Source organism: Oceanobacter kriegii DSM 6294 (genome assembly GCF_000422845.1).
Classification (GTDB): domain Bacteria; phylum Pseudomonadota; class Gammaproteobacteria; order Pseudomonadales; family Oceanobacteraceae; genus Oceanobacter; species Oceanobacter kriegii.
In genome coordinates this window covers 493,534-608,876 of the sequence record NZ_KE383931.1, presented here as the reverse complement: position 1 = coordinate 608,876, position 115,343 = coordinate 493,534, and the positions used below count along the sequence as shown (strand labels likewise).

105 protein-coding genes (2 of these 105 only partly in view) are annotated in these 115,343 nt (G+C 54.5%); 63 read left to right on the top strand and 42 right to left on the bottom strand.

Going from position 1 to position 115,343, the window contains the following annotated elements; genetic code table 11:
* A protein-coding gene (locus G516_RS24900) for a hypothetical protein (RefSeq protein ID WP_169449552.1) crosses the window boundary here: on the bottom strand, positions 1-140 show its 5' portion. Its footprint begins 19 nt before the window's first position; the window shows 140 of its 159 coding nt (coding positions 1-140); the start codon lies at positions 138-140; the stop codon falls past the left edge of the window.
* 779 nt (positions 141-919) lie between these two features.
* Here G516_RS24900 and G516_RS25290 point away from each other — a divergent pair.
* Complete coding sequence (locus tag G516_RS25290; protein WP_051219509.1) at positions 920-1,312, top strand: helix-turn-helix domain-containing protein; 393 nt, start codon at positions 920-922, stop codon at positions 1,310-1,312.
* Positions 1,245-2,276 carry a reverse transcriptase family protein gene (locus G516_RS24495; RefSeq protein WP_084645117.1) on the top strand — a complete coding sequence of 344 codons (1,032 nt, stop codon included), beginning with the start codon at positions 1,245-1,247 and terminating at the stop codon, positions 2,274-2,276. The genes G516_RS25290 and G516_RS24495 overlap by 68 nt, the downstream gene beginning before the upstream one ends.
* 353 nt (positions 2,277-2,629) lie before the next feature.
* Here the strand turns inward: G516_RS24495 and G516_RS22910 are convergent, their stop codons facing one another.
* Positions 2,630-3,400 carry an inositol monophosphatase family protein gene (locus G516_RS22910; RefSeq protein ID WP_051219507.1) on the bottom strand — a complete coding sequence of 257 codons (771 nt, stop codon included), beginning with the start codon at positions 3,398-3,400 and terminating at the stop codon, positions 2,630-2,632.
* 144 nt (positions 3,401-3,544) lie between these two features.
* Here G516_RS22910 and G516_RS0115990 point away from each other — a divergent pair, with 144 nt between their 5' ends.
* The 13 genes from G516_RS0115990 to G516_RS0115930 all read left to right on the top strand — a co-directional run bounded on the left by G516_RS0115990 (position 3,545) and on the right by G516_RS0115930 (position 16,734).
* Positions 3,545-4,432: an RNA methyltransferase gene (locus G516_RS0115990; protein WP_322785996.1), complete on the top strand. Its 888-nt coding sequence runs from the start codon at positions 3,545-3,547 to the stop codon at positions 4,430-4,432.
* Positions 4,433-4,482: 50 nt separating this feature from the next.
* Positions 4,483-5,364: a serine O-acetyltransferase gene (cysE, locus tag G516_RS22905; RefSeq protein WP_084645138.1), complete on the top strand. Its 882-nt coding sequence runs from the start codon at positions 4,483-4,485 to the stop codon at positions 5,362-5,364.
* Positions 5,365-5,461: 97 nt separating this feature from the next.
* Positions 5,462-5,944, top strand: a complete 483-nt coding sequence (gene iscR / locus G516_RS0115980; RefSeq protein WP_028294492.1) for a Fe-S cluster assembly transcriptional regulator IscR — start codon at positions 5,462-5,464, stop codon at positions 5,942-5,944.
* A 106-nt stretch (positions 5,945-6,050) separates the two neighbouring features.
* Entirely contained in the window at positions 6,051-7,208 is a 1,158-nt protein-coding gene (locus G516_RS0115975; RefSeq protein ID WP_028294491.1) for an aminotransferase class V-fold PLP-dependent enzyme, read from the top strand.
* 152 nt (positions 7,209-7,360) lie between these two features.
* Positions 7,361-7,786 carry a nucleoside-diphosphate kinase gene (gene ndk / locus G516_RS0115970; protein ID WP_028294490.1) on the top strand — a complete coding sequence of 142 codons (426 nt, stop codon included), beginning with the start codon at positions 7,361-7,363 and terminating at the stop codon, positions 7,784-7,786.
* 98 nt (positions 7,787-7,884) lie between these two features.
* Positions 7,885-9,003, top strand: coding sequence for a 23S rRNA (adenine(2503)-C(2))-methyltransferase RlmN (gene rlmN, locus G516_RS0115965; RefSeq protein WP_028294489.1), 1,119 nt, complete (start codon positions 7,885-7,887; stop codon positions 9,001-9,003).
* A gap of 12 nt (positions 9,004-9,015) precedes the next feature.
* Positions 9,016-9,816 (top strand): tetratricopeptide repeat protein, encoded by an 801-nt coding sequence (locus G516_RS0115960; RefSeq protein WP_028294488.1) that lies wholly within the window; start codon positions 9,016-9,018, stop codon positions 9,814-9,816.
* A gap of 26 nt (positions 9,817-9,842) precedes the next feature.
* A complete protein-coding gene (gene ispG / locus G516_RS0115955) occupies positions 9,843-10,964 on the top strand; it encodes a flavodoxin-dependent (E)-4-hydroxy-3-methylbut-2-enyl-diphosphate synthase (RefSeq protein ID WP_028294487.1) in 1,122 nt (373 codons plus the stop codon).
* Between the two features lie 22 nt (positions 10,965-10,986).
* The gene (hisS, locus tag G516_RS0115950) at positions 10,987-12,267 is read left to right on the top strand and encodes a histidine--tRNA ligase (RefSeq protein ID WP_028294486.1); all 1,281 of its coding nucleotides are present in this window, start codon (positions 10,987-10,989) and stop codon (positions 12,265-12,267) included.
* Between the two features lie 62 nt (positions 12,268-12,329).
* Positions 12,330-12,989, top strand: a complete 660-nt coding sequence (locus G516_RS22900; RefSeq protein WP_051219505.1) for a YfgM family protein — start codon at positions 12,330-12,332, stop codon at positions 12,987-12,989.
* A complete protein-coding gene (bamB, locus tag G516_RS0115940; RefSeq protein ID WP_028294485.1) occupies positions 12,989-14,212 on the top strand; it encodes an outer membrane protein assembly factor BamB in 1,224 nt (407 codons plus the stop codon). The genes G516_RS22900 and bamB overlap by 1 nt, the downstream gene beginning before the upstream one ends.
* 70 nt (positions 14,213-14,282) lie before the next feature.
* Positions 14,283-15,800: a ribosome biogenesis GTPase Der gene (gene der, locus G516_RS0115935; RefSeq protein WP_028294484.1), complete on the top strand. Its 1,518-nt coding sequence runs from the start codon at positions 14,283-14,285 to the stop codon at positions 15,798-15,800.
* Positions 15,801-16,098: 298 nt separating this feature from the next.
* Positions 16,099-16,734 carry a class I SAM-dependent methyltransferase gene (locus tag G516_RS0115930; protein WP_028294483.1) on the top strand — a complete coding sequence of 212 codons (636 nt, stop codon included), beginning with the start codon at positions 16,099-16,101 and terminating at the stop codon, positions 16,732-16,734.
* On the opposite strand, the gene G516_RS0115925 is transcribed toward G516_RS0115930, so the two are convergent.
* A complete protein-coding gene (locus G516_RS0115925) occupies positions 16,721-17,230 on the bottom strand; it encodes a glycine cleavage system protein R (protein WP_028294482.1) in 510 nt (169 codons plus the stop codon). The genes G516_RS0115930 and G516_RS0115925 overlap by 14 nt on opposite strands.
* A 294-nt stretch (positions 17,231-17,524) precedes the next feature.
* On the opposite strand from G516_RS0115925, the gene G516_RS0115920 reads away from it, so the two are divergent.
* From G516_RS0115920 to G516_RS25285, 4 genes are all read left to right on the top strand, one after another.
* Complete coding sequence (locus tag G516_RS0115920) at positions 17,525-18,823, top strand: homoserine dehydrogenase (RefSeq protein WP_028294481.1); 1,299 nt, start codon at positions 17,525-17,527, stop codon at positions 18,821-18,823.
* A 514-nt stretch (positions 18,824-19,337) separates the two neighbouring features.
* Positions 19,338-20,255 (top strand): NAD(+) diphosphatase, encoded by a 918-nt coding sequence (gene nudC, locus G516_RS24080; protein WP_051219504.1) that lies wholly within the window; start codon positions 19,338-19,340, stop codon positions 20,253-20,255.
* Positions 20,252-20,644: a VOC family protein gene (locus G516_RS0115910; RefSeq protein WP_322785995.1), complete on the top strand. Its 393-nt coding sequence runs from the start codon at positions 20,252-20,254 to the stop codon at positions 20,642-20,644. The genes nudC and G516_RS0115910 overlap by 4 nt, the downstream gene beginning before the upstream one ends.
* Positions 20,645-20,693: 49 nt before the next feature.
* Entirely contained in the window at positions 20,694-20,984 is a 291-nt protein-coding gene (locus tag G516_RS25285) for a cysteine-rich CWC family protein (protein ID WP_407635452.1), read from the top strand.
* A gap of 10 nt (positions 20,985-20,994) precedes the next feature.
* Here the strand turns inward: G516_RS25285 and G516_RS0115900 are convergent, their stop codons facing one another.
* From G516_RS0115900 to G516_RS0115870, 7 genes are all read right to left on the bottom strand, one after another.
* Complete coding sequence (locus tag G516_RS0115900) at positions 20,995-21,759, bottom strand: IclR family transcriptional regulator (protein WP_028294479.1); 765 nt, start codon at positions 21,757-21,759, stop codon at positions 20,995-20,997.
* A gap of 172 nt (positions 21,760-21,931) precedes the next feature.
* Positions 21,932-23,455, bottom strand: coding sequence for a CoA-acylating methylmalonate-semialdehyde dehydrogenase (locus G516_RS0115895; protein ID WP_028294478.1), 1,524 nt, complete (start codon positions 23,453-23,455; stop codon positions 21,932-21,934).
* 17 nt (positions 23,456-23,472) lie between these two features.
* Entirely contained in the window at positions 23,473-24,651 is a 1,179-nt protein-coding gene (locus tag G516_RS0115890; protein ID WP_028294477.1) for an iron-containing alcohol dehydrogenase, read from the bottom strand.
* 72 nt (positions 24,652-24,723) lie between these two features.
* Complete coding sequence (locus G516_RS0115885; protein WP_028294476.1) at positions 24,724-26,076, bottom strand: TRAP transporter large permease; 1,353 nt, start codon at positions 26,074-26,076, stop codon at positions 24,724-24,726.
* The gene (locus G516_RS22890) at positions 26,066-26,725 is read right to left on the bottom strand and encodes a TRAP transporter small permease subunit (protein ID WP_084645115.1); all 660 of its coding nucleotides are present in this window, start codon (positions 26,723-26,725) and stop codon (positions 26,066-26,068) included. Before G516_RS22890 ends, G516_RS0115885 begins: the two co-directional genes overlap by 11 nt.
* Before the next feature lie 92 nt (positions 26,726-26,817).
* Positions 26,818-27,888 (bottom strand): TRAP transporter substrate-binding protein, encoded by a 1,071-nt coding sequence (locus tag G516_RS0115875; RefSeq protein ID WP_036536755.1) that lies wholly within the window; start codon positions 27,886-27,888, stop codon positions 26,818-26,820.
* A 416-nt stretch (positions 27,889-28,304) separates the two neighbouring features.
* Entirely contained in the window at positions 28,305-29,159 is an 855-nt protein-coding gene (locus tag G516_RS0115870; protein WP_028294474.1) for a LysR family transcriptional regulator, read from the bottom strand.
* Between the two features lie 116 nt (positions 29,160-29,275).
* Between G516_RS0115870 and G516_RS0115865 the strand changes: the two genes are divergently transcribed.
* Positions 29,276-29,713, top strand: coding sequence for a PACE efflux transporter (locus G516_RS0115865; RefSeq protein WP_028294473.1), 438 nt, complete (start codon positions 29,276-29,278; stop codon positions 29,711-29,713).
* Between the two features lie 22 nt (positions 29,714-29,735).
* Here G516_RS0115865 and G516_RS0115860 read toward each other — a convergent pair whose 3' ends face one another.
* Complete coding sequence (locus G516_RS0115860; protein WP_028294472.1) at positions 29,736-30,614, bottom strand: LysR family transcriptional regulator; 879 nt, start codon at positions 30,612-30,614, stop codon at positions 29,736-29,738.
* Between the two features lie 212 nt (positions 30,615-30,826).
* On the opposite strand from G516_RS0115860, the gene G516_RS0115855 reads away from it, so the two are divergent.
* Complete coding sequence (locus G516_RS0115855; RefSeq protein WP_028294471.1) at positions 30,827-31,600, top strand: ferredoxin--NADP reductase; 774 nt, start codon at positions 30,827-30,829, stop codon at positions 31,598-31,600.
* A gap of 206 nt (positions 31,601-31,806) precedes the next feature.
* On the opposite strand, the gene G516_RS0115850 is transcribed toward G516_RS0115855, so the two are convergent.
* Complete coding sequence (locus G516_RS0115850) at positions 31,807-32,328, bottom strand: MarR family winged helix-turn-helix transcriptional regulator (protein ID WP_028294470.1); 522 nt, start codon at positions 32,326-32,328, stop codon at positions 31,807-31,809.
* Between the two features lie 270 nt (positions 32,329-32,598).
* On the opposite strand from G516_RS0115850, the gene G516_RS22885 reads away from it, so the two are divergent.
* Entirely contained in the window at positions 32,599-33,471 is an 873-nt protein-coding gene (locus G516_RS22885) for a DMT family transporter (RefSeq protein ID WP_169449550.1), read from the top strand.
* A 152-nt stretch (positions 33,472-33,623) separates the two neighbouring features.
* On the opposite strand, the gene G516_RS0115840 is transcribed toward G516_RS22885, so the two are convergent.
* A complete protein-coding gene (locus tag G516_RS0115840; protein WP_036536753.1) occupies positions 33,624-34,994 on the bottom strand; it encodes a YjiH family protein in 1,371 nt (456 codons plus the stop codon).
* 336 nt (positions 34,995-35,330) lie between these two features.
* Here G516_RS0115840 and G516_RS0115835 point away from each other — a divergent pair, with 336 nt between their 5' ends.
* From G516_RS0115835 to G516_RS0115820, 4 genes are all read left to right on the top strand, one after another.
* Positions 35,331-35,780 carry a hypothetical protein gene (locus G516_RS0115835; protein ID WP_028294468.1) on the top strand — a complete coding sequence of 150 codons (450 nt, stop codon included), beginning with the start codon at positions 35,331-35,333 and terminating at the stop codon, positions 35,778-35,780.
* A gap of 382 nt (positions 35,781-36,162) precedes the next feature.
* The gene (locus G516_RS0115830; RefSeq protein ID WP_051219502.1) at positions 36,163-37,224 is read left to right on the top strand and encodes a phospholipase A; all 1,062 of its coding nucleotides are present in this window, start codon (positions 36,163-36,165) and stop codon (positions 37,222-37,224) included.
* A gap of 33 nt (positions 37,225-37,257) precedes the next feature.
* Positions 37,258-38,391 (top strand): ATP-NAD kinase family protein, encoded by a 1,134-nt coding sequence (locus G516_RS0115825; RefSeq protein WP_028294466.1) that lies wholly within the window; start codon positions 37,258-37,260, stop codon positions 38,389-38,391.
* A gap of 114 nt (positions 38,392-38,505) precedes the next feature.
* On the top strand, positions 38,506-39,036 hold the full coding sequence (locus G516_RS0115820; RefSeq protein WP_028294465.1) for a cytochrome b: 531 nt from the start codon (positions 38,506-38,508) through the stop codon (positions 39,034-39,036).
* A gap of 82 nt (positions 39,037-39,118) precedes the next feature.
* Here G516_RS0115820 and G516_RS0115815 read toward each other — a convergent pair whose 3' ends face one another.
* Genes G516_RS0115815 through G516_RS22875 form a run of 3 tightly spaced genes read right to left on the bottom strand, consistent with a single transcriptional unit; the run spans position 39,119 to position 43,570 of the window.
* Entirely contained in the window at positions 39,119-40,693 is a 1,575-nt protein-coding gene (locus tag G516_RS0115815; RefSeq protein WP_051219501.1) for a DHA2 family efflux MFS transporter permease subunit, read from the bottom strand.
* A gap of 28 nt (positions 40,694-40,721) precedes the next feature.
* Positions 40,722-41,936 (bottom strand): HlyD family efflux transporter periplasmic adaptor subunit, encoded by a 1,215-nt coding sequence (locus G516_RS22880; RefSeq protein ID WP_051219500.1) that lies wholly within the window; start codon positions 41,934-41,936, stop codon positions 40,722-40,724.
* Between the two features lie 5 nt (positions 41,937-41,941).
* Positions 41,942-43,570: an efflux transporter outer membrane subunit gene (locus G516_RS22875; RefSeq protein ID WP_084645111.1), complete on the bottom strand. Its 1,629-nt coding sequence runs from the start codon at positions 43,568-43,570 to the stop codon at positions 41,942-41,944.
* A 98-nt stretch (positions 43,571-43,668) separates the two neighbouring features.
* On the opposite strand from G516_RS22875, the gene G516_RS0115800 reads away from it, so the two are divergent.
* Positions 43,669-44,271, top strand: coding sequence for a TetR/AcrR family transcriptional regulator (locus G516_RS0115800; protein ID WP_028294463.1), 603 nt, complete (start codon positions 43,669-43,671; stop codon positions 44,269-44,271).
* Positions 44,272-44,294: 23 nt separating this feature from the next.
* Here G516_RS0115800 and G516_RS0115795 read toward each other — a convergent pair whose 3' ends face one another.
* Entirely contained in the window at positions 44,295-45,158 is an 864-nt protein-coding gene (locus G516_RS0115795) for a bile acid:sodium symporter family protein (protein WP_028294462.1), read from the bottom strand.
* A 181-nt stretch (positions 45,159-45,339) separates the two neighbouring features.
* On the opposite strand from G516_RS0115795, the gene G516_RS0115790 reads away from it, so the two are divergent.
* From G516_RS0115790 to G516_RS0115775, 4 genes are all read left to right on the top strand, one after another.
* Positions 45,340-46,008 carry a DsbA family oxidoreductase gene (locus G516_RS0115790; protein ID WP_028294461.1) on the top strand — a complete coding sequence of 223 codons (669 nt, stop codon included), beginning with the start codon at positions 45,340-45,342 and terminating at the stop codon, positions 46,006-46,008.
* A 130-nt stretch (positions 46,009-46,138) separates the two neighbouring features.
* Positions 46,139-46,345 (top strand): hypothetical protein, encoded by a 207-nt coding sequence (locus tag G516_RS0115785; RefSeq protein ID WP_051219499.1) that lies wholly within the window; start codon positions 46,139-46,141, stop codon positions 46,343-46,345.
* Between the two features lie 47 nt (positions 46,346-46,392).
* Positions 46,393-46,521: a hypothetical protein gene (locus G516_RS25205; protein WP_281168045.1), complete on the top strand. Its 129-nt coding sequence runs from the start codon at positions 46,393-46,395 to the stop codon at positions 46,519-46,521.
* A 184-nt stretch (positions 46,522-46,705) separates the two neighbouring features.
* Positions 46,706-46,999, top strand: a complete 294-nt coding sequence (locus tag G516_RS0115775) for a DUF3817 domain-containing protein (protein ID WP_028294459.1) — start codon at positions 46,706-46,708, stop codon at positions 46,997-46,999.
* 31 nt (positions 47,000-47,030) lie between these two features.
* Here G516_RS0115775 and G516_RS0115770 read toward each other — a convergent pair whose 3' ends face one another.
* The 3 genes from G516_RS0115770 to G516_RS0115760 all read right to left on the bottom strand — a co-directional run bounded on the left by G516_RS0115770 (position 47,031) and on the right by G516_RS0115760 (position 51,310).
* Positions 47,031-48,677: an amino acid ABC transporter ATP-binding/permease protein gene (locus tag G516_RS0115770; protein ID WP_028294458.1), complete on the bottom strand. Its 1,647-nt coding sequence runs from the start codon at positions 48,675-48,677 to the stop codon at positions 47,031-47,033.
* The gene (cydD, locus tag G516_RS0115765; protein ID WP_028294457.1) at positions 48,674-50,563 is read right to left on the bottom strand and encodes a thiol reductant ABC exporter subunit CydD; all 1,890 of its coding nucleotides are present in this window, start codon (positions 50,561-50,563) and stop codon (positions 48,674-48,676) included. The genes G516_RS0115770 and cydD overlap by 4 nt, the downstream gene beginning before the upstream one ends.
* 138 nt (positions 50,564-50,701) lie before the next feature.
* Positions 50,702-51,310, bottom strand: coding sequence for a hypothetical protein (locus G516_RS0115760; RefSeq protein ID WP_156879066.1), 609 nt, complete (start codon positions 51,308-51,310; stop codon positions 50,702-50,704).
* Positions 51,311-51,443: 133 nt separating this feature from the next.
* Here G516_RS0115760 and G516_RS0115755 point away from each other — a divergent pair, with 133 nt between their 5' ends.
* The gene (locus G516_RS0115755) at positions 51,444-51,686 is read left to right on the top strand and encodes a hypothetical protein (protein WP_028294455.1); all 243 of its coding nucleotides are present in this window, start codon (positions 51,444-51,446) and stop codon (positions 51,684-51,686) included.
* 123 nt (positions 51,687-51,809) lie between these two features.
* Positions 51,810-52,637 (top strand): amidohydrolase family protein, encoded by an 828-nt coding sequence (locus G516_RS0115750; RefSeq protein ID WP_028294454.1) that lies wholly within the window; start codon positions 51,810-51,812, stop codon positions 52,635-52,637.
* 21 nt (positions 52,638-52,658) lie between these two features.
* Here G516_RS0115750 and G516_RS0115745 read toward each other — a convergent pair whose 3' ends face one another.
* A complete protein-coding gene (locus tag G516_RS0115745; protein WP_028294453.1) occupies positions 52,659-53,237 on the bottom strand; it encodes a hypothetical protein in 579 nt (192 codons plus the stop codon).
* A gap of 543 nt (positions 53,238-53,780) precedes the next feature.
* Between G516_RS0115745 and G516_RS0115740 the strand changes: the two genes are divergently transcribed.
* Genes G516_RS0115740 through G516_RS0115730 form a run of 3 tightly spaced genes read left to right on the top strand, consistent with a single transcriptional unit; the run spans position 53,781 to position 56,036 of the window.
* Complete coding sequence (locus tag G516_RS0115740; RefSeq protein WP_028294452.1) at positions 53,781-54,449, top strand: hypothetical protein; 669 nt, start codon at positions 53,781-53,783, stop codon at positions 54,447-54,449.
* On the top strand, positions 54,442-54,945 hold the full coding sequence (locus G516_RS0115735; protein WP_036536749.1) for an ImmA/IrrE family metallo-endopeptidase: 504 nt from the start codon (positions 54,442-54,444) through the stop codon (positions 54,943-54,945). The genes G516_RS0115740 and G516_RS0115735 overlap by 8 nt, the downstream gene beginning before the upstream one ends.
* Before the next feature lie 2 nt (positions 54,946-54,947).
* Positions 54,948-56,036 (top strand): beta family protein, encoded by a 1,089-nt coding sequence (locus tag G516_RS0115730; RefSeq protein ID WP_028294450.1) that lies wholly within the window; start codon positions 54,948-54,950, stop codon positions 56,034-56,036.
* On the opposite strand, the gene G516_RS24775 is transcribed toward G516_RS0115730, so the two are convergent.
* The 4 genes from G516_RS24775 to gcvT form a co-directional block, all read right to left on the bottom strand.
* Entirely contained in the window at positions 55,985-56,668 is a 684-nt protein-coding gene (locus G516_RS24775) for a sce7726 family protein (RefSeq protein WP_169449549.1), read from the bottom strand. The genes G516_RS0115730 and G516_RS24775 overlap by 52 nt on opposite strands.
* Before the next feature lies 1 nt (position 56,669).
* Positions 56,670-59,594, bottom strand: a complete 2,925-nt coding sequence (gene gcvP, locus G516_RS0115725; protein WP_028294449.1) for an aminomethyl-transferring glycine dehydrogenase — start codon at positions 59,592-59,594, stop codon at positions 56,670-56,672.
* Between the two features lie 199 nt (positions 59,595-59,793).
* Positions 59,794-60,180, bottom strand: a complete 387-nt coding sequence (gene gcvH, locus G516_RS0115720) for a glycine cleavage system protein GcvH (protein ID WP_028294448.1) — start codon at positions 60,178-60,180, stop codon at positions 59,794-59,796.
* Positions 60,181-60,354: 174 nt separating this feature from the next.
* The gene (gene gcvT / locus G516_RS0115715; protein ID WP_028294447.1) at positions 60,355-61,443 is read right to left on the bottom strand and encodes a glycine cleavage system aminomethyltransferase GcvT; all 1,089 of its coding nucleotides are present in this window, start codon (positions 61,441-61,443) and stop codon (positions 60,355-60,357) included.
* A 275-nt stretch (positions 61,444-61,718) separates the two neighbouring features.
* Here gcvT and G516_RS0115710 point away from each other — a divergent pair, with 275 nt between their 5' ends.
* The 7 genes from G516_RS0115710 (at position 61,719) to G516_RS0115680 (ending at position 71,575) form a co-directional block, all read left to right on the top strand.
* On the top strand, positions 61,719-63,659 hold the full coding sequence (locus G516_RS0115710) for a methyl-accepting chemotaxis protein (protein ID WP_028294446.1): 1,941 nt from the start codon (positions 61,719-61,721) through the stop codon (positions 63,657-63,659).
* A 333-nt stretch (positions 63,660-63,992) separates the two neighbouring features.
* Positions 63,993-64,997, top strand: coding sequence for a TRAP transporter substrate-binding protein DctP (gene dctP / locus G516_RS0115705; RefSeq protein WP_028294445.1), 1,005 nt, complete (start codon positions 63,993-63,995; stop codon positions 64,995-64,997).
* A 113-nt stretch (positions 64,998-65,110) separates the two neighbouring features.
* Positions 65,111-65,761 carry a TRAP transporter small permease subunit gene (locus tag G516_RS0115700; RefSeq protein WP_028294444.1) on the top strand — a complete coding sequence of 217 codons (651 nt, stop codon included), beginning with the start codon at positions 65,111-65,113 and terminating at the stop codon, positions 65,759-65,761.
* 2 nt (positions 65,762-65,763) lie between these two features.
* Entirely contained in the window at positions 65,764-67,170 is a 1,407-nt protein-coding gene (locus tag G516_RS0115695; RefSeq protein WP_211225130.1) for a TRAP transporter large permease, read from the top strand.
* Between the two features lie 36 nt (positions 67,171-67,206).
* On the top strand, positions 67,207-69,363 hold the full coding sequence (locus G516_RS0115690) for an ATP-binding protein (RefSeq protein ID WP_028294442.1): 2,157 nt from the start codon (positions 67,207-67,209) through the stop codon (positions 69,361-69,363).
* 64 nt (positions 69,364-69,427) lie between these two features.
* Positions 69,428-70,783: a sigma-54-dependent transcriptional regulator gene (locus tag G516_RS0115685; RefSeq protein ID WP_028294441.1), complete on the top strand. Its 1,356-nt coding sequence runs from the start codon at positions 69,428-69,430 to the stop codon at positions 70,781-70,783.
* A gap of 189 nt (positions 70,784-70,972) precedes the next feature.
* Positions 70,973-71,575, top strand: a complete 603-nt coding sequence (locus tag G516_RS0115680) for a peroxiredoxin (RefSeq protein ID WP_028294440.1) — start codon at positions 70,973-70,975, stop codon at positions 71,573-71,575.
* Between the two features lie 220 nt (positions 71,576-71,795).
* Here G516_RS0115680 and G516_RS0115675 read toward each other — a convergent pair whose 3' ends face one another.
* Entirely contained in the window at positions 71,796-74,588 is a 2,793-nt protein-coding gene (locus G516_RS0115675; protein WP_028294439.1) for a bifunctional aconitate hydratase 2/2-methylisocitrate dehydratase, read from the bottom strand.
* A gap of 978 nt (positions 74,589-75,566) precedes the next feature.
* On the opposite strand from G516_RS0115675, the gene G516_RS0115670 reads away from it, so the two are divergent.
* The 5 genes from G516_RS0115670 to G516_RS0115650 all read left to right on the top strand — a co-directional run bounded on the left by G516_RS0115670 (position 75,567) and on the right by G516_RS0115650 (position 81,643).
* Positions 75,567-76,307: a TetR/AcrR family transcriptional regulator gene (locus G516_RS0115670; protein WP_028294438.1), complete on the top strand. Its 741-nt coding sequence runs from the start codon at positions 75,567-75,569 to the stop codon at positions 76,305-76,307.
* A gap of 72 nt (positions 76,308-76,379) precedes the next feature.
* On the top strand, positions 76,380-78,722 hold the full coding sequence (locus G516_RS22870) for an efflux RND transporter permease subunit (RefSeq protein WP_036536745.1): 2,343 nt from the start codon (positions 76,380-76,382) through the stop codon (positions 78,720-78,722).
* A gap of 13 nt (positions 78,723-78,735) precedes the next feature.
* Positions 78,736-79,560: an outer membrane lipoprotein-sorting protein gene (locus G516_RS0115660; protein ID WP_245582682.1), complete on the top strand. Its 825-nt coding sequence runs from the start codon at positions 78,736-78,738 to the stop codon at positions 79,558-79,560.
* Positions 79,557-80,759, top strand: coding sequence for a hypothetical protein (locus G516_RS0115655; RefSeq protein WP_028294436.1), 1,203 nt, complete (start codon positions 79,557-79,559; stop codon positions 80,757-80,759). Before G516_RS0115660 ends, G516_RS0115655 begins: the two co-directional genes overlap by 4 nt.
* Before the next feature lie 215 nt (positions 80,760-80,974).
* Entirely contained in the window at positions 80,975-81,643 is a 669-nt protein-coding gene (locus tag G516_RS0115650) for an OmpA family protein (RefSeq protein WP_028294435.1), read from the top strand.
* 107 nt (positions 81,644-81,750) lie between these two features.
* Here the strand turns inward: G516_RS0115650 and dapD are convergent, their stop codons facing one another.
* Both dapD and G516_RS0115640 read right to left on the bottom strand, forming a co-directional pair.
* Complete coding sequence (gene dapD / locus G516_RS0115645; RefSeq protein ID WP_028294434.1) at positions 81,751-82,782, bottom strand: 2,3,4,5-tetrahydropyridine-2,6-dicarboxylate N-succinyltransferase; 1,032 nt, start codon at positions 82,780-82,782, stop codon at positions 81,751-81,753.
* 53 nt (positions 82,783-82,835) lie between these two features.
* The gene (locus G516_RS0115640) at positions 82,836-83,183 is read right to left on the bottom strand and encodes an ArsC family reductase (RefSeq protein WP_028294433.1); all 348 of its coding nucleotides are present in this window, start codon (positions 83,181-83,183) and stop codon (positions 82,836-82,838) included.
* Positions 83,184-83,431: 248 nt separating this feature from the next.
* Here G516_RS0115640 and G516_RS0115635 point away from each other — a divergent pair, with 248 nt between their 5' ends.
* Entirely contained in the window at positions 83,432-85,429 is a 1,998-nt protein-coding gene (locus G516_RS0115635) for a methyl-accepting chemotaxis protein (protein WP_028294432.1), read from the top strand.
* Positions 85,430-85,447: 18 nt separating this feature from the next.
* Here the strand turns inward: G516_RS0115635 and G516_RS0115630 are convergent, their stop codons facing one another.
* The 8 genes from G516_RS0115630 to sufB form a co-directional block, all read right to left on the bottom strand.
* On the bottom strand, positions 85,448-86,134 hold the full coding sequence (locus G516_RS0115630; RefSeq protein ID WP_051219497.1) for an alpha/beta hydrolase: 687 nt from the start codon (positions 86,132-86,134) through the stop codon (positions 85,448-85,450).
* An 81-nt stretch (positions 86,135-86,215) separates the two neighbouring features.
* Positions 86,216-86,743: a putative Fe-S cluster assembly protein SufT gene (gene sufT, locus G516_RS0115625; protein ID WP_028294430.1), complete on the bottom strand. Its 528-nt coding sequence runs from the start codon at positions 86,741-86,743 to the stop codon at positions 86,216-86,218.
* Between the two features lie 13 nt (positions 86,744-86,756).
* Positions 86,757-87,026 (bottom strand): hypothetical protein, encoded by a 270-nt coding sequence (locus G516_RS0115620; RefSeq protein WP_028294429.1) that lies wholly within the window; start codon positions 87,024-87,026, stop codon positions 86,757-86,759.
* Positions 87,027-87,154: 128 nt separating this feature from the next.
* Positions 87,155-87,514, bottom strand: a complete 360-nt coding sequence (locus G516_RS0115615; protein ID WP_028294428.1) for a HesB/IscA family protein — start codon at positions 87,512-87,514, stop codon at positions 87,155-87,157.
* 201 nt (positions 87,515-87,715) lie between these two features.
* Positions 87,716-88,960, bottom strand: a complete 1,245-nt coding sequence (locus G516_RS0115610; RefSeq protein WP_051219496.1) for an aminotransferase class V-fold PLP-dependent enzyme — start codon at positions 88,958-88,960, stop codon at positions 87,716-87,718.
* Complete coding sequence (gene sufD / locus G516_RS0115605; protein ID WP_028294426.1) at positions 88,960-90,288, bottom strand: Fe-S cluster assembly protein SufD; 1,329 nt, start codon at positions 90,286-90,288, stop codon at positions 88,960-88,962. Before sufD ends, G516_RS0115610 begins: the two co-directional genes overlap by 1 nt.
* 2 nt (positions 90,289-90,290) lie before the next feature.
* Entirely contained in the window at positions 90,291-91,040 is a 750-nt protein-coding gene (gene sufC / locus G516_RS0115600; protein ID WP_028294425.1) for a Fe-S cluster assembly ATPase SufC, read from the bottom strand.
* Between the two features lie 230 nt (positions 91,041-91,270).
* A complete protein-coding gene (sufB, locus tag G516_RS0115595; protein WP_028294424.1) occupies positions 91,271-92,710 on the bottom strand; it encodes a Fe-S cluster assembly protein SufB in 1,440 nt (479 codons plus the stop codon).
* 284 nt (positions 92,711-92,994) lie between these two features.
* Between sufB and G516_RS0115590 the strand changes: the two genes are divergently transcribed.
* From G516_RS0115590 to G516_RS0115575, 4 genes are all read left to right on the top strand, one after another.
* Positions 92,995-93,462, top strand: coding sequence for an SUF system Fe-S cluster assembly regulator (locus G516_RS0115590; RefSeq protein ID WP_036536742.1), 468 nt, complete (start codon positions 92,995-92,997; stop codon positions 93,460-93,462).
* A gap of 324 nt (positions 93,463-93,786) precedes the next feature.
* The gene (locus G516_RS0115585) at positions 93,787-94,398 is read left to right on the top strand and encodes a hypothetical protein (RefSeq protein WP_028294422.1); all 612 of its coding nucleotides are present in this window, start codon (positions 93,787-93,789) and stop codon (positions 94,396-94,398) included.
* Between the two features lie 51 nt (positions 94,399-94,449).
* The gene (tcdA, locus tag G516_RS0115580) at positions 94,450-95,259 is read left to right on the top strand and encodes a tRNA cyclic N6-threonylcarbamoyladenosine(37) synthase TcdA (RefSeq protein WP_028294421.1); all 810 of its coding nucleotides are present in this window, start codon (positions 94,450-94,452) and stop codon (positions 95,257-95,259) included.
* A 141-nt stretch (positions 95,260-95,400) separates the two neighbouring features.
* Positions 95,401-96,087, top strand: coding sequence for a glutathione peroxidase (locus tag G516_RS0115575; RefSeq protein WP_245582681.1), 687 nt, complete (start codon positions 95,401-95,403; stop codon positions 96,085-96,087).
* A 302-nt stretch (positions 96,088-96,389) separates the two neighbouring features.
* Here the strand turns inward: G516_RS0115575 and G516_RS22865 are convergent, their stop codons facing one another.
* Both G516_RS22865 and G516_RS22860 read right to left on the bottom strand, forming a co-directional pair.
* Positions 96,390-98,327, bottom strand: coding sequence for a phytase (locus tag G516_RS22865; protein ID WP_169449548.1), 1,938 nt, complete (start codon positions 98,325-98,327; stop codon positions 96,390-96,392).
* A gap of 71 nt (positions 98,328-98,398) precedes the next feature.
* Positions 98,399-101,173, bottom strand: a complete 2,775-nt coding sequence (locus tag G516_RS22860; RefSeq protein ID WP_051219494.1) for a TonB-dependent receptor — start codon at positions 101,171-101,173, stop codon at positions 98,399-98,401.
* A 198-nt stretch (positions 101,174-101,371) separates the two neighbouring features.
* Between G516_RS22860 and G516_RS24770 the strand changes: the two genes are divergently transcribed.
* The 3 genes from G516_RS24770 to G516_RS0115555 all read left to right on the top strand — a co-directional run bounded on the left by G516_RS24770 (position 101,372) and on the right by G516_RS0115555 (position 103,614).
* Positions 101,372-101,512: a hypothetical protein gene (locus tag G516_RS24770; protein ID WP_156879063.1), complete on the top strand. Its 141-nt coding sequence runs from the start codon at positions 101,372-101,374 to the stop codon at positions 101,510-101,512.
* Between the two features lie 80 nt (positions 101,513-101,592).
* Positions 101,593-102,507, top strand: coding sequence for a GGDEF domain-containing protein (locus G516_RS0115560; RefSeq protein ID WP_028294419.1), 915 nt, complete (start codon positions 101,593-101,595; stop codon positions 102,505-102,507).
* Positions 102,508-102,564: 57 nt separating this feature from the next.
* Complete coding sequence (locus tag G516_RS0115555; protein WP_028294418.1) at positions 102,565-103,614, top strand: AraC family transcriptional regulator; 1,050 nt, start codon at positions 102,565-102,567, stop codon at positions 103,612-103,614.
* Positions 103,615-103,628: 14 nt separating this feature from the next.
* Here G516_RS0115555 and G516_RS0115550 read toward each other — a convergent pair whose 3' ends face one another.
* Positions 103,629-104,489 carry a M48 family metallopeptidase gene (locus G516_RS0115550; protein ID WP_028294417.1) on the bottom strand — a complete coding sequence of 287 codons (861 nt, stop codon included), beginning with the start codon at positions 104,487-104,489 and terminating at the stop codon, positions 103,629-103,631.
* A 232-nt stretch (positions 104,490-104,721) separates the two neighbouring features.
* Between G516_RS0115550 and G516_RS0115545 the strand changes: the two genes are divergently transcribed.
* Complete coding sequence (locus tag G516_RS0115545) at positions 104,722-106,089, top strand: DEAD/DEAH box helicase (RefSeq protein ID WP_028294416.1); 1,368 nt, start codon at positions 104,722-104,724, stop codon at positions 106,087-106,089.
* A gap of 312 nt (positions 106,090-106,401) precedes the next feature.
* Here the strand turns inward: G516_RS0115545 and G516_RS0115540 are convergent, their stop codons facing one another.
* The 3 genes from G516_RS0115540 to map all read right to left on the bottom strand — a co-directional run bounded on the left by G516_RS0115540 (position 106,402) and on the right by map (position 110,822).
* Positions 106,402-107,235 (bottom strand): pirin family protein, encoded by an 834-nt coding sequence (locus tag G516_RS0115540; RefSeq protein ID WP_028294415.1) that lies wholly within the window; start codon positions 107,233-107,235, stop codon positions 106,402-106,404.
* 99 nt (positions 107,236-107,334) lie between these two features.
* Positions 107,335-110,043 (bottom strand): [protein-PII] uridylyltransferase, encoded by a 2,709-nt coding sequence (gene glnD, locus G516_RS0115535; RefSeq protein WP_028294414.1) that lies wholly within the window; start codon positions 110,041-110,043, stop codon positions 107,335-107,337.
* A complete protein-coding gene (gene map, locus G516_RS0115530) occupies positions 110,043-110,822 on the bottom strand; it encodes a type I methionyl aminopeptidase (protein ID WP_028294413.1) in 780 nt (259 codons plus the stop codon). Before map ends, glnD begins: the two co-directional genes overlap by 1 nt.
* 299 nt (positions 110,823-111,121) lie before the next feature.
* On the opposite strand from map, the gene rpsB reads away from it, so the two are divergent.
* From rpsB to G516_RS0115500, 6 genes are all read left to right on the top strand, one after another.
* The gene (gene rpsB / locus G516_RS0115525; RefSeq protein WP_028294412.1) at positions 111,122-111,877 is read left to right on the top strand and encodes a 30S ribosomal protein S2; all 756 of its coding nucleotides are present in this window, start codon (positions 111,122-111,124) and stop codon (positions 111,875-111,877) included.
* Between the two features lie 87 nt (positions 111,878-111,964).
* Positions 111,965-112,819, top strand: coding sequence for a translation elongation factor Ts (gene tsf / locus G516_RS0115520; RefSeq protein ID WP_028294411.1), 855 nt, complete (start codon positions 111,965-111,967; stop codon positions 112,817-112,819).
* A 93-nt stretch (positions 112,820-112,912) separates the two neighbouring features.
* Complete coding sequence (pyrH, locus tag G516_RS0115515) at positions 112,913-113,647, top strand: UMP kinase (RefSeq protein ID WP_028294410.1); 735 nt, start codon at positions 112,913-112,915, stop codon at positions 113,645-113,647.
* 2 nt (positions 113,648-113,649) lie between these two features.
* Positions 113,650-114,207, top strand: coding sequence for a ribosome recycling factor (gene frr, locus G516_RS0115510; RefSeq protein ID WP_028294409.1), 558 nt, complete (start codon positions 113,650-113,652; stop codon positions 114,205-114,207).
* A 9-nt stretch (positions 114,208-114,216) separates the two neighbouring features.
* Complete coding sequence (uppS, locus tag G516_RS0115505) at positions 114,217-114,984, top strand: polyprenyl diphosphate synthase (protein WP_028294408.1); 768 nt, start codon at positions 114,217-114,219, stop codon at positions 114,982-114,984.
* On the top strand, positions 114,977-115,343 hold the beginning of the coding sequence (locus G516_RS0115500; RefSeq protein ID WP_028294407.1) for a phosphatidate cytidylyltransferase. 479 nt of this gene lie beyond the right edge of the window; only the first 367 of its 846 coding nucleotides appear in the window; its start codon is at positions 114,977-114,979; the stop codon falls past the right edge of the window. The genes uppS and G516_RS0115500 overlap by 8 nt, the downstream gene beginning before the upstream one ends.

Genomic DNA, 115,343 nt, shown 5'->3' with positions numbered 1-115,343 from the left:
CAGCTCGCAGAAAAAACTGAAGAGTTCCAAGAGAGTTCCAGTAGCAAACGGATCTTGATGTATACATCACCGACGAACAGCCTGATCTCCAACGATAAGACCGTTAACGCAATGCCCCAGAGTCCAATTTCGAGTTTCATGACGTTCTCCTACGCGAAGTGACCAGATAGGTATAGCACCATCAAAGAAAAAACCTTATAAATCATATGCTTACAATCTACCATCGCAACTAAAACGTACCCGATACAGTTGCGATGTCGCATAGAACTAACATGTTCACTGCTTGTAGAACACCTCCACTTAGCTTAAAGCTAATAAATGTTTGCTCTCAGCTAAAAAATGGCTATACTAGTTTGCAGATTGGGTGATTCACCCGAATCGAGTTCTTTAAATTCGTCAACTCTGTAGATGCTAAGTCTCGGCTCTGTAACTTTAAGAGTCATAACTTACCGGCCCAAAGGAGTTCTGTACCCTGCTGACCTGTCACCGTGCTAACTCGTACTCGAGTTACCCAGTGATCTGGTAGGACGCAGTAAATCCAAGGGGCTGATGAGCTTGTTAACAGCTCGAAGATAAGGTCTGGGATTCCAACTCCCCTCTATTCTATGTCTGATCTGGCATAGCGACTTGGTATTGCGGTATTGGGGCTGACGCAACCGCGTCGCTAAACCAACAGAGAGGACAACATGGGTAACCATAGCGAAACAGTTGCGCTCCTAGAGCGCCTGAAAAGAGAACTTGATGGGAAGTTGGAATGTAGTACCACTAGAAAAGAGATAGATGATCTCCTTGTCGCATTGAAAGATGCGCACTACAAGGAGTTGTCAGATGCCAAAAGGCGGTCTCTTGCTAGTAATGCTCTGATATTAATTGGAGCTGTCGTCCGTAATCTGCCAGAGATCAAAGATTTCTTTGGAGGATGATAGTTGTGTTCGATAAATTGGTGCTACCACATGCTGAGGCCCCAGGCCTCAATCTTCGGATGATAAAATTTATGAACGTTGGTATTGCAATAGAAGAGTGTAGAAAGCTCAAAGGGATTACAAAGAGCAGTTTGGCCTCGCAAGCAGGAGTATCCCTTCCATATCTATCTCAGATAATCAATGGACAACGGGAGCCTAGCATAACCACTATTGATAAGATATCTTCCTCACTTGGTATACCATCTAGTCTCCTAGTATTTCTTGCAAGTGATGATTCTGAGTTAATTAGTGTTTCCAGTGAATTAAGGGATCAGATAAGGAATGTCGCAAAATCACTTATCAAAGAGTCTTCAGACACCTTTATTAGCACCCAAGTTTTCGGGAACTAGAATATCATCCGTAGAATCGCTATCTTTCGTATTAAAGACACCTATAGACGAACTAGTCAGCATTGCAGACACTTCCGAAAGTTACTATCGAATACACAAAGAAATCGAAAAACCAGACGGTTCCATTCGAAAAATATATAGTGTAAGAGAGCCTTTAAAAGGCATACAACGAAAAATAAATTCCCTCATACTAAAAAAGTGCAAATATCCAGAGTACCTCACCGGCTCTCTCCCGAACTGCACTCATATCAAAAATATAAATTTCCACGTTGGGCAAAAGACAATAATTTCTATTGATGCCACAAACTTCTTCCCCAGCATTAATGCATCTGATGTGATGAATCTATGGGCAGAATTCTTCAATTTTGAGAGTCAGACATCTACACTCCTCACACAGCTTTGCTCATTTCAAGGGGGCTTAGCTCAAGGCGCTCCTACATCCTCTTATATTTCAAACTTGGTTTTTTGGGATGTAGAGCCTCTAATAGTTCAAGAATTTCATAGAAAAGGATACATATACTCAAGATATGTGGATGATATTTGCATCTCCAAGAGCTCAAGAACAACAAAAGAAGAAAAAACATGGGCCATTAAAACGGCTCAGAAAGTTTTTATATCAAAGGGGCTTTCTATTAAAAGCCGAAAAACCAAAATTATGGAAAAGGGAAGCCGACAGGAGGTAAACAAAAAGACCATTCACAATGGAAAAGTTAACGCTTCCAAGGCCGACAAAGACAAAATACGGGCTGAGATTCATAACCTGAAGATAAGAATTGATAAAAACCTATTGCCAGACATTCCTTATGAAAAGCGTTACCTAAGCATAAGAGGGAAAATACTCTACTTAGAGAAGTTCAATAAAACAGCGGCTCAAAAACTTCAAAATCAACTGGATGAGTTGGTTGCTTATATAAAATCTAAAGGAGTTATCTGGAGGTCTCCAAAAAACAAATACATACCATAATAAAAGAACGACGCGATACGGGTGATCCCTTGTATCAATTGTTCTGGTTGAATAGCCCGGGTACCTCCCGGAGAAACTCTAATAATGAGTGGTACTAATCAGGGGGGTACACTCCCGCAGCGCACAAACAAGTCTCTCTCCAAAACTCCACCCACAAAAAAGCCCACCATTACGGCAGGCTTTTATGCAGGCTTTGCTGGTCGCAAAGCTGGGGTTCCCCGATCAGCTGCAGCAAATACATCAGGTTGGCTATCATGGCTGTCTCCTGAACAGACTGTTAGTAATCAGTCTGGTTCAGGAATTGCCGTTCAGCCAGCCGGGTTTTGCTGGTGGCAGCTGTCGTTCAGAACTTATCAGCCTTGCAGCAAGCTTTTCAGCAGGCGTGGGTTGCAGACGGCGATGTTTGCACCTGGCTTCAGCTGAGGCTGGCCAGTAATGTCAGAAACCAGTGCGCCAGCTTCGGAGGCAATCAGGCCACCGGCTTGCAGGGCAAACTCGTCGATGTTGCTCAGCAGGGCACCCTGGAAGCGGTCGGCGGCTACGTAGCACAGGGACAAGGCGTTAGAGCCAATGTTGCGAAGGTCGTAGCTGGTGCTCATCAGTTTCATCAGGCGTTCGCGCTGGGCATAGGCGTCTTCACCGACACCGGATGGCTGGGTGTAACCTACCATGGCGTCAGCCAGGGTGTTTACGTTACCAACACGGATACGACGATTGTTGGCTTGCGCACCACGACCACGGGAAGCAGTGAATTCGTCACTGTTCAGCGGGTTGGTAATGATGGCGTGTTCGGTTTTGCCGTTGATCTTGCAGGCAATGATGATGGCGAAGGTTGGAATACCCACGCGGAAGTTAGCGATGTCGTCGATAACACAGACAGACCATTCAGGCTGCTTTTCATCACCAGCGTTCAGACCGGTTTCGCGGCCTTTGTAGTTGTGTTCCGGGTAGGATTTTTTCAGATCAAAGATGATCGCTTTTTCCAGACCGATGGAGCAATCGGCGATGAACTTTGCTTTTTCCTGATCGGAGCTTTGTGAAGAATCAAAACGGTCCAGGCGGCGGACCAGGTCTTCACCGGCATTGCGTGCAGCACGCAGAGCCAGATTTACCATTGGCTGCATTTCGACAACTATCTCTTAAAGAACGGGGGAACAGGTAATTATATCAGGATAGTGGTGCGTGTCGATGCCTGTTTGATACACTTTCGCGCCTCGAATTATTTCGTCGATTTGTTTTTACCCTGCCAGCCACCGAAGGAAAGCCACTTGAGCGACCAGACACCGTCACCCGCTGCTGCCGAAGACGCCACCGTTACCCGTTTTGAAGGCATGAATCTGTTGGATGCCATCGACATTGTGATGGTGAACACCACGCACGCCGGCAATATTGGTGCAGCGGCCCGTGCCATGAAGAACATGGGCATTGGTCAATTGGTGCTGGTTGACCCGATTGCGGCAGTGGATGAAGAAGCTATTACCCGTGCCTCCCGCGCCGACGACATTCTGGAGCGGGTACGCATTGTGCCGACGCTGGAAGACGCCATTGCCGATTCTGTGTTGGTGGTGGGTACCAGCGCCCGTAGCCGTCATATTCCGTGGCCGTTGATGTCGCCACGCCAGTTGGGTGGCAGTGTGATTCCGGTAGCGCAGGCGGGCGGTCGTATTTCATTGGTGTTTGGGCGCGAGTCCCGCGGCTTGACCAACGAAGAGCTGCACCTGTGCCATGCCCATGTACACATTCCTACCGAAGAAAGCTTTTCTTCGTTGAACGTGGCGCAGGCGATTCAGGTGCTGTGCTATGAAATGCGTCTGGCAGCCATGGAGGCTGAACAGGCGCTGGGCGGCAATGTGCAGTCCGAATCGGCCCCGGTGATGGGGCAGCGTTGGGGCGTCGACTGGGATCATCCGCCAGCGACGCATAAAGAGTTGAACGGTATGATTCAGCATCTAGAACAGACGCTGGTTGATATTGGCTTCCTTGACCCCAATACACCGAAGCAACTGATGACCCGTATCCGTCGACTGTTTCAGCGCGCTGAACCGGATCGCATGGAAATCAATATTCTGCGTGGCATGTTTTCATCGGTTCGGCAGCAAGCCGACAAGTTGAAAGCCCGTCAGTCATCCCGGTCTGATGCTGACGACGCTCAGTAATCGCATCAACCAATCCACAGAAAGGCAGCAAGCAAGAGGAAACCGCCTTGATATTTAAACAACTGCGTGAAGATGTGGCCTGCGTATTCGCACGCGACCCGGCCGCCCGCAACACCTTTGAAGTGCTGACGACCTATCCGGGCGTCCATGCCATCCTGCACTACCGCATGGCGAATGCACTCTGGTGTCGTGGCTTCAAATGGTTGGCGCGTTTGCTGTCTACGTTCAGTCGTTGGGTTACCGGGGTAGAAATTCACCCGGGTGCTACCATTGGCCAGCGTTTCTTTATTGACCACGGCATGGGCGTGGTGATTGGTGAAACCGCAGAAATCGGTAACGACTGCACTCTTTATCATGGCGTTACCCTTGGCGGCACCAGCTGGAACAAGGGCAAGCGTCACCCAACCCTGCATGATGGTGTGGTTGTGGGTGCTGGCGCCAAGGTGCTGGGCCCGATTGTGGTAGGTAAGGATGCCCGTATCGGTTCCAATGCGGTGGTGACCAAAGCCGTGCCAGAAGGCGCCACCGTGGTGGGCATTCCGGGCCGTATTGTGCGTGTTAATGGCCAGAAGAAAGAAGTGCCAGCGGCGGCAGTACGTATGGCTGAGAAGCTGGGCTTCGATGCCTACGGTATGTCCAGCGACATGCCAGACCCGATTGCCCGCTCGATTCACAACATGATGGAGCATATGGAAGCGGTGGATAACAAAATTGACCGCATGTGCAAGGCCATGGGTGAAGCCGGTATTCACAACTGCGACGACGCCTTACCAGAATTGGCTCGTGAAGACTTTGTCAGCCTCAGTGATGTGGATGCGCAGGCCAATAAAGCAGCGACGGAGAAAGACGCGAATGTTGCCCGTGGTTCTGTTGCTGACAGTAAACACAGTTCCGACTCTGAAACAAAAGAGGCCGATGCTGACAAATTGTGATGCAAATACTGTGTAAAGAGACATGGATCAACGGCTTTAATGTTGACTGAATTGGTCGGAAATAAAGATAATCCCGACCAATTCGGAGGATTTTTCCATGCGACTGACAACCAAAGGCCGTTACGCGGTGACCGCCATGCTCGATCTGGCTATCCATGCTGAAGGCGGCCCGGTAAGTCTCAATGATATTTCAGGCCGACAGGGTATTTCCCTGTCGTACCTCGAGCAGCTGTTTGCCCGGCTGCGCCGCTGCGGTCTGGTGTCCAGTATTCGTGGCCCCGGCGGCGGCTATCAACTCAGCCGCGATCAGGACGCCATTAATGTGGCCGAGATCGTCGATGCCGTTAACGAATCCATGGATGCCACCCGTTGCCAGAAACAAGGCAACTGTCAGGAAGGCCTGGAATGTTTGACGCACCATTTATGGCTGGACCTGAGCGATCAGATTCACGACTTCCTGTCCGACATCACTCTCAAGCAGCTGATTGAACGCCGGGAAGTGCAGCAAACCGCCAGGCGTCAGGATGAACATTCTGCCAGCCGCATTGATGTCCTGTTATCCGACGCCGTAGGCAGTTAAGAACGACTCGCCTCGCTTTGCCGTGAGTTTTCACACGCGCAGAGCCGGGCCAACCGAATAACAGGCAGAGTGGTTACCCCTCTGCCTTTTTTGATTTGGAAGCACCATGAAAACCCTGTATCTGGATTATGCCGCCACCACACCGGTCGACCCGGCAGTCGCGCAAGCCATGACCGAATGCCTGACTCTGGATGGCAACTTTGCCAACCCGGCCTCCCGTTCCCATCGTTTTGGCTGGCAGGCCGAAGCGGCGGTTGAAAAGGCCCGTCGTCAGGTGGCCGACCTGTTGGGTGCCGACCCGCGCGAAATCGTCTGGACTTCTGGTGCGACTGAAAGCGACAACCTGGCATTGAAAGGGGTGGTGGAGTACATCCGCAGTCACAACCCTGAACAGAAGTGCCACATCATCAGCTCCTGCATCGAGCATAAGGCGATTCTGGACACACTGAAGTGGCTGGAAGGCCAGGGTGTAGACGTTACCTTGCTGAGCCCGGACGCCGACGGTCTTATCACACCCGATCAGGTACAAGACGCACTGCGTGACGACACCGTGCTGGTCACCCTGATGGCGGTGAATAACGAGTTGGGTACGGTGACTGATATCGCCGCTATTGGTGCGTTGTTGCAAAATCACCCCGCGTTACTGCACGTTGATGCGGCCCAGGCGGCGGGCAAGATTCCTTGCAATGTGAACGACTGGCAGGCCGATCTGGTGTCGTTGTCGGCGCACAAATTCTATGGCCCAAAAGGCGTTGGCGCTTTGTATGTTCGACGCCAGCCGCTGGCCCACGTCAGTGCCCAGATGCACGGCGGTGGCCACGAACGCGGTATGCGTTCCGGTACTCTGCCCACTCACCAGCTGGTGGGTATGGGCGAAGCTGCGGCACTGGTTACAGCACAGTTTGCTGAAGAAGAAGCCCGCATTCGTTCGCTGCGCGACAAGCTCGAAGCGGCCATGCTGGCGTTGGGTGGTGTGCATGTGAACGGTCACCCGCAGCAGCGCACCGCGGCCCATATGAACCTGTCTTTTGAAGGCGTGGATGGCGAAATTCTGCTGGCGTCGCTGGCGCAAGTCGCGGTGTCCTCCGGTTCGGCCTGTACCTCGGCCAGTGTTGAACCGTCGTATGTGCTGAAGGCCATTGGCCGTTCCGATGTGTTGGCTCATGCCGGTTTGCGCTTCAGTCTGGGCCGCTTTACCAGCGATGAAGACATCGACTTTGCCATCGAAACCGTTACCCGTGTGATCGGGCTGTTGCGAAAGTAAACGCTGGTTCAGGGTAATCTGCTGCAAAAGCGACACAAAGCGCCGGAAATACTGTGCCGGGTGTCATTTGGTGCGTACAACTTTGGTAAAAACGTGCGTATAATCCGCCGGATTTTTAACCCTGAATTCATTTATAGAATTGGAGCATACACATGGCTGTTGAACGCACGCTGTCCATCGTCAAGCCAGACGCAGTTGGCAAAAACGTAATCGGTGAAATCCTGGCTCGTTTCGAGAAAGCTGGCCTGTCCATCGTTGCCGCTAAAATGGTACGTCTGGACGACGAAAAAGCTGGCGGTTTCTACGCTGAGCACAAAGAGCGTCCTTTCTTCAAGGATCTGGTTGGTTTCATGACTTCCGGTCCTGTTGTTGTACAGGTTCTGGAAGGCGACAACGCCATCGCTCTGAACCGCGAACTGATGGGTGCTACCAACCCTAAAGAAGCGGCTGAAGGCACTATCCGCGCTGACTTCGCTCAAAGCATCGACGCTAACGCTGTTCACGGTTCCGACTCCGCTGCTTCTGCAGAACGTGAAATCGCGTACTTCTTCGCTGCAGACGAAATCTGCGCTCGCTAAGATCGGCTTGCCGTATTAGCTGATGAGGGCGGATTGCCCTCATCCTTCTTTTCAAAATCAACCTCTGCTGGGAAGCACCAAGCCAGGTAACTTGTTCGATGACCGAAGCCTCAGAAAAAATCAATCTGCTGGGATTATCCCCAACCAAAATGGAAGAATTTTTTGCCAGCATCGGCGAAAAGAAATTCCGTGCCCAGCAGATGCTGAAGTGGATTCATCAGTACGGCGAGGCGGATTTTGAAAAGATGACCAACATGGGCAAGGGCTTGCGTGCCAAGCTGGCCGAGATCTCTGAGATCGCCCTGCCTGAAGTGGTATATGAAGACTTCTCTTCCGATGGCACCCGTAAGTGGGTGATGCGCATGCCTGGCGGCAGCTCCATCGAGACGGTTTATATTCCTGAAAAAGAACGTGGCACCCTCTGTGTTAGTTCACAGATTGGCTGTTCGCTGGACTGTTCTTTCTGCTCCACCGGTAAGCAAGGCTTTAACCGCGACCTGACCGTGGCCGAAATCATTGGCCAGGTTTATGTAGCGGCGATGAGCTTCCACGAGCCAGGTGAACGTCGTGAGCGTCGTATTACCAACGTTGTGATGATGGGCATGGGCGAACCGCTGTTGAACTTCAACAACGTGGTCGACGCCATGAACCTGATGATGGACGACAACGCCTATGGCCTGTCCAAGCGCCGCGTAACCCTGAGTACTTCAGGCGTGGTGCCAATGATGGACAAGCTGGGCGACGTCACTGACGTATCGCTGGCGGTATCCCTGCACGCACCGAACGACGAGCTGCGTAACGAGCTGGTGCCGATCAACAAGAAGTACCCGCTGAAAGAGCTGATCGCGGCGACCAACCGTTATCTGTCCAAGCTGCCGGACCGTCGCAAGGCCACCATCGAATACACCATGATGGAAGGCGTGAACGACACCATGGAACATGCCGAGCAGCTGGCCGAGCTGATGAAGCAGGTGCCGTGCAAGATCAACCTGATTCCGTTCAACCCGTTCCCGAATTCCGGCTACAAACGCCCAAGTAACAATCGCGTGTACCGCTTCCGCGATCATCTGATCAACGAAGGTCACATCGTGACCATTCGATCGACCCGTGGCGATGATATTGATGCGGCCTGTGGTCAGCTGGTGGGTCGCGTTGCCGACCGCACCCGACGCAGTGCCAAGTACATCAAGGCTGTTCAACTGGATTCCAATCAATAAGGCTACTCAGGCATGAGACAACTCGGAAAAATCCTGCAACATCTGACGCTGTTCACCTTGCTGGCAGCGCTGACTTCCTGTGTGACAGTGACCGAAAGTCGATTGCAAAAGAACAAGGACCCGGAAAAAGCCGTCGAAAACTACACCCAGTTGGGTTACGGCTACTTGCAGAAAGACCGTCCGGATCTGGCTCGTAAACGCCTGCAAAAAGCACTCAGCATTGATGCCACCTACGCCCCGGCCAACGACGCCATGGGCCTGCTGTGGCAAAGCGAAGGGGAATTCGACCTGGCGGAAGAATTCCTCAAAAAAGCCGTTGCCTACGACAGCGACTTCAGCGCAGCCAAACACCACCTGGGCCGTTTGTACACTCAGCTGAAGCAATACCAGCAAGCCGAGGAATGGCTGAAAATCGCCGCTGGTGATCGTTACTACGAAGGCCGTGCCCGTGCCTACAACGACCTGGCGCGTAACTTCTACCTGCAAGGCATGCCGGTGAAGGCTACTGACAGCTACCGCCAATCCTTGCGTCTGGAACCATACAACGCCGAAGCGCTGGCCAATATTTCCACCTTGCTGTTTGAAGCCCAGCGTTACGACGATTCCAACAAATACTTCAACCGCCTCGACCGTATGGCTCAAGCGGGCACCCTCAAGCACACGGCGCACAGCGCCTGGCTGGGTATTCGACTGGCGACCATCTTCCAGAACATGGGACAAGTGGTTCGACTGGCGGCCATCCTCAAGCAGGATTATCCGAAATCGACAGAATATCGCCTGTATCAGGAGTCCCTCGCTGGGGCTCAGGGTTAAGGTTCAGGCACAAGCGAGACTGACAGATGCACTTTGAAAATCCGATCAAACGTCGTAAGAGCCGTAAAATCTGGGTCGGTGATGTGCCGGTGGGCGGCGATGCGCCTATCTCCATTCAGACCATGACCAACACCGACACGCTGGACGTGGACGCCACGGTGGCGCAAATCCAGCGTGCCCAGGATGCCGGTGCCGACATCGTGCGTGTGTCCGTACCTTCAATGGAAGCGGCCGATGCTTTCGGCAAGATTCGCCAGCAAGTGAACATCCCGCTGGTTACCGACATCCATTTTGACTACCGCATTGCCCTCAAAGTGGCCGATCTGGGCGCAGACTGTCTGCGTATCAACCCGGGTAATATTGGCCGTGATGATCGTGTGCGTGCGGTGGTTGATGCTGCCCGTCACAATGGCATTCCAATCCGTATCGGTGTTAACGCCGGTTCCCTGGAAAAAGAGCTGCAGAAGAAATACGGCGAGCCGACGCCTGCGGCATTGGTGGAATCCGCCATGCGCCACATTGATATTCTCGATAAGCTCGATTTTCAGGATTTCAAACTGAGTCTGAAGGCCTCCGATATCTTTATGACGGTGGCGGCTTATCGTCAGATTGCCAGCCAGATTGAACAGCCGCTGCATTTGGGCATCACAGAAGCCGGCGGTTTGCGCGGCGGTACTGTGAAGTCGTCCATCGGTCTGGGCCTGTTGTTGTGGGATGGCATCGGCGACACCATTCGTGTTTCGCTGGCGGCCGACCCGATTGAGGAAGTGAAAGTGGGCTGGGACATGCTGAAGTCCCTCAAACTGCGCTCCCGTGGCATTAACTTTATTGCCTGCCCAAGCTGCTCACGTCAGAACTTTGATGTGATCAAAACCATGAATGAGCTGGAAACCCGCGTTGAAGACATCCGCACCAATATGGATGTTTCCGTAATCGGCTGTGTGGTTAATGGCCCGGGTGAAGCAAAAGAAACCGACGTTGGTTTGGCCGGTGGTCAGCCTAACCTGATCTACATCGACGGCAAGCCTGCGACCAAGCTGGGCAATGATAATCTGGTCGATGAACTGGAAGCCCTGATTCGTCAGCGTGCTGCCGAGCTGGACGAACAACGCAAAGACATGATTGCAACCGACGCCTCTGCGGAATAAGCGGGTCGGCAAAGAGAAGAATATGAGCAAGAAAATCCAGGCCATTCGTGGCATGAACGACATCCTGCCAACCCAAAGCCCGGTGTGGCAGTACCTGGAAGGTACCGTCAAGGAGCTGCTGGCGGGCCACGGTTACAACGAAATTCGTATGCCTATCGTTGAACAGACCAATCTGTTCAAGCGTTCCATCGGTGAAGTGACCGACATCGTTGAAAAAGAAATGTACACCTTCGAGGACCGCAACGGCGACAGCCTGACCCTGCGTCCGGAAGGCACGGCGTCCTGTGTGCGCGCTTGTGAAGAACACGGCCTGCTGTACAACCAGACCCAGCGTCTGTGGTACACCGGCCCGATGTTCCGCCACGAACGTCCTCAAAAAGGCCGCTACCGTCAGTTCTACCAGATTGGCGTGGAAACCTTTGGTATTGGCAGCGCCGATATCGACGCCGAGCTGATCCTGATGACTGCCCGTTTATGGAAGCAACTGGGCATCGCCGATTCTGTTACCTTGCAGCTGAACACGCTGGGTTCCAACGACGCACGTGCGGAATACCGCGCAGCGCTGGTGGAATACCTCAGCCAGTTCAAGGATCAGCTGGACGAAGACAGCCAACGTCGTCTGGAAACCAACCCGCTGCGGGTACTGGATTCCAAAGACCCGAACACTCAGGCACTGTTGAAAGACGCGCCTCAGCTGCATGATCACCTGGATGAAGAATCCGCCGCCGATTTCGCCAAGCTGCGCGCCATTCTGGATGCCGCCGGTGTGGGCTATGAAATCAACCAGCGTCTGGTGCGCGGTCTGGATTACTACAACAAGACCGTGTTCGAGTGGGTAACCGACAAACTCGGTTCTCAAGGCACTGTGTGTGCCGGTGGCCGTTACGACGGTCTGGTTGAGCAGTTGGGTGGCAAGGCCACACCAGCGGTGGGTTTTGCCATGGGTGTTGAGCGTCTGATCCTGATGCTGGAAACCCTTGAAGTGATCCCGGCCGAAGTGCACCAGACGGTGGATGTTTATATCTGCGCGCTGGGTGAAGGCGCTGACCTGGCCGCCCTGCTGCTGGCCGACAAGCTGCGTGAAGACAACAGCTGGCTGCGCGTGCAAACGCACTGCGGCGGTGGCAGCTTCAAGAGCCAGATGAAAAAAGCCGACAAGAGCGGTGCTCGTTATGCGCTGCTGCTGGGCGAAACTGAACTGGCTGACGGTACCGCTGCAGTGAAAGACCTGCGTGGCGAAGCCGAACAGCAAACCATCCCGCAGGCCGAACTGGCGGCGTGGTTGGCAGACAATATGCTGTGATCGCTGAGGCGATCCGGCAACCAAACCTAAATTAAAAACGTTGGAAAAGGGGACGTCAGGCAATGACTGAACTGCGTACGGATGAAGAACAGGCAGAAATGCTGAAAAACTGGTGGGCAGAGAACGGCAAGAGCCTGTTGGCGACGGTCGTAATCGTTGCTGGCGGCTGGATTGGCTGGGATTTCTACCAGACCCAACAGCAGCAAACCGGTGAAGCTGCCGCACAGATTTATTCGCAGCTGACCGAGCAAGCCGCACTGGCCCAGTCGGGTTCCAACGTTGCTGCGCAACAGGAAGCAGTGGCATTGGCAGAGCAGTTGAAGAAAGACTTCGACGGTTCTACCTACAGCCAGTTTGGCTCGCTGTTCCTGGCCCGCTTCGCCGCCGATAACGGCGACATGGAAAGCGCTGCCAAGGAACTGCGTACTCTGGTCGACACTGCTGAAGCGCCGATCAAGTACATGGCCAAGGTTCGTCTGGCCAACGTACTGGTAGAACTGAACGACACTGACGCTGCCATTGCACTGGTCAGCACCGTGGAAGACCCTGCCTATGCTTCCCAGTACCTGGAAGTGAAAGGCGATGCGTTGTACCGCAAAGGCGATCTGGGTGCGGCTCGCGAAGCCTACCTGGCGGCGATCGATTCAGCTTCCGAGCTGGGTCTGGATACCCAGCCACTGAAGCGCAAGGCCGATTTCCTGGTTGCTGCTGAGGACGCCTGATGCTGATTCGCGCAAGCCTGCTGGCCGCAGCGGTACTGTTGGCTGGGTGTTCATCATCACCTGAGCAACCGCAAGACGACAGCACCGTAATCGATACCTCGGTGGACGTTGGCAGCAACGGCCTGTCGGTTGAATGGCGTACTCGCGTAGGGCAGGGTGTGGGTTCTCACTACACCCGTATTGCGCCAGCGGTGGTGGACGACAAACTGTATATTGCCAGCCGTAATGGCCGCATTGCCCAGCTGGAGCTGGCCAGTGGCGACACCGACTGGTCAATCACGCTCGACGATGACATCGGTGCCGGTGTTGCTGTGCAGGGCCAGTACCTGATTGTGGCAACCCGCAACGGTGTTCTGCACTGTCTGGATCGCAACAACGGCGAAGAAATCTGGCAAGCGCCATTGAGCAGCGAAGCCGTGTCTCCGGCCGGTTTTGACAGCAGCAAAGCCTACGTTCATACCATTGATGGCCGTATTTCTGCGTTTGACCTGGCAACCGGTGCCCAGCGTTGGTCCTATGAAACCGCCATGCCGATTCTGTCGGTGCGTGGTACTGCCAGTCCGGTGGTTGTTGGCGGAGTCGTGGTTACCGGTTTGGCCAACGGCAAGGTGGTTGCGATTGATGCTCGTTTGGGTGTTCCATCCTGGGAAAAGCGTCTGGCGACACCAGAAGGCCGTTCTGAGCTGGAGCGTCTGGTCGATTCCGACGGCACGGTTCAGGTCGACAACCAGCTGATTTACGCTGCCAGCTACCACGGTAAAATGGCCGCTTTGAGCGCATCCGGTGAAACCCGTTGGGAACAGGATGCCTCCAGCTACACCAGTCCGGCGATGGCATTGGGTAACCTCTACCTGACGCTGGACGACAGCTCTGTTCAGGCGTTTGATGTGTACTCCGGCAACCCGGTGTGGACGCAGAAAAGCCTGCAAGGCAAACAACTGGGCGCAGTTGAAGCATGGGATGGCAAGTTGGCCGTGGTCGATTCCGACGGTTACATCTACTTGCTGAGCCAAATTGATGGCGAGATTACATCGCGCTTGTCATTGGTTCCGAATGCACTGCACGTCAGCTACCCTAATCAGTCAGAAGCGACCCGGTGGCGTCGTCTGCGTGGCCAGCACTTCGGTGCCTACAGCCCGCTGAAAGCCACTGCGGAAGGCTTGCTGGTGTTCACCAACAACGGTGACATCATGCTGCTGACGCAGGACGATACAGACTCCTGATACACTGGGTTCAGCTGTCTGAATGTGTGGGGGAGCAAACGCTCCCCTTTTGTATTTATTGAGGTATTTCATGGTTCCTGTCATTGCATTGGTAGGTCGACCGAACGTTGGCAAATCCACTCTGTTTAACCGTCTGACCAAAACCCGCGATGCGCTGGTGGCGGAGATTGCGGGCCTGACCCGCGACCGTAAGTACGGCGAAGGCAAGGTCGGCGACTATCCATTCATCGTGATTGATACCGGCGGTATCAGCGGTGAGGAAGAAGGCATTGATGAGGCCATGGCTCACCAGAGCTATCAGGCCATTCAGGAAGCAGACATTGTTTTCTTCATGGTGGATTCCAACGCCGGCATTCTGGAAGGCGACCGTGTGATCGCCAACCATCTGCGTAAAAGCGGCAAATCGGCGTATCTGGTTGCCAACAAGATCGACGGTAAAAACCCGGACGTTGTACTGGGCGAAATGTATGAGCTCGGTATGGGCGAGCCTTTGGCGATTGCTGCGGCGCACAACCGTGGCGTTACCGCGCTGATCGAATACGTCATGGAAGAGCTGCACGGCAAGCCGGAAGAACCGGAAGCTGACCCGGACGAGTGGAACTACGTTTGGGATGAAGACGAAGACGGCAACCTCGAAGAAGTGGTTCACGAAGAACTGGACGTCAAAGGCATCAAAATTGCCGTGGTTGGCCGTCCGAACGTGGGCAAGTCGACGCTGGTAAACCGCTTTTTGGGTGAAGACCGTGTGGTGGTGTACGACGAAGCCGGTACCACCCGCGACTCTGTTTATATTCCGTACGAGCGTCACGGTCAGGATTACACCCTGATTGATACTGCCGGTGTCCGTCGTCGCAAGAACATCAGCGAAGCCGCCGAGAAGTTCTCCATCATCAAGACGTTGCAGGCCATTCAGGACTGTCACGTGTGTATTCTGGTGCTGGACGCCCGTACCGGTATCGTCGAGCAAGACTTGCACATGCTCAGCTTCGTGCTGAACGCCGGTCGTGCTCTGGTGATCGCCATCAACAAGTGGGATGGCATGACCCAGGACGACAAGGATCGCGTGAAAACCGAGATCGACCGTCGTTTCGACTTCCTGACCTTTGCCGACATGCACTTTATTTCAGCGCTGCACGGCACCGGTGTAGGCCACCTGTACGAATCCGTTGATCAGGCGTACGAATCAGCGATGGGTAAGTGGCAGACCAACATGCTGACCCGCATTATGGAAGACGCCGTTGCCAGCCATCAGCCGCCGATGGTACGTAGCCGTCGTCCGAAACTGCGTTATGCGCACCAGGGTGGTTCCAACCCACCGTTGCTGGTGGTGCACGGCAGTCTGGTCAACGACCTGCCAGAAGACTACAAGCGTTATTTGGCCAACACCTTCCGTCGGGTGCTGGACATCAAGGGTACGCCGATTCGGGTTGAATTCCGTCAGGGCGAAAACCCGTATGCTGAGGTGAAGAAAGAAGTACGTCACCGTAGCCGCCGTCGTGCCGAAGCGGTGGAACGTACCTCTAACAAGCGTCGTATCAAGCAGGAAAAAGTCCAGAAAGGCGCCAAAAAGCGCAATCGCAGTGGCTGATCACGCTTGGCTCAGCTAACAACCGAAAGCTGAACGCCGAAAGCCGGACTCCGAAAAGAGTTCGGCTTTTTTGTGGGCGTCGCTCTAGCTTCTGCACGTCTGTCAGGTTGGTTTTGGCAGTTAATACCTGTCTTAGCTGTCAGCAGGGCTTGTATTTGGCATATGGGCTTATGGGGAGCGCAAAATTCGACCAATCTGAAACGATCAAATGTTTTCAGGCTGCATGAGGACTGGCTTAGCGCTGCGTTAGCAGCGGTGCCGTTCTGGTCGTAGCCCAGATATTCAGAGCGAGGGAGTTATGCCTTCACCATTGGCCAGTGTGCCGTATTACGAAAAACACGCCGCTCGTTTGGCGGAATCCTACGACATGCTCGCATTCGAGCAGTTGCACAACGATTGGGCCAGCCGCCTGCCAACTCCTGGCAAGGCGTTGGACGTTGGTGCTGGCACCGGTCGTGATGCCTTGTGGTTGGCGTTGCATGGCTGGCAGGTAACGGCGGTTGAGCCCGCCGATGCCATGCGTGAGCTGGCTGCCCGTAAAACCCTGGCGCTGGGCCTCGATGATGACGCGTTAAGCTGGCACAACGACGCTTTGCCAGCGCTGAGCAGTGTTCAGGGACAGCATTATCAGCTGGTGCTGCTGTCGGCAGTGTGGATGCACTTGTCGGTGGCCCACCGTCCGGCAGCGTTCAAACGGCTGATCGAATTACTGGACGAGGACGGCATGCTGGTGATGACACTGCGGGATGGCCCGAACGAGTGTCAGCGGCCAATGTATCCGGTCAGCAAGGAAGAAATCATCTCGCTGGGGCGACCCATGGGATTGCAGGTTGAAGTGGTGAGCGGGCGGGGCAAACAGCCGGATCTGCTCAAGCGCCCGGACGTGCGCTGGCAGACCCTGATCATCAAGCGCGAAGCACTCAGGCTGGTGTGATTTCCACCATCAGCTCGTCGCTTAGCTGCTCCAGTGCTTCTTTCACATCGTCGTCGTCCAGTTCGTCTGGCACCTGCAATTCTGCATCGGCATGGAACATGGTGACACCGGTCATTTCAGCCTGGAAACAATAGGTCGTCAGTTCCAGTACGTTCACACCCAGTTTGGCCATCTTGCCAGACACTTCACTGACAATACCGGCGCGGTCGTTGCCGACCAGACTCAGGTTGAGGTGGTGGCTACCTTCTTCGTCATTGCTGCCGCGCTCGGCGCGGATCTCAATGCCTTTGCCAGCCAGTGCGCCCAGATCCGCAATCAGCGGCTCGTAGGCTTCATCTTCCAGTTTGACGTGGATAATACCGGCAAATTTGCCCGCCAGACTGGCCATGCGGCTTTCAGTCCAGTTGCCGTTGTGGGCGGAAATCACGGCGGAGATATGTTCAACAATGCCGGGCTTGTCGTCGGCGATGACCGTAAGAACCAAGGATGTCGTCATAGGAAAGCTGCCAATATAGTGATGAAAACAGCGCTGAGGTTAACAAGCCTTGGCGTTGGCACCAAGCAGGATCGATGATACCTGGTCAATATCGTTGATCCTGATGCCGCCTTCCAGTAGCCTTTGGCGCTTTGTTTTGTCTGCGGCCATCGCCCTTGGTGGTGGCCCTGTGGTAAATTTCCCGGCCCGAGCGCCGTGCAGAGATTTGCAGGCAGTCGATGACGTCGGCCAGTTGAACGGCAATGACCTTGTGTCAGCCAGTCCGTGCCGCAATTTATTCAAGAGGAGATGACCTTGAAACCGGTAAAAGTTGGTATCTGTGGTTTAGGTACAGTCGGCGGTGGTACTTACAATGTACTGACCACCAATGCGCAAAACATTGCACGCCGGGCAGGTCGCGAGATTATTGTGGCGCAGATTGGCGCCCGTCGTCCGAACCCGAATTGTGACACCACTGGCGTTGAAGTGACCGCCGACATCTTTGACGTTGCCCGCAACCCGGACATCGACATCGTGGTTGAGCTGATTGGCGGCTACGACGTTGCCCGTGAACTGGTGCTGCTGGCGATCGAAAACGGCAAGCACGTGGTGACGGCCAACAAGGCCCTGATCGCCGAGCACGGTGAAGAAATCTTCGCCGCCGCTGAGCGTCAGGGTGTTTCCGTGATGTACGAAGCAGGCGTTGCCGGTGGTATTCCAATCATCAAGGCCCTGCGCGAAGGTCTGGCGGCCAACCGCATCAACTGGCTGGCAGGCATCATTAACGGTACCGGTAACTTCATCCTGACCGAAATGCGCGACAAGGGTCGTGACTTCGCCGACGTGCTGAAAGAAGCCCAGGAGCTGGGTTACGCCGAAGCCGATCCTACGTTCGACGTTGAAGGCATCGATGCGGCTCACAAGCTGACCATTCTGGCTTCCATTGCATACGGTATTCCGCTGCAATTCAGCCGCTGCTACACCGAAGGCATCAGCAAGATCACCCGTGACGACGTTGAATACGCCGAAGAGCTGGGTTACCGCATCAAGCACCTGGGTGTGAGCTGTCAGACTGAAAAAGGCATCGACCTGCGTGTTCACCCAACCCTGATTCCGGAAGATCGTCCAATCGCCAAGGTTGACGGTGTTCTGAACGCTGTGATGGTGAACGGCAACGCTGTGGGCGACACCCTGTACGTTGGTGCTGGTGCTGGCGCTGGTCCAACTGCGTCTGCCGTGGTTGCTGACATTGTTGATCTGGCTCGTACCCTGGAAGCCGATGCGGCCAACCGCGTTAACCACCTGGCTTACAACGTCATCGAAGATGACAAGGTACTGTCAATTGAAGAGGTGGAAACCGCTTACTACCTGCGCATTCAGGCGCAGGACAAAACCGGTGTACTGGCGTCAGTGGCGACCATTCTGAGTGAGCGTGGCATCAACATTGAAGCCATCATTCAGAAAGAGCCTTCTGAAACCGAAGAGCTGGCGCAGATCATCATCCTGACGCACCGTGTTATGGAAAAAACCATGAACGGCGCGCTGGAAGCCATCAGCGAGCTGGACAGCACCGTGGGCGACATTACCCGCATCCGTGTTGAACACCTGGCCTGATTCGATCTGAGTCAGTGCTGATCAAAGCCCTGTCCCCGGACAGGGCTTTTTTGTTTCTGCCGGTTGATATGGCTGTTTGCTGCAACGGCCTGATCATTTGCGGGCACGCCATCACAGCGTTATGTTGTAAAGGGGACATCTATTTAATCCGGTGCTCACTCTGGGCTGCCGGATGGTGTCGAATCACGAAGCCGACTTGCAGGCCTGACGGGTCAAGTCAAAAGTCGGCGACACAGAGTCGAGATCATCCGGCAGCCCCCGCAGGGCACGGGTTGCCGCCGCCCAGTGCTGTGTTGACGAACCTACGCGGCCCGATTTGAAAAGACTCGACCGGACAGGTTCGTCATTTCGCTGCATTCGTCGCCTTCCACTGAACAACGGCAACACTCGCGCACGACTGCATGGATGCAGGAGGTAGGGCGAAGCAGGAAGCCCGAGCCGAGAGCCGTGCAGGATTAAATAGATGTCCCCTAGAGACCGATTTCCTTCGAACTGACCTGATAAGGTGGATCGTGTGAGTATTTCCAAAGATCAGGCATCTGCGTCTGATAATTACTGTGTGCCAGATAATCACTGTGTCATTGAAACCTTCGAGCTGGTGGACACCGAGCTACCGGCACCAGAGAGCAGCAGCGGCTGGTTTCTGACCATTGCCAATGGCGAATTGCCTACCGACAGTCATGGTTTGCTGGTGTTGTGGACCCAGGCCCAATTTGATCAGCAGTTTGCCAGTGTCAAAGGCCTGGTTCGCCAGTCGCCGCTGTTTCTGGGGTTGGCCAATGGCAATCAGCCTTGTTTTGTCGCAGTGCTCGATACTCAGCCAGAACTGAAGGCTGCCAACTGGGTTCCACCGAGAGCGCTGTTGCCAACGCTGTCGGCAGACCAGTACCTGGCGGTGTCTCGTGGCCTGCAATTGGGCGTTTGGGCGCGTGATCATGCCTATTGTGGTGCCTGTGGCAGTGCTACCGAGCCGCACAGCAGCGAACGCGCCATGCACTGTGTTTCGTGCAACAAGTTCTATTACCCGCGCATCAACCCCTGTGTGATCACCATTGTGACCAAAGGTGACTATTGCCTGTTGGCGCACCACACCCGTTACGCCACCGACTTTTACAGTACGCTGGCAGGGTTTATTGAAGCGGGTGAAACCATCGAAGCGGCCGTACACCGTGAGATTTTTGAAGAAGTGAGCGTGCGGGTGAAAAACCTGCGTTACTTCGGTAGCCAGAGCTGGCCGTTCCCGGGACAGCTGATGGTTGGCTTCAGTGCTGAACACGCCGAAGGCGAGATTGAAATCGATGGCAACGAAATTGACGACGCTCGTTGGTTTCACTACAACGAGCTACCCAACACACCGGGAACCGTGTCGATTTCCGGCCAGTTGATCCGCCAGTTTGTTGAAGCTCGCAAGGCGGCCAATGGCGAGCTGTGATCGGCACTTGGCTGGAAATATCCAATGAGGAGAGCAGCATGCATCAGCACGGAAAACTGAACTACGTCGAATTTGCCAGCCGCGATCTGGCCGCTACCAAAGCGTTTTTCGGCAACGCCTTTGATTGGCAATTTACCGATTATGGCGACGATTACACGGCGTTCAGTAATGAGGGGCTGGACGGCGGGTTCTTCAAAAGCGACAAGGTTGCGACTCAGGCTTCAGGTGCCCCCTTACTGGTGTTCTACAGTGCAGAACTTGAAAACACCCAAGTGGCTGTAGAAGCGGCTGGGGCTGAAATCAGCCAGGCGATTTTCAGTTTTCCCGGCGGGCGTCGCTTTCACTTTGTTGAGCCGGGAGGCAATGAGTTCGCAGTATGGTCCGAGTAACCCACCAGCTGGGTATAAAGACGGTCAGCGTCGTGGGAGTTAATACACTGTGAGCAATCAGACCAGTCAGCAGCTTGTGACAAGTGCAGTAAAGACAGATGCAGTAAACAGAGACGCAGCAAAGACAGAACCTGAGCGCTTTGAGCCCGAGAGTGTTTGCCCAGCCTGTGGGCAAGCCAACAGCTGCACCATGGCGGCGGGCAAAAGTGCCTCCAGCTGCTGGTGCATGACTACGCAATTTTCAGAGAACGGTCGTGACTTGGCGTTTCAGACCGATCACGATCGCTGCTTGTGTCAGCGTTGCGCGACGTCTGAGGCCAACGAAAAACGTCTGGACTAAGCCTGCCGGGTTATTGGGCGGCGACCAGCAAGTTTTCTATTTCCGCCGCAGTTTCCAACAGCTTCGGAGCCATGGCTTCCATATCTTCAATTGACTGCCGGATCACCGGGGCGTGGCAGAACAGTGACGCGAGCATGCGGCCGTTGAGTTTGATGGGTACCGAACAGGCAACCATACCGTCGATAAACTCCTCGTTATCCAGCGCGATGCCACGTTTACGAGTCAGCTCCAGTTCTTCCAGCAGCTGATTGTGATCGGTGATGGTCTGACGTGCACGTTGCACCAGCTCGACTTTCGGAATCATACGTTTGAGCTGTGCCGAAGGCATCTGGCTCAGGTAAAGCTTGCCACCAGAAGTGCAATACATGGGCACCCGGCTACCAATCGGCAGATACACCTGCAATGGCCAATTAGCCTGCACACGATCGTAGTAAATCATCTCTGTGCCATCGGGCAGTGAAATACCACAGGTCTCGCCGGTGGTGGCAGCCAGGTTTTCCAGCAGGATGCGGCGTTCGGTTTTGAAGTGGTTATTCTGCAAGGCGCCCATCGATAAGCGGTTCAGGCGGTCGGCAACCATCAGATTACCGCGCAGGTTGGTTTGTACGTAGCCTTCGGCTTCCAGCGTCTGTACCAGTCTGTGTGCGGTTGCCTTGGGGATGTCCAGTTCATAGGCCAGATCGGTAGGGGACATTGGCCGGTCGGCCTTGGCGATGGCTTCCAGTATTTCCAGAACCCGAACGATGGAGGAGCCTTTTTCGCGTTTGCTATTCATCGGTGAAGGTAATCTCTGTGCTGGTGCAGATCTTGTAATACTGACCAGTATAACGGCTAGCCGATCGAATTGATCGGCTAGCAGCTGTCAGATCACAATAGTGATGCTGACAACTCTTCTGCTAACGCATGTCAGCAGCACAAGCTGTGCTGCTGAGGCCATAAACAGATGCTTACTTCATGGTTGGCATCGAGAACTCGTTGCTGGCACCGGCGGCACGAATGCCAGTTGGCCAGCGCTTGGTTACTGTCTTCATACGGGTGAAGAAGCGTACGCCGTCCGGGCCATGCATGTTCAGTGCACCGAAGATGGAGCGCTTCCAGCCGCCAAAGCAGTGGAACGCCATTGGCACCGGAATGGGCACGTTGATGCCGACCATACCGGCCTTGACGTTTTCCTCGAACTGACGAGCAGTGTCGCCGTCGCGGGTGAACAAGGAGGTACCGTTACCGAACTCGTGATCGTTGATCAGTTGCAGGGCTTCGTCGAAAGAATCTACCCGTACTACGGCCAGTACCGGGCCGAAGATTTCTTCCTTGTAAATGCGCATGTCTTTGGTGACCTTGTCGAACAGGGTCGGGCCAACGTAGTAGCCGTTTTCGAAGCCTTCCACTTTGAAACCACGGCCATCAACCACCAGTTCTGCGCCTTCTTCCACCCCCAGGTCGATGTAGGACAGTACTTTTTCCTGGTGCTGTTTGGTCACCAGGGGACCCATGTGGGGTTCGCGCTTCTCTGCTGAAAACGGACCGGTGCCCGGGCCAACGATCATTTCAGCGATTTCGCCTTTCAGGCTGGTGATCAGGTTGTCGGCAACATCGTCACCCACACAAACGGCGACTGAAATGGCCATACAACGCTCACCGGCAGAGCCGTAAGCGGCGCCCATCAGTGAGTTCACCACCTGACCCGGATCGGCATCCGGCATCACGATCATATGGTTTTTGGCTCCGCCCAGAGCTTGACAACGCTTGCCATGGGCAGAAGCTGTGGAATAGATGTATTCCGCGATTGGCGTGGAGCCAACGAAGGAGACTGCCTGAATGCGCTCGTCGGTAAGCAATACGTCAACAGATTCCTTGTCGCCGTTCACGACATTGAATACGCCTTCCGGCAGACCGGCTTCGTACAGCAGTTCGGCCAGCATCATGGTTGAGCTTGGGTCTTTTTCCGACGGCTTCATCACGAAGGTGTTACCGCAAGCGATGGCCACTGGGAACATCCACATAGGTACCATGATCGGGAAGTTGAATGGAGAAATACCCGCACAGACACCTAACGGCTGCATCATGGACTGGGAGTCGATACCACGGCCCACATTGAGCGAGTATTCACCCTTGCTGGCGTGTGGAATGCCACAGGCAAATTCCACCACTTCCAGGCCGCGGGTGATTTCGCCATGGGCATCCGAGAACACCTTGCCGTGTTCCAGCGAGATCATCTCGGCCAGTTTGTCGCGGTTGGCTTCCACCAGTTCCTTGAACTTGAACAGCACGCGAGCACGGATTACCGAAGGGGTCTTCGACCATCCTTCAAATGCCGCTTGAGCCGAAGCAATGGCAGCACGAGTCTCATCGGCGGTAGACAGGCTGACGTTGAGGCGTTGTTCGCCAGTCGCCGGATTAAATACCGGGGCGCGGCGCTCGGACTCGCTGGCGCTTGGACGGTTGTTGATCAGGTTGCCGAGTGTTTCCATTGGGGTCGTCATTGTTATTACTCCTGGTTCCATACTTTTTCGTACAGGGCGATCATTTCTTGTTCAGTTGGGACTTTCGGGTTGTTACCGGGGGAGCCAGAGGCGGCGGCTTGCTGCGCCATCAATGGTCGTAATTCGAAGTACTTGTCCTTGTCGCAGCCAAACTCCGCCAGTGACGGCACCTTGGTGTCGAGATTGATGGACTTGAGCTCAGCCACCAGTTTGGTGCAGGCGATGTCATCGCTGTCTGCTTGATTCGCAAAGCCCATGGCGCGGGCACAGTCGGCGTAACGAGCGGTGGCCGCCGGGATTGAGAATTCGGTAATGGCTGGCAGCAGCATGGCGTTCGACATGCCGTGCGGTACGTGGAAAAACGCGCCAATAGGGCGACTCATGCCGTGCACCAGTGCCACCGAGGCGTTGGAGAAAGCGATGCCCGCCAGGGTAGAACCCAGCATCATGGCTTCCCGGGCAGCGCGATCAGAGGGCTCGAAGTAGGCCTTACGCAAGTTAGGGCCAATCAGACGTAGCGCTGCCAGTGCCTGCTGGTCACTGAATGGGCTGGCCTTGGCACTGACATAGGCTTCCATGGCGTGGGTCATGGCGTCGATGCCAGTATCGGCGGTAACCCGCGGTGGCAGGGACAGTGTCAGTTCGTAGTCGATCAACGCCGCCACCGGCATAAAGCCGAGGCCAACGCAGAGCATTTTCTCGTCGACGGTGTCGTCAGTAATGATGGTAAAGCGAGTCGCTTCCGAGCCTGTGCCTGCGGTGGTCGGAATGGCGATCAGCGGCAGACCTTCCTCATGCACATCACGGGGGAATTTGTAGTCACGCATCTGGCCACCGAACTTGCCAAGAATGCCGATGGCTTTGGCCGAATCGATCGGAGAACCGCCGCCGAGGGCAACGATGCTGTCGAACGGCTGGCCATCGATACCTGCACGAACTGCGTCAACGCCTGCGGTAATGGAGGCTTCGGTCGGCTCCGGTACGGTATCGTCAAATACCGCGTGGGCCATTCCGGCTTCGTTCAATGTGGCCGACAGCACTTCGGTGTAACCCAGCTTCACCATCATCTTGTCGGTGATAATCAGTGGGCACTTGCATCCCAGTGAGGTCAGGATGGCTGGCAGTTCCTTTGAGGCCCCGGCTCCGGCTTGCATGATGCGGGGCAATACGAGTCTGTTGCTCATGGTCGTTCCCTTGTTGTTTTTGGTTCAGATATTGGTCATTAAATCTGCTGTGACGCTTGGCTGAGTTTGGGGTTATTGGTAGGCCACGCTGGGCAGCCAGGTGACGATGTCGGTCCAGCTGAAGACAATGGCGATGCCAACCAGCTGGATGGCAATGAACGGCAGTACACCGCGGTAGATAGTGCCGACCTGAATGCCTTCGGGAGCCACGCCTTTCATATAGAAGAGGGCAAAGCCAACTGGCGGCGTCAGGAAAGAGGTCTGCAGGCACACTGCAAACAGGATGGTGAACCACACCAGATCAAAGCCGAGGTTGGCCACTACCGGAGCAACCAGCGGCAGGATGATCAGGGTGATTTCGATCCAGTCGAGGAAGAAGCCCAGAATAAAGGTGGCCAGCAGGATGCAGATGACGATGCCCGTTGGGCCGAATGGCAGGCTGGTCAGTGCACCTTCGATCAGTTCGTCACCACCGAGCCCACGCAGTACCAGCGAGAAGGCAGTGGCACCGAGCAGCAGTGCGAAAATAAAGGCGGTGGTCTTGCTGGTTTCCTTGCAGGTGTCGTGCAGGGTTTTCAGATCCAGTCGGCCTTTCGACCAGGCCAGCAGGGCCGCGCCTGCCGCGCCTACACCGGACGCTTCGGTTGGTGTAGCAACACCGGCGAAGATAGATCCCAGTACCGCCAGAATCAGGCCTGCTGGTGGCAGTACCGCCTTGAATACGTTCCAGACCAGTTTGTAATCGACCGGCTCGGCATCTTCGGGGGCCGGTGCCATGGACGGTTTCAACCAGCCAACGATCAGAATGTAGGCAATATAAAGTGCTGCCAGCATCAGGCCCGGGAAGAAGGCTCCCAGAAACAGGTCACCAACGGACAGACCCAGACGGTCGCCCATCATCACCAGCATGATCGACGGTGGAATCAGAATACCGAGGGTGCCGGTGGAACAGACGATGCCGCAGGCCAGTTCCTTGTTGTAGCCGTTCTTGACCATCAGGGGCACGCCCAGCAAGGCCAGCAACACCACTGAGGCGCCAACGATACCGGTCGATGCGGCCAGCAGTACACCAACGACGGTGATGGTTACTGCCAGTCCGCCACGAATGCGACCGAACAGGCGTACGAGGTTGGACATCAGGTCTTCAGCAACCCCCGAGCGATCCAGCATCAGCCCCATAAATACGAACATGGGGAGCGCCACTAACACCCAGTTGGTCATCACGTCCCAGATTCGTGGAATGGTGATTGAGATGTAGTTCCAGTCGATGCCAATCCAGGTGTCGAGCCAGAGGTCAGAAGCCATGGCAATGACCGAAAAGATCATCGCAACGCCACCCAGAACCCAGGCCACCGGATAGCCACTGAACAGCAAGACGATAAACGTGCTGAACATGGCGATGGCGAGAATTTCATTAATTTCCATGGCTGGCTCCTGCGGTTTGGCTGTGGGATTCAGCGTTGGATGTACCAAGGGATTCACCACTGGCCGAACGCGAGAACAACAACGCCAGCACCCGTGACAAGCGCGCCACCATGGCAATGGCGATCAGCGCAAAGCCGATCAGCAGAAAGGATTTGATGATCCAGCGATTGCCGAGGCCACCGGGTGCGTTGGAGCGTTCACCGGTTTCGATGGCGTATTCGATAAACGGAATCGCGTACCAGATCACCAGCGCCAGAAACGGCAGCAGCAGTACCAGCATGCCGAACATTTCTACCCAGGCCTGGGCTTTGACGCTGAAACGGTCGTGTAGCAGGTCAACTCGTACGTGGTCGTCGTGGACGAAGCAGAACGACTGGGCAATCAGCCATCCTGCCGCGTACAGGTGCCATTGCAGTTCTTCAAATTCGATGCGGCCTTCGCCAAACACATAACGCAGCAATACGTTAAGCACGATGATGGCCATCAGGATGACCCAGACCCAGCTGCAGGCTTCTCCAACCTTGTTCAGCAAGCCATCCAAAACAAGCGACAAACGGGTGTGAGGCAGTCTGGGATGGTGGGCGATACCATCCAGATTAAGTTGTTCAGACAGCGCGTCGCCGTCCGTCACGGGTAGTGAAGGTTTCATAACAAGTCCTTTCCCTGTGGGGGCTGAACGCCTGGCAAGTGTGAGTTTGGTTAAAAAAGGCCCGCCCGAAGGCGGACCAGAGACGCACACGCTTACAGGTCGTCAGGGAGATAGGCGAGTTTCTTCCAGGTGCTGTACTTGGCAGCAAACGCTTGTTGAGACTCGTAGATACGCTTGAAGTCGGCATCGGCCGCTGACTGCTCGGCCATCACCTTGTCGGAGGCTTTCTTCAGACCCGCCAACAGTTCATTGGACATACGGGTGGCTTTCACGCCTTTGGCCGGGAAGCCGGCGATGATGTCGCCCTGAATGGCTTCGCCACGGGTGAGAGCGCGGAACGTACCGGCAGTACAGGCCATGTCGACCAGAGCCTTACGGTCGTCAGGCAGTTTGTCCCAGACGGTTTTGTTCACCAGCAGGTGGGAGGCGGTGTACGTCTGGTGCCAGCCGGGGAAGTAGTTGTACTTGGCGACCTTGTCGAAGCCCATCATCTGGTCGACAGCTGGCATGGAAAATTCAGAGGCGTCGATGGCGCCTTTTTCCAGTGCCGGGAAAATCTCACCGCCTGGAATCACGGTGACCGATGCCCCCAGTTCCTGCAGCACCTTACCGCCCAGACCGGCGAAGCGGATTTTCAGGCCCTTGATGTCGTCGAGGGTTTTGATTTCTTTCTTGAACCAGCCAGCCGTTTCCGGACCGATCACAGAACACAGCACCGGATGGGCGTTGTGTTTGGCGTACAGGTCTTCTGCCAGTTTTTTGCCTTCACCGTCATACCACCAGGCCGCGTAGGCCCATGGCTCCATACCAAATGGTACAGCCGACAACAGCGCCGAAGCGGGGATCTTGCCCTGGTCGTAACCGAGCCAGGCATAGGCGGCAGGTACCTGATTGTTCTTCACCGCTTCGGTGATACCGAACGGTGGTACCAGTTTGCCTGGTTCGTACACTTTGAACTGGACCTGATTTTCACTGGCGGCACCAATTTGTTCGGTAACCAGTTTGATCGGGTCGCCAAGGCCTGGCAGGTGGGTGCCAAAAACGGTAGGGATTTTCCAACGTACTTTTTCACTGGCAGATGCTTCAGTGGAAAGACCGATCAGGGCGGTGGATAGTGTGACAGCACTAACAACGCTTAGCAGGGATTTCCGTGTCTTGAACATGACATTACCTCATGGGGATGCGCACGTTTTTGTGCGTTTTGTTTTTATTTTGAGATCTGAGGTCTCGATAAGCGTTTTTATATTTGCGTCAGCGGGTTTGGATTGTCAAACAACAAAATCAATTAAATTGATACTCAAGGTCTCATTTTGTTAGTTTTTTCTTGGTGGAGAAAAGAAAAATGCTGTGAAATCACAGTGTTGGGATGAGATGTAGGCGGTACTTCAGACCTTTGTCGTAGTGGTACGAATGAACACTTCAGAAAGGACCAAATGAGCCACACAGTGTCGGGTGTCGGGTGTCGGGTGTCGGGTGTCGGGTGTCGGGTGTCGGGTGGCCAGGCTCGTTGCAGGTTTGATTTCAGAATGGGGGCAGTTAGTAGAGCTGGACGGCCATTCTCCGTCGATCCTTGCTCATTTCAGTTGCGGGTAATCTGATCCACCAGCCATTGGCCAGCCACGCCCGGCGCGTTGTTTCTGCTCCAGATCACGTCCAGTGCCACGGTGCGCGGATAGCCGCGTACGTTCAAACGGGTCAGCTCCTGACCAAAGCGTTCAACCAGAGAATCCGGCAGTTCAGCCCAACCCAATCCCATGCGGGTGAATTCCAGCAGGGTCAGGTAATCCGGCACTGACCAAACGTTGCCGGTGCTGGTATCGGGCTCGGGCGCATAGGTTTTCAAACGCAGCTGGCGTTCGGCGCTCAGTTCCAGATTGCTGCAACTCGGCAGGGCCGCCAGCGGGTGGTTGTGGCTGACGTAAAGATTGAATGCCGCCTGGGACGACAGCCGCTGGTGGGCTATGTCGGCGGGGTAGTGGGGCTGGCTTGCAGTAAGCCCCAGCTGGGCGAAATCTTCCTGAATCATCACAATCACATCGCCGTGCTCGGACGGCCCGCATCGAAATTCGGTGTCGGGAAAGCGTTCGGCAAAGCGGCTCAGCAGTTCACGGTTCAGTAGCGGCAGAAACAGGTCGCTGGCCACCATAGAAACCAGTGATTCGACGTTATCAACCAGGCGCACGCTGAGGGCGTTCAGCTGTTGGTTGGCATTCAGAATGGTATTCACAACACCCAGCACCTGACGGCCAGCGGCGTTGATACGTGGCTGGCGACCGTCGCGGTCGAACAGGGGGCAACCAATGTCGGCTTCGAGATTGGCAATGGCAACGCTGATGGTGGACTGGCTCTTGCGCAGTTTACGGGCGGCAGCGGAAAACGAGCCCAGCTCTGCCGCCAGTGCAAAGGCGGTGAGCGCTTCGGGAGAGTATTTCATCTATTAATAAAACCGATAGAAGCTATTTTCCAACTATCGTAAAAATGAAAGAGCATGGCAATGCTATCACCTGATCCCATCACTTTTACCCATGACTTCTGAGGGGGGAATTGACCATGACGACCGCTGCTGCGAAAACCGCCGAGCGCATTGTTCATGCCTTGCTGTTCGAGCTGTTTGCTATCTTGCTGCTGACCCCGATTGCGGCGCTGGCACTCGATAAGCCGCTGCTGAGTGTTGGCTCACTGGCGCTGGTGCTGTCTGCCATCGCCATGAGCTGGAATCTGGCTTACAACCTGCTGGTGGATCGTTATGTTCAAGTACGGCGGATCGACTGGCGCTGGCGTCATCGGCTGCTGCATGGGCTGGTGTTCGAGCTGGCGCTGATCGGTATTTGTGTGCCGCTGGTGGCCTGGTGGTTGGCCATCAGTTGGTGGCAAGCCTTGCTGCTGGATATCGCATTCTTTGTGATTATTTTGCCCTACACCATGGTGTTCAACTGGTGCTTTGATCGCTGTTGGCACCAGTTGATGAGCCGAACCCTATCCCACTGAGATAGGGTTCAGGTACTGTTTATCAGACGTTTTCACACAGCTTCAGCCAGGCTTCCAGACCGGCAGTTTTGAACTTCTGCTTGTGCAGCACAATGTATAGCTGGCGGCCAAAATCCCGGTGAGGGGTGTTTACTTCGCAGAGGTCACCACGTCCAAAAGCGTCTTCAAGAGTAATGCGTGACAGGCAGCCAATGCCGAGGTCAGCCTGCACCGCGCGCTTGATGGCTTCGGTGTGTTCCAGCTCAATTGCAACAGTCAGTTGCGGCAACAAACCGTGCATGCCCCGATCAAACGCTTGTCTCGTGCCGGAGCCTTCTTCGCGCAAAATCCACTGGGCTTGTGCCAGCGCCTGATCATCGGCGCTGTCGAGTTTGGCCAATGGATGATCCGGGTGGCAGAACACCACCAGTTCGTCGTCTTGCCAGGGCTGGATGTCGAGGTCGGGGTGATTGATTTCACCTTCAATCATGGCCACATCCAACTCGAAGTTCAGCACCTTGCTGACGATGTGTTCGGTGTTATCCACCGTCAGGGCGATTTCAGCACCGGGGTGCTGCTTCAGGTAGTCAGCCACCATGCCTACCGCCATGTAGTTGCCAATGGTCAGGGTGGCCCCCACACGAAGTTTGCCGGTGCCGTTGTGCTGCATCAGGTTGTTTTGCAGGGCGGTGGCCTGTTCCATCAGTGACATGGCCTCTGGCAACAGCAGGCGGCCTTGTTCGTTCAGTTGCAGGCGCTTGCCAATACGGTCGAACAGTTGCACGTCGAACTGGTTTTCAAGGTCTTTCAGGGCCGATGACGCAGCACTCTGCGACATCGCCAGATGGTCGGCGGCGCGGGTCAGATTGCCGCTTTGGGCAATCGCAATAAACACTTCCAGTTGGCGCAGTGTGTATCTCATCAATGGGTGCTCGTGGTTGCTGACGTTTGCCCACAGGTGAACGTCTATTTTCGGAAAATCCGATTATTAATATTTATACAACCCGTTTTATCGAAAAAAAGCGCGGGCGTACAGTAAAACCATCAAGCAACCGCCGATGAGAATGGCCAGCTCCAGCGGATAACCCAATTATTCAGCGACGAACAAGATCGCGATTAGCCTGGAGATAGAGAATGAGCAAGTTGATCAAGGAAACCGTGACCAGCGTTCACCACTGGAACGATACATTGTTCAGTTTCACCACCACCCGAAATCAGGGCCTGCGCTTCAAAAACGGTCACTTCACCATGATCGGGCTGGAAATTGAAAACAAACCACTGCTGCGCGCCTACAGCATTGCCAGTGCCAACTACGAAGAAGAGATGGAGTTCTTTTCCATCAAGGTACAGGACGGCCCGCTGACCAAACATTTGCAGAAACTCGCGGTGGGCGACGAAATTCTGGTGGGCACCAAGCCAGTGGGCACATTGATTTCCGATAACCTGCTGCCGGGTAAAAACCTGTATTTGCTGAGCACTGGCACCGGGCTGGCGCCGTTTATGAGCATTATCAAGGACTACGAGATTTACGAGCAGTTCGACAAGGTCATTCTGACCCACGGTGTGCGTTACGTCAGCGAGCTGGCGTATCAGGATCGCATTGAAAACGAGTTGCCCAACAACGAGTACTTTGGCGATGTGGTACGTGACAAGTTGATTTACTACCCAACAGTGACCCGCGAGCCGTTCCGTAACGAAGGCCGTCTGACCGATTTGATCACTTCTGGCAAATTGTTTGAGGACATTGGTTTGCCAAAACCGGATCTGGAAAACGATCGCTTTATGCTGTGCGGTAGCCCGGCCATGCTGAAAGACCTGACCGATATTCTGGATGGTTTGGGCTTCCAGGAAGCGCGTCAGGGCAACGCTGGTCACTACGTGATTGAGCGTGCCTTCGTTGAGAAGTAAGCCCTGCTAAAATTATCTTTCTATAAAGATACTTCCATGATGGCTTCTGAAATCTTTCAGAAGCCATCATTCCTCTCTGCTGTTTTTCTGTACAAACTGACGATCACTCCAGGGTCAACGGCTGGGTGGCGAATGCGATAGCTGTCATCACAACGGATCTTTCTGAACGATTGCTCAATGTATCTTTATGTAAAGCTATATCCTGATCAGTTGTTCGATTTTTTACCCATCGGTTGGCCTTCAAACTGCGTCAGCCAGTGTTTCAGCAGTCCGCCCAGCGCGTCTCGCTCTTCATTTCCAAGCGATTGCGTCAGCCGATTAAGGTTGTCCATGTGGGATTCAACAGCCCGATGAGCAACCGCACGACCGGCAAACGTCAGTACCACCAGCATGGAGCGCTTGTCGGATTCGGATGGTTTTCGACTGATCAAACCGGCTTTTTCCAGCCGGTTCAGGCGGTTGGTCATGGCACCGGAAGACAGCATCGCGCTTTGAAATAACTCGGTTGGCGTCAGTGTCCATGGCTCTCCGCTGCGTAACAGCGTCGCCAGCACATCGAATTCGCCGAAGTTCAGACCATGCTGTTTGTGGCACGCTTCGACTTCCGCCGCCAAATGGTTGTAGAGGCGGTAGATCCGGCCAATCAGGGCCATGGAATCTGTGTTCATGCCGGGCTTTTCGTTCGCCCACTGCTCAATGATGAAGTCTACGTGGTCTTGATCAGACATGATGTGGAGCCCACTCCGCAGGTATTGAATAAATGACCGAATGTTAACCGTGGCGTTGTAAGTATTCCATGTTAACAATCTTAATATTAAGTTAATTTATCTTGGTGTTAAGATAAAGTGTCTTTACTTGAAGATAAAATGCTAACAGAATGCCGTCTTTGACAGGCGATGGGGAAACCCGGCTCTGATGTCGGCGAACAACGGCTGTCGGTGTTGCTACCGGCACAAGGTCAACTGTCTTTATCTGAAGATAATGCGAGGTTTATGGGCATGAAATACTGGCTGATTGGCGTACTGGCGCCGTTGTTGTGGGGCACAACGTACGCGGTAACCCAGCACTGGATGGCCGACATTGATCCATTGTGGATTGCGGCATTACGGGTACTGGTGCCTGGCTTGTTGATGTTGCCATTTTTGCCTTTGACGGTGATCCGACAGCACTGGCATCGCATGTTACTGCTGGGCGGTTTGAACATTGGCATTTTTACCGTGCTGCTGTTTCAGGCCATCAGTCGTTTGCCGGGTGGCGTTGCTGCAACCCTGGTGTCGACGGTGCCGCTGCAAATTCTGCTGATGCGTTGGGTGAGTGGTAGCCGACCACAAACCGCCAGCTTGCTGGCTTCCATTGGTGGCAGTGCCGGTGTTGCCTTGTTGGTGTGGCGCGCCAGTGAACCCTTGAATCCGGTCGGGGTGGGCTTTGCTCTGGCGGCTGGGTTTTGCATGGCATTGGGCATGGTGCTGACACCTCGATATTCCCGCGGAGTGCCACCGTTGCAGATGGCCGCCGGACAACTGTTGTTGTGCGGTCTGATATTGGTAGCAGCGGTATTGAGTACTGGACGGGCGTTACCCGAGTTTGATGCGGCGGCACTGATGGCCTTTATCTGGATTGCTCCGCTTGGAATGGGCGTGGGCTTCTATTGCTGGTTTTTGGCCATGCAGCACATTCCGACCGATAAACTCAGCTTCCTTGGTTTGCTGAACCCGCTGATTGCCGTGGGCTGTGGGGTCGTGCTGATGGGCGAAACCCTCACCTTGATGCAGTTATTGGCGGTGGGGATTGTGTTGAGTTGCGTGTTGGTGGCTCAGGTGAAGCCTAAACAATCACCAGCACAGCCATCGGCCGATAAGGCCGTTTGCTGACGGGACGCTTTAAACCAGGGGCTCTTTAAACCAGGGGCTCTTTAAACCAGGAACTCTGGCAGTTTCCAATCAAAAGCACCGGCGGGCTAACATCCGTCCGGTGCTTTTTGTTTTTATTGCTGTTGCTGTTTCTGGCTACGGGCTCAACAGGATCAGAAAATCAGGTGAGCTACCGCAGCAATCACTGGCAGAGTGATCAGCGTCCGCAGGATAAAGATGATGAACATCTCCAGCAGATTGATTGGCAGACGACTGCCCAGAATCAAAGCGCCAACTTCCGACAGGTAAATCAACTGGGTGATCGACACCGCGGCGATCACAAAGCGGGTCATTTCGCTTTCAATCGATGCTGCCATGATCGACGGAATGAACATATCCGCAAAGCCAACCACCAGGGTTTCAGATGCGGCTACAGCTTCCGGGATATGCAACAGCTCCAGTAGTGGCACAAACGGCATGCCCAGCACACTGAAGATACTGGTGTTTTCAGCGACGACCAGTGCCAGGGTGCCAATGGCCATCACCACAGGTAACACACAGAACACCATTTCCGCCGCGTTGCGGGCGCCGTCCACCAACACGGCTTTGGCACCTCGGCTACCTTGCGCCCGTTCGATGGCGCTGTTCACACCAATACGTAGCAATTCGCCGAAGGATTTGCTGGCCAGTTCGCAGGGAGCGGCTTGTTCGCCGTTCAGGTATTCGTTCGATTTTCGGCTCAGGGGTGGCAGCCGCGGAATGATCAGGGCAGCAACAAAACCGGCCAGCGACACGGCAAAATAGAACGGAATAAACAGGTGTTCGAGCTTCACTTGCGACACCACGACCAGCGCAAAACTAATCGACACTGCTGAAAAGGTGGTCGCAATCACGGCGGCTTCGCGCTTGGTGTACATGTTCTGTTCGTACTGCTGGTTGGTCAGCATGATGCCTACGGTCCCGTCGCCCAGCCAGGAGGTCACGCAGTCGATGGACGAACGGCCCGGCAGGTTAAACAGTGGTCGCATCACTTTGCTCATAAAGCTGCCAACCAGCTCCAGCAAGCCAAAATCCAGCAGCAATGGCAGCAGCAAACCGGCAAACAGGAACACCGACAGCAAGGTTGGCATCAGCTCGTTCAACACCAGTCCGCCGGTGTATTCGTGCCAGATCATGTCGATACCTGTGCTGTTAAGAGCCATGATGGCAAACGCCGCTCCGAGCACGCGCAACACCAGCCAAGGCAAGCTGGTCAAAAACAGGGTGCTGAAAAAAGGCTTGTTGTGCAGCGGTTTGGTAAAGGTTGTGATCACCGACAGCGCCGCCGCAAGGCATATCAGGGTGGTGACAACAGTAGGGGCGGAGTGACCAAGCAGTCCCTTGAATTCGGCTGCCAGAATGGCAATGGGAATGGTCACACCGCCGTCGTAGGGCACTGGCGTCATAAACAGCAGCAGGCCAATAAGAGAGGGGATGATGAATAGCCAAATTCCGCCTTTGGAGGCCGGCTTGGCATCGCCCATGTGAGTCACTTCATTCGGCATTCTCTGGTCCTTTATTATCAGTTGTTGTGGCCTTTCCAGCGACTGCCGACCGGGCAATGGCTGTTCAGGTAGCGTTTCTGGTTCAATTCTCAGACTCAACAATCGTTGGCCCGGCCAGAAAACAAGTGCTGGCAATCTACTACCGAATCGAAAGGATTTTGTTTTCATTGATCTTCCCCAAACCGCAGATATTGCATTTGGGCTACGAAAACTGGCATTGAAGCTGCAATTACCTACTCACAGTGGTTCAGAACCCGGCAAGCAGCAGTAGAAGAGGCTGCAATTGACGGGATTCTGACGAAATAACCGCAACAAGTGTCAGAAAAGAGGTGAGTCATGGCAGGTCAGGGTCGTTTGAGTGACATCATGCGCAGTTTGAATCAGGCCAATGAAGTTGGCCTGCGGATTCGGTCGGCGGGCTATGTGCTGGAAAAGTCGGACATGAAAGCCATGCTGGCAGAGCTGGCGGGGTCGATTTCCGAAGCCAAGATGGAGTTGGGCATTCTTCAGGGCTATCTGCAAGACAAAGACGTCGAGCTGAAAACCATGGGGGAGCTTCTGCACACCAAGGCCAATCTTCGTCGACGTGGTGATGGTTACTACAAAAGCCGCGAAGGTCGTCCATACGGCCAGCCGTATTGTTCCTACTGCTGGGAACACGAGCACAAGCTGATGCATTTGCATAATCGCATTCTGAAGAAAGACGTTCGTATTTGTCCGCACTGCAAAAACGAATATCAGGCCCAGCGTACGCCCTATCTGGAAGCCGATGCCTTGATGATGTAACGGCTGATCGAGCGGTTAATTACACGGGATTCAAAGGAATCAATTTACGGCCCGGACTGTCAAGATAGCGGTCAGTCACTTACTATTCAGGGACCCTCTGAGTAACTCGGTGCCCGCTCTGGATGACAGGGCGACGCTGAGTCACGAAGCTGATTTGCAGGCCTGATGGGTCAAGTCAAAAATCAGCGACACAGAGTCAGCAATGCCCTGCCATCCCCTTTGGGCACGGCCTGCAGGCCGCCAGAACGGTGTTGGCGAACTTGGAAAGGGCCAGCCATTCCGCTGCATTCGCCGCCTTGTTCTTACGACCTGCAGGACTCGTGCAGAGCTGTGCAGAGTTATTCAAAGGGTCCCTATCACAAATAATCAGGAAATCCGGGTCATGTTTGTTTTCAGGCATTCGTTCGCTGCCGTGCTGGCAGCTGCTTTTCTTGCTCCGTGTGTGGCAACAGGGGCGCCAGCCTCAGAAACCGACCAGGTCGATCAACCTTTTGCGAATGCAGACAGTCAGGACGACATCAAGCCGTTACTGGATGGCGAGCCGGTGAAGCGCCAGAAAGTCGATGTGGAGATGATTGACCCGTCTGAATTCAAGGAAAACATCCGCAAGAACGCGCCACGGGCGGTGGAGCGCATGCAGATTGAAGACATCGCCGCCTCCAGCCCTTTTGTACTGCTGCCGCATCGTCCCAATTACATCATGCCACTGAGCTGGCAGCGTCGACCTAACAACCGTGAGCTGGACGAGTTGGTGGATTACTACTCGGACGGCGAGAAAGAATACGACGGCGATTTTGACCACCTTGAAATCGTCATGCAGCTGAGCGTCAAATACATCGTTGCTGAAGACATCCTCACCAAGCTCGACCGGCTGGAAGTAGCTTACACCAACAAGTCGTTCTGGCAGGCCTACAACTCGGATATCTCACGGCCGTTCCGTGAAACCAACCACGAACCGGAAATCATCTACTCCTGGTTGCCAGACTCCCGGTGGCTCGACCACGCCAGTATTTCCCTTAACCATCAATCCAACGGCCAAACCAGTTCGTTATCGCGTAGCTGGAATCGTATTGAGTTTTCGGGCGCCTGGGCGTTTTCTCATGGCTTATGGGGATTGCGCACCTGGTGGCGTATTCCGGAGGAGTCGTCATCCGACCCGTTTGATCCCACCGATGACGACAACCCCGGCATTGAAAGCTACCTGGGCTATGGCGAGCTGCGCTACATCCGCAACTATGGCCGCCGATCTATCGCAGTGATGATGCGCAACAACCTGGATTTCGACGACAACCGTGGCGCTTTTCAGCTGGACCTGACCTTCCCGCTCACTGAACGACTGACCTGGTTCGTGCATTACTTTAATGGCTATGGCGAAAGCCTGATTGATTACGACCGCTTTCAGGAGCGTATTGGCGTCGGCATCAAGCTCAGCGACTGGATATAATGGCCGTTTTGCAGTGACGGATTGAGCAACCACATGATTCGACTCGGATTGATCGTAAACCCCTGGGCTGGCATTGGCGGCAGCGTAGCGCTGAAAGGCAGCGATGGTGAAGCCACGGTGGCCGAAGCCCTGAAGCGGGGAGCACAGCAAAAATCCGGCTTGCGAACCTTGCAGGCATTGGAAATTCTCAAGCCGCTGGCGGATCAGTGTCAGTTCCTGACCTGCCCGGACGACATGGGCGCCAACTGGCTCGAACAGGCCGAACTGGCGTTTGAATTGTTGCCGATGACGCTGCCAGCCGATGGTCAAACCCGTGCCGAACATACGTTAGAAGCGGCGCGTTTGATGTTGGCGGAAAACCGCCAGCGACCCATCGACCTGCTGCTGTTTGCTGGCGGTGACGGCACTGCCCGGGATATCTGTTCTGTGGTTGGCGATGCGATCCCGGTGCTGGGTATTCCGGCCGGGGTGAAAATTCACTCCGGGGTGTACGGCATTACTCCGGTGGCTTCTGCAGAAGTGGTGGCTCAGCTGATTCGCGGTGGGCTGGTAGATGTGCGGGAGTCGGAAGTGCGCGACCTCGACGAAGATGCTTTTCGCAAAGGCGTTGTCCGTGCCCGTCATTATGGCGATATGAAAGTGCCACAGCTGGGGCATTTTGTGCAGGCCGTGAAAATGGGCGGCGTGGAATCGGAAGAGCTGGTATTGGCCGATATCGCCGCCACCTTGCAGCAGGAAATGGAAGACGATTGCCTGTACCTGATCGGCTCGGGCAAAACCACGCAGGCGCTGCTGGATGATATGGGCCTGGATGGCACCTTATTGGGCGTTGATGCGGTATTGAATGGCGAACTGATTGGCCGTGATCTGACCGAACAGCACATTCTGCAACTATTGGCGCAATACCCTGAACGTAGGGCGGTGTTGAGCATCATGGGTGGGCAGGGCCATATTATTGGCCGTGGCAATCAGCAGTTCAGCCGTGAGGTGTTGAGCCAAATTGGCCGCGAGCAACTGATTCTGGTCAGCACCAAAACCAAAATCACCGAACTGAACGGACGGCCGCTGGTGATCGATAGTGGCGACAGCGAGTTCGACCGTGCTTGGGCGGGCACCATTGAAGTCCTGACCGGCTATCAGGACCGAATTCTCTACCCGGTTGGTTGATACGGACTCTCCGAATAGCTCTGCACGAGCCTTTTATTGTCCCGTTATACCCTTTGTGTCATGTCGTCTTCGCACGACCCTGATATAAACAGTGGACAACAAAAGGAGAATCCTATGGCAACCGGAAACCGCAGTTATAACCTGCTGAGCAAGCTGTTCCACTGGGTCAGCGCCATCATCATCATTGGTCTGATCGTGGTTGGGCAGATGATGGAAAACATGGAAGGCCCTGAAAAATTTGAGCTGATGGGCCTGCACAAATCGTTTGGTGTTTTAATCCTGCTGGTGCTGTTTGCCCGGGTCATCAATCGCTTTACCAATCCTGTTGACGATGTGGCGGGCATCTCTGCCATGAATGCCAAGCTGGCCAAAGCCGGTCACGGATTGCTGTATCTGTGCATAATCCTGATGCCCGTCAGCGGCATCCTGATGTCGCAGTCCGGTGGACATGGAGTGGAGATGTTTGGACTGGCGCTGCCTACTTTTGTTGGCGAAAGCGAAGCGCTGGGCGGTGTTGCTCATGCCGTACATGGTCTGGCTTCCAAGGCCCTGATTGTGCTGATTATTGGCCACGCCGGTGCTGCTCTGTACCACCACTTTGTTCTGAAAGACGCAACCTTGAAGCGTATGACTCACGGCAGCTGATAGACAGTCCAACAGAAACAAAACAGGGCATGTCGAAAGGCATGCCCTGTTTTGGTTTTCGCAGCAGCGGTTTGTTTTCCCGTCAGTGTCCACCTGCGGCTGCCGGGTCGACGGTTTTGTCTGGCTTGGGGGCCAGCCAGATGGCAAACGCCGCAATAAACATCACCACCGCGGTGGCCATAAAGATCTGGTTGGTTGCCAGCATCACGCTTTGGCCATTCAGCAGTTGCTCCAGCGTTGCGTTGACCGCATCCGGTGTCATGCCGCTGTTGCTCAGCATGCTGCGGACACTGCCATCCCGATCCAGATCACCCACCAGGGTGGCGTGATTCATCGTTGTCTGGCTGTCCCACTGAGTGGTAATTACCGACGTTGCAAAGGCGCCGGAAATTGTCCGCAGGAAGTTCATCAAGCCCGCCGCCGATGCCATCTCTCGTTCATCCACACTGGCCATGGCAAGGCCCGTCAGGGGAACAAAGAAGAATGGCATGCCAATGCCCATTAACAGCATCGGTATGGCGATATCCCAGTAGGTCATCTCCATGTTGGAAAAGCTGCGCCAAAGGATGATCAGGCCGAGCCACATCACGCCAAAAAACACCAGCTTGCGTGGATCAACTTTCATCGTCATGCCCGCAGCTACCGGCGACAGCACCACTGCGAGTACACCAATCCAGGCGGTAGCCATACCCGCTTCAGTGGCGGTATAGCCCATCAGACCTTGCAGCCATTGTGGGGTCAGCACGTTGATGCCAAAGAAACCCGCAAAAGCCAGACTGATAGTCAGCACGGCGGCTGAGAAGCCCCGGTGCCTGAACACCCGTAAGTCGACGATCGGGTTGTCGTCGTGCAGTTCCCAGATCAGGAAGGCAGCGAAGCCGATTACAGCAATAATGCTGAGGGCAACGATTTCGGTGGAGGCAAACCAGTCGAGGTTCTTGCCCTCATCGAGCACCAGTTGCAGACAGCCTACCCAGACAATCAGCAGTATCAGACCAACGATATCAATCGGAGCTTTTTGCAGCGATTCTTCGTAGCGCTTCAGCAGCTTCCAGGCCGCCATCGCACCCACCATGGCGAACGGCAGGTTGATCAGGAAGATCCAGTGCCAGCTGTAGTTGTCACACAACCAACCACCCAGAATCGGTCCCAGAATTGGCGCAATGACCGTGGTCATCGCCCACAGGCCAACGGCGGCGCCGGCTTTTTCGGGCGGAAAAATACGCAGCAGCAAGGTTTGCGACAGTGGCATCAGTGGGCCGCCAGCCAGGCCCTGGAAAATACGGAACACAACCAGCATTTCCAGTGACGTCGACAGGCCACACAGCACCGAAAACACACCAAACAGCGCCATGCTGACGCAGAAAACGCGTACTGCGCCAAAGCGTGCCGCCAGCCAGCCAGTCAGTGGTACTGTGATGGCTTCGGCCACCGCGTAGGAAGTAATCACCCAGGTGCCCTGAGTGGTGGTTGCACCCAAACCGCCAGCAATGGTGGGTACCGATACGTTGGCGATGGTCATGTCCAGCACGGCGATGAAGTTGGCCATTGCCAGCACAATCGCCGCCAGAATCAGCATGCCGCCTTGCAGCGGCTGCTCACCGTCGTGCGGCAAACCGGCCGCCGACGGGTTGTATTGAGAAGAGCTCTGGCTCATACAGCTTTACCCGTTGTACGTTGCTGAATCAGTCGGCAAACGCCACGCGCTGACCGTTGCCCGAGGTGCTGTCGGTATTGATGGTGACTTGCATCGACAAGCCAACCCGCAGTGGGTGCTGTTCCAGTTCGCTGTTGTCCAGACGAATACGCACAGGCAGTCGCTGCACCACCTTGATCCAGTTGCCGGTGGCGTTTTGAGCCGGAATTGCAGCAAAGGCTGAGCCGGTGCCGCCCGAGAAACCTTCCACCACACCCTGGTAAGTCACGGATGAGCCGTACAGGTCCGAGGTGAGTTCAACTTTCTGGCCCACGCGCACCTGCTCAAGCTGGCCTTCCTTGAAGTTGGCATCGACGTACATATTGGCCACAGGCACCACCGATAGCAGCGGCGTTCCGGCATTAACGCGTTGGCCCAGTTGCACGCTGCGCTTGGCCACCACGCCGTCTACCGGCGCACGAATTTCGGTGCGGCTCAGGTCCAGTTCTGCCTGCTGTTTACGCGCCAGTGCAGCCAGCACTTCCGGGTGATGTTCGGCATCGGTGCCTGCGGTAAGCACTTTGTTGGCGTCCAGCTGTTGTTCGGCGGCAATCAGCATGGCGTGAGCCTGTGCGGCGCTGGCTTTGGCGGCGGTCAGTGCTGCTTGGGCAGACGACCAAGCGTTCTGGGCGCGGGTCAGTTCATCGCCGGAAATCGACCCGGATTTTTGCAGTGCCTTGCGACGTTCGAGGTCGATTTGAGCACGGTCGAAGTCGGCTTTGGCGGCTTCCAGTTGGGCGTTCACGGCTTCCTGGGAGGCGGTTTGCGCATCGACTTGCGCTTGCAGGGCGCGATCCTGAGCGTAGTAGCCTTTCACGCGGCGCAATGTCTGGTCGAGGTTGGCGCTGGCCTGCGCCAACGCCAGTTTGGCGTCGGCCGGGTCAATGACGACCAGCAGATCACCTTTTTGTACCTTGTCGGTATCGTGCACCAGCACGTCGGCAATGTTGCCGCTAACCGCCGGGGTGATCTGGGCAATTTCGACATCGGTGTAGGCGTTGTCGGTTTCAACGTAGTGAGAAGCGACCAGCTCGTAGTAGCTGAAGCTGCCAATGGCCGCGATCAGTACCAGTCCACCCAGGCCCAGCAGTAACTTGTTGCGGCGGGCTTTGTTGTTGGCCGAGTTGCTGTTGTGGGAAGAGTAGCTGTTGTTGGAAGCGGTGCTGTTGGTTTCAGCAGCTGGCTGTTGGCTGTGATCTGTCATGGTCTTCAGGCTCCGAATACTTGCTCGTCGGCAGCCGTCTGGGTGCTACCGGAATAATGTGAAATCGATGTGGTGGTCGCGTTTGACGACGGCTCGTGCTGTGTTGTGTTTTGTGGTTCGCTCTGTGGTGCGTTTTGTGACTCCACGTAGCCACCGCCTAACGCCCGCTGCATGGCGACATCCAGAATCAGTGAGCGGGAATTCAGGTTGGTCAGGTTTTGCAGGCTGCCCAGCAGCAGGTCTTCTGCCGACAGTACATCCAGGTAGCTGTCGAGCCCACCTTCATAGCGGTTGCGGGCAATATCAAAGGCCTTTTGCGAGGCGGCATAGGCTTCTTCCGCCTTGTCGATTTGCTGTCCCAATGCCTTCTGGCTAACGGCTGTGTCGGCAACCTGCTGCAAGGCGTGGGTCACTGTTCGGTTGTAGCTACCGACGGCCTGATCGTATTGGGCGCGGGTCTGGCGCAGCTGGGCACGCAGTCGGCCGCCATTGAAAATTGGCAAAGAAATGGCCGGGCTAATGGAGCCCACGGTGGAGCCGCTGTCGGTCAGCTGATCCAGATAAATGGACTGCAAGCCAAAGTAAGCCGACAGATTCACGTTGGGGTAAAAGGCTGCCTGACGGGATTCGGCTTCGCTTTGCAGGGCTTCTACCTGCAAGCGCGCGGCAGTGATGTCCGGGCGGTGACCCAGCAGGTTCAGTTGCACCTGCTGTGGCAGACCAAATGCCTTATCCAGCGTAAAGGCCGGGCGGGCAATGGATTCACCACGGGCAGGTCCCTGACCCAGCAGCGCTGCCAGTTGGTTGCGTTTCAGGGCGATGGACTCGTCCATTTGCAGCAGATCGTTTTCGGCGTTGGCCTTGCGTGCTTCAGTACGGTAGCGACTGCCGAGGGTTTCCAGACCGTTGTCGTAACGCTCGCTGATCAGTTGCAGGGTTTGGCTGCGAATCTTCAGTGCTCGCTCCAGCGTGTCGCGCTGGGAAAACAGCTGCGCCAGTTCGGCGTAACGCGTCGCGACATTAGCGGCCAGAGTCAGGCGGGCATCGGCCAGTTCGGCTTGTGAGGCCAACAAGCTGGACGTGGCGCTGGCCAGTGCCGCACTGTTTTTGCCCCAGAAATCGATTTCCCAATTCAGGTTCAGGGTCGCCAGACCGTAGTTATTCCAGCCCTGTGGTGTGAAGGCGTCCGGGGTCAGATAGTTGTAGCTCTGCTTCTGTTTGGTGATGTTCACATTGGCACTGACATCGGGCTTCAGTGCGGCGCTGGTAACATCGCTGAACGCTGCCGCTGCGCGTACCCGAGCGGCGGCCACTGTCATGTCCGGGGAATTGGCCAGTGCTTCGTTAATCAGCTGGTTGAGCTGGCTGTCCTGATAGCGGGTCCACCATTGGGCAGTGGGCCAGGGCGTTTGATCATTGGCTGAGGCTGTTTGCAGGGATTGGGCAGCCGACAGTTGCTGGCCATCCATCATATTGGGGTGTTGATTGTCTTCGGGCAGCTGCGCGCAGCCACTGAGGGTCAGCAACACCAGCAAACCCGCGAATGACCCTATGCGGCTGAGGCCATCAAATTTGGGCCTGAAGGGTGTCGCCGGGGACTGGGCTGTGACTGAAAAAGAGGAGCGGATGGGCATGATTAACTCCATAAATAAACCGTACTGTACAGTTTAGTTTTGATTTTTGGTTCGTCAAGGATAAAATGAACTCATCAGTTCAGTTTTGAGCAGGAACTATGAAAACCAAATCAGAAGCGCGACGACAACATATCCTGGATGTTGCCACCGAAGTGTTTGCGGAAACCGGCTTTGAGCGTGCCTCCATGGCCGAGATTTCAGCTCGGGTAGGCGGCTCCAAAGCCACGCTGTACAACTACTTTCCGTCCAAGGAGGAGTTGTTTCTGGAGGTGATGATCAGTACCAACCAGCAACAATTCAGTGCCGTTCAGCAGTTGCTGAAAGTATCTGACCAGCCTTTGAGACAGGTGTTGCAGGGGTTTGGGGAAGCACTGGTGAAACTGATTTATTCACCAGACGTACTGGCGGTGCGCCGCTTGGTGATTGCCGAAGCGGTGCGGTCGGATCTGGGTTACGACTGCTATTGCCGCAGCCGCAAGCAAGGTGAAGAGAAGATTGCCGCCGAGCTGGCGGAAGCCGTGGCACGCCAGCATTTGAAGGATTACCCACCGGCGCTCATGACATCGCACCTGCTGACGCTGATGGAATCCGAGTTTATCGATCGTATGGTGCATCGCAGTGCGCCACCGCTCACTGATCAGGAAGTGAGTGCCGCGGTGGCGCGGGCGCTGGATGTGTTTCTGGGCTTTTACAGCGCCTGAGCGTCAGGCTGTCACGCGTCCTTTCAGGCGCTGACTGGTTTGCGTTTTACCCACAGGGTAAACAGGGTCGCGGTTGCGAACATCAGCAGGCTATAAACGATCGGGGCCATCGACATTTCTGCGCTCTGCAAAATAGTGCTGGTGATCATCAGCGCCATGGTGCCGTTTTGCAGACCCACTTCCAACGCGATGGTGCGAGCCTGTTGTTCACGGTGCAGCAACCAGCTGCCAATGCCGTAGCCTGCCGCCATGGTGATCAGATTAAGGGCAATGGCACCGGTGCCTGCAGCGGCCAATGCAGCGCCCAACTTGCCACCCAGTTTGACGCAAATCGCAACGATCAACAGCGCCAGCACCAGACTTGAAAAGCGGGTTACCCAAGGCTCGGCCTTTTGAGCGAAACGGGCCCATTTAGCTCGAATCAACATGCCCACGATCACCGGGATGACCCCAACGACCAGCAGTTGAATCATGGTTTTGGCCACCGGCAAGCTGAAGCCATCCGTGCCGTCGGCGTAACGACCAATCGCCCAGGCAGCCAGTAGCGGGATGGTGAAAGGGGTAATGAACCCGATCACCGCCGTCAGTGACACCGACAAGCCCACATCGCCTTTGGCCAGCATGCTGTACAGGTTGGAGGTTGAGCCACCCGGGCACAGGGCAATGATAAACAGACCGATGGCAACTCCGCCGCTCAAGCCCAGTATTTCAATGATGGCAACCGCGATGATGGGCAACAGCACCAGCTGACACAAGGCGCCGACCAGAAACCCTTTGGGTTCGGTGGCCACACGGCGGAAGTCCTGGGCGGTCAGGCCCAAGCCGACCCCCGTCATCACCAGAATCAGGGCGATGGGCAGGCCAGCGGAAATAAGGGATTCGAGCATGATAGGTCCTGGTTATCGTTGTTATGGCTGAAAACGGGTCTGCTGACCCACAAGAGCGACGGAAAAGTAATGTAATTCGAATGTTTGAACAACAGTAGGCTATTAACCTGCGACCAAATCGGCAGTGCATATCCGCCATTAACCGTGCACACTGCATCCAGTGTCGCCCCCAGGAGCAGTAATGAAACAACATATACAAATCGATTTTGTGTCGGACGTGGTATGCCCATGGTGTGCTATTGGTCTGAACAGTCTGTTAACGGCTTTGGAGGCGCGTCAGCAAGAAGTCAGTGTCGACATTCGTTTTCGTCCGTTTGAATTGACCCCGGAAATGTGGCCGGAAGGCGAAGAGGTGATTCCTTACCTGTGCAAGAAATACGGTATGACCGAAGAACAGGTGGCAGAGAATCAGCAAACCATCACCGAACGTGGCGCTAATGTGGGTTTTACCTTCGATTTTCGCGCTGATAGTCGCAAGTGGAATACCTTCGATGCCCACCGCTTGATTCATTGGGCGTCAGCCTCTGAAAAAGCCGAGAAAGGCAACAAGGCGCTGCTGTTGAAGCATCTGCTGTTCCAACGCTATTTCACTGAAAACCAGAACATCAGTGACCACGCCATATTGCAACAGGCAGCCGAAGACGTTGGCCTGGACGCGACCGAAGCCGCCGAGGTGCTGGCCGGTGACCGTTACGCCGGCGATGTTCGTTACGAAGAGCAACTGTGGCAAGAGCGTGGTATCCGCTCGGTGCCTGCGATGGTGTTCAACGAGAAGTTTCTGGTATCTGGCGCCCAACCACCAGCGGCCATTGAACAGGTGATCGACCGTATTCTGGACGGTGGCCAGTAGTGGCCGAAAAAGAAACCATTTGAGCCAGATTGCAGTAATCTGCGAAAAATGACACATTTCTGTCATATTGGGGTTTAAAAAGTATATACGTTGTATATGCTTAAAATATCTTCGGGCGCAGAGGTACCGAATGAGCACGGATAAAAAGCAGGCAGCATTGGCTTCGGGTGATGACAAAAAAGCACGTAAGGGTAAGAAAGACGCCCAGCTGCTGATTCGGATTCATTCAGAAGAGCGGGACGAATTCATCTCTTTGTGTGAAGAGCTGGATACCACCGCCGCTCGGGAGCTTCGCCGTTTTATCCGCCAGTTCATCAAGGATCACCAGCACGACTGAAGATGCCAAAACCCATTACCGTCAGTTCACTGACAGGAGCATGTCTCATGGCCAAGAAAAAAGAATCCAAAAAAGTTGTTAGCCTGAAAAAAGCAATCAAGGCTCGCAAGGCGAAAGTGGCCAAGCATGAAGCCAAGCTGAAAACACTGAAGAAGAAGCTGAAAAAAGCGGCCTGATTCGGTTCTCAGTCAGAAGCCCCGCCAGTGCGGGGCTTCTTTGTTTCAGGCCCCGTGTTTTATGCATGATTGATCAATGCACCTTGCTCCGGTGTCTGTCACAGGGAACGAGCCAGACTTGCAAACCTCCTCCGCTTTCCACACCATGCCCCGCATAAAACCCGTGATAAGAGAAAAATCCCCCATGTCTGGACTGTTCCGAGTAGTAAGTCTGTTGGAAGGCTTGTCGTATTTGCTGATTTTGAGTGTAACGATGGGCTATATCAGCCGTGAATACGTCAGCACTCTGGGCATGGGCCACGGCGTGCTGTTTTTGTTGTACTGCGTATGCTGTGTTGCTGCGGGGAGCCGGGATCGTTGGTCGGGCTTTGCCCTGATTATGGTGTTCTTTGCGTCGCTGATTCCGTTTGGTTTTGTGCCGGTTGAGCTGTGGCTCCGCAAGCGCGAAGCCCGCTCTTTGAGTACGGCGTTGGATTAAACAGCGTCGTTCTTACTTGCTCCTGCAGGTCTTACAACTCCAGCACCTGTTGACCGTCCTGAATCAAGCCCTGGTCATGGGTGTTGGCGATGACCAAATGGTTGTGCCAGTGCGAGGCCAGTCGCGCAAAAATGCGTGCTGCCAGGGCGGCATCCATACCGGCGGCCGGCTCGTCCAGCAGTACCATCGCCGGTGCTCTCAGAATCAGCCGAGCCAGACCAATGCGCTTGGTTTCGCCACCGGAAGGTTGCCATTCACCATCGCCCATCCAGGTGTCCAGCCCATTGGGAAGTTGGCGCGCCCAGTCATCCAGTTCAACCATGGCCAGTGCCGCCCAAATGTCGTCGTCGCTGACGTTCTGATGCAGACAGAGGTTGTCGCGCAGTGGTGCTTTCAGAATATCAATGCGTTGTGGCATCAGGCCGATGTCTTCGGCGTCGACACCCAATAGCTCAATCACCCCTCGTTGAACTTGTAATTCACCAGCCAGCAAATGAATCAGGGTACTTTTGCCACGACCGCTGCTGCCGGTAATCCAGCACCATTGGCCTTGTTTGAATTCATGGCTGAACTGTTCAAACACTGGCGGGTTCAGGGTTTCGCTGGTGGATGGATAGCGGTAGTTGATGGCTTGCAGCCGAACACAGGCCCTGGCGGTATCCGATTCAAAACGGCTGCTGGCCGGGCCAAACAGGCGCTGGTCGTGTCGTTTAACGGGCTCTTGCCCCAGTCGTTGCAGAGCTTTCATGCCCAGCTGCCAGGCCGCAAGAACGGGGCTGGCGGTGATCAGTACATCGGCAGTTCCGAGTGACAGCAACAGCAACATAAACAGATTGGCCGCAATCAATTCCCCAGCCTGCCAGGCCAAAAACCCTTGCCAGAACACCCATACCGTCAGTGCAATCAGGCTGAGGTTCGCCAGCAGCAACAGGCTTTGTTGCAGATTTACCGTACGGGCTTCCTGCTGATCGGCCTGCTGGCCCTGATCCACCAGTTGCTGGCCGGTTTGCTGTAAACGGCCATGCAGGGTCAGCGTGCGCAAGTTGCTCAGCAACGCACTGGAACGCTGCCATTGCTCGGCCCGTTGGGTGTGCAGCTGATTCTGTGAAGCCAGCACTTCACGGCTGTACAGCCATGGCATGACGACCACGGCCAACAACAACAACGGCAGCGCCAATACCAGTGAATCCGGCACGACCAGCCAGAGCGTGATTACAAAGCCCAGGGTGGTGGCCAGCGCAACCACGGCAGGCAGTAAGGCCGACAAATAGATGGATTCAATGTGCTGAATATCCTGCATCAGACGGCTGGCGCTGTCGTGGCGGTTCAGCTGGGTTTCCTGCCAGCGCTGCTGACTGATAAACCGAAACAGATCCGTGCGCAGGTGGGAAACTACTCGAAACGTGGCTTCGTGGCTGCTCAGACGTTCGCCGTAGCGGCCAAAGGTACGGGCGATCGAGAACCCTCGCACCATGGCACCGGGGGAGAAAAAGTCGAACTGATGTGCGGCCACGGCGCTCAGTCCGGCAAGGGCCGCCGCACTGATAAACCAGCCGGATACCGCCAGCAAGGCGACACCGGCATAAGCGGTGACCACGGCGAGGAAAACGCCCAGCAGTGCCATGCCTTTTTGTTGCCGCAAGATACGGAAATAGTGGGAGCGTAACGAGTTGTTCATGACTGTGCTCCGGTTGCGGCAGGGCTGGTAGAGGCGGAAGCGGAGAGTGCACTGTCAGCCGGCTGCATGGCGATCACCTGATTAAAGAAGTCCTGCTCGGCGACTCGGTGGCTGGCCATGATCAGCATGCCGCCCTGTTGGCAATACTGATCGAGCCGTTGCATAAATTCGTTGGCGGTGTCCTGATCCAGATTGGCGGTGGGCTCGTCCAGTAACAACAGCGCAGGCTGGTGCAAAAACACCCGTGCGAGGGCGATGCGCTGTGCCTGACCACCTGACAGATAGCCACCGCTGTCGCTGATCAGGTAATCCAGCTGGCCTGGTAAAGCGTTCACCAGATCGAGGGCGCGAGCATCGTCCAAAGCCTTACGAATATGCTCATCGGTGAAATCGCCTCCCAGCGTCAGGTTGTCGCGAATACTGGCAAACAACAGCTCCGGTTTTTGCGACAGATAACCAATATGGCAATACCACTGTGGGTTTTGGAACAGGTTATCGATGCGGCCTGTATCGGTGTCGGCGTCTGTATTGCCAGTAACAGCCACAGCATTGCCCGAATGGGCAGGTCGCAAACCGGCGAGGGTATCCAACAGGGTGGTTTTGCCAGAGCCGGAGGCACCGTCCAACAACAGGCGGTCGCCGGGGTGCAGGTGGAAACTGACCGGCGCATGAACAGCATGACTGTGACTGCCGCTTTGCAGTAGCTCTACGTGCAACGACGTTACGGTGTTGTTTGCATTGCCAGAGTTGGTGCTGTGAGTGTTGGTTTCTGGCCCTGTCTGGTTTTCTACACCGGTTGCTGTACCAGTTTCTGGGCTGGTTTCTGCGTGATACAGCGCATCCAGCTTTTGCAGGTGCTCGGCCACGCTCATGGCGTCCATACGGTCGTGATACAAAGCGCCCATCTTGCGCAGCGGCATATAAAACTCAGGGGCCAGCATCAGCAGGAAAACACCTTCGAACATTCCGTAGCCACTGGCATAGGCGCCAAAATCGTACTTGTTCAGGAAAAACAGACCCAAATACACGGCGACAATGGCCACGCTGATGGCGCTGAAAAACTCCAGCAAGGTGCCGGACAAAAACGACAGGCGTAGCACCTTCATGGTGGATCGCCGAAACTGTTCGGACTGCTTAAACAGCTGGTTGCTTTCGGCATCGGTGGCGTTGGCCAATTGAAGCGCCTGAAGGTTCTTCAGGCGATCGGACAGTAGGTCGCCCAAACGATTGAGCTGTTGAATGTTCACCCGGCTGATCTCAGCGGCCCGTGAGCCGACCAGAACCATAAAAATGGGCACCAGAGGCGCAGTGAGCAAAAAGATAATCGGCACCAGCCAGCTGACGGTGGCGGAGGCAATAATGATGGCCAGCGGCATCAGCACAGCGAGATTTTTCTGCGCCACAAAGTCGGCAAAATAGCCCCGCTGCTTGTCGATCTCGGTGGTTAGCAGGTTGCTAGCTTCTGCGCTGTTGAAGGCCGGGAACAAACGAATATTCAAGCGAAAGCAACGTTGCAGAGCAAAGCGTCGCAAGGCATCCCGAGCCTTGATGCTGGCGCGGTTACCCACCCGTTGCTGCGCATTGGCCGCCAGTACGCGAAGGATCAGGGTGGTGGCCAGTATCAACCAATCCAGTGTGCCCGGTAACTGATTGCTGGGCTCGTTGTCGGGATGGACATTGGGTTGGCTAGTTGGGTGGTAAATGGCGGCATCCAACATGCCTGCAACCTGCCATGCCAGCGCAATGGTCATCACCACTTGTACCATGCCGAGCAGGGTAGAAAGCGTGTTCTCTCGACGGGCGTGTTGACCAAAATGTTTGAGCAGGGCAGCCGGGGTGGCGAAGGGCGTCGTGCCCGGAGTGGACGCTTGTTCGGTACGGTTCAACGTTAAATCCTGAAAGCTCTACAGAGCAGTTTGTCGGGGCGATAACAAAGAAAAACAGACGCTATATAACGCCCCGGTAATGTATCAGAAAAGTCGATGACCGTTCGAGCAAGATAACCCTGAAAACTTGCGCTGGGCTCAGAGCAATCGCAGAAAGTTGAATTTCAGCGTCAGCACGATTTCGTCGCTGAGCCGGTCGCTGGCAATCTTGTCGAACTTGAAGCGGCGCGACAAATCCAGAGTGATGGAATCCTCTGGGCCAAGGGTTTGTTCAATACCAATGCCCCACACAAACACACTGGAGTGATCGCGGGTTTGGGTGCCCTCATCGTTGCTGCGCTTGATGTTGCTCTTTTCCAGATTCAGCACGCCGTAAGGGGTAAAACCATCGGTTTGGGTCCAGTTGTCGTACGACATCCGCGCCAGGCCAAACCCCATCACCTGGCTTCGAATACGCGCGCTCTCCAGTCGGACTTCCCGCTGGGAGTAATACACCTTGCCTGCCAGCGACGCTTCCCAATCCTGGCTGACACACCAGGCGGTGTGCTTGGCTCCAATCGACAGGTTATAAAGATCGACGTCGCGCAGTTCGCCATCGCGCAGCAAGATGCCGCCGTTAACGTAAGCACTTTTCCAGAGGCTACGGCTGGTGGGGTCGCAGGCAGCAAACGCCATGTCCGGCGCCAGACTGGTAGCAGCAGCCGTGGTGGCCAGAAAAATACGACTTAAATGTTTTGCGCGTGACAAGGGCATGATCAACAAAGCTTGATGTGGGTCTCCGTAGACCGGTGTTTACAGCATAAGTGCGCTGCTGAATGGTAATTTTTGGTCTTTAATTCAACTGATAATTATTCATTTATCAACACATGGAGCGAGGCCCATGCTGCCAGAGCACGCCTTCTATTTTCACATTATGGACGCACAAGGAAACGGCATTCAGCATGTTTCACTGGAAGGCATCTACATGGACGGCCACCGTCGATTGCTGCCAGCGGTATACACCGACAACCAAGGCAAAGCCATTATAGAGAGTTTTTCCAACTTGCTGATTGGATTGTTTATCGACGGTCAGCAAGTGGACGAACGCTTTTACCCCGGCCAACTGTACGGGTTTCAGAAGTAGTCAGGCTGCTTCTTGCGTGCCGGGCTGTGCGGGTTTTGCATGGCTATGGGCACGAAACCAACTGGTTACAGGGCTACATGATAGCTAATGTGGGGACTGGCCATTCAACGACCAGAGATCCCCATGTCTGTATTCAGCGAACGTAAGATCGACTGCCACAACCATATTTTCGACCCGCTGCGGTTTCCCTTTCAGCCAAATGTCTATCACCCGCAAGGTGCTGAAATTGCCAGCGCCGACACCTTTTATCAGGTCCTGGACACCTACGGTGTAAGCCATGCCTTGATAGTGGGTCCTAACTCCGCATACGGAGAGAATGATAACAGGGCTTTGCTGGATGGCATTGCTCGCTCTAACGGTCGTTGTAAAGGCATGGCGGTTGTTGGAATGGATACATCCTTGTCGCAGCTACAGGAACTGGCCGAACAAGGCATCGCTGGCGTTACTTTTAACATTGCCTTTTATGGCGTGGAGCACTTTGCTAACTGTGATGCATTGCTCGATAACATTGCCCAACTGGATATGGTGGCGCAGTTTCAAACAGAGGGAGCACAGCTGCTGGCGCTGGAGGACACCTTTCGCCACAGTGGTGCGAAATTGTTGATCGATCATTGCGGGCGACCGGTGCTTGATGAAGGTACAAAAGCACACGGCTTTCAGACCGTGCTGAACATGGCAAATACCGGCCGTGCCTGGATCAAGGTATCGGGCTTCGATAAGTTCTCTCAGCAGGCACTGCCTTTCAATGACGTTACTCCCTGGGTACAAGAGATCAAACAGGCCTTTGGAGAAAACAAACTGATTTGGGGCTCTGACTGGCCATTTCTGAAAGCCCGCCAAAGACTGGATTACGGCACCTTGCTGGCGTTGGCCGAACAGCAATTCCCCGATCCCCAGCTGCGCCACAAATACTTTTGGCAAAATGCCGCGGAACTGCTGGGCTTCGAATAATCAGACAGAACCTGACAGCCGTTAGCGAATTTCGATAAACGGCAGCCAGCGGTTTTTCGGCTCCAGCTCTTCCCGGTCCCATTCGCCAAACGGCAGCACTGACAAATCATCAGGAGGCGACGCCAGCATGTTCAAATCAACTGCCTGAGCGTTGCCTTTGATCACACCGCCCTCAATACGCAGCTGGTAATACACGCCATTCCAGAAATTGGCCCCAAACTCAGCCGGTTGCTTGTACATAAACAACAAGTCATGAGACAGCCAGCCTAACTCCTGTTCCGTCACTGTGCGCGGCTGATCGTACGGGTAGGCCAAATGGCACATCAGCTCCGGCCCTTCGAGGCACTTCATCTCCTTCATCGACAAAAAGAAATCCTTGAAGCGCTCGTGCTCCATATGCAGCGAATACTTGCTGCCAGCATCTGCAGCCGTGAAATGCACACTGCCTATCGGGTATTCGTTGCCTTGCTTATCCAGCAAATAGACGTGCTTTTCACCTTCCAGGGCCGGATTCGCCAGCACGCTGGTGGTCAGCGTCACTGCTGCTACAGCAGCACAAGAAAGCGAAGAGAGAACGGAAAAACGACTCGAACGTAACATGCTACCTCCGGTTCACCGCACAGCATGCTGTCCAAAGACACGCTGCCACGCGGGTTATTATTGTTTTCTCTCAGTGTAGGGCGCTGAACGCACAAGACCATGGGTCTTCAGTAGTGTCTTGGGAGGAGTTGTGTAACTTGGCTGGGAGCGAGGACGGCTCGGGCCGCGCAGGTCGTCTGCATCAAGAGCGGGCCAGCGGCCCGCGCTCCCGGGAAAGACAGGCGTCGTGAGTGTGAAACCGCTGTAATACAGCGCGGAGCGTGAGAGCGAGATGGGCGTTGATATGATGCGGCAGAAAATCGAATATCTTCACCATAACCTAGTGAAACGGGGTTACGTTGACTTGGCAGAACACTGCGCTATTCCAGTGCGAGAGGTTATGTGAGTGGGGAAAGGCTCTGACCGGTGTATAAAATCTGGTAGTCCATATAGCTAATGCTGCAGTATGGTCATATAGAGGGCAGTAAGCAATAGATTTATGATTGTTATTTATACAAGTTACTTTATTATCCACTAGATGGAGACTGAATTGAGGATGAACTGATGTGGAAGTTGTTGATATTTATCTCGATATTTCTTGGTGGGGCAGTTAATTTACATGCGGAAAGTAATTCGGAATTCGATAAGGATGTTTCAAGAGATCTTGTTTTTCCCTCTGAGAATCCAGATGTTGTTCTCGGTCAAGTTCATCGGCAATATGATGAAATATCTTATTTGAGATCCCGCATAGATAAAATTCAAGACTCTTTAAATGGTTTAGAGTTGGGCTCGCAGTCTATTGCTACTAATTCGGAATCTATTGCTGAAATTAGTGAGGCATTAGAAGCTGTAAAAGTAGGGTTGAATAAAATCAACTCTAGAGATGAGGGCTGGAGTGGGTGGGTCAGCGTCCTTTTAGGTACTATAACCGTTATTATGACGGCACTTACGATATTGATTGGTGTTGCATCAATATTTGGATACAAAAAACTTCAAAATTTAGTATCTGAAAAGGCTCGACAGGAAATAAATAGAGTGGCTGAGCAGGAATTGCCTCAAATGGTATATGAATCCCTCAAGAATTCGATTGTCGATGATCGCTCTTTGTATGACGCTGATGGTAATGTTGTAGAGAAGAGCGATTTCCAAAAAGGTTTGGAAAAACTGGTTTATAATATGGTTGAGAACGGGGTTGAAAGAGCAATTTATCGGGGGATCGATAATAATGGTTAAGTTAAACGAGTACTCGCGAGAGTGGGATTTGATCTCTCCCGAAATTCAAAGAATAATCTCTAGTTTTCAACTCGAAGCCCCCGTGAAAATTGGTGCTGTCGCGAAGTCTTTGGGGTTGGTTGTTAAGAAGTCGACGCTGTCCGCTAGTGTCTCTGGAGAGATAAGAAATATAGATGGAACGTTTGTTATCAAGGTTAATCGTCACGATACATCAGAAAGGCAGCGATTTACAATTGCACATGAAATTGGTCATTTCCTTCTTCATCGGGATTTAATAGGAGATGGTATTGTCGATGATGTTTTGTATAGATCAAATCTTTCAAACGCAATGGAAACGCAAGCTAATAGGATCGCAGCTGACATATTGATGCCTGGAAATCTTGTTAGAAGTTGCATCTCTAACTATGCAGGTGAGAAAAAAGAGTATGCCCTTGAAAAAGCTGCTCAAGAGCTAGAAGTATCTGTGGTGGCTTTGAAAATTAGGGTGGGTGATTAAAAATGTATGAATCAACTGAATACCTTCCTATATTATCTCTAAGTCCTGCTGAAATTATGGCGTTTTCTGAACTTCCAGATAAAGATAAAAAAAACCTATCTCCATGTATAAAGCTGAAAGGATGGTTGGCTGCTAAAGATATTTCGAATTCGATATCTAAGCTCGAGAGTTTGGGAGCGGGGAATGTCATATTAGATTTAGATTATGAATATGTTTTTGAAAATAAGGATTATTTGGTTAGTGGAAGTTTTCCACGTCCGGTCTATGAACAATTAAAGGCTTTGATGGATCCGACGGGGGGGTATAAAAACTGGACTGAATTTGTACTCTCGTATGATTGGTGCATACCGGTGATTCAAACGGAAGAATTCGACCATGTGATTGAACAGTGTCAAACTCTAACTAGGTCTGGGCGGCAATTTGTTATACGGTTTTCCTTGCTTGATATCGAGACTGGACGCTGGCTGGGATTAATTAATATGCTGTCTGGTTTTGATCCTTGTTTAATTATTTTTGATTTTGGAAGGATTGATTCTGGTACGCAAAAATATAATGATATTTTCTTGGGTTGGCTAGAAAAGGCTCGGAGTATTTTTCCAAGTGCTGATTTTTGTATCAGTGGTAGTTCTTTCCCAGATGGATTTGGGGGTACGGAAAATGGAGAAAACCCAATATGTGAAAGGCTTTTGTATAACAATCTTATCAAGAATTTCAGAGGCAATTTAATTTACTCTGATTATGCAAGTGCACGTGTCAAAGAGAATAGAGGCGGTGGTGGTGTTCCTGTTCCTAGGATTGACTTTCCTTTGAAAAATAGTTGGCGTTATGTTCGTTATAGGGAAGGCTCAATACCCAATAGAACTGATCAATATAGGTGGGCTGCAAATGAGATTATGGTGAAAGATTATTGGCAGCCTGAATTGAAAGTATGGGGTACTCAAATGATTGAACTGACGGCTCAAGGTAACGATTACGCAATATCCACTCCGATGAAGTCGACAGCAGTAAGAATAAACATACATTTATACAATCAGCTTCATTATGATGAAGAATTATCTGAAATTGATTCAGATGAAGATTGGGAAGATTGATCCTCTATGATAGAAGTCCAGAGATCATCGCTGGTTTTCTTGGTTTGATCCTTTGGGGGAGTCCTGCTAATTGATATCAGATCTTTTAAGTCGCAATTTTTCTTTTGGGATCTGATTTTCCAAAACAATTCGATATTCTTTCTGAATTTTTTTCTTATTTTATTTAGTGCGTCATTTCTGTTTTTGATCGTGTGACGCTCATACTTTGGAAGTAGTTCTATTATGGCTTTAGTGTTTTTTATGTTGGATCTACCTCGTTGTAATAGCTTTGTTTTCTTATCGTTGTAAGACCATATTTCTATACTTTTAGAAACTAATTTCTTCGCATTGTTGTAGTGTTTATGAGCGCAAAAAACTATGACCTTATCAAAATGAGTGGAAAGATCTTTTACTTGTTCAGAAAGTCTGGATAAATTATCACCTTCTGTTTTTATTTCGAAAGCTATCGCTCGGCTTGTTGTGAAAAGTGCCAAGTCAACGCGCCTTTTTTTATTTGGAAGTCTAAATTCACTAATTAAAAGATCACCTTCAGCTAACCTTTGGGTCGCTATTAGGTGATCAATTAGTCTGAGTTTGGCACGAATTTCTGGTTTCACGTTGATTTGCGCCCCATGGGTTGGGGCGCGTTCCAAGTTAGTCTTCGTAGTTTTCAATCGCCGGGCAGGAGCAGATCAGGTTGCGGTCGCCGTATACATCGTCGATACGGCCGACGCTTGGCCAGAACTTGTGGGCACCCAGGTTTTTGGTTGGGTACACGGCTTGTTCGCGGCTGTATGGGCGGTCCCATTCGCCTGCAATCACTTCCGCGGTGTGCGGGGCGTGTTTGAGGGCGTTGTTTTCGGCGTCCATTTCACCAGCGTGGATGGCGTTGATTTCCTGTTTGATGGAGATCATGGCATCTGCGAAGCGGTCGATTTCGGCTTTGGATTCGGATTCGGTCGGTTCGATCATGAAGGTGCCCGCTACCGGGAACGACATGGTCGGGGCGTGGAAGCCGTAGTCCATCAGGCGCTTGGCGATATCCACTTCGGTCACGCCGGTTTCGGCCTTGATTGGGCGCAGGTCGACGATGCATTCGTGTGCCACGCGGTCGTTTTGGCCGGTGTACAGAATCGGGTAGTGGTCTGCCAGGCGCTTGGCCAGGTAGTTGGCTTTCAGCAGTGCGTTTTGGGTGGCCAGACGCAGGCCGTTGCCGCCCATCAGGGTGATGTACATCCAGCTGATTGGCAGGATGCTGGAGGAGCCGTATGGGGCGGAGGATACCGCGCCGTTGCCTTTGGCGGCGTCGTCAATCGGTGCCACGCTGTGGTTGGCAACAAACGGCGCCAGGTGTGCAGCAACGCCAATAGGACCCATGCCCGGGCCACCGCCACCGTGTGGAATGGCGAAGGTTTTGTGCAGGTTCATGTGGGTCACGTCGGCACCGATGATGCCAGGGGCAGTCAGGCCCACCTGTGCGTTCAGGTTGGCGCCGTCCATGTATACCTGACCGCCGTTGGCGTGGATCAGGTCGCAGATTTCCTTCACGCCTTTTTCGTACACGCCGTGGGTCGACGGGTAGGTCAGCATCAGGCAGGACAGCTGGTCTTTCAGCTCTTCGGCCTTGGCTTTGAGGTCGTTGAAATCCACGTTGCCGTGTTCGTCACAGTCGGTGACCACAACGCGCATGGAGGCCATCTGGGCGGACGCTGGGTTGGTACCGTGAGCGGAGCGTGGAATCAGACACACGTTGCGGTGACCTTCGCCACGGCTCTCGTGGTATTTCTTGATCGCCAGCAGACCGGCGTATTCACCTTGAGCACCTGAGTTTGGCTGCATGCACACGGCTGGCAAGCCGGTGATGGTTTTCAGGTAGTCGTTCAGTTCGCCAATCATGGTGCGGTAGCCAACCGTTTGGTCGGCAGGGGCAAACGGGTGAATGTTGGCGAACTCAGGCCAGGTCACCGGGATCATTTCGGTGGTGGCGTTCAGTTTCATGGTGCAGGAACCCAGCGTGATCATGCTGTGGTTCATGGCCAGGTCTTTGGCTTCCAGACGCTTCATGTACCGCAGCATGTCGTGCTCGGTGTGGTACTGGTTGAAGGTCGGGTGGGTCAGGAATTCGGTGTTACGTGCGGCGTCGGCCGGAATGGATTCAGAACCGTTGGCAACGATTTCGGCGTCCAGTGCGTACACATCCAGACCATGGGTATCAACAGAGCCACCCAGAATAACGTCGAACAGCTGTTGCACGTCGGCAGCAGAGGTTTTTTCGCTGATGGATACGCCCAGAGTGTCGGTACCTTGCAGGCGCAGGTCGTCACGCAGGTTCACTTCGGCGTCGTCGGCGCGGCCCAGCACGGCGTCACGGTCGGCAACCTTGAAGGTGAGGGTGTCGAACCAGCTGTCGTTCAGCAGTTCAATGCCGCCTTTCTTCAGGCCCGCGGCCAGAATATCGGCCAGGCGGTGAATGCGGCCAGCGATGGTCTTCAGGCCCTGTGGACCGTGGTACACAGCGTAGAAGGAAGACAGGTTGGCCAGCAGCACCTGAGCGGTACAGATGTTGGAGTTGGCTTTCTCACGACGAATGTGCTGTTCGCGGGTTTGCAGCGCCATACGCAGGGCGGGCTTGCCATTGGCGTCGATGGAAACACCGATGATACGGCCCGGGATAGAACGCTTGAAGGCGTCGCGAGTGGCGAAGAAGGCTGCGTGTGGGCCACCAAAGCCCATTGGCACACCAAGGTGCTGGGCGTTACCCAGAACGATGTCGGCACCCATTTCACCCGGTGCTTTCAGGTTCACCAGTGCCATCAGGTCGGTGGCCATAGCAACCAGCGCGTTGTTGGCGTGCAGGGCGTCAATCAGTGCGGTGAAGTCACGCACGTCACCGTTTTTGCCCGGGTACTGGAACAGCGCACCGAATACGTCGGCGCTGGCAGCGTCGTCAGCCGGGCCAACCAGTACGTCCCAACCGAACGCTTCAGCGCGGGTTTTGACCACGTCGATGGTTTGCGGCAGGCAGTTTTCGTCAATGAAGAAGGTGCTGGATTTGTTCTTTTTAACAGAACGCTTGGCCATCGCCATGGCTTCAGCAGCGGCAGTACCTTCGTCCAGCAGGGAGGCGTTGGCCAGTTCCATGCCGGTCATGTCGATGACCATTTGCTGGAAGTTCAGCAGGGCTTCCAGACGGCCCTGGGCGATTTCTGGCTGGTATGGGGTGTAGGCGGTGTACCAGCCCGGGTTTTCCAGCACGTTACGCAGGATTACGTTGGGGATGATGGTGTCGTGGTAGCCCAGGCCAATGTAGCTTTTGAATACCTTGTTCTGGTTAGCCAGACCGCGCAGGTAGTTCAGCGCTTCAAACTCGGTCTTGCTGTCGTCAATTTCCAGAAAGGCGTCGCTGAGAATGTCCGATGGGACGATTTCGGCGGTCAGTGCGTCCAGCGATTCCGCGTTGATTGCTTCCAGCATGGCGGCGGTTTCGGCGTTACTGAAGCCGGCACCGTTGGAGGCGATATGACGGCCAACAAAGCCATCGCGCTGTTCCAGTTGTTGCAGAGACAGAGTTTGAGTCATGGATACAAAACCCTTGAAGGTGAATAAACCGGGCTGAGGGGCCCTGCTTGTAAAACAAAAAACCTCTGAAGGCTCAGAGGTTCAAAATTCGATCGTTGGTCGCGTCAGAGGCGCTGTCGTCGGGTCTCTGGCTTGCCAGAAACAAGCAAGCCGGAGGCAGAAGCATCCGGCTTGATGACAGGTCGCTGTTAGCGCTGGCTTAGTCTTCGCACAGGGCGGTGTAAGCGTCAGCGTCCAGCAGGGCGTCCAGGTCGGCCGGGTTGGCCAGTTCCATACGGAAGAACCAGGCTTCGCCGTATGGGTCTTCGTTTACTTTTTCCGGAGCGTCAACCAGGTCTTCGTTAACCGCAACGATTTTACCCGCCAGCGGGGCGTAGATATCGGAGGCGGCTTTTACGGATTCAACCACGGCGCAATCGGCTTCGGCTTCGAATTCGGCGTCTACTTCTGGCAGTTCAACGAATACCACGTCACCCAGAGATTCCTGAGCGAAGTCGGTAATACCGATGGTCACAGTGCCGTCGGCTTCTACGCGAATCCACTCGTGGGAGGCAACGTATTTCAGATCTGCAGGAACATTAGCCATGTTTATCTCCAAGCTGGCTGCGTTGCCCGGCTGTTGGCGTTAGGTTGACCAAATTCAGCAAGACACAGGCAACGACGATGTTTGTTTGTATAAGCGCTGCATTTTACGGATTCCTGCGGCGGGCAAAAGCCGTCTTTGGAAGGAATCCGCGAATTTATGACAGAAAAAGGTTAATCAACCTTCGTAAACCTTTTTACCGTTACGAACGAACGGCAGTTTCACTACTTTCGCTGGAATCTGCTTGCCGCGAATATCGACGAAGCAGCTGTCGCCGGTACCAACCGGTACACGGGCCATGGCGATGGAGCATTCCAGCGTTGGTGAGAAGGTACCGGAGGTCACTTCACCTTCGCCCACACCTTCAACGATAACCTTCTGGTGTGAACGCATGATGCCACGGCCTTCCAGCACCAGACCAACCAGTTTATTGGCAACGCCGGCGGCTTTTTCCGCTTCCAGCGCTTCACGGCCGATGAAGTCGCGACCGGCCGGTTCCCAGGCGATGGTCCAGCCCATGTTGGCTTGCAGTGGCGATACGGTTTCGCTCATGTCGTTGCCGTACAGGTTCATGCCAGCTTCCAGACGCAGGGTATCGCGAGCGCCGAGGCCACATGGCTGCACGCCGCCTTCGACCAGTGCTTGCCAGAAGGCAGCAACGTCGGATTCAGGAATCATGATTTCCAGACCGTCTTCACCCGTGTAACCGGTACGCGCGAAGAACCAGTCGGCCAATGGGCGACCCTGGAAAATTTTCAGGCCATCAACCGCTACGGCAGACTCCGGTTTAACTTGCTTCACCTTGGCGATGGCGTTCGGGCCCTGGACGGCGATCATTGCCAGCTCAGGACGCTCGGTGAGGGAGATGTTGGAGAAACCGCGCAGGTTGGCTTCCATCCACTCCAGGTCTTTGGCGCGGGTGGCGGAGTTCACTACCACGCGGTAACCGCCGTCGGCCTTGTAGACGATCAGGTCGTCGATCACGCCGCCGTCTTTGTTCAGCATGCCGGAGTACAGTGCCTTGCCTTTCTCGGTCAACTTGGCAACGTCGTTGGCCAGCAGTTTTTGCAGGTAGTCGGTGGCGTCGGAGCCCATGACGTCAACGATGGTCATGTGGGACACATCGAACATACCGGCGTCGGTACGTACCGCTTTGTGTTCTTCAATTTGTGAACCGTAGTTCACCGGCATGTCCCAGCCGGCGAAGTCGACCATTTTGCCGTTGGCTTCGAGGTGTTTCTCGTACAAAGCAGTGCGTTTTGCCATGAGCCGTCCTGTTGTTATCCGTTGGCGCCACGTGGCCACTCAGGATGTGGGCCGGGCGAGATCAAAAAAGGGCAAGCAGTATACAGTGTTGTGAACGGGAGCACAGCAATTGCACTGTACGGAGCAGTTACCGTTCACTGTGTGGTGGCGGGAAAGCGGTGGTTTCGGGCCGTTTTGTATCAAAATTAACAATTGCGGTTAACAAACGTTCCTTCTTGAAAATGTGGTCTAGGCTTTAGAGAGACCCTCACTTTTATCTTTCTGGAGCTTTGACCATGACACTCCGTCAACGGTTAATTCTTATTATTCTGGCTGCGGTGGTTTTACCGATGCTGGTGATTACAACCATTGCGGTGCAGGATTTTCGGGCAACTTCCGAACGGGCGTTTCGTTCCGATGCGGCTGAGCGTATGACCCAAATCAGCCAAACCTTTCAAACCTATTTGAACAGCATGGCCGAGTCGGTGGCGTTCCTGGCCAAAACCGATGCACTGGCCGAGCTGGATGGTTCGGTGACCAACTACTTTGGCCCAACCAAAGCCATGACGCCGGAGCAAAACAGTGCCGTTGAGCGTAACGCATGGCGTTTGATGGATGATTTTGGCTCCAGTAACCCGAATCTGGAATACGTGTATCTGGGCCTGGATAACGGCAGTTACATCCAATGGCCAAAGACTGACCTTGGCGAATACAACCCAACCAAACGTCCGTGGTTTGGCGCTGCACTGAAGCAGCCGGGGCAGTCGGTCAGCATGGCGCCGTACGCCGACTTCAACACGGGTAACCCGTTGTTGCCGTACATGCATACCTTCAAAACCCGCAGCGGCATGACCGGCGTGGTAGCCATTGATATTACGTTGGCGAAATTGACCGAAATTGTCCGTGGGGTGACCTTTGGCGAATCCGGTTATCTGATTCTGGTCGACCAGACCGGCGTGGTGTTAGCGGATGCTGGCAATCCCGACAATAATTTCAAGAAAGTGACTGAGCTCGGTAACGACTATTCGGCGATGGCCGCGGGAAGCCTCAATAATGTGACGATGGCGGGCGATAACTGGCTGGTGGCACGCCATGTGTCTGAAGCCTCTGGCTGGACGCTGATTGGCCTGGTTCCGGCATCCGAAGTGTTTGCGTCTGCGGATGCGTTCCAGCTGGATGTAGTATTGGTGGCTCTGGTACTGGTGCTGGCCTTCGGCGTGCTGGGCATGTGGTTCAGCAATCTGATCACTCGTCCTATTGCCGCCATGACACGCAATATGGAAGAAATAGCTAACGGTGAAGGTGACCTGACCAAACGCTTGCCAGATGGTGGCAGCGACGAGCTGGCCCACATGGCCTCGGCGTTTAACAAGTTCGTGGCCATGATTCATCAATTGGTGAGGGACATTACCGAGACGTCGCGCTCAGTGGGCGTGCAGTCGGGGGATGGTGCAGGCATCTCGGAGTCGATGGCGCGCAGTGCCCGGATGCAGTCTGATGCCATGGATCAGGTGTCCGTGGCCTTCAACGAAATGGTGGCAACGGCCTCCGAGGTGGCCAAAAGCTGTAACGAAACGGCCTCATCTGCGGATCAGAGTCAGGGGCTGGTGTTGAGTGGTCAGCAGTATATCGACCGTTCGACCAGCGCGGTGCAGTACCTGACCCGTGGTATTGAAGACTCTAACCAGGCGATGAAAAACCTGGCTGATGAATCCCGCAACATCACCACCATTTTGGACACCATTCGTGGCATTGCTGAACAAACCAACCTGTTGGCATTGAACGCAGCCATTGAGGCTGCACGCGCTGGCGAACAGGGGCGGGGCTTTGCGGTGGTGGCCGATGAAGTACGCACTCTGGCTGGCCGTACGGCGGACTCTACTGCTGAAATCGATGCCATGATTGCCTCCTTCAACCAGCAAACGGCGGACGTAGCCAACAAGCTGGAAACCACCTTGCAGCATTCCGAGCAAACCCTGTCGGCTTCTGATCAAACCCGCGAAGTGTTCTCGTCCATTCAGGATTCGGTGACCCGCATCCGGGATATGGCGCAGCAAATTGCAGCGGCAGCGGAGCAACAGCAACAGGTGTCGGAGAGCATCAACAAGAACATTGTTGAGGTGAACACCGAAGCCAATGCGACTCAGGGGTTTGCCGACAAGTTGCACAACAGCTCGGGTAGCCTCAAGCAGTTGGCCGACCGTTTGGCGGCAACGGTGTCGCGGTTCCGGATCTGATGTTCATTGCTTGATTCAATAACGACACTCAAAAGCCTGCTTATGCAGGCTTTTTTGTGGCCGTAAGAGGGGCTATTTGCGGTTTTTTGAAGGACTGTTTGAGGGGCTATTTAAAGGGCTTTCATGAGAAAAAAAATTCCTGTTCTGGGCTTGTGGCAGGAATTTAACGGCTTTTTCTGTCACTGATGTTTAGGGTGAATTGAAAAAAAGCTATTAAAAACAATAGCTTATGATTTTGGCCCGATCTTTGTAGTAGAACTTCCACAACAACGAAAAAACAAGCAATTCACTGCTCGTCACCAACAACAATAAATTCGAACGTGGAGTAATCTCATGAAAGCGATCAAGAAGCTGGGCCTGGTGTCTGCTCTGTCCATGGCTGTAATGGCGCCATCCGCTATGGCCGATACCACCTGGAACGTGTCCCTGTGGGGCAAGCAGCGTGCCTTTACCGAGAACGTTGAAAAGCTGGCCGAACTGGTTGAACAGAAAACCAATGGCGAGTTCAAGCTGAATATTTCCTACGGCGGTCTGAGCAAATCCAAGGAAAACCTCGATGGTATTTCCTTCGGTGCGTTTGAAATGGCACAGTTCTGCGCCTTCTACCACGCTGGTAAAAACCCGACCATTACCGTGAACGAACTGCCGTTCTCTCACGATGTTTCCCTGAGCCGCGTCGCTGAAATTTACACCGCGGTGTACAACCACCCAATCGTTAAAAAAGACCTGGCGCGCTGGAACGCCACGCTGCTGATGCCAACCCCAATGCCGCAGTACAACCTGGTGGGTAAGGGTGATGTGCTGGACGAGCTGAGCGACTTTGAAGGCATGCGTATTCGTGGGCCGGGCGGTCTGCTGGAAGTGCTGACCAAATACGGCGCTATCAAAACCGGCGTGCCGTTCAGTGAAGTGCGTCAGGCGATGGACTCCGGTGTGATCGATGCGGCTTCCTTTGCTCCTCACGCCCATCTGGCCACCAACACCACCGCCATTGGCAACTGGGCCACCACCAACCTGAACCTGGGTTCCGGTGACTGCCCGGTCGTTGTTAACAACGACGCGCTGGACATGCTCAAGCCTGCTCACAAAAAAGCGCTGTTGGATTCTGTGCCTGAAGCGCTGGCGTACTACGTTGAAAACTACGAAGGCGTCACCGCAGCCTACGAGGCCAAGCTGGATGAAAACAATATCACCCGCGTGACCTTTACCCCAGAGCAAACCGCTGAGCTGGACAAAGCGGCTGCCACCGTTCGCGAGGAATGGGTGAAGCAGTACAAGGGCAAGTTTGACTCTCAGAAACTGCTGGACTTCGCTGCCGCGCAATTTGCCGGCAAGTAACGTCAGGCGGTGTTAACCCGGTAGGGGCTTGCGGAGTTTTCCGCCAGTCCCACCTCTTCAAGCTCACCGGCCGGTGGGCTTTGTATTCACGATTATTTCAAGAGAGCTGAATTATGGCTGGAAGCGCTACCGTGCTGTCCGATCAGTCGGCATTGAGCCGTATTGACCGCCTGTTCTATCGGCTGGAGTCCTTGCTTGGACTCGCTGGTGGGGTGGTAATTCTGTTACTGGTGTTGCTGGCGACCGCCAACATTCTGGGTCGTTGGTTTTTTGATTTGCCGGTGCAGGGCTACATCGACTGGGTTGAGCAGGCGATGGCCTTTATGGCGTTTATGGGCTTGTCGTTCACGCAGCGGGATGGCGGCCATATTCGTATGGATATTCTGGTGGGCCAACTGAAAGGCCGTTACCTGTGGTTCGTTGAACTGCTGACCTGTTTGATCATGCTGGGCCTGACCGTTCTGCTGGCCTGGGGCTCGTACAAACACTTCTGGCGTGCCTTTGAAAATGGCGACACCTCGTTTGATATTGGCTTGCCAACCTGGCCTGCGAAGCTGGTGGTACCGGTGGCCTTTGCCATTCTGGCGCTGCGTTTGGTGATGCAAATCTGGGGTTATGGCCGTGCGCTTATTTCCGGTGAAAGCAATCCGGTGGCGGTGCCGTTGGTGGAAGATGCAGCGACTGTGGCTGCCCGTGAGGCAGCGTCGGTGGAATCAGACACGATTGAGTCTTCAGATAATAACGATCAGGCAGGGCGGAGCTGAACATGGGTATTTGGGAAACAATGGCCGCCATGGACCCGATCGAGATTGGTCTGTGGGTAACGGGTGTTATGTTGTTGTGTGTGCTGCTGGGTTTGCGAGTGGCGTTCGCTGCGGCATTGGCAGGTTTTCTGGGCCTGCTGTGGATTTTTTCGGCCCGCATGGGCTTTGAGCGCGGCTTTGAAGTAGCGGTAAAAATGGCGGGTACCATTCCGCATTCCAAAGTGTCTTCGTTGGCACTGTCGCTGATTCCGACCTTTATTCTGATCGGCTTTTTGGCCTATCACGCCGGTCTTACCCGCTCCTTGTTTGAAGCGGCGAAAAAGTGGCTTGGCTGGTTGCCGGGCGGTATGGGTGTGGCCACGGTATTTTCTACTGCCGGTTTTGCCGCGGTGTCCGGAGCGTCTGTGGCGACGTCTGCGGTATTCGCTCGCATTGCAGTGCCTGAAATGCTCAAGCTGGGCTACGACAAACGCTTTGCCGCGGGAGTGGTGGCTGCTGGTGGCACGCTGGCCTCGCTGATTCCACCGTCTTCGATTCTGGTGATCTACGCCATTATTGTTGAGCAGGATGTAGGCGCATTGCTGATGGCAGGCTTTATTCCGGGTGCTGTATCGGCGCTGATTTACGGTGGTTTGGTGGTTTTCCTGGCCTTGATGAACCCGAAATTGGGGCCGCCAGTAAAAGGCTTTACCTGGAAAGAGCGTCTGGCGACCTTGCCGGGTGCCTCTCCGATTTTGTTTGTGGTCGGCATCATCGTCATCTGTGTGTACGGCGGTGTGGGTACACCAACAGAAGCCGGTGCACTGGGCGCGTTTGTGATTCTGTGCATGGCGTTCTACAAGGGCATGAAGCTGGGCCAGCTGAAAGATGCGTTGCTGGAGTCTGCCAAGCTGACGGTGATGATCTTCACCATCATCTGGGGTGTGTTGTTGTACGTACGCTTCCTCGGCTTTGCCGACCTGCCAAGCGCGTTCTCTGACTGGTTGACCGGTCTGGACCAGAGCCCAATGCTGACACTGGTGCTGATTCTGTGCGCCTACGCCATTCTGGGCATGTTTATGGATGCTATCGGCATGCTGTTGCTGACACTGCCTGTGGTGTACCCGGCGATCATCGCCCTTAATGGCGGCATGGATGTGACGGCTGCTGAGTCGGCATTTGGTATGTCTGGTACGGCCTGTGCGATCTGGTTCGGCATCATTGTGGTGAAGATGGCCGAGCTGTGCCTGATTACGCCGCCCATTGGTCTGAATTGCTTTGTGGTTGCCGGCGTGCGCCCAGAGTGTTCGGTACAGGATGTGTTCCGCGGTTGTACGCCATTCTTTGTGGCAGACGTACTGACCATCATTGTGTTGATCACAGTGCCGGGCTTTGTGCTGTGGCTGCCATCATTGATGGGCTATGGTTGATAGCCTTCTCAATGAAACATCTGTAAGGCACATCGCATGACGACCAACAGTCACCCGGATTCAGGCAGCAACCGTGTTGCTGCAACGGCTGTTCGAAAGGACAGCCGCTTGCCTCTGGCCTGGGTGCTGTTGGCCGTTGCCTTTGTGCTGCTGGGCACCGCCGGTTACTACATCGGTAAGGTGGCCTCGCTGGCACAGGAAAACCGCAATTCTGCGGTGATTTTCAAACAATCCCTCAAAGCCTCCATCGACCAGTTTGAATACCTGCCTGCGCTGTTGGCTCGTGATGAGCGGCTGCGCGATATGCTCACTGGCCGAGTGAACAATCAGGATTTTATTAACCAGTATTTGCGCTTTACCGCCGAGCGGTCGGGCGCAGATATCGTCTATGCCATGGACGCTCGTGGCGAAGTGCTGGCGGCCAGTAACTACCTGGATAACTCCAGCTTTCTTGATGAAAATTACGCTTTCCGGCCGTATTTTCACCGCGCCCGCGATTTTCGCAGTCGTCAGTTCTATTTTGCCAAAGGCACCACCACCGGGATTCCGGGGTTCTTTATTTCCGCGCCGGTGTTTGAAAACGACGAGTTTATCGGCGTCGTGACCGTCAAGCTGGAGCTGGAAAGCCTGACCCGCAGTTGGGAATCCGCAGCCCAGCGGGTGATGGTGACTGATCATCGTGGCGTGGTGATCATCACATCCGAGCCGGATTGGCAGTACCAACTGATTGCGCCGCTGAGTTTGCAGCAGCGTGAGCAATTAATTTCCGAACGTCAGTTTCCGGACGAAGACCCGGCCATGCTGTTCCAGAAATCGGCGTCGCTGGGTTGGTTCAGCGATACCGATTTATGGCACATCGGCCGCGATGCCTGGCTGGTGAATCATTCCCCCATTGAGGGCATGGACTGGACCATGCACCAGGTCAAACGCCAGAGCGAACTGGTGCTGCCGACCATGGTGTGTTTTGCGGTGCTGACGCTGGTGGCGGTGTTGTGGCTGCTGTTTATGATTGAACGCCGTAAAAAAGCCCGCTACCGCGCCAGTATTCGTCAAGCCGAGACCCAGCGTCGGGAAGACCTGCAACGGCTGATCGATAACATTCACATCGGCGTGTTGGTGTGTTCGGCCGACGGTCGGATTTCGTCGATGAACGACTACGCCGAAAATCTGTTGTTGGCTGGTGCCGACTTCCGTGACGGTCAGCAAGTCAGCGTAGTCGACCTGCTGCAAATCCCTTCGCTGCAAACCCTGCAGAGCCCGGTTGCTTTGCAGCAGCAAGCGCCACAATACGCCGAAACCTGGACTCGCATTGGCGGTCAGCCGGTGCCGGTCATGTATGCGGTGTCACCCGTGGTGTACGACAACCGCGAGCATTATCTGGTTACCCTGATCAACATTGCCAAGCGCAAACGAGCCGAAGACGAGCTGGTGAAGCTGAACGCCTCTTTGGAAGAAACCATCAGCGAACGCACCAGAGAGCTGGAAACCGCTCAGCAAGCCTTGCTGCAAAAGAGCAAGGCGGCAGCGCTGGGCAAGATGGCGGGCACCATTGTGCACGAGCTGAGCCAGCCGTTGTCGGCCATGAACAGCTCGGTGGCGGCGCTGGAGTACAAACTCAAACGGGAAAACTGGCAAGGTGCGGCGCAATCCGCCAGCCGTTTGAAACCCCTGTCCAGCAAGATGGAAAAAGTGGTGCGTATGCTAAAGCACTTCAGCTACGGTGAAAGCGAACAGTTGGAAGCCATCGACTTGCTGGCGGTGGTCGAGCAGGTGGTGGAAGTCAGCGCCGACCAACTCACCGAGCGGGGAGTACAGCTGAATATTCACCAGCAGTTGCCTGCGGAACACGGCAAGGTCATGGGCAGCGCCCTGAAGCTCGATCTGGCGGTGTCCAACTTGCTGAAAAATGCCCTGGATGCCGTTGCTGATTGCGCCGAGCCGACCATTAATATTGGCCTGCGGGAAGACAACGGCGAGCTGCTGCTGACCATGGCCGATAACGGTGGCGGTATCGACAGCGCTATTATGGGGCAGCTGTTCAACCCTTATGTGACCACCAAGGAAGTGGGTAAGGGCATTGGACTTGGCTTATCGATTACCCAGGAAATCGTTCAGCAAATGCAAGGCACGCTGGACGTTTGCAACCGCGATGGCGGTGCCTGCTTTACCCTCAGATTGCCCCTGATCCGTTAGACCTTTTGTTTTACCGCGGTGTAAGCTGCAAGCATGATGTTTACACCGCGTTGATGGCCAGATAATGACTGCAGATTCCCACATTGAAATCCTGATCATCGATGATGATGAAGACATCCGTATCAACTTGTCGGATTTACTCTCCACCGAGTTTGAGCAACTGTCCACCTGGTCTTCTCCAACCAAGGTAATGCCGCGCATCAAAAAAGGCGCCCCTGTGGTGGTGGTGACCGACTTGCGCATGCCCGATGCCGACGGTTTTGAATTTGCCAAACAGGTGTTGGATATCGACGCTGACATTCCGGTTATTCTGATGACGGGCTATGGCGATATTTCGATTGCCGTCGACGCCATGAAGCAGGGCATTTTCGACTTTGTCGAAAAGCCGTTCGACATCGATTATCTGATGAACGCCATCCGGCGAGCGCTGGAAACCCGGGCCAATCAATTGGCGTTAAAGTCTGGCGGGCAGGGGGGCGAAGCGGGTTTGGCCAACACCATTGTTGGTCAGTGCAAGGCCATCAAATCGCTCAGGCAAGACATTGAAGAGTTTGCCCCAATGGATATTCCGGTACTGGTGTACGGAGAAACCGGGGTGGGCAAAGAGCTGGTCGCACGCTCGTTACACGACCTGTCGGGTCGATCTAACGGCCGTTTTGTCGCGCTGAACTGTGCCGCAATTCCGGAGCAACTGGCAGAAGCCGAACTGTTTGGCCATGAAAAAGGCGCTTTTACCGATGCCGGTGCCGCTCGTGACGGCAAACTGGTGCACGCCAATGGCGGCACGCTGTTTCTGGACGAGATCGAAAGCCTGCCATTAAGCACCCAGGCCAAGTTATTGCGAGCCATATCCGACAAGCTGATAACGCCGCTGGGCTCCAACAAGGAAATCCCCATTGACTGCCGCATTGTGTCGGCGACCAAAGACGAGCTACGTAATAACGACAACTTCCGTCAGGACCTGTTCTTCCGCCTGCAAGTGGCAGAACTGCGGATTCCGGCACTGCGCGACCGGGAAGGGGATGTGGTCAGCCTGTTTGAATTCTATGCCCGTCAGCAGTGCGACAACTTTGGCACCCAATACAAAAGCGCCGACGAACATACCCGCCAGGTGTTGTTGCAGTACAGCTGGCCCGGCAATGTTCGTGAGCTGATCAACGTTGCAACCCGCTATGCCATACGTAGCTGCCGCCAGATTGAAAAAGCGATTGAATCCGACACCGCCAACACCTTTGAGGTGCAAGCCGGAGAGTCGTTAAAGGAGCTGGTGCAGGCCTACGAAGAAAAGCTGCTGCGCTCGAAACTGGCTCAACATGCGGGCAAGGTCTCCGCGGTGTTGGACGACCTCTGTATTGAACGCCGTACCTTTAACCAGAAGCTGGTGAAGTACGGGATTAACAGCAGTGACTACCGGGAATAGGCGCCGAAAAAACATCGGTATTACGGCAATTCGGACACTTCGAATTATAAAAAGCTATCAGGTTTATTATTTCAATCTATCAGTTGTTTGAACCGTGATCAGGCCCGCTTGAGTAGCCCAAAACCCCATGTATTATCGGCGTTTCTGAAATGCAGCAATTCTGCTGCGACTCACTAATGGAGTGACACCATGAGCGTTTTGGTAGGCAAGCAAGCCCCTGACTTTACCGTTCCAGCCGTACTGGGCGACGGTACCATCGTTGATTCTTACAACTTCGCTGAAGCGACCAAAGGCAAGTACGCCCTGGTTTTCTTCTACCCACTGGACTTCACTTTCGTATGCCCATCCGAGCTGATCGCTCTGGACAAGCGTATGGCCAAGTTCGAAGAAATGGGCGTTGAAGTGATCTCTGTATCCATCGACTCTCACTTCACTCACAACGCATGGCGTAACACTGCCATCAACGACGGTGGTATTGGTCCTGTTAAGTACACCATGGCGGCTGACGTTTCCCACGCTATCTGTAAAGCGTACGACGTTGAAACTGCTGGCGGTGTTGCTCTGCGTGGCGCATTTCTGATCGACAAGGAAGGCGTGGTACGTGCTGCTAACATCAACGACCTGCCACTGGGTCGTAACATCGACGAGCTGGTTCGTCTGGTTGACGCTCTGCAATTCCATGAAGAGCACGGCGAAGTTTGCCCAGCTGGCTGGAACAAGGGTGACAAAGGTATGAACGCTTCTCCGGAAGGCGTTGCCAAGTACCTGTCCGAGTCTGCTGAAGGCCTGTAATCAGCGCCTTTTGATGTGATTCGAAAAGCCCCCACTGCGATAAGCAGCGGGGGCTTTTTTGTGGCTGTTTTTCAGAGCTTTATTCAGGGGTCTGTTACCCCGGTCTGGCCTTTGCTTGGCCCTTAAACGCAAAACGCCCGATGACAAGTATCAGGCGTTTTGGGAGGAATGACCCATGCCAGCGGCGTGGGCCAAACTGTCATCTGCGCTCGGGCAGCAATTACACAGCAACTACCGGGATATCACCGGAAACGCTCAGGTCCTTGCTTGGTGGCGCGAAGGAAGTCAGGTTAATACCTTCAACGGCAGCCTTGTACTCTTCCAGAGTCGGGAAGCGACCCAGAACACAGGACAGAACAACCATTGGGGTAGAGCCCAGCAGGGACTCACCTTTCTTCTCGGCAGTATCTTCTACCACACGGCCCTGGAACAGACGGGTGGAAGTCGCCAGTACGGTGTCGCCAGGCGCTGCTTTTTCCTGGTTACCCATACACAGGTTACATCCTGGACGCTCCAGGTACATGATGTTCTCGTACTGGGTACGAGCGGCTTGCTTTGGATTCTCGTCGTCGAAGGTGAAGCCAGCGTACTTGGACAGGATGTCCCAGTCGCCTTCGGCCTTCAGTTCGTCAACGATGTTGTACGTTGGTGGCGCAACAACCAGTGGAGCCTTGAAGGTAACCGGACCGTTCTTCTCCAGATTACGCAGCATCGCAGCGATGATCTGCATGTCGCCCTTGTGAACCATACAAGAACCAACGAAGCCCAGATCAACTTTGCGGCCATCGTAGTAGGAAGTTGGACGGATCACATCGTGGGTGTAACGCTTGGACACGTCTTCGTTGTTAACGTCCGGGTCAGCGATCATTGGCTCTTCGATAGAGTCCAGATCTACAACCACTTCGGCGTAGTACTTGGCGTTGTCGTCTGGAGCCAGTGCAGGGGCTTCACCGGACTTAACTTCAGCAATTCGCTTGTCGGCCAGAGCAATCAGGCCTTCCAGCATCTTGGCTTCGTTGTCCATGCCCTTGTTGATCATGATCTGGATACGGGACTTGGCCAGTTCCAGAGAGGCGATCAGGGTTTCATCGGTGGAGATACAGATGGAAGCCTTGGCTTTCATTTCTGCAGTCCAGTCGGTGAAGGTGAAGGCCTGGTCAGCCAGCAGGGTACCGATTTGTACTTCGATCACACGACCCTGGAAGACGTTTTCGCCCTGGAACTGCTTCAGCATCTGAGCCTGGGTGGCGTGAACGATGTCACGGAAGTCCATGTGAGGCTTCATGTTGCCTTTGAAGGTAACCTTCACAGACTCAGGGATTGGCATTTCTGCTTCACCGGTCGCCAGTGCGATAGCAACAGTACCGGAGTCAGCACCGAAGGCCACGCCCTTGGACATACGGGTGTGAGAGTCACCACCGATGATGATCGCACGGTCGTCGACAGTAATGTCGTTCAGAACCTTGTGGATTACGTCGGTCATGGAGTGGTAGATGCCTTTCGGGTCACGTGCGGTGATTACACCAAACGCGTTCATGAAGGCCATCAGCTTAGGCGTGTTGGCCTGAGCTTTCTTGTCCCATACAGAAGCAGTGTGACAACCAGACTGGAAAGCACCATCGACGGTTGCAGAGATGGTGGAAGCCGCCATGGATTCCAGTTCCTGACAGGTCATAGGACCGGTAGTGTCCTGGGAACCTACGATGTTCACCTTAACGCGAACGTCGGAACCCGTGTGCAGCGGAGTCTTGGAGTTAACACCGATGGCGTTACGGTTGAAGATTTTCTCTACGGCAGTCAGACCCTGACCTTCGATGGAGATTTCTTTCGCCTGTGCGTAAACGGCTGGAGCTTCAACACCCAGGGTTTCAGCAGCAAAGGTTTGCAGCTTCTTACCGAAGGTTACTGCGTAGGAACCGCCGGCTTTCATGAATTCCACTTTCTGTGGAGTGAAAGAAGCAGATACGTCTACCAGTTCCTTATCGCCGTTGTACAGCTTCTTGGCTTTGGTATCGATGGTCAGCACGGTACCGGTAGCAACGGAGTAGGCTTCTTCCAGTACTGGATCGCCGTTTTCGTCACGTACCACGTTGCCGTCTGCATCAACTTTCTTGACCCAGTTTTTCAGGTCCAGACCAATACCGCCGGTCACACCCACGGTGGTCAGGAAGATAGGCGCAATACCGTTGGTACCAGCAACCACTGGACGGTTGTTGATGAACGGGATGTATGGGGAAGTCTTTTCACCAGCCCACAGCGCTACGTTGTTCACACCGGACATACGGGAAGAACCCACACCCATGGTGCCTTTTTCAGCGATCAGCATCACTTTGGCGTTCGGGTGCTGTTTGCCCAGTTCAACGATTTCTTTCTGTGCTTCAGGGCTGATCATGCACAGGCCGTGCAGTTCACGGTCAGCACGGGAGTGAGACTGGTTACCCGGAGACAGCAGGTCGGTAGAGATATCACCTTCTGCCGCGATGTAGGTCACCACGTCGATTTTTTCTGGGATATCGTCCAACTTGGTGAAGAACTCAGCCTTGGCGTAGCTTTCCAGCAGTTCCTTGGCAACAGCGTTACCTTCTTTGAAGGCAGCGGCCAGACGCTCGTAGTCGGCGTCGTACAGGAATACCTGGGACTTCAGCACTTCGCCAGCAGCAGCGGCTTGAGCGTGGTCAGACAGGGCAACGTCCAGCAGAGCAGCAACAGATGGGCCACCCTTCATGTGAGACAGCTGCTCCAGAGCAAACTCAGGAGAGATCTCGGCAACCACTTCGTTACCCAGTACGATCTCTTTCAGGAATGCAGATTTAACAACTGCAGCAGGCGTCGTACCTGGCAGAGTGTTATAAATGAAGAAGTTCAGAGATGCTTCGCGGTGCTCATTGCCGGTGTCTTTGATCTGGGCAATGATTTCAGACAGCAGCTCGGCACTGTCGATTGGCTTCGGGTTCAGACCCAGGTCCTTTTTACGAACCTCAATTTCTTGTAGATATTCTGAATAGTAACTCATAGCGCCCACATCTCATCTAGTCTAATTTTGATCGCGCAATAAGATATTGAAAACTCGTTAACAGCTCAATGAAAACGCTATAAATGGCGTGAATATCTGTAATAACTTTTGTGAATGTGTTGTTTTTTGGCTATTTTTCGAGCCAGCCCATTCGTATGCAAAAGCCGCCGTTTTTAGCATGTCCCTGCGCAAACAACTTAATGAAAATGATTCTCATAATGGCAGGGCAATTCAAACTCATATCCGGGTGAACGGTTTCATTGATATTGCGCTGAGCAGAGTATATCACGTTTTATGCTGGCGGCTTTTTATCGCGGTCGGACTGACAGGGTGATTGAGCACCAAAGCCCTGATGACGGGCGTTTTGGGCGCAGTTTGAGGTGCGATCAGACGGGCACAAATCCTGTCTGTGCCAAAGTGGTCAAAGGCGCGGCTTATGTCAGCGCTGACCTGTGCTCGGTGAATAAATACACCCATCAAAATGTCACCTTATTGACACATTTGAGCTGTGCTTTAAGGCTGTAACGTTATTATTTGTAATCCAGGTTTTGTTTATTCAAAAGGGTAGTGAATAACCGCTTTGCTATTAGATATTGGTATTGTATTACCCGGATATCACTATTTATTTTCCGTGCTGATCAATTCGTTTTTGTTTCTTTAAAGGCTTCCTTAACCACCCGGAGCTACCTAGGGAGCTACCTGATTAACTTACGCGCCTCTCCGGTCTGACTCCTGACCTCTGACTCCTGAGCATCCGTACCGGGATGCTTGTTGGTCGACGACTTTATTTCGACGGATCGTCAATTAAAGCGCCTGAGGGAACGGATTGTTTCAATCTGGATGCTTTTCGATCAGAGTGGGCTGTTTTATTTTGACGATTAGTCAGAAAACGTCAGCGTTTTCCATCGGCGAAGTTGGGTTGAACCACTTCGCTTTTTTAACTGTTTTATTTTGACGAATCGTCAAACTGGTAGCGATATGGCCCCGAAGATCATCAACGACGAAGACAAACAGCAACGCCAGCAAGTCATTATGGGGGCTGCACTGGAGTTGATTCGCAGCGGCGGTGGAGTCGGTGCCGTCACCATCGATAAGGTGGTTGCCAAAGTGCCGTACTCAAAAGGCACCGTATACGGCCATTACTCCAGCAAGGAAGACCTGCTGACGGCCATGTGCAACTACTGCGTCAGTACCCTGATTGAGGTGTTTGCCGCAGCGATTGATTTTGAAGGCTCCACCCGAGAGAAAGCGCTGTGTCTGGCGTATTCCTATTTGCTGCATGCGCAATCCGACATGACCCGTTTCAATCTGGTGGTGACGGCGAAAACACCAGCCACCCGGGCCAAGGCTTCACAACACCACACCGAAGAGCACATGGCGCTGGAAGACGATTTGAATCGGCTGTTCTGCAGCGTGATCGTGGACGCCATTGACAACGGTGAGCTGACGCCCAAGCCGGGTATGGACGCTGGCGGTGTTGCCTTTGCGATTTGGTCGATGGCCTACGGCACCGTGGCACTGCTACAGGACCAGGTTGAGCGTTGTGCCATCCGCGAATCCCAGGTTCTGGAAGTAGCCTATCTGACACATACCAATCTGGTGCTGGATGGCCTCGGCTGGCAGCCACTGGACAACAGTATCGATCTGCAAGCCCTGACCCGCGCCTGTCACCAGCGGGTAGCCCCACAAATCAAGAACCATGGCCTGCACAAACCCTGATTTCAGCTTTTATTCATTTGCTCTGCTACTCACCTTAATACGCCCCCTGACGCTTGCAGGGAAGGAGACCTGATGCAAGACCGCTTCTTTAACTTTGTGCTGAATCGACCGTGGCTGGTGCTGCTGTTGTCGGCGTTGTTTGTGATGGCCGCTGCGGTTGGCGGCAAGAACCTGGTATTCAAAAGTGACTACCGGGTGTTTTTCAGTGACGAAAACCCTCAACTGATGGCCTTTGAGGCCATGCAGAAGGTGTACAGCAAAAGCGACAACGTTGCCTTTGTGCTGTCGCCGAAAAATGGTGAAGTATTCACACCGGCTACGCTGGCTGCCATCAAACAGCTGACGGAAGATGCCTGGCAGATTCCGTATTCCACCCGGGTGGATTCCATCACCAACTATCAACACACCGAGGCCGAGGAAGACGACCTGTTTGTGGCGGATCTGGTGTTGGAAGCCGATGAACTGCCTGACATGGACATGCAGCAGCTGAAAGACATCGCTGTTGATGAGCCGCTGCTGGTCGACAAGCTGCTGTCTGACAAGGGCCACGTCACCGTGGTTAACGTCACGGTGCAATTACCTGCTATTGATCCTACGAAAGAAGTGCCTGAGGTCGTTACCTTTGCTCGTGAACTGCGCGATCAATTTGTTACCGCAAACCCGGACATTGAAGTGCGGTTGTCTGGGGTGGTGATGCTCAACAACGCCTTTGCCGAATCGTCACTGGGAGATCAGGCAACGCTGGTGCCAGCCATGTTCCTGATGGTTCTGGTCGCCATGATTTTCCTGTTGCGCAGCATTACGGGGACGTTGGCGTCACTGGTGGTGATCATCTTCTCAATTCTGTCGACCATGGGACTGGCGGGCTGGATGGGGTTTTATTTAACCGGCCCATCAGCAACAACGCCGATTATGGTGCTGACACTGGCGGTGGCTGACTGCGTGCATATTCTGGCGTCGATGTTCTACGATATGCGCCACGGTGCCACCAAGCGCGATGCCCTGATGCATAGCCTCAAGCTCAACCTGACGCCAGTGTTCCTGACCAGTGCCACCACGGCCATTGGTTTCCTGAGCATGAACTTCTCCGACTCGCCACCATTTAACGACCTCGGCAACATGGTCGCGATGGGTGTGATGTTGGCGTTTGTATTCTCGGTAACCACCTTCCCTGCTTTGCTTACAGTCCTGCCAATGAAAGTGAAAGTGGTGGACGAAAGCCACAGCGGTGCGATGGAAAAGCTGGCTGACGTTGTGATTCAGCGTCGCAAAGTGCTGCTGCCGGGCATGGCATTGGTGATTGCTGGCAGTGTTGTGTTGTTGCCCAATAACGTATTGAACGACGATTTCGTTAAATACTTCGACCAGACCGTGCCGTTCCGTCAGGCCACCGATTACATGGCCGACAATATGTCGGGCCTGACCACCATCGAAATATCCATCGGCTCAGGTGAGAGCAGCGGTATTAATGATCCCGGCTTTGTAAAAGCGCTGGGGGACTTCAGTGACTGGCTGCGTGAACAGCCGGAAACCGATCATGTGAATACGCTTTCCGACACCCTCAAGCGCCTGAACAAAAACATGCACGGCGACGATGAAGCCTATTACACCCTGCCACAAGACCGCGAGCTGTCGGCGCAGTACCTGCTGTTGTATGAAATGTCGCTGCCGTACGGCCTCGATTTGAATAATCAGCTCGACGTCGATAAATCCAGCACCCGGGTGATCGCCACCTTCCAGAATCTCACCAGCTCCGAGCAGTTGGATATCGAAAACCGCATCTACCGCTGGTTTGCCGAACAGGCTCCGCAGCTGCAGGTCGAGGTTGCCAGCCCAACACTGATGTTCGCCCATATCGGCCAGCGCAACATCATCAGTATGCTGATGGGGACCGCCATTGCGCTGGTGTTGATTTCAGTGTTGCTGGCGTTTGCGCTGCGCTCATTGAAGTTCGGCGCCATCAGTCTGATCCCGAATATGGCGCCGGCGGCGATGGGCTTTGGTGTCTGGTTTATGATCGATGGTCAGATTGGTCTGGCGCTGTCGGTGGTCGCCGGTATGACGCTGGGTATTGTGGTGGACGACACCGTGCATTTCTTAAGCAAATACCTGCACGCCCGTCGGGACAAGGGTTACGGCACCGAAGCCGCGGTTCGCTATGCGTTTTCCAGTGTCGGTCGTGCGCTGGTGATTACCACGCTGGTGCTGGCTGCAGGCTTCCTGGTGCTGGCGCAATCCAGCTTCAAACTGAATGCGGACATGGGCCTGCTGACCGCCATCACCATTGTGATCGCCCTGATTGTCGACTTCCTGTTCCTGCCGCCATTGCTGATGCTGCTGGACAAGGACGACAAGGCAGCAGTTAACGCGGATACCAACAATAAGCACACTTCAGCGACCTCTGCGTCGGTATAAGGATTTGACGATCATGAAGAATAAATTGATGAACAAGGTATTTACATCACTGGCACTGACGGCTGCTACCACGGTTTCCATGGCCGCTCATGCCTCTGAACTGGATGCGTCGCTCACCCCAGAGCAACAAGGGCTGGCTATTTCGCAGGCGTCGAAAGATAGCGATGAAGGCTGGCAGGACATGCAGGGCGAAATGAACATGGTACTGCGTAACAAGCAGGGCCAGGAAAGCGTTCGTGCAGTGCGCATGAGTTCGCTGGAAGTGCAGGGCGATGGTGACAAGAGCTTGTCGGTGTTCGATGAGCCGCGGGATGTCAAAGGCACTGCGTTTCTGAGCTTTTCCCACGCTGTCGGCGCGGATGAGCAATGGCTGTATCTGCCGGCTCTGAAACGGGTCAAACGCATTGCCTCGCGCAACAAATCCGGTCCTTTTATGGGCTCTGAATTCGCCTATGAAGACCTGTCCTCGTTCGAGGTGGAAAAGTACACCTACAAGTACGTTGGTACGGAAGCCTGTGGTGAACTGCAGTGCTATGTAGTGGAAAACTACCCGGTCGACAAGAACTCCGGTTATACCCGTCGTATTGCCTGGATCGACACCGCAGAACTGCGCGCTCAGAAAGTTGACTTTTACGACCGCAAGAACAGCCTGCTGAAAACCCTCACTTATGAAGGCTACAAGGAATACGAAGGCAAACACTGGCGTCCGGACCTGATGAAAATGGTCAACCACCAGAGTGGCAAAAGCACCGATTTGGCCTGGAGCGGCTACCGCTTTAAAACCGGTTTGAAAGACGCCGACTTCAACAAAAACACCCTCAAGCGAGCCGGTCGATGAAGCGCCTGCTGCCGCTTGCAGGTCTGTTGCTGACGGGGGCCATGCCCTCGCTGGCACAGGCTGAGCTGTATTACGAGAAGTCGGGCAATGTGTCGCTGGAAGCTCGTTATTTCGCCGATTCAGATGCAGACCAACAGCAGACCGGAATGCAGTTATCGATTGCTGCCCAGCCCAAGCTACTGTGGGAATGGAACGGTGGCGATGATGCCGTCACGCTGGAAGTGTTCAAGCGTTTTTTGGACAGCGACGACGAGCGCAATCACTTTGATCTGCGCGATCTCAGCTGGGTACACGTAGCCGATAGCTTTGAAAGCCGTATCGGTATCCGGCGGGTGTTCTGGGGCGTCACTGAGTTCCAGCATCTGGTCGATGTGATTAACCAGACTGACGGCGTTGAAGCACCGGACGGCGAAGACAAGCTGGGTCAGCCGATGGTGAATGTATCGCTGGTGCGCGACTGGGGCATTGTTGATGTGTTTGTGTTGCCGTATTTCCGCGAGCGCACCTTTGCCAGCGAAGAAGGCCGTTTTCGTCCGGCGCTGGTGGTAGACGCAGACCATGCCCAATACGAGTCGGACGACGAGCAAAAGCACATCGACTACGCGTTGCGCTGGAGCCACTACATCGGCGATTTTGATATTGGCTTGCACGCCTTCAAGGGCACCAACCGCGATCCGTTGTTAAATGCTGAGCTGCAAGGCAGTGAGATTGTGCTGGTGCCTTATTATGCCCAGATGACCCAGTTTGGTCTGGATTTACAGGCCACCATTGACAGCTGGCTGTGGAAGTTCGAAACCATTCACCGCAATACCCAGCCGGAAAACTACTGGGCTGCCCAGGGCGGTTTGGAATACACCTTTTATGGGGTGATGGATTCCAACGCCGATGTTGGCGTACTGACGGAATACGGTTGGGACCAGCGTGGCGAAGATGCCGGAGTGCTGGCCCAGAACGATGTGTTTGCCGGTGCCCGCCTCACCTTTAACGACGTTGACGACAGCGCTCTTTTGATTGGTGGTGGCTACGACCTGGATTACGGCTCCACCAGTCTGGTGGTGGAAGGCAGCAAAAGGGTGGGCGAAAGCTTCAAGCTGAGCATCGACGGCAACCTGTTCCTTGCCGACGATTCGGATGATGCCGTGCTGTACAGCATCCGGGAAGACGACTTCGTTCAGCTGACGCTGGAGTATTTCTACTGACGGTTGTTCACGGCGTGCGTAGCTGAGGGGCGTGGGCCCAGGAACTGTAGCAGAGGGCAGATGTTCTGTGTGCTCTCTGCTGCCGTCGCTTTAACCACGGCGTTAAAGCCACCGTTTTAAATACACCGATTAAAAGCCACTGCTTTAAAAATGAACCTGTACCGGCATTGCCAGTCGACAGATAAGCATTCATTTTTACAAACAATGGCGAACCCATGAAATATTTTGCTTTAGCAACCGCACTGGCCGTATCCATTACCGGCTGTTCAACCTACGACGCCTACACCGGCGAAGAGAAAACCTCCAATACCGCCATCGGTGCCAGCATTGGTGCCTCGGTGGGTGCCGTGGCCGCCTATCTGGCCAACAAGGACGAAAAGAGCGGAACCCGTAATCGCCGTATTCTGGCAGCTGCAGCCGGCGGTGGTGCCATTGGCGGTGGCGTGGGTTACTACATGGATTCCCAGGAAGCCGAACTGCGTAAGCAATTACGTGGCACCGGCGTAAGCGTTCAGCGTGTCGGCGACAACGTGAATCTGATCATGCCGGGCAATATTACTTTTGGCTCAGGACGTACCGCCATTGCTTCCAACTTCTATGAGGTGTTGGATTCTGTTGCCGTGGTATTAGAGGAATACGACAAAACTTTGGTGGTCGTCGCAGGCCACACCGACAGCGATGGCTCTGAAGCCTTTAACCAGCAGCTGTCCGAAGACCGTGCGCATTCCGTGGCTGAGTACCTGAAAGTGAAAGGAATCAACGAGGTGCGTCTGGAACCGGTGGGCTTTGGTGAGTCAGAACCGATTGCTAGCAACAGCACGGCCGAAGGCAAGGCATTGAACCGCCGGGTTGAAATTACCCTGATGCCCGCGACTGAGGAATAAAAAGGTTGTGGCGAGAACCTGGAGAGTACCGGTAAGAAAAAGCATACAGCCAATAAAAAAGCGCCATTAAGGCGCTTTTTTATTGAGTTAAAGGCACAGCCCAGAACTCAGTTGTGAGCGTGCAACTCTTCGTTCAGTTCGATGGCGGACTTGTTGGTCACGCACTGAACGGCGCCGCTGATGGAGTCACGACGGAACAGCAGGTCAGATTTGCCCGCCAGGTCACGACCTTTAACGGTCTCAACCAGGTTCTTGGCATCGTCCAGTACCTGAATCTTGGTACCGGCAGTGATGTACAGACCGGCTTCAACCGTGCAGCGGTCACCCAGTGGGATACCAATACCAGCGTTAGCGCCGATCAGGCAGTTTTCGCCCACAGAGATGATGATGTTACCGCCGCCGGACAGGGTGCCCATGGTGGAGCAACCGCCGCCCAGGTCGGAACCGTTACCAACCACAACACCGGCAGAGATACGGCCTTCAACCATGGAAACGCCTTCAGTACCTGCGTTAAAGTTAACGAAGCCTTCGTGCATAATGGTGGTGCCTTCACCAATGTAAGCACCCAGACGTACGCGGGAAGTGTCGGCGATACGAACGCCAGCCGGTACCACGTAGTCGGTCATGCGAGGGAATTTGTCGACGCTGTTTACAGACAGCAGTTCGCCGCTCAGACGGGCTTCCAGCTGGGCTGCGGCCAGTTCGGACAGATCAACGGCGCCTTTGTTGGTCCAGGCAACGTTTGGCAGCAGGCCGAACATACCGGCCAGGTTCAGACCGTGTGGCTTGACCAGACGGTGAGACAGCAGGTGCAGCTTCAGGTAAACCTCTGGAGTGGTCACAGACTGCTCGTCAGTGGCCAGTACAGTCACAACCACTGGCTTGTCGCTGTCGGTGCAAGCGCGGGCAATGGCAGCTTGCTGGGCGTCAGTGGCTTCAATCGCGTCTGCAAAAGCGTTCAGTTCACCGCCGTCGGCTTCCAATGCTTCGTTGCCGCCTTCGTAGCCCAGAGCCGCTTTGGCAGCTTCGATCAATTCGGCAGTCGGGTTCAGCAGTGGCTTGGAGTAGAACACTTCCAGCCAGTCACCGTTGGCGTTTTTGGTACCGACACCAATGGCCAGTGCAAATGCATTGCTCATGTAACAATCCTCAATATCAGCTGCCCGAGGGCAGAGTCTTTATAAAAACGTGTTCAGCCAGCAAACAGGCTGGAATATTCGTCGGCCTTGAAGCCCAGTACCTTCTGCGCACCGGTGTCCAGCAACGGACGTTTGATGATGGACGGGTTGTCCAGCATCACCTGGCGGGCATTAGTGGTGTTCATATTGTCTTTCAGGTCATCAGCCAGCTTGCGCCAGGTCGTGCCGCGCTTGTTGATCAGCGCTTCCCAACCCAGCTCGTCGAGCCACTGGTCAACCAGGGCTTCTGGCAAACCGTCTTTTTTGTAGTCGTGAAATTGGTAGTCAACGCCTGCGTCATCCAGCCATTTGCGGGCTTTCTTGATGGTGTCGCAGTTCTTGATGCCGTACATGGTGGTCATTGCTGATCCCGCTGCCGAAATTTCAAAGCGCGAAGAATAGCAAACGAGCGAAGCGAGTTCAGTACCCGAGTGGCTGCGTCAGGAAATTGATAGCCCACACCTATCACGGCGTCATGAATCCAGCAGTGCAGGCCGACAAAGTACGCCATTCCGCTGGCTAACCGGCGGCATCACTGGCAGTGGCTGCAATCTGACCAGTCTGGTCTAGGCTGAAAGACATCTTGATATGAAGTCCTGGGAGTCGGGATATGAGAGTAATCAGCAACCTCAAGGTGAAAACCAAGCTGATGTTGATGACCTTGCTGCCGCTGGCGGCACTGTTGTTCTTTCTGTTTGACGAGTTGTCCTTGCGGTTACACACCCAACATCAGATGCACGACATTACGGTACTGGTGAAAGTGGCCCGTCAGAATGGCCTGTTGGCCCACGAGCTGCAAAAAGAACGTGGCATGTCGGCCGGTTATCTGGGCAGCAAGGGCACCGCCTTTGCAGACAAGTTGCCGCAGCAGCGAGGCCTCAGCGATGGCCAGATCCAGCAATGGCAAGGGCTGCTGGCGACAATCAGCACCACCGAATACCCACTGGTGAACGATGCACTGGGCCGTGCTCGCAATAATATTGCCCGCCTGGCGGATATTCGTAGTCAGGTCACCAACCAGCAAATCGCACTGGCAGACACCCTTAAATTCTACACTGGCACGATCCGCGAGCTGCTTGCGATCTCGGCGTTGGCATCGCGTTATACCTCTGATGGCGAGGTATCGCGGGATTTGCAGGCCTACTACAACTTCTTGCAGGGTAAGGAGCGGGCTGGTATTGAACGTGCCGTGCTCAGCAATGCTTTTGGTGCCGACCGGTTTGCTAAAGGCCTGTACCCGCGTTTTATTCGTCTGGAAACCGAGCAGGCGGCCTATCTGAATACCTTTGAGGCGTTCTCCACGGAGCAGAGCCTGACCGGTTATCGGGCTTTCCGCAGCAGTAAGGAAGAACAGGCGGTGGCGGAGTACCGTGCCATTGCCCACGAAAAAGCCGACAGCGGTGGTTTTGGCCAGCAAGCAACGGCCTGGTTTGCCGCTTCGACAGCGCGCATTAATTTACTGAAGGGCATCGAAGACAGTCTGGAGGCAGACTTGCTGGCAGCAGCGGAGGCCAAACACGATGCTGCTCAGGCCGGTGTGTGGGGAACCTTGCTGTTGGGAGTGGTGACCCTGATTGTAACGCTGTCGGTCACCTGGATGGTGTCGATGGTGCTGTATCAGCAGATTGATGCCTTGTCCCGCAACATTCATTCGGTCACTGATCGCCTCGACCTTACGATCAGACTGCCGGTGTTGGCCAACGATGAGCTGGGTAAGGTTTGTCAGGCCATGAACGAATTGCTGGTGAAAATGGAAACCACGGTTGGGCAATTCCTTAACAACACCACCGAGATGAATCTGATCGCGATGCAAAATCAGATGACCATTTCTCTGAGCGTGAAAGGCATGAAAGCCCAGCAGGACGAAACAGCGTCGGCGTCGACGGCGGTGAATGAACTGGAGCAGGCAACCCAGGAAATTGCCTCCAGCATTCAGACGGTGGCCGACCGGGCAGAAGAAGCCAACAAGATTGCCAGCGAAGGTGGTGATGTGGTGGCACGCAGCCTCAAGAACATCAACTCACTTAATGGCAGCATGACCCAGGCCGCAGCGGTGATTCAGGATTTGCACAAATCCAGTGACGCCATTGGCGGGGTGCTGGAAGTGATCAAAACCATTGCCGAACAAACCAACCTGCTGGCATTGAACGCTGCGATTGAAGCGGCCCGAGCCGGTGAACAAGGTCGTGGCTTTGCTGTGGTAGCGGATGAAGTGCGGGCGCTGGCGCAGAAGACCCAGGAGTCTACGGAGGAAATCAGCCGTATTGTTGGCAAGTTCCAGCAAGACTCCCAGCGTGCTTTCACGGCGGTGGAAGCGTCGCAAACCTCAGCGGCTGAAACCGTCGAACTGGCGGGCACCTTGTCGACCGAACTGGGCCGTATTCAGACCTCGGTGCGCAGCATTCAGGATATGACGGATCAGGTGGCTTCCGCCGCAGAAGAGCAGGTGGCTACCAACCGGGAGCTGACCAAAGGGGTGGTGAGTATTCACAAACTGTCGGAGTCCACCGCGGCGACCGGTGAGTTTATGAGTAAAACCAGTGTGCAGCAGCGTCAGTTGGCCGAGCGCCTGCTGGAAGCTGCACAGCAATTCCGAATCTTTAAATAATCACGGATGACACCCGGCTCAGGCCGGGTACATCTGCTGTTGCAGGAAGGTGCAGAGGTCGTTGATTTCGGCCACACACACTTCGTGTTGCATCGGGTAGCTGTGCCACTCAGGCTCGCTGCCATGCTGGCTCATTCGCGCTTTTGCTTCTTCGCCCAGACTAATGGGCACAACCCCGTCCCGACTGCCATGGCCAATAAATACCGCCAGTGCCTGATTGGCTGGCCGAAAGACCAGTTGCTCATCGGCTTGGCCCAGCGGCATGTAGGTACTGAGTGCCGCCATACCACCCAGCGGCTGTTCAATGTCTGAGGCCGTCTGCCACGCCACCGCACCACCTTGGGAAAAGCCGACCAGAAAAATGTTCTGGCTCGGTACACCATCGGCGATTTGCTGCTGAATCAGGTTGCTGATGCGCTCTACCGACTGGTTCAGGCTGTTGGGCTCTACCAGTCGACGGGGGTTGGCCGCGAGGATGTCGTACCACGAACGCATCGACTCGCCAGCGGCAAAGGTCACGGGCTGTACCGGCGCATGGGGGAACAGAAAGCGGGTGCTGCTGAGGTCCATCTGGCGGGCCATGTGTTGGGCCACGGCGATAAAGTCGTAGCCGTCAGCGCCGAGTCCGTGCATCCAGATAATGCAGTGAGTGGCGGCGTTTTGTGGTTCCAGAATCACCTGGTCCTGTGTTTCCTGCATCTGCATCAGTGGTTTCCTGCAAGCGGTGGGGGATACAAAAACGGCAGTCTGAGACTGCCGTTACTGTTCGGGTTTGAAAGCGGACGATCAGAAGAACAAGCCGGCTTCCAGCTGGGCTTCTTCGGTCATCATGTCGCGGTGCCATGGTGGATCGAACACCAGCTCAACTTCTACGTTTTCAACATTGGGAACCTTGGCAACGCGGTATTTCACGTCGGACACCAGTACTGGCCCCATGCCGCAAGTTGGAGCGGTCAGGGTCATGCGAATGGTGACATTGCCAGCGTCGATATCAATGCCGTACACCAGACCAAGATCAAGCAGGTTGATTGGAATTTCCGGATCGAAAATCGTCCGCAGTGCTTGTTTAACCTGTTCTCTGCGGACCACGCCGTCGTCGTGTTGCTCGAACACAATTTCTTCGGATTCCAATCCCAGTGCCGCGGCATCGGTGCCGTCAACGCGCAGCATATTGCCGTTGACGGTGACGGTGTAGTTGCCGCCCAGCGCCTGGTTAATGGTGACAAACACGCCCGGTTGAATAACCGTAGGTACACCGGATGGAACCTGTCGTGCAGGGCACTCTGCCTGCGAAACGACCATGCGTTTTTCCATGATTCACTTCTGTCTAGTGCTTGCGTTTGAATCGGTTAAAGTAATCCAGCAGCTCGTGGTAATCGAGGTCTGGATGGCTGACCCATTCGCTGATCTTGTTGAATTTATCGAGGCCGGAATCGCCGAAAGCGGCCAGTGTCGGGTGGAAGGTTTCCAGCCATACCTGAAACTCCAGCGCGATACACACATCCGGGCGTTTCAACAGCCCGAAGTGGTCCTTGATAAAGTCCATGTAATACAGGTGGACGACCCGATCCCGAATCTGCTCCAGCGAATCAGCCATGCCAGACTCCGTGCCAACAAGGGCGACAAAAGAAAAGTTGGCTCGATTATGCCACTGCTGTGGTCGCTCGCCAGAGACAGAGCTCAAGTTGCTTTACGAACTGTTTGATTCATAAAGCAGTGTAATCATCACACCGAGAAAGACTCTCCGCAGCCGCACAGGTCTTTGGCATTGGGGTTGTTGAACTTGATGGTGCTGTTCAACCCTTCCTTGCTGAAGTCGATTTCCGTGCCGCGCACATAGGCTTTGGCATCGGCGGCAATGTACAGGGTGACGTCATCCGCTACCTGAATGGCCTGGTCGTCTTCGGCAGGCTTCTCTACGAATTCAACATCGTACTTGAAACCCGAACAGCCGCTTTTCTTCACGGCCAGGCGAACGCCTTGCTTGTCGGCGTTTTTGGCCAACAGCTTGCGAACGTGAGCAATGGCGGCGTCGGTCATGGTGACGTCGGCAGCAGCATTGGGATCGTAGGTTTCGATACTCATTTTCAGTGTCCTCAATCAGTGAGGTGTGCTCGGTTAAAAGCAGGGTCGGTAAATTGAGTAATCACCGACGTATTTCAGTTCACTCTGAGCGTTATGAGCGAACGTCTGGCAAGGCAAACCGGATTGAGAAAGCGCAGTTTACGAGGTTGTAAATGAGCATTTCGATATCCGGTTTAACACCGCCAGGCGGAGCGCAATAGCTCAGAGAAGGAAGGTCTTGGCTTTTTCCAGACCCTTGAACAACGCTTCCACTTCGGCTTCGGTGTTGTAAAACGCCATCGAAGCTCGAGCCGTGCCCGGAATGCCCAGACGGGCCATCAGCGGTTGTGCGCAGTGGTGACCAGTACGAATGGCGATGCCTTGCTGATCCAACAGGGCGCCAACATCCGCCGGGTGAGCACCTTCCAGCAAGAAGCTGAATACAGAAGCTTTCTTGCGGGCTTCGCCAACAATGCGAATGCCGCCCAGCTCGGCCGCCATCTCGTGGGCTTTCTTGATCAGCACATCTTCCTGCGCTGCCAGAATCTTGCGATCCAGGCTGTTCAGATATTCGATGGCAGCGCCCAGAGCAATGGCTCCGGCGATGTTCGGTGTACCGGCTTCAAACTTGTACGGCAGTTGATTCCAGGTGGTGCCATCGAACGAGCAACGGTCGATCATTTCGCCGCCGCCACGGTAAGGAGGCATTTCGTTCAGCAGTTCTTCCTTGCCGTACAGCACACCCATACCGGTTGGGCCGAACAGTTTATGGGAAGAAAAGGCGTAGAAATCGCAGTCCAGACGCAGTACGTCGACGTCGAAGTGGGATACGCCCTGAGCGCCATCGACCATCACCACGGATTCATTGATGCGTGCCATGCGCACGATGTCGTGAATCGGGTTGATCGACCCCAGTGAGTTGGACACATGGGCAATGGAGATCAGCTTTACACGTGGTTCCATCAGCTCGGCGAAGCCGTTCAGGTCCAGTTCACCGTTGTCCAGCACCGGAATTGGCACCACTTCAGCGCCTTTCTCTTCGGCCAGAATCTGCCAGGGCACGATGTTGGAGTGGTGTTCCATTTCGGACACCAGAATGCGGTCGCCGGGGCCAATGTTCTTACGACCCCAGGTAGACGCCACCAGGTTGATGCCTTCAGTGGTGCCGCTGGTCCAGATGATTTCCTCAGGCTTCAGCGCGCCAATGAAGTTCTGCACGGTACGACGTGCCGCTTCAAACTGTTCCGTGGCCTTGTCGCTGAGGTAGTGAGCACCACGATGGACGTTGGAGTTGACGGTTTTGTAGAACGTCGACTCACAATCAATCACCGCATTCGGCTTGTGTGTAGTCGCACCGTTGTCCATGTAGATCAGCGGCTTGCCATGCACCTGCTGGTGCAGGGCAGGGAAGTCCTGACGTACTTTTTCGATGTAAGCCTGACGTTCTGCAGCTGGAATCGTACTCATCACAGGTCTCCGGTTTGTTCGGCAGAGAACAGTTGCTCACGACCAAAACGCTGAGCCAGTACCGGGCGTAACCAGTCGCCAATGGCTTCCAGCTTGAGGTTGTCGATCAGCTCGTTGATAAAACCGAAGCTCAACATCACCTGAGCATCAGCGGCACTGATGCCACGGCTTTGCAGGTAGAAGCGGGCCTTTTCATCTTGCTGGGCAACGGTGGCGCCGTGGGCGCACTGCACGTCGTCGGCGTAGATTTCCAGTTCCGGCTTGGTGTTGATTTCGGCTTTGTTAGTCAGCAGCAGGTTCTTGTTGCTCAACTCGGCCAGGGTTTTCTGGGCATCCTGATGGATGTGGATACGGCCGTTGAACACTGCCTTGGCTTCGTCGTTGATGATGCCGCGGAACACTTCGTTACTGGTGCAGTGGGCAACCTTGTGCTCAATGCAGGTATGGAAGTCGACCAGCTGCTTGCCCTGTGGCACATAGATGCCGGCAATTTCAGCGTGGGAGCCGCCAACGTTATGGTTGATCACCATGTCGTTACGGGTCAGCACCGAACCCAATCCCAGATGGAAGGCGTCGTAGTTGGCATCGCGTTGCAGATCAATGCGGGTAGTGCCCACGAAACTGGCTGCGTTAGCCATCATGTTCAGACGGTAGTGGTTGAAGCGGGCGTTGTCGCCCACACGCACGTCGGTCTGGTTGTTGGTGAAGCTGTTGTCGGCGTCGTCGGACAGCGAGGCAAACTGCTCGATCAGGGTCATCTCGGCACTGGTGCCCAGTTCAACCAGAACCCGGCTGTTAACCGCGTAGGCCGCGTCAGCACCGGTGTTCAAAGAGACAATGTGCAGCGGCTTGTCCAGACGGCTGTTTTTGGCAATCTGTACCAGTACGCCGTTTTGCAGGGCAGCGTCGTTCAGATCATTAAACAGATGCTGGTTTGGCTGCTGGCGAGCGGCGTTCAGGCGTTCGGCAATGATCGCTTGCTGATCGGCGTTGGCATCAGCAAACAGGGTCACCTGCTCCAGTGCCAGCGCATCGGACAGCTCAAGGTTGATCTGGCCGTTGATGATCACCAGCTTGCTGGCATCCAGATTCTGGATGTTGATGTGCGCTTGCAGTTGCTCGGCGTCGGCAATCGCTGCCGGTTGTACGGCATCGAAGCCCTGGTCGCCCAGTGTTTTCAGCGAGCAGTATTTCCACGCTTCCACTTTGCGGGTTGGCCATTGGGTGTCGGCAAACGCGGCTTTACCGGCTTGCTGAACATCGGCCAACCAGTTCAGTGGTTGGGCTTGCTCCAGAGCGGCCAGTTGTTGGGTTTGAAATACACTCATGATTACGCCTCGCCGTTTTCCAGCCAGCCGTAGCCTTTTTCTTCCAGCTCCAGCGCCAGTTCCTTACCACCGGATTTGACGATCTTGCCGTCAGCCAGTACGTGAACGTAGTCCGGCACAATGTAGTCCAGCAGACGCTGATAGTGGGTCACAACAATGAATGAACGGTTTTCATCGCGCATGGCGTTCACACCGTTGGCCACGACTTGCAGGGCGTCGATGTCCAGACCGGAGTCGGTTTCATCCAGAATGCACAGCTGAGGTTCCAGCAGCATCATCTGCATCAGTTCGTTACGCTTTTTCTCACCGCCGGAGAAGCCTTCGTTAACACCACGCTTGAGGAAGCTCTGGTCGAGGTTCACGGCTTTGACTTTTTCGCGAGCCAGCTTCAGGAAGTTAACGCTGTCGAGCGCGTCCTTGCCCTGGTGTTCGCGCACGGCGTCTACTGAAGCCTTGAGGAATTCGAGGTTGGAAACACCCGGAATTTCAACCGGGTACTGGAATGCCAGGAACAGACCTTCGCGGGCACGTTCTTCGGTTTCCAGCTCCAGCAGTTCCTTGCCATTCATCACGGCGGAACCGTCAGTCACTTCGTAACCTTCACGACCGGCCAGTACATTGCCCAGAGTACTTTTACCAGCACCGTTAGGGCCCATGATGGCGTGAACTTCGCCTGGCTTGATGTCCAGGTTCAGGCCTTTGAGGATGGGCTTGTCTTCAACAGATGCGTGCAGGTTTTTAATGCTGATCATGGTTGTATCTCGTTTAGTCTGGCGCCCGGTGTCTGGCGTCGGGCGCTTTTAAATTTGGTCTGGAGCCAAGAGTCTGGGGTCTGGCGCCATCTACATTCTTGTCTCGTTCCCATGCTCCTGCGTGGGAACGCTAATTCGTGCCTGGCTGAATCGGCGGTGGCTACCACTCGAGAACGTGGGAGCCAACACAACTCCAGACGCCTGACTCCAGACGCCCGACAGCTTCAAAATTAGCCAACAGAGCCTTCGAGGCTGATTTCCAACAACTTGCCCGCTTCCACGGCAAATTCCATCGGCAGTTCCTTGAACACCTCTTTACAGAAACCGTTCACGATCATGGAAACGGCTTTCTCGGTGTCGATACCGCGCTGGCGGCACAGGAACAGCTGGTCATCACTCACGGTGGAGGTGGTGGCTTCGTGTTCGATTACGGCAGACGGGTGCTTGCTTTCGATGTACGGGAAGGTGTGGGCACCACATTTGTCGCCAATCAGCAGCGAGTCACACTGGGTGAAGTTACGGGCACCTTCGGCACCGGAGTTCATCTTCACCAGGCCGCGGTAGGCGTTTTGGCTCTTACCGGCAGAGATACCTTTGGAGATGATGGTTGAGCGGGTGTTCTTGCCCAGGTGAATCATCTTGGTGCCGGTATCGGCTTGCTGGAAGTTGTTGGTCAGCGCTACGGAGTAGAACTCACCCACAGAGTTGTCGCCTTTCAGAATGCAGCTTGGGTATTTCCAGGTCACGGCGGAGCCGGTTTCAACCTGGGTCCAGCTGACCTTGGCGTTGGTGTGGGCTACGGCACGCTTGGTGACGAAGTTGTAGATACCGCCCTTGCCTTCTTCATCGCCCGGGTACCAGTTCTGCACGGTGCTGTATTTGATTTCAGCATCGTCCATGGCAACCAGTTCAACTACCGCGGCGTGCAACTGGTTTTCGTCGCGCATGGGCGCAGTACAGCCTTCCAGATAGGACACGTGGGAGCCTTCGTCGGCAACAATCAGGGTACGTTCAAACTGGCCGGTCTTGGCTTCGTTGATACGGAAGTAGGTGCTCAGCTCCATTGGGCAGCGCACGCCTTTCGGGATGTACACGAACGAACCGTCAGAGAACACGGCGGAGTTCAGTGCCGAGTAGAAGTTGTCGCGCTGTGGTACCACGGAACCGAGGTACTTTTTAACCAGCTCTGGATGCTTGTGCACGGCTTCAGAGATTGGCATGAAGATAACACCCGCTTCTTCCAGCTTGTCGCGGAAGGTGGTGGCAACCGAAACCGAATCGAACACGGCATCCACGGCTACACCGGCAAGCGCCATTTGCTCGTGCAGTGGGATACCCAGTTTTTCGTAGGTTTCCAGCAATTTCGGGTCGACTTCGTCGAGGGACTTTGGACCGTCAGCCATGCTCTTTGGTGCAGAGTAGTAAGACAGTGCCTGGAAGTCCGGCTTTTCGTATTCCACGTGTGCCCATTCCGGCTCTTCCATTTGCAACCAGGCGTTGTATGCCTTCAGGCGCCATTCGGTCAGCCACTCAGGTTCGCCCTTTTTGGCGGAAATAAAACGGATCACGTCTTCATTCAGACCCGGTGGCAGGGTTTCCGATTCAATCTCACTGATAAAACCGGCCGCATATTCCTTGCGGATTCGCTGATGAATTTCCTGGTTCGGCATGTCGGCCGCGGCTGGGTTAACTACATCATTCATGGCGCTTTCTCTTGGTTGGGCGTCCTGCTGTTGTGCACGACAGCAGGTTGGCGAAGCCGGATTGTTCGGCCAATTCCGTCGATTGGACGAACGACTTCAACGTCTGATCAAATTTTCCAAGCATTTTACTCAAGTACTCGCCTGATTACCACAAAGGATACTAATTTGGTATTCTTTCTGGGTGATTGACTTTTCCAATGTTCAATCCAGCCTGCATCCCGCTTGGCGTGCGGACTTTTGTGAGAATGAGAATGAAAATCAGCAAGCTGACTGACTATGGAATTCTGGTGCTTAACCAGCTCGCCCGAACCGGCGTAACCTTGCAAAGCACGGAAGAAATTGCCGCTGCTACGGCCTTGCCGTTGCCAACCGCTCGCAAGGTAATGCGTACCCTGGTGGATTCCGGTTTGGTGTTGGCCAAGCGAGGATCAAGAGGGGGTTATCGGTTGTCCCGAAGTCCGGCCCGAATTCCGTTATTGAGCATTGTCGAAGCCTTTGAAGGTAAGGTGAACCTGACCGAGTGCAGTGATGAGACAGTGCGTTGCGATATTCAGGACCAGTGTTCGCTGGCCGGGAACTGGGGCGGCATCAATTTTGTGGTAAAAACCGTGCTGGCAGGGATCAGCCTCAATGACATTCGTAACCCGCAATCTCTGTCGAAAATGATGGCCAGCTTTCAGCCCAGCAACGAGCAAATCCAGCTGGTCAGTATCGATTGATTCGGTGCTGCTGTTTATGAGCCCGGCCATTGTAAGAAACCGAACGCTTTTCCGTTTTTTGTCATATGGCGCTGATAAGGTTTGGGCATCGCCAGTGCCATAGCCAGTGTCATTGAGAGGGCTGCACCGGTTTGAATGTGATCTTCCTTCTCATTTTGTGATGAATGTCCGTTAACTGAACGGGCACCCTGCTATGTTGGTGATGTAGGACAATCCTACCTCGTGTACTCTGGAGCATTGTTCTCACACCCCAAGAGTCACACCAGCCAGGGATAGTGGCATTGTTGTTAACCCAAGCCTTAGCAGTTATTAGCAGGTAGCAGTATGAAAACTTGGTCAGTCATTTATCTGTTGTTTGCCCTTGTCTCTTCACCTGCGTTCGCCGTCAATGAACGCTCCTACGGCTCTTTCGAGCTGCTGGGAAAACCCTGGTTTATCGTATCCATGAGCGATGCGTCTTCTGGTTTGTCGTTGCGTGACGGCTTCCGATTGGAATTCAAAGTCGTCGAAGAAGAAATCGCCCCTCGTCGTTTTCAAAGCCTGTGGCTGGATGCCCTGACGTCGTCTGGTGCCAACGTGAATCTGCAAGCGCATTCGGAAGACCTGCAAGTATTCTTCGACGCCATTCGTGGGCCGCTGCTGGAAGGCGATTATCTGGCTTTGGAAGCCCAGGGCGATACCACGGTGATGACCATCAACCATTACGAACACGCCCGTCTGGATGGCAATTTCCTGTCGATGTTCGTGGCATCCCTGACGGACCGCATTGCACCAGTGCCCGTATTACGTAATGGTCTGCTGAATGAGATTCCATCTGACGACCGCCAGTCGCTGGAGCGTCGCTTTATGCAGCAGGACGTTTCACTCAGCCGTGTCAGTCAAACCGCTCGCTGGTTGCGCTACGACCATGGCGGCGCTCGCCTGTCTTCTCTCTGATAACTCTTGATATACTGCGCCTTTTGATCGACACAGATTCAAGAGGTAGCAGTGACTCCCGGATACATTGATCGCTTCGGCGGTATTGGCAGACTCTATGGCGTGCAGGGACTTGAGCGCATTGCTGCGGCGCACGTGTGTGTGGTCGGCATTGGTGGCGTAGGGACCTGGGTTGCCGAGGCGCTGGCTCGTTCCGGTATTGGTGCGCTGACGCTGATCGACCTTGATGATGTGTGTGTCACCAACACCAATCGCCAGATCCATGCGATGACCGACACCGTTGGCAAGATGAAAGTGGCGGCCATGAAAGAACGGGTGCTGGCCATTAATCCGGACTGCGACGTCACCGTGGTCGAGTCGTTTCTGACCGCGTCCAATCAGGAAGCCTTGTTGGCCCCTGAAGGCAATCACGGCCATTTTGATTACGTTGTGGATTGCATCGACAGCGTTAAAAACAAGGCAGCGCTGATTGCGTTCTGCAAACGCCGTAAAATCCGCATCGTCACCACCGGTGCTGCGGGTGGCCAGACCGACCCCAGTCAGATTCAGGTGGGCGACCTTAACAAGACCACCAATGACCCGTTGGCGCGCAAGGTTCGCTCGTTGTTGCGTCGTGAATACGGCTTTTCGCGCAACCCCAGCCGTAACTATTCCATTCCATGCGTCTACTCAACCGAGCAGCTGCAATACCCGCAGCCGGACGGTTCGGTGTGTCAGACCAAGTCGTTTGACGGCGATTCCACCCGGCTGGATTGCTCCTCCGGTTTTGGTTCCGCCACCATGGTCACAGGCACCTTTGGGTTTGTCGCCGCCGCGCGGGTGATCAAGCGCATTGCGGAAGGGGCGGGCAAGAAGGGGTAGCTGGAGCCATGAGCGGACAAGCCGTGTTCGCTCTGGTTTAAAGGTTGTACCCGACAATTTCATCTCTGCCTGTGAAAGCGCTTTACTCCGGCTTGGAATCGCCGGATGATGTATAGGCTTTGTACAGGTTTGGAGGTTTCCATGAAATACGCTCGTCGGGTACAGCATGCGCGTCAGGCTCGCGCTTCATCTGCATCATCCAACAGGGCTGAAAGTCGTGTGATGGTTGCGCCGCAAGAAAACATTTCCCTGCAATACGGCGGCTCACGCTCGGGCTGGCTGCTCGCGGCCGTAGCAATGCTGGCCTTGTGGCTATTCGCTGCGACGACTCAGGCCGGTGAAAACGCAGACGCCAATTGGCCAGCTGATTGTCCGGCCATTTACCACCAGAACATGAAGCAACTGCACAGCAGCAAGGTGCTGAACCTGTGTGACGTATCCCAAGGCAAGCCAGTGCTGCTGATCAATACTGCCAGCCATTGTGGTTTCACCAAGCAGTTTGGTGATTTGCAGGCCATCCATGATAAATACAAGGATCAGGGTTTGGTGGTGGTTGGAGTTGCCTCCAACAGCTTCAATCAGGAAGCCAAAACCGAAGAAGAAGCCGCTCGTATTTGTCGCAAGAATTTCGGTGTGACCTTCACCATGCTGGCGCCAGTGCCGGTCAAAGGCGACGATGTTCATCCGCTGTTTAAAGAGTTGGCTGCCCAGTCCGTGCGGCCTAAATGGAATTTCTATAAATACTTGCTGAATGCCGATGGTCAGGTGGTTGAGTCCTGGTCGAGCATGAGTGTGCCGGACGACGACGATCTGCGTCAGGTGCTGTAACTCCTTTCTTGCAGGCATAAAAAAGCCGGGACTTTCCCGGCGAATGCTTCGATGAAGAAGAACATCAGAGTTGCGAGCATGGAGGGCCTCGCACCTTCAAGTTAGCAACTCATTCATGGTTTGGATGGTGGATTTGGGAAAGCGTTCTTCAGTCGGCCTGAATTGTTCATTTCTTGTTCAGGTTGGTTGGCTGTTCTCAAGCTTTTACTACTTGATGGAATAACGGGGCAAATTTGCCCCGTGTGCTTTTCCTTTTCTTTCTCTCTTTTTCGCTTTCCAGTCTGTTCTGTCTCGGGGCTGTTTTAGTGTGTCAGTAGGGCGCGAATGTCTCGCCAATCGACGTATTTGAAGTTCTGGTGCTGTTCCGGCAGCAGGTTGCGGCCGTCCTGTACCACCAACAGTCCTTGCGGGTATTGGTCGCCGAGGTTGGCTGAGGTGACGGTCAAACCATCGGTTTCAGAGGCGCCATCGATGCCTTTATTGGCGTTCAGGCCAACGCGGAAACGACCAACGTAGGCGAACGGTGCTTCGGCTTCGTATACCAGGTAGCTGTCGTTGCCCTGGCTCGACACCACCAGATAGTTGGCATCTTCGGTTTGGTAGATGTCCATGCCTTCGATGTCGGCAACCAGCTTTTCGCCCAGCGTGGCGACTTCGGTCATGCGGGTGCTGGCGGCTGGTTCGGCACCCAATGTCCATACGGCGCGGTTTTCTTCACCCAAAAACAGACGGCCAGCCCGGTCGTCGGCAACACAGCCTTCCGGTTGGCTGGCAACGGCAAACTGCCGTACCCGCTTGCCGTGCCAGCCGTTATCGCTGTCGAGGATCTGGTATTGCTCAAACTCGCCGTTTTCGCTGTTGATAAAAGCAAACATCTGGTTGCGGCTGTTTTTGTACATGCAGAGGCCGTACACGCTCTCCAGTGTGGTCGCAATTTCTCCGGCGGAACTGACCGCACCGGTGTCCGGGTTGATAGCAAACAGCGAGATTGACTTGTGGTCACGGTGACTGGCAGTGGCGATGTCCATGGGTTGGCCGCGCAGGGTGAACTGCTGGCGTACATCGACGTTGTTCACTCGTCCTACTGGCAGCTGTTGCACTTGCTTGCCGTTGAGGTCGTAAACGTTCAGAGCGTGCTTTTTGTTGGTTCCCAATATCAGGCTGGCAGCAGGATTGTGTGGGTTCACCCAAATGGCCGGGTCGTCAGCGGCATCGCCAGCGGTGCTGACCGGATCGGTTTCGGCCGTGGCAGCAATGGTTGCAATGCGGTCACTGACATTGATGGCAGGTTGTGATGGCAAGCGCAGGCTCAGCAATTGTTCGCTGTGTTTGTCGAACACGCCGGCCTGGCCAGACAGTGGCGAGACCAGCAGGGTGTCGATGGCAACGGCAGCGCCGTTGGCGGCCAGCGTGTCGACACCCAGGTATTGGCCGTTATCCAGTTGGTACTGATGGATGCGGTCGCTTTCGGCTTCGGCAATCCACAGGCTGTTGCCCTGAATCGCCAGGGCGCCGGCTTCTCCCTGAATGTGGCCAAACGGGCTGGCCATTTCCACCATGGTACGGCTTGGGTCGCTTTCGGCACGGGCATTCATTTGCCATACGCCAACGGCTTGTTCACTGATGTACAAGGTGTCGCGGTCGTCGTCGACCACACAATATTCAGCCCCGGGCGCGGTGGCAAACTGACGCAGCAGGGTGGTGTTCAATTGGGTGGTGCTGGCATCGGCGCTGGCCGGGGTCAGCATCAGCTGCTGGCCGTTGGCGTTTTCATCCAGCAGGAACACTTGCATGGCATCGCCTCGGGGGGCGTACAAACACAGTCCTTCCAGTGGTGTATTGATAACGCCGCCAACGGCATCCTGCACCCGCTGGTACTGGCCGCTTTGTTCGCTGCGCACAAAGGTGCTGAGGTGCAGGCGCTGGTTGTCGTCGACCGATACGGTCATCAGTTTGCCGTCGACGATGCGGCTATCGAGGAATTCGCCATGCCATTGGTCTTGCCAAATGGTGGCCGTGCCGTTGGCCTGCTGCCCCAGTTGCAGCTTGTGATCCGGGCCAATCGACAGCCAGTGCTGCTCATTCAGCATCAGCAGGTGCTCGCCGCCTGCCAGAGTGGCTTGAGCTTGCAGCGGGCTGGTGGTGTGTGACGTGCTGGTTTGTGGTGTAGCGGCGCAGCCAGCCATCAGCAGACTGGTACAGCTCAGGGTGGTCAGCAGTAACCGGTGGGAGTTGTTCATCATTGTCTCATTCTCGAACGGAGGTGGGTGATAAACCGGCTCGCAAGCGAGCCGGTTTGGGCACGGCCAGATCAGAAGCTGGCGTAGCTCACACCCAGGGTGTAGGTGGTGCCGTAGGTTTCGTACTGGGCGTTGTATTGCTCGCTGCCCTGGTACATGTAGTACGGCTCGTCGGTCAGGTTGGCGGCCTTGAAGCGTACTTTCAGCTGCGGGTTAACCTTGTAGCTGGCGTTGAAATCCACCTGGGTCTGGGCAGCCTGACGAATGTCTTCGCTGCTGTCTTCGTAGTTGCCCACTTCGTCCAGGTAGGACGACTTGTAGTTGGCCGCCAGACGCAGGCTGATGCGGTCGTTTTCATAGCCGACCATCAGGTTGCCGGTGGTATCAGACTGTTTTGGCAGGTTGATGGTGCGCGTCAGGACGGTGCCGTCGTCGTCGGTGCTGATATCGGCCTTGGAATCCACAAAGGTGACGTTGGCGCTCAGCAGCAAGCCATTGTATGGCGACGGCAGCATGTCGAACTTCTGTGAGTACGCCAGTTCCAGTCCCTTGACGGTGGCGGTGGTGCCGTTGCGGAAGGTAGTAGTTACCGTGTTGTCTTCGCCCGCCAGCGCGTTGTAGTAACTGTCGTTCTGGATGTCGGTTTCGTAGGAGAAGTTATCGATGCTTTTATAGAACGCAAACGCAGACACCATACCGGCGTTGCCCATAAAGTGTTCGATACCGAAGTCGATGTTGCTGGATTCCAGCGCTTTCAGGTTCGGGTTGCCGACTTCCAGTTCGTCGCCGTCGATGGCGATGCTTGGGCGAATTTGCTCGAAGGTAGGACGTACCACGGAGTTGGTCCAGGCGGCACGGAAGTTGGTGCTTTCGTCCATCTCAATCTTGGCCAACAAGCCCGGCAGCACGTGGTTGTAGTCTTGCTTGAAGTGGGTGCGGGTAATGTTGACGTCGTCGGTTTCGTTGACTTCGTAGCCTTTGCTTTTCTGTTGGGTGCTTTCGTAGCGAACACCGGCGATCAGTTCTGCCAGATCGGTTTCTACCTTGGCCATCACGTAGGCGGCGTTGACGTCTTCTTCGATGGTGTAGTCTTCAACGTAGGAATCGACCAGGCCTTCTTCGACTGCATCGGCCTCCGCACCGGCGTCGGCGGCGAGGCTGTTCATCAGCGAGCGCAGCTTACCTTTGCTCAGTGATGGGCCATATGTATTTGAGGCATGGTTGCCAAGGCTGTAGTCGGTGTTGCCATCGGTGTAGTCCGACATCGACACATCGTCGGCGGAGTACTTGCGCACATCGACGTCCTGATGCTTTTTACGGCTCTTCAGCTTGCCGCCGAATTTGATCATGGCCGGGTAGTCCATGACGATGGTGTCGCGGGTGATGTCGATGCTGGCAACGGTTACGTCATCGGTGGTGTGGCTTTTGACCCGTTCGATTTCGTCCAGCTCGAAGTTGGCGGCATCGTACAGTTCATCACCGAACAGAATCGGCTTGCGCGAGCCGTTGTAGCCTACGGAATCGACGCCCGCGGTGAACACCGCGCTGTCCATGGAATCCGGTTCTTTCTCCTGCGCGCTCGACAGGCCGAGGTCGTATTCGACGGTCCAGTCGTTGATGTAGTGCTCGCCACCAAAGGTCACCGACTTGATGGTCTGGGTTTCGGTGCGGTCTTTCAGTTCGCGGGCAATTTCACCGGCACCGGTTTCGCCAGCCAGGCGAGCTTCGGTTTCTTCTTCGCTGTCGAGGAATTCGGCTACCAGCGCCTGACGCTGTTCTTCGTCGGTGAATTCGGAGTACAGGGTGCGCAGGTGGAAGGCGTTATTGATGTCGTGCTCGTAGTCGAGGTTCAAGGCAGCGCCTTTGCGCTCACGATTGATGGTGTAGTCACGCATTTCCATTTCTTCGAGGCCGTCGCCATCCCAGGCCCCCCCGGTTTCGGTGTTTTCGGAACCGAAATCACGGCTTTCGTAGCTGGCTGCCAGCGCAACGCCCAAACGACGTTCGCCACCCAGCTCAAAGGTGTCGCCGCCAGCAAGGGATACTTTCGGGTTGTTGTCGCCGGTCAGATCAACGTGGTTGTACTCGGCGTCGGCGCTGTAGAACAGGCCCTCACGGTCGAGGGCTGATACGCCTTCGACTTCAATCGCGCCGCCAATGGAGTTGGCGTCCATATCAGGGGTGAGGGTTTTGGTGACGACCAGAGAGCTGATCAGGTTGGCTGGAATCACGTCCAGAGCGACGGAACGAGTACCGGCTTCCGGAGCTGGAATCTGGGTGCCGTTGACCGAAACAGCGTTGTAATCCGCGCCCATGCCACGAACCCGTACAAAGCGACCTTCGCCCTGATCGCGCTCAATGCTGAGGCCGGGAATACGCTGCAGCGCTTCGGCGGCGTTGGCATCCGGCAGTTCGCCGATGGCGTCGGCATTAACGGCCGACACAATGCCGTCAGAATAGCGCTGGCGATCCAGTGCGCGCTGCATCTGTGCGGCCTGACCGTAAACCAGTACTTCGTCCACCACATCGTCGCCGTCGTTAACAATGATGCTTTCCGATGTGACCTGATTGTCGGCAACGGTGATCTTGCGGGTATCAATAACCTTGCCGCCCATTTTGACGATCAGGGTGTATTCACCTGCTGGCACTTGCGGCATACGGAAACGACCGCCTTGTTCGGCCAGCACTTCGCGTTTGCTTTCATCCAGACGCACGACCGCGCCCTTGTATACGGTCTGGCTGGCGGCATCGACAATGCGGCCTTCAACAATGCCATCGGCGTGGGCCTGGGTGTGGGCAAGGGTCGCAGTCGCCAGTGCAATACTGACGGCCAGAGGTTTCATCATGAGTTTCACTGTTCGCTCTCCAGTAGGTCTTGCCACCGGCCGGTTCTGTGGCTGGCTCGTGTGGCGCTCTTTTATTTGTGAACCCGGCGCAAACTAGAAAGCCTGTGTGACAGTGCTGTGACGGTATTTTCGAGCAACAGACCTGGGGCGGCGTTTGATGGCGAAAAGCGGCATTTGGCGTGGTGACGGAGTGTGCTGATGATCTCATTTGACCCCTACACCGATGCAGGTCGTGCTGACGGCGAGATCACCTCAGTGCTCGGCAGGCCTCATGGCATCGGTGCTGCTGCCGCTGTCATAAAAAATTCATCGAAAATCGGCGGTTTTACATTGAGCTGATATGACCCCCGGCGGCTAAATGCGCGAGCCACATGATTAAATGCGGCATCACTTAACGCGACTGGATTCAGGGCTGGATCATGTTTTCAACATTGGGATTACACCGGCAAAAACTGCTGCTGATTTTTGGCCTGGCCTTTGGTGGGCTGATCGGCTTTGCGTCCGTCGGTACCATTAAACCCTTGGCTGTTATCGACTGGATCGATGTCATCGGTGAGGGCGGTTCCGCGCTGGCGCTGGCGGTGTGGATGGTGCTGATTCTGGGCAGTCGCCCGGCGGGACGGGTCACCGATTTGCTGACCCTCGGGCTGGGTTTCATGTTTCTGGCCATGTGGCAGGACAACCTCGACGAATTCATTGAGGTGCCTGCGGGCATTATGTGGGATCACTGGCTGGAATCCGGCGCCATGCCGATTGGTGTCGCCTTGCTGACGTACGGCCTGATTCATTGGCACAAGGAACAGCTGAAGATTAATCAGCAGTTGCGCAAACGTGAGCAGCTGTTTCGGGAGCATCGGTTTATCGACAATCTGACCCAGCTGGGGCGGGTTGGTTACTTGAAGGAAGAACTGCAAGGCCTGCTGGCGAGGCAGAACCATCAGCCAATGGTACTGCTGATGGTCGATATCGATCGCTTTGCTGAAGTGAATCGGCTGCACGGCCACCGGGAGGGGGATGCCTTGCTGCATGAAATGTCGGAGTTGCTGCTGCTGAATCTGCGTCAGCAGGATTTGATTTGCCGTTACGCCGCCGACCGCTTTGCGGTGCTGTTGCCTGATACTTCCATTGAACGGGCGCGGCAAATATCCGCCGAGCTGGTGCTGGCGGTGTCGCACTTTGCTTATAAACACAAGCAAACCGGTGCAACCTTGTATCAGAGCATCAGCGTCGGTTTGGCGGCTTGGCAGCAGGACTCGCCGGAGGCCTTGATTCAACGGGCCAATCAGGCGTTGGAGCAAGCCAAGGCCGGTGATGGCCAGAGCGAGGTTGCCTGATATGACGCGGACTGCCAGGAGCCAGCGTTGTAGATCTGACGGTATGGAGCTGACCGTATGGAGTTGAGCTATGGATGGTACGAAAGCGATGACAAGCTGTTCGCCGCTCATCATCAGCCTGCCTTGTTGATCGACCTGTTACGTTCGCGGGATGTTTGCAGCCACAAGATTTTGCGTGGCACGGGCCTGTTTTACGACGATATTCTCAAGGGCCAGGCGCGGATATCGGAAGCTCAGGGGTTGGGGCTGGTGGCCAACGCAAACAAGCTGAATGCCGAAGCCGAATTGTCATTTCGCTGGGGCTCCAGCTGGTGGCCAGGCCACTACGGCGCCGCCAGCAACCTGTTGGGCAACGCCGGCAATTTGAATGAGGCGCTCGACGCTCTACAACAATATCGCTCATTACTGACGCCCTGGATTATCCCTCATGTGGTGGTGGATGATCGCTATTGCTACGTGTACTGGCTGAATTTGTCGGGCAGTGGTGCCGAGCGTTTTCTGGTGGAAGCGGCCATGAGTGCGCTGACGTCGTATAGCCGTTGGATGAGCGACAGCCGTTTGCCTTGGAAATTTGGCTTCAGTTATTCCTGCCCGTCCCATGAAGAACAATACCGGGTGAATCTGGGTAATGAGCTTTGGTTCAATCTGGGCGTGGATGTGATGTTTATCGACAAGCGCTGGCTCAATGCCCGTTGGCCGAGAGGGTCGGCGACGGCGTTTCAGGTCGCCCGAGCGGAGTGCGTTGCGCAAATCGATTTTCCGGAAATGTCACTGCCGGAATACGTCTACCGCACCTTGCTGAAGCAAATTCAGCAGCCCTTCAATCTGCCAGATATGGCTGAGCAGCTGGGGATGAGCCCGGCAACGCTGAAGCGTAAGCTGGGCAAGCACGGCAGCAGCTTTCAGCGTTTGCAGGACATGGCGCGGTTGCAGATGAGTTTGTACTTGCTGCACGTGTGCGGCTGGAATAACGAGCAGGTGGCAGCCCATTTGAACTTTAATGATGCCACCAACTTCCGTCGTGCTTTCAAACGCTGGGCAGGGGTTACGCCCAGCGACTCCCGCAATCAGTTCAACCTGTTTGGTAATGATCTGATCACGGGATGAGCCCGTTTATCTGATCAGTCCAGCTGGCTCAGGTCGGTCACCATGGTGACCGGATAGACGGCGGCTTTGGTCATGGACGGGTTCAATGCGCGCATTTGGGTGCCCAGATTGCCAAGGGTTTTGGCACGGTTCTTTGGTGATGGGTGCGTGCTGAGGAACTCAGGCGTGCTGCCACCGGCGGCTTGCTGCATTTTCTTCCACAGGCTCACGGCTGCTTCTGGCTGGTAACCGGCACGGGCGGCCAGCTCAATACCAATTTCATCCGCTTCGGTTTCGGCAGTGCGGCTGTTTGGCAGTTGCAGGGCGTATTTGGCGGCCAGTGCCGTGCCAGTCAGAGCAATGCCGTTCTGGTCGGTGGCTGATGCGGTTGCCGCCAGACCTGCGTTAATCAGTACTGCGCGGGACATTTGCTCGGCGGTGTGGTTGGCCAGTGCGTGAGAAATTTCATGGCCCATGATCTGGGCAATTTCGTCGTCGTCCAAAGCCAGCTGGTTGATGATGCCGGTGTAAATGGCCATGCGGCCGCCGGCCATGCACCAGGCATTGAGGGTTTCCGGATCGTCGATCACGGCAACGCTCCATTCCCAATCGGCGGTTTTCGGGAATTTGGCAACCGCTTCGGTGACCAGGCGGCCAGTGATGGTTTGAATGCGCTTCAGCTGCTTGGCGTCGGTCACCAGCTGATCGCTTTGTTTCAGTTCGGTCACGGTGGAAACGTAGGCGCTTTTGGATTGGCTAATGGCTTCGTCCGGTGATACCACCATGATTTGCGAGCGGCCGGTAGGGCTTGTTGCGCAGCCAGCCAGCAGGGCGGCGCTGAGGCATGCGGTGAGCATAGCCGGTTTGGTGATTTTGCGGGTGTTGTTCAGCAGCATGTGTGAATTCCGGTTTCTGTTAAAAGCGTTTCGGTCTGGATTCAAGTCGCAGTTTAATCGTATTTGGCATGCACTTTAATGGCTTGATTGCATTGGGTGATTCGAGGGCTGGGCGCAGCAGATGTCAGAGCCGAGCACTGTGTGGCGTTATTCAGAAGGTGCCCGTCAGCTTTTACCCTATCCTTGTCATGAGACTGTTATACTCCGCGCAAATTCACCATGAGGCTTTTCTGTGTTTACTGAATTATCACTTAACCAACGTTTGTTAGTGGGACTGGAGCAGTTGTCGATCGACACGCCGACGGATGTTCAGCAAGCTGTGATCCCGCTGGCAATGGCGGGCAAGGACGTTCAGGTGTGCGCGGAAACCGGCAGTGGTAAAACCCTGGCCTATTTGCTGCCTGCCATGCATGCCATGCTGGAGCAGCCAGCGCCCAATTCAGCAACCCGCATGCTGGTGCTGCTGCCGACCCGTGAGCTGGCACAGCAGGTGTTCAAGGTGGCAGAGCATTTCTGCAAGCTGGTGAACCTCAATGTTGGCCTGCTGACCGGCGGTCAGGAGTTCAAGTATCAGTCCGCGGTATTGCGTAAAAACCCTGAGATTGTGGTTGCTACACCGGGTCGTCTGGTGGACCACCTGAAGCGTGAAAGCTGCGATTTGAGCGATCTGGAATTCCTGATTCTGGACGAAGCCGACCGCATGCTGGACATGGGTTTCGCCGAAGACATGGATATTATTCGTGCGGCCTGCCGTGACGAGCGCCAGACCATGCTGCTGTCGGCCACCTTGCGCCACGAAGGCGTGCGCCGTATTGCCACCAAGCTGTTGCAGTCGCCTGAAGAGGTGACCACTCGCGCGATTCAGGATCAGCACGAAAACATTGTCCAGCAGCGTATTCTGGCGGACGACAATCCACACAAGGATCGTCTGCTGGTGTGGCTGTTGGCCAACGAAAGCTTCGACAAAGCCATTGTGTTTGTGAACAAGCGGGTGGAAGCGGATCGCTTGTTTGAGTTTATCCGTCGTCACCGTGAAGGCGTTGCCGTTTTGCACGGTGAGATGACTCAGGACGAACGCAAGTACGTGATGCAGCAGGTGCGTGTGGGCAAGCGTCCGATTTTGGTGGCAACCGATGTCGCTGCGCGCGGTCTGGACGTGGAAGGCATGGATCTGGTGATTAACTACGATCTGGCCCGTAAAGGCGATGAGTACGTTCACCGTATTGGTCGTACTGGCCGTGCCGGTCGTGATGGCAAGGCCATCAGCCTGATTGCTCCGAACGAGTGGAACCTGAAGGCGGCGATTGAGCGCTACCTCAACGTTGAGATGGAATCTCGCAAGGTTCCGGGTCTGGAAGGCAATTACAAGGGGCCGAAAAAGGTCAAGGCGTCTGGCAAGGCGGCGACCTCGGTCAAACGTAAGAAGAAGCCGGCTGGCAAAGGTGCAGGTAAAGGCCCGGCGGGTAAGAGCGCCAGTCCGAAGAAGCGCAATGGTCCACGTCCATCCCGTCCGGGTGGCTCCCGCGCGGATCGTGGTAATTTGATGGATGGCGAAGGTTTCGCGCCGATTCGTAAGAAGAAGCCGGGCGCGGATAGCTGATTCGATCATGTGTTTGGGCGCATGGTTGTGCGCTCAAACCGTTGGCATCGCATGCCTCTTGGGGAGAACTTCTCTCCCCGGCGGCAGGCCATCCCGATACGTCGGACCGCCTCTGCCTCGCGCTTCCGATTCGCAATTCAATTTTAATCTCCAACTCATAACGAACCCGCCGATGCGTCGGACCGACTGATTCGGCATCCATGCCTCAACAGTGCTAGCAGGCCATCCATGGCCTGACTGTTCTATTCGTTGTCATTAAAATCGGCTCATCTCGATGCGCATTCTGTGCGGTGGTTGCCGTAAAGCCGAGTCTCAGTTCCCAAACCGTCCAGCGTTGTAATCTGCAATGGCTTGCTGGATTTCTTCTACCGTGTTCATAACGAACGGACCGTAGTGAACGACGGGTTCTTTTAATGGCGTTCCCGTCAGCAGCAACAGGCGGGTGTCTTCGTCGGTTTCCAGCGTGACTTCTCCACGGGAAGTTTCCAGCACCACCAGTGCCTTGCCGTGTTTCAGGCCTTTGAGGCTGCCGTCGTAGGTAAACGCCATGGCTTGCTTGCCTGCTGCCACCGGAATGGTCAGCGACTGGCCAGCTTTCAATTCAACGTCAGCAATGCCTGCATTGGCCGCCATGCGGTTCAGGGGCGCAGTAAATTGCTCGCCATCAATCTGCCATTCACCAGCAATCAGCGTTAGCGCCGCGCCAGACTGGCTTTGTACGTTGATCAGTTCTTCTGCCGGTACGTCGCGGTAATCTGGGTCTTTCATCTTTTCGCTGGCAGGCAGGTTGATCCACAGCTGGAAGCCATGCAAACCGTTCATTTCCAGTGACGGCATTTCTGAATGAATGACCCCGCGACCTGCCGACATCCACTGTGCGCCACCGCTGTGAATCATCCCTCGATTGCCCATATGGTCACGGTGTTCTAGGCCGCCCTGACGGAGGTAGGTGAGGGTTTCCATGCCGCGGTGTGGGTGTGGAGGGAAGCCACCAACGTAGTCTTTCTGGTCGTCGGAGCGCAGCTCGTCAATCATCAGAAACGGATCTGACAGGGATTCGTTAAACAACGCCACGCGCTGGATTTTGACGCCATCACCGTCGGATGTGTGTTGGGCAGGAATCAGTTTTTTGTAGGGCAGAGTCATAAGCACCTCCTTTGAATATCAGCATCATAGGAGGTGTTTGGTTTCGAAAAAACCGGATTAATTCGACCGATGTTGGTGAAAACTTCGAAAGGTTTCGGCCTACACCTGAGTCTGGGCTTCGACCTGCTCGTCGAGGCCGGTTTCCAGCGCCTGCTGAAGGATCATGCAGGTGTCCGGGTCGGAATACGGCTCGCCGTATTGATCGACGATGTAGAAAATATCCGATACCCGTTCACCTTCGGTCAGCAGCTTGGCTCCCTGAATCTGGGCGCCAAAGTCCGAGAAAATGGCACCCACACGGGCCAGCAGGCCGGGGCGGTCGGCGGCGGTAACTTCCAGTACGGTGCGGTGCATGAACGGGTCGTTGCTCATGGTGACCTGGGTCGGTACCGGGAAGTACTTTAGCATTCGTGGTGTGCGGCGCTGAATGATGGTGGAGTAGTCTTCCGGATCATCGAGGGCTTCGATCAGCGCGATACGAATTTCTTCCAGGCGATTGCGGTCTTCCACCGGGTGGTCGTTTTCGTCCAGCACAATGTAGGTGTCCATGACGTTGTTGTCGGTTTCCGACGTCATGATACGGGCATCCTGAATGTTCAGGTTGAGCTGGTCGAGGGTGGCTGTGGTTACCGCAAACAGGTCGATCTGGTCTTTCATGTAAATGAAAATCTGGGTGGCCCCTTCCAGATCACGGTCCGAAGTCTGGCGAATACTGACCAAAGGATCGGTACTGTTGCCGTGCTGGTGGATGGCGTGGGTGTGCCATACCACGTTGTCGAGGTTCTCGCGCAGGAAGTAGTCGTCGCCGGCATGGCCCCAGATACGACGGACTTCGTCAGCATCCAGTCCTTTCTGTTGCAGCAGCTCGATGGCGTCCTGCTGGATTTCCTCGATATAGGCTTCTTTATTGATCGGATTGGCCAAGCCGCGACGCAGCGCTTGCTGGGTGTTGCGGTACAGCTCTCGCATTTGTTCCGCACGCCAGCTGGTCCACAGCTTTGGATTGGTGGTCACCATATCGGCGACAGTGATCAAATACAGTAGATCCAGATGGTATTGGTCGCCCATGTCCCGGGCAAACTGATGAATATCATCCGGGTTATTGAGGTCCAGCCGCTGGGCGGCGTGGGACATGGTCAGGTGGTTGGCAATCAGCCAGCTGACCATGTGGGTATCGGTTGGCTTGAGGTTGTGCTGACGACAGAAGTTCTGGGCAATGGTCTCACCATTGGCGCAGTGGTCGCCTTCAACGCTCTTGCCAGTGTCGTGCAGCAGTGAAGCCAGATAAATCACTTCACGGCGTTGCACTTTATGAATCAGCTTCGAGGCCAGTGGGTATTGTTCACGCTGCTCCGAGAAGCGCAGCTGGCGCAGGAAACGAACCATACGGAAGCTGTGATCGTCGACCGTGTGAATGTGCAGCAGGTCGTGTTCCATCATGCCAATGATGTGGCCAAACTCGGGAATATATCGTCCGAGAATGCCGTAGCGCATCATCCGTGATAGCTCTCGCACCACGTGATCCTTGTTGCGCATCAACTCCATAAAACAGGCGTTGTGTGCCGGGTTGGTGCGGTATTCAAAATCGATCAGGTGGCGGTTGTCCCGCAGTGCGCGAATGGTATCGGAGTGCACACCGAGAATGTCGTTGCCGTGGCGGTCCTTGAGTTTGGCGCAGAGGGTAAACACTTGTAGCAACCAAATTGGCTCGCGGGCGAACAGCTGTGGGTCGAGTACCTGCAGGTAGCCGTTTTGCAGTACGAAATGTTCGTTTACCGGCTCTGGTTCGGCCTGTTGTTGCTCTTTCATGAAGTCTTCATTGAAGTGCATCAGCAACAGGTCGCACAGCTCGGTGGTGGCCAGCTGATTGCGATAGAAGCGGGTCATGAAGCGTTCAACGCCCAGTCGCTCGTTATCGTCTTCAAAGCCAAGCAGCTGGGATACTTCCCGTTGCAGGTCGAACAGCAAGCGGTCCTCTTCGCGCTCGGCCAGCATGTGCAGGGCGTAACGCACCTGCCACAGAAAGTGCAGGCTGCTGGTCAGGCGTTTTTGCTCAAACTCGGTCAGAAAGCCGCGTTCCTGCAAGCTTTCCAGTGACCCATCGCCAAAAAAGCGCGAGGTTACCCAGCTGACGGTTTGAATGTCGCGCAGGGTGCCAGGGGAATTCTTGACGTTGGGTTCGAGGTTGTATTCGGGGTCGTTGTGCTTGGCGTGGCGGTTATCCAGTTCTTTCCATTTTTCCTTGAAGAACTGATTGGCCGGCCACATGTCCGGCTCCTGCACAATGTCCTGCAACGCATCAAACAAGCGGTTGTCGCCGGCAAGTGGGCGACTTTCCAGCATGTTGGTGATGATGGTCAGGTCTTTGATGGCTTCGTTGCGGCAGTCGTCCAGGGTGCGGACGCTGTGGCCAATGTCGAGGCGGGTATCCCACAGGGTAGTGATGAATCCCTGTAGGTCGGCGCTGTGTTTTTCAATGGTGACTTCGTCGCGGCACAGCAGCAATACATCGATATCGGAGTGGCGGTGCAACTCACCCCGGCCATAACCGCCAACGGCGATCAGGGCGAGGTCGTCGGTATCGAGCTTGTGTTTGTGCCAGAGGGCGGCCAACAAGGCATCAATTTGAGCGGAGCGGAAGTGAACGGGAGGAAGGGCATCTAGGGTGGCGCGGAAATAGTCGTCGGCGGCTTGTTGGGTTTCTTTCAGAAAACTTCGCACCACCGGCAGTGGTGCGGGAGCATCTGCAAGGTGCGCCAGCAAGGTATCTCGCTGAACCGGGACTAATTCCGTTACCACTGCTGTCATTATTCCGTCCAGTACTTCTCTTCTTTACGGGCTGTGAGAATTTCAACGCCGGTGGCGGTCACCGCCAGGGTGTGTTCCCACTGGGCAGACGGTTTGCGGTCTTTGGTAACCACGGTCCAGCCGTCCTTCATCAGTTTGTTGAAGCGGGTACCCATATTGATCATGGGTTCAATGGTGAAGGTCATGCCTTCTTTCAGGGTCACACCGGTGCCAGCACGGCCGTAGTGCAATACTTGCGGTTCTTCGTGGAAGACCTTGCCAATGCCGTGGCCGCAGTATTCACGGACAACGGAATAATGATTGGCTTCGGCGTGCTTCTGAATCGCGGCGCCAATGTCGCCCAGTTGAACGCCGGGTTTCACCATGTCGATGCCAATGTACAGACATTCCTGGGTGATTTCGACCAGACGCTTGATGGCTGGAGTGGGTTCGCCCACAAAAAACATCTTGCTGGTGTCGCCGTGGTATTCGTCCTTGATGACGGTGATATCGATGTTAATGATATCGCCTTTCTTGAGGATTTTGTCGTCGCTTGGAATGCCGTGGCAAATCACCTGGTTGATCGAGGTACAGATGGACTTCGGAAAACCGTTGTAATTCAGCGGAGCAGGAATCGCCCCTTGTTTGTTGACGATGTAGTCGTGGCAGATGCGATCCAGTTCGCCGGTGGAGACCCCGGGTACAACATAGGGCTCGATCATTTCCAGCACCTCGGCGGCCAGTCGGCCAGCGATGCGCATTTTCTCTATTTCTTCTGCCGTTTTGATAGATACAGTCATGTAGGAACGAATAAGTCAGTTTGATAAGCCCGCCATTGTATCGGGAGTTGGCCAACGGGTGAACAGAGATTAATTGTAATCAATCGTGATTGTGGCAATGTCTTTGCTGGCAACGCTTGCGGGAAAGTGGTATAAAGCGCGCGCTGAAATCCGTGTACGGACGAGCAAGCAATTGACTCGCACCGGCACATTAAAACACACACGTACTGCAACGGTGGTCCGGGGTGCTGATTCTGCCTGGCAGGAACAGTCGGCTCACTGGGTACGTGGAGGCCTAACCCAATCATAAGGTAAAGAAAATGGCACAAGTAAATATGCGTGACCTGCTGAAAGCAGGTGTTCACTTCGGTCACCAGACCCGTTACTGGAACCCAAAGATGGGTCGTTACATCTTTGGTGCTCGTAACAAGATTCACATCATCAACCTGGAGCACACTGTACCTGCGATGAACGCAGCTCTGGCTCAGATTGAAGGTGTTGCTGCCCGTAACAACAAGGTTCTGCTGGTTGGCACCAAGCGCGCTGCTGGCAAGATCGTTAAAGAGCAGGCTGAGCGTTGTGGTATGCCTTTCGTGGCACACCGTTGGTTGGGCGGCATGCTGACCAACTACAAAACCATTCGTCAGTCTATCCGTCGTCTGCGTGACCTCGAAGCGCAACAATCCGATGGTACTTTCGAGCAGCTGACCAAGAAAGAAGCCCTGATGCGTAGCCGTGAAATGGAGAAGCTGGAACGCTCCATCGGTGGTATCAAGGAAATGGGTGGTCTGCCAGACATGATCTTCGTGATCGACGTTGACCACGAGCGCATCGCTATCCAGGAAGCCAACAAGCTGGGTATCCCGGTTGTAGGTATCGTTGATACCAACTCCAACCCAGACGGCATCGACTACGTTATCCCAGGTAACGACGATGCTATCCGCGCTATCCAGATCTACGCTTCCGCTGTTGCTGACGCGGTACTGGAAGGCAAGCAGCAGAACGGTCCAGCTGCTGGTGAGTTTGTTGAAGAAGCCGCTGCAGAATCTTCCTCTGAAGAAGCTGCTGCCGAGTAATTCGACTCTCAGCGCGCGAAAAAGGGGGCTTGCCCCCTTTTTTTAAAGAAAGAATTTGTAGACAAGTAATTTTTGAGGATTGGGATTATGGCGGGTGTATCTGCTGCTCTGGTAAAAGAACTGCGTGAACGTACTGGTCTGGGCATGCTGGAGTGTAAAAAAGCTCTGGTTGCTAACGACGGTGACATCGACAAGGCAATTGAAGACCTGCGTAAGAACTCTGGTCTGAAAGCTGCCAAGAAAGCTGATCGTACTGCTGCCGAAGGCAAGCTGCGCATCATCACCCAGGACGGTGTGGCTTTCGTTGTTGAAGTTAACTCCGAAACCGACTTCGCCGCTGGCGATGCCAACTTCGCTGCTTTCGCTGATCAGGTTGTTGCCAAACTGGCTGAAACCCGCGAAACCGACGTTGCCAAGCTGATGGAAGGTGAGCTGGAAGAAGCTCGTATGGGTCTGGTTCAGAAGATCGGTGAAAACATCACTGTTCGTCGTCCAGCCGTGATCGAATCTGACGTTGTTGGTGCTTACCTGCACTCCAACGGTAAAGTTGGCTGTGTTGTTGCTCTGAAAGGTGGCAACGAAGAGCTGGCTAAAGACATCGCTATGCACGTTACTGCGTCCAACCCACGCGTTGTACGTCCAGAAGACATGCCAGCTGATGTTGTAGAAGCTGAAAAAGACATCATCAAGGCCCAGCCTGATATGGAAGGCAAGCCTGAAGCCATCGTTGAAAAAATGATGGGTGGCCGTATCAACAAGTTCCTGAAAGAGAACAGCCTGGTTGAACAGCCATTTGTTAAAAACCCTGATCAGACTGTTGGTCAGCTGGCCAAAGCTGCTGATGCCGAAATCGTTACTTTCATCCGTCTGGAAGTAGGTGAAGGCATTGAAGTTGCAGAAGTAGACTTCGCTGCTGAAGTAGCTGCTCAGCTGAAAGGCTGATTTTATTCGGGGCAGGCTTGTCCCTGTCCCAATATTCCATATGCCGGGGTTTCCCGGCATATTTGTATCCGAATTACGCTCACGGAGTCGATCATGTCCAAACACCAAAGCCCTAAATACAAACGTATTCTTCTGAAACTGAGTGGCGAGGCCCTGATGGGCGAGCTCGATTTCGGTATTGACCCCAAGGTACTCGATCGCATGGCGCTCGAAATTGGTCAGCTGAAGGGCATTGGCGTACAGGTCGGTCTGGTGATCGGTGGTGGTAACCTGTTCCGTGGCAAGCAGCTGAGCGAAGCGGGCCTGGATCGCGTTGCTGGCGACCACATGGGCATGCTGGCGACTGTAATGAACGCGCTGGCCATGCGTGATGCGTTGGAACGTGCCAACATCACCACTCGTGTGATGTCCGCCATTCCAATGAGCGGTGTGGTTGATCACTACGATCGCCGTAGCGCCATCCGCGCGCTGGAGCAGGGTGATGTGGTTATTTTCTCTGCCGGTACCGGCAACCCGTTCTTCACAACCGACTCTGCAGCCTGTTTGCGTGGTATTGAGATCAATGCCGACGTGGTAATGAAAGCCACCAACGTCGATGGTGTGTATACTTCGGATCCGAAAAAAGACCCGACCGCCACCAAGTACGACAGCCTGACCTATCAGGAAGTACTGGAGAAGCAGCTGGGCGTGATGGATCTCACGGCGATTTGTCTGGCGCGAGACCACAGCATGCCACTGCGTGTATACGATATGAATGAAATGGGAGTGCTGGCCCGTCTGGTTACTGGCGGCAGTGACGGTACTCTGATTGTTAGTGAGGAAAACTGAGCATGATCGAAGAAATCAAGCAAGACGCCGACGAACGTATGCAGAAGAGCATTGGCGCTCTGTTGGAAGCTTTCAAGCGTGTCCGTACTGGCCGTGCCAATCCAGCCATCCTGGATAACATCAAGGTAGATTACTACGGTACCGAGACTCCGGTTGCCCAGGCTGCCAACATCATCGTTGAAGACGGCCGTACACTGGCGATCAACCCTTGGGAAAAGAACATGGTGCAGGTTATCGAACGCGCCATTCTGAAATCCGATCTGGGCCTGAACCCGAACACCTCCGGCGACACCATTCGCCTGGCCATGCCAATGCTGACTGAAGAAACCCGTAAGGATTTCATCAAGCAAGCTCGTGCGGAAGCTGAAAAGGGCCGTGTCTCTATCCGTAACATCCGTCGTGATGCCAACAGCAGCATCAAGGATCTTCTGAAAGAGAAAATGATCTCTGAAGACGAAGAGCGCGGCGGTGAAGATCAGATCCAGAAACTGACCGACAAGTACATTGCTCAGGTTGAAGAGCATCTGGCTCAGAAAGAAAAGGACCTCATGGAGGTCTGATCAGTCCGGATGTCTACCAGTATCAATGATCAGGGTGCAGCTCAGGGCTGCGCCCCCCGGCACGTTGCCATCATCATGGATGGCAACAACCGCTGGGCCAAAAAACGCCTGATGCCAGGCATCGCTGGCCATAAGGCTGGCGTTGACGCGGTGAAAAAAGTGGTTGAGCAGTCTGCCCGTGAAGGGGTAGAAGTGCTGACTCTTTTTGCTTTCTCCAGTGAAAACTGGCGCCGCCCTGCCAACGAGGTCTCTGCCCTGATGCAGCTGTTTACCATTGCGCTTGAGCGCGAGGTGAAACGCTTGCATCGCAACAATCTGAAATTGATTGTGATGGGTGACAAGACCGGATTCTCCGAACGTATCCAGAAGCTGATTCGTGACGCCGAAACGCTCACGGCCAACAACACCGGTCTGACGCTGGTTGTTGCTGCCAATTATGGCGGTCAGTGGGACATTGCCCAGGCCTGTAAACAGGTTGCATTGGCGGTACGTGACGGCTCGCTGGACCCTGACACCATCGACGAGCAGACCATTCATCGCTACACCTGGTTGAATGAACTGCCTGCCCCGGATCTGATGATTCGGACCGGTGGAGAGCAGCGAATCAGTAACTTCATGCTGTGGCAAGCCGCCTACAGTGAACTTTATTTCAGTCCCGTTTTCTGGCCTGACTTCAAGGAAGACGAATATCGCAAGGCGCTGGATGCTTTTTATTCCAGAACCCGACGCTTTGGCCGAACGGACGACCAGTTGAAGGAATCTGCTGGCAGTGTTTAAACAGCGTGTCATCACCGCTCTGGTGCTTGCTCCCTTGATGATCATCGGCATTTTCTTCTTGCCGCTGAAACAATTCGCCATTTTTATCGCCGCTATTGCGACGCTCGGAGCCTGGGAATGGGCCAATATCGCCGGCTATGAACGGCGTTGGGGCCGTGTTGGCTACGCCTTTCTGGTGTTTGTGTGCTTGTACATAACCGCCAGAGCCTACTACTTCATCCCCGAGGTGGTGGTGTATTTCCTCACTGTCGGAGCCTTCTGGTGGGTCATCGCCTTTGCGTTGGTTCGCCATTACCCACAAGGAACCTCGCTTTGGACCTCGCGGCCGATCCGGGCCATCCTTGGTTTGTGCGTGTTGC

Coding starts and splice junctions, on each gene's coding strand:
- G516_RS0115930 (WP_028294483.1), top strand. CDS start 16,099: ATGCCTTCACCATTGGCCAGTGTGCCGTATTACGAAAAACACGCCGCT.
- G516_RS0115675 (WP_028294439.1), bottom strand. CDS start 74,588: ATGAGTTACTATTCAGAATATCTACAAGAAATTGAGGTTCGTAAAAAG.
- G516_RS0115680 (WP_028294440.1), top strand. CDS start 70,973: ATGAGCGTTTTGGTAGGCAAGCAAGCCCCTGACTTTACCGTTCCAGCC.
- hisS (WP_028294486.1), top strand. CDS start 10,987: ATGAGCAAGAAAATCCAGGCCATTCGTGGCATGAACGACATCCTGCCA.
- map (WP_028294413.1), bottom strand. CDS start 110,822: ATGACTGTATCTATCAAAACGGCAGAAGAAATAGAGAAAATGCGCATC.
- G516_RS0115775 (WP_028294459.1), top strand. CDS start 46,706: ATGTCTGGACTGTTCCGAGTAGTAAGTCTGTTGGAAGGCTTGTCGTAT.
- gcvP (WP_028294449.1), bottom strand. CDS start 59,594: ATGACTCAAACTCTGTCTCTGCAACAACTGGAACAGCGCGATGGCTTT.
- G516_RS24770 (WP_156879063.1), top strand. CDS start 101,372: ATGATCTCATTTGACCCCTACACCGATGCAGGTCGTGCTGACGGCGAG.
- G516_RS0115960 (WP_028294488.1), top strand. CDS start 9,016: ATGAGACAACTCGGAAAAATCCTGCAACATCTGACGCTGTTCACCTTG.
- G516_RS0115735 (WP_036536749.1), top strand. CDS start 54,442: ATGGTTAAGTTAAACGAGTACTCGCGAGAGTGGGATTTGATCTCTCCC.
- ndk (WP_028294490.1), top strand. CDS start 7,361: ATGGCTGTTGAACGCACGCTGTCCATCGTCAAGCCAGACGCAGTTGGC.
- G516_RS0115825 (WP_028294466.1), top strand. CDS start 37,258: ATGATTCGACTCGGATTGATCGTAAACCCCTGGGCTGGCATTGGCGGC.
- G516_RS0115790 (WP_028294461.1), top strand. CDS start 45,340: ATGAAACAACATATACAAATCGATTTTGTGTCGGACGTGGTATGCCCA.
- G516_RS0115575 (WP_245582681.1), top strand. CDS start 95,401: ATGAAATACGCTCGTCGGGTACAGCATGCGCGTCAGGCTCGCGCTTCA.
- G516_RS0115865 (WP_028294473.1), top strand. CDS start 29,276: ATGACGACCGCTGCTGCGAAAACCGCCGAGCGCATTGTTCATGCCTTG.
- G516_RS0115860 (WP_028294472.1), bottom strand. CDS start 30,614: ATGAGATACACACTGCGCCAACTGGAAGTGTTTATTGCGATTGCCCAA.
- der (WP_028294484.1), top strand. CDS start 14,283: ATGGTTCCTGTCATTGCATTGGTAGGTCGACCGAACGTTGGCAAATCC.
- G516_RS0115835 (WP_028294468.1), top strand. CDS start 35,331: ATGGCAGGTCAGGGTCGTTTGAGTGACATCATGCGCAGTTTGAATCAG.
- G516_RS22880 (WP_051219500.1), bottom strand. CDS start 41,936: ATGACAGATCACAGCCAACAGCCAGCTGCTGAAACCAACAGCACCGCT.
- tsf (WP_028294411.1), top strand. CDS start 111,965: ATGGCGGGTGTATCTGCTGCTCTGGTAAAAGAACTGCGTGAACGTACT.
- G516_RS25290 (WP_051219509.1), top strand. CDS start 920: ATGATAGTTGTGTTCGATAAATTGGTGCTACCACATGCTGAGGCCCCA.
- G516_RS0115555 (WP_028294418.1), top strand. CDS start 102,565: ATGGAGTTGAGCTATGGATGGTACGAAAGCGATGACAAGCTGTTCGCC.
- G516_RS0115585 (WP_028294422.1), top strand. CDS start 93,787: ATGAAAACTTGGTCAGTCATTTATCTGTTGTTTGCCCTTGTCTCTTCA.
- G516_RS0115685 (WP_028294441.1), top strand. CDS start 69,428: ATGACTGCAGATTCCCACATTGAAATCCTGATCATCGATGATGATGAA.
- G516_RS0115830 (WP_051219502.1), top strand. CDS start 36,163: ATGTTTGTTTTCAGGCATTCGTTCGCTGCCGTGCTGGCAGCTGCTTTT.
- G516_RS0115655 (WP_028294436.1), top strand. CDS start 79,557: ATGAAGCGCCTGCTGCCGCTTGCAGGTCTGTTGCTGACGGGGGCCATG.
- G516_RS0115750 (WP_028294454.1), top strand. CDS start 51,810: ATGTCTGTATTCAGCGAACGTAAGATCGACTGCCACAACCATATTTTC.
- G516_RS24495 (WP_084645117.1), top strand. CDS start 1,245: ATGTCGCAAAATCACTTATCAAAGAGTCTTCAGACACCTTTATTAGCA.
- G516_RS0115695 (WP_211225130.1), top strand. CDS start 65,764: ATGGGTATTTGGGAAACAATGGCCGCCATGGACCCGATCGAGATTGGT.
- G516_RS0115850 (WP_028294470.1), bottom strand. CDS start 32,328: ATGTCTGATCAAGACCACGTAGACTTCATCATTGAGCAGTGGGCGAAC.
- G516_RS0115670 (WP_028294438.1), top strand. CDS start 75,567: ATGGCCCCGAAGATCATCAACGACGAAGACAAACAGCAACGCCAGCAA.
- G516_RS0115745 (WP_028294453.1), bottom strand. CDS start 53,237: ATGTTACGTTCGAGTCGTTTTTCCGTTCTCTCTTCGCTTTCTTGTGCT.
- G516_RS0115755 (WP_028294455.1), top strand. CDS start 51,444: ATGCTGCCAGAGCACGCCTTCTATTTTCACATTATGGACGCACAAGGA.
- G516_RS0115800 (WP_028294463.1), top strand. CDS start 43,669: ATGAAAACCAAATCAGAAGCGCGACGACAACATATCCTGGATGTTGCC.
- G516_RS0115700 (WP_028294444.1), top strand. CDS start 65,111: ATGGCTGGAAGCGCTACCGTGCTGTCCGATCAGTCGGCATTGAGCCGT.
- sufT (WP_028294430.1), bottom strand. CDS start 86,743: ATGGAAAAACGCATGGTCGTTTCGCAGGCAGAGTGCCCTGCACGACAG.
- G516_RS0115870 (WP_028294474.1), bottom strand. CDS start 29,159: ATGAAATACTCTCCCGAAGCGCTCACCGCCTTTGCACTGGCGGCAGAG.
- uppS (WP_028294408.1), top strand. CDS start 114,217: ATGTCTACCAGTATCAATGATCAGGGTGCAGCTCAGGGCTGCGCCCCC.
- iscR (WP_028294492.1), top strand. CDS start 5,462: ATGCGACTGACAACCAAAGGCCGTTACGCGGTGACCGCCATGCTCGAT.
- sufB (WP_028294424.1), bottom strand. CDS start 92,710: ATGCCGAACCAGGAAATTCATCAGCGAATCCGCAAGGAATATGCGGCC.
- G516_RS22870 (WP_036536745.1), top strand. CDS start 76,380: ATGCAAGACCGCTTCTTTAACTTTGTGCTGAATCGACCGTGGCTGGTG.
- rpsB (WP_028294412.1), top strand. CDS start 111,122: ATGGCACAAGTAAATATGCGTGACCTGCTGAAAGCAGGTGTTCACTTC.
- rlmN (WP_028294489.1), top strand. CDS start 7,885: ATGACCGAAGCCTCAGAAAAAATCAATCTGCTGGGATTATCCCCAACC.
- G516_RS0115710 (WP_028294446.1), top strand. CDS start 61,719: ATGACACTCCGTCAACGGTTAATTCTTATTATTCTGGCTGCGGTGGTT.
- G516_RS0115785 (WP_051219499.1), top strand. CDS start 46,139: ATGAGCACGGATAAAAAGCAGGCAGCATTGGCTTCGGGTGATGACAAA.
- G516_RS0115820 (WP_028294465.1), top strand. CDS start 38,506: ATGGCAACCGGAAACCGCAGTTATAACCTGCTGAGCAAGCTGTTCCAC.
- G516_RS0115560 (WP_028294419.1), top strand. CDS start 101,593: ATGTTTTCAACATTGGGATTACACCGGCAAAAACTGCTGCTGATTTTT.
- sufD (WP_028294426.1), bottom strand. CDS start 90,288: ATGAGTGTATTTCAAACCCAACAACTGGCCGCTCTGGAGCAAGCCCAA.
- G516_RS0115590 (WP_036536742.1), top strand. CDS start 92,995: ATGAAAATCAGCAAGCTGACTGACTATGGAATTCTGGTGCTTAACCAG.
- G516_RS0115840 (WP_036536753.1), bottom strand. CDS start 34,994: ATGCCGAATGAAGTGACTCACATGGGCGATGCCAAGCCGGCCTCCAAA.
- G516_RS0115740 (WP_028294452.1), top strand. CDS start 53,781: ATGTGGAAGTTGTTGATATTTATCTCGATATTTCTTGGTGGGGCAGTT.
- G516_RS0115875 (WP_036536755.1), bottom strand. CDS start 27,888: ATGTTCAAGACACGGAAATCCCTGCTAAGCGTTGTTAGTGCTGTCACA.
- sufC (WP_028294425.1), bottom strand. CDS start 91,040: ATGATCAGCATTAAAAACCTGCACGCATCTGTTGAAGACAAGCCCATC.
- frr (WP_028294409.1), top strand. CDS start 113,650: ATGATCGAAGAAATCAAGCAAGACGCCGACGAACGTATGCAGAAGAGC.
- gcvT (WP_028294447.1), bottom strand. CDS start 61,443: ATGGCAAAACGCACTGCTTTGTACGAGAAACACCTCGAAGCCAACGGC.
- G516_RS0115620 (WP_028294429.1), bottom strand. CDS start 87,026: ATGGCTGATTCGCTGGAGCAGATTCGGGATCGGGTCGTCCACCTGTAT.
- G516_RS0115730 (WP_028294450.1), top strand. CDS start 54,948: ATGTATGAATCAACTGAATACCTTCCTATATTATCTCTAAGTCCTGCT.
- G516_RS0115885 (WP_028294476.1), bottom strand. CDS start 26,076: ATGGAAATTAATGAAATTCTCGCCATCGCCATGTTCAGCACGTTTATC.
- G516_RS0115615 (WP_028294428.1), bottom strand. CDS start 87,514: ATGAGTATCGAAACCTACGATCCCAATGCTGCTGCCGACGTCACCATG.
- G516_RS0115925 (WP_028294482.1), bottom strand. CDS start 17,230: ATGACGACATCCTTGGTTCTTACGGTCATCGCCGACGACAAGCCCGGC.
- ispG (WP_028294487.1), top strand. CDS start 9,843: ATGCACTTTGAAAATCCGATCAAACGTCGTAAGAGCCGTAAAATCTGG.
- G516_RS0115900 (WP_028294479.1), bottom strand. CDS start 21,759: ATGAATAGCAAACGCGAAAAAGGCTCCTCCATCGTTCGGGTTCTGGAA.
- G516_RS22875 (WP_084645111.1), bottom strand. CDS start 43,570: ATGCCCATCCGCTCCTCTTTTTCAGTCACAGCCCAGTCCCCGGCGACA.
- dapD (WP_028294434.1), bottom strand. CDS start 82,782: ATGAGCAATGCATTTGCACTGGCCATTGGTGTCGGTACCAAAAACGCC.
- G516_RS0115650 (WP_028294435.1), top strand. CDS start 80,975: ATGAAATATTTTGCTTTAGCAACCGCACTGGCCGTATCCATTACCGGC.
- G516_RS0115550 (WP_028294417.1), bottom strand. CDS start 104,489: ATGCTGCTGAACAACACCCGCAAAATCACCAAACCGGCTATGCTCACC.
- G516_RS22860 (WP_051219494.1), bottom strand. CDS start 101,173: ATGATGAAACCTCTGGCCGTCAGTATTGCACTGGCGACTGCGACCCTT.
- G516_RS0115635 (WP_028294432.1), top strand. CDS start 83,432: ATGAGAGTAATCAGCAACCTCAAGGTGAAAACCAAGCTGATGTTGATG.
- G516_RS0115815 (WP_051219501.1), bottom strand. CDS start 40,693: ATGAGCCAGAGCTCTTCTCAATACAACCCGTCGGCGGCCGGTTTGCCG.
- G516_RS22865 (WP_169449548.1), bottom strand. CDS start 98,327: ATGAACAACTCCCACCGGTTACTGCTGACCACCCTGAGCTGTACCAGT.
- G516_RS0115660 (WP_245582682.1), top strand. CDS start 78,736: ATGAAGAATAAATTGATGAACAAGGTATTTACATCACTGGCACTGACG.
- pyrH (WP_028294410.1), top strand. CDS start 112,913: ATGTCCAAACACCAAAGCCCTAAATACAAACGTATTCTTCTGAAACTG.
- G516_RS22900 (WP_051219505.1), top strand. CDS start 12,330: ATGACTGAACTGCGTACGGATGAAGAACAGGCAGAAATGCTGAAAAAC.
- G516_RS0115540 (WP_028294415.1), bottom strand. CDS start 107,235: ATGACTCTGCCCTACAAAAAACTGATTCCTGCCCAACACACATCCGAC.
- G516_RS22890 (WP_084645115.1), bottom strand. CDS start 26,725: ATGAAACCTTCACTACCCGTGACGGACGGCGACGCGCTGTCTGAACAA.
- G516_RS0115975 (WP_028294491.1), top strand. CDS start 6,051: ATGAAAACCCTGTATCTGGATTATGCCGCCACCACACCGGTCGACCCG.
- G516_RS0115630 (WP_051219497.1), bottom strand. CDS start 86,134: ATGCAGATGCAGGAAACACAGGACCAGGTGATTCTGGAACCACAAAAC.
- G516_RS0115690 (WP_028294442.1), top strand. CDS start 67,207: ATGACGACCAACAGTCACCCGGATTCAGGCAGCAACCGTGTTGCTGCA.
- G516_RS0115855 (WP_028294471.1), top strand. CDS start 30,827: ATGAGCAAGTTGATCAAGGAAACCGTGACCAGCGTTCACCACTGGAAC.
- glnD (WP_028294414.1), bottom strand. CDS start 110,043: ATGACAGCAGTGGTAACGGAATTAGTCCCGGTTCAGCGAGATACCTTG.
- dctP (WP_028294445.1), top strand. CDS start 63,993: ATGAAAGCGATCAAGAAGCTGGGCCTGGTGTCTGCTCTGTCCATGGCT.
- G516_RS0115795 (WP_028294462.1), bottom strand. CDS start 45,158: ATGCTCGAATCCCTTATTTCCGCTGGCCTGCCCATCGCCCTGATTCTG.
- bamB (WP_028294485.1), top strand. CDS start 12,989: ATGCTGATTCGCGCAAGCCTGCTGGCCGCAGCGGTACTGTTGGCTGGG.
- G516_RS0115770 (WP_028294458.1), bottom strand. CDS start 48,677: ATGAACAACTCGTTACGCTCCCACTATTTCCGTATCTTGCGGCAACAA.
- G516_RS0115895 (WP_028294478.1), bottom strand. CDS start 23,455: ATGGAAACACTCGGCAACCTGATCAACAACCGTCCAAGCGCCAGCGAG.
- gcvH (WP_028294448.1), bottom strand. CDS start 60,180: ATGGCTAATGTTCCTGCAGATCTGAAATACGTTGCCTCCCACGAGTGG.
- G516_RS25205 (WP_281168045.1), top strand. CDS start 46,393: ATGGCCAAGAAAAAAGAATCCAAAAAAGTTGTTAGCCTGAAAAAAGCA.
- G516_RS22910 (WP_051219507.1), bottom strand. CDS start 3,400: ATGCAGCCAATGGTAAATCTGGCTCTGCGTGCTGCACGCAATGCCGGT.
- G516_RS0115890 (WP_028294477.1), bottom strand. CDS start 24,651: ATGAGCAACAGACTCGTATTGCCCCGCATCATGCAAGCCGGAGCCGGG.
- G516_RS22885 (WP_169449550.1), top strand. CDS start 32,599: ATGAAATACTGGCTGATTGGCGTACTGGCGCCGTTGTTGTGGGGCACA.
- G516_RS0115640 (WP_028294433.1), bottom strand. CDS start 83,183: ATGACCACCATGTACGGCATCAAGAACTGCGACACCATCAAGAAAGCC.
- G516_RS0115610 (WP_051219496.1), bottom strand. CDS start 88,960: ATGAGTACGATTCCAGCTGCAGAACGTCAGGCTTACATCGAAAAAGTA.